This is a genomic window from Pseudoalteromonas sp. c7(2019) (assembly GCF_011378625.1).
Lineage (GTDB): Bacteria > Pseudomonadota > Gammaproteobacteria > Enterobacterales > Alteromonadaceae > Pseudoalteromonas > Pseudoalteromonas arctica.
This window is the reverse complement of record NZ_WTKS01000003.1, coordinates 57,672-173,014: the sequence shown is the minus strand read 5'-3', so window position 1 is coordinate 173,014 and position 115,343 is coordinate 57,672. Positions and strand designations below refer to the sequence as shown.

Annotated in this window: 106 protein-coding genes, 1 tRNA gene and 1 riboswitch (2 of these 108 cut by a window edge); of the genes, 68 read left to right on the top strand and 39 right to left on the bottom strand. The window is 39.0% G+C overall.

What is annotated here, in order from left to right; all coding sequences use genetic code 11:
* Positions 1-1,956 carry the 5' portion of a S9 family peptidase gene (locus tag GQR38_RS04450; RefSeq protein ID WP_165721085.1) on the bottom strand. Its footprint begins 270 nt before the window's first position, so 1,956 of the gene's 2,226 nt are visible here — the first part of the coding sequence; it begins with the start codon at positions 1,954-1,956; the stop codon falls past the left edge of the window.
* Between the two features lie 111 nt (positions 1,957-2,067).
* Between GQR38_RS04450 and GQR38_RS04445 the strand changes: the two genes are divergently transcribed.
* Positions 2,068-2,472 carry an HIT domain-containing protein gene (locus GQR38_RS04445; RefSeq protein WP_165721084.1) on the top strand — a complete coding sequence of 135 codons (405 nt, stop codon included), beginning with the start codon at positions 2,068-2,070 and terminating at the stop codon, positions 2,470-2,472.
* A 41-nt stretch (positions 2,473-2,513) separates the two neighbouring features.
* Here GQR38_RS04445 and GQR38_RS04440 read toward each other — a convergent pair whose 3' ends face one another.
* Complete coding sequence (locus tag GQR38_RS04440) at positions 2,514-4,214, bottom strand: Zn-dependent hydrolase (RefSeq protein ID WP_165721083.1); 1,701 nt, start codon at positions 4,212-4,214, stop codon at positions 2,514-2,516.
* Positions 4,215-4,510: 296 nt separating this feature from the next.
* Between GQR38_RS04440 and GQR38_RS04435 the strand changes: the two genes are divergently transcribed.
* Positions 4,511-5,350 (top strand): HDOD domain-containing protein, encoded by an 840-nt coding sequence (locus GQR38_RS04435; RefSeq protein WP_024590070.1) that lies wholly within the window; start codon positions 4,511-4,513, stop codon positions 5,348-5,350.
* Positions 5,351-5,402: 52 nt separating this feature from the next.
* Here GQR38_RS04435 and GQR38_RS04430 read toward each other — a convergent pair whose 3' ends face one another.
* On the bottom strand, positions 5,403-7,085 hold the full coding sequence (locus GQR38_RS04430) for an amidohydrolase (protein WP_165721082.1): 1,683 nt from the start codon (positions 7,083-7,085) through the stop codon (positions 5,403-5,405).
* 172 nt (positions 7,086-7,257) lie between these two features.
* Here GQR38_RS04430 and GQR38_RS04425 point away from each other — a divergent pair, with 172 nt between their 5' ends.
* Both GQR38_RS04425 and GQR38_RS04420 read left to right on the top strand, forming a co-directional pair.
* Complete coding sequence (locus GQR38_RS04425) at positions 7,258-7,779, top strand: energy transducer TonB (protein WP_101163424.1); 522 nt, start codon at positions 7,258-7,260, stop codon at positions 7,777-7,779.
* Positions 7,780-7,956: 177 nt separating this feature from the next.
* Positions 7,957-8,409, top strand: a complete 453-nt coding sequence (locus GQR38_RS04420; RefSeq protein WP_165721081.1) for an energy transducer TonB — start codon at positions 7,957-7,959, stop codon at positions 8,407-8,409.
* A gap of 51 nt (positions 8,410-8,460) precedes the next feature.
* Here the strand turns inward: GQR38_RS04420 and GQR38_RS04415 are convergent, their stop codons facing one another.
* From GQR38_RS04415 to GQR38_RS04400, 4 genes are all read right to left on the bottom strand, one after another.
* Entirely contained in the window at positions 8,461-8,697 is a 237-nt protein-coding gene (locus tag GQR38_RS04415; RefSeq protein ID WP_024598659.1) for a calcium-binding protein, read from the bottom strand.
* A gap of 9 nt (positions 8,698-8,706) precedes the next feature.
* Positions 8,707-8,943 carry a hypothetical protein gene (locus GQR38_RS04410; RefSeq protein ID WP_007581558.1) on the bottom strand — a complete coding sequence of 79 codons (237 nt, stop codon included), beginning with the start codon at positions 8,941-8,943 and terminating at the stop codon, positions 8,707-8,709.
* A gap of 187 nt (positions 8,944-9,130) precedes the next feature.
* Positions 9,131-9,358, bottom strand: a complete 228-nt coding sequence (locus GQR38_RS04405; protein WP_007581559.1) for a hypothetical protein — start codon at positions 9,356-9,358, stop codon at positions 9,131-9,133.
* 24 nt (positions 9,359-9,382) lie between these two features.
* Positions 9,383-9,616: a cag pathogenicity island protein Cag25 gene (locus GQR38_RS04400; RefSeq protein ID WP_007581561.1), complete on the bottom strand. Its 234-nt coding sequence runs from the start codon at positions 9,614-9,616 to the stop codon at positions 9,383-9,385.
* Between the two features lie 330 nt (positions 9,617-9,946).
* On the opposite strand from GQR38_RS04400, the gene GQR38_RS04395 reads away from it, so the two are divergent.
* The 4 genes from GQR38_RS04395 to GQR38_RS04380 are packed head-to-tail and all read left to right on the top strand — an operon-like array spanning position 9,947 to position 13,812.
* The gene (locus GQR38_RS04395; RefSeq protein ID WP_165721080.1) at positions 9,947-11,404 is read left to right on the top strand and encodes a HAMP domain-containing sensor histidine kinase; all 1,458 of its coding nucleotides are present in this window, start codon (positions 9,947-9,949) and stop codon (positions 11,402-11,404) included.
* A gap of 1 nt (position 11,405) precedes the next feature.
* A complete protein-coding gene (locus tag GQR38_RS04390) occupies positions 11,406-11,951 on the top strand; it encodes a hypothetical protein (protein ID WP_165721079.1) in 546 nt (181 codons plus the stop codon).
* A gap of 2 nt (positions 11,952-11,953) precedes the next feature.
* A complete protein-coding gene (locus GQR38_RS04385) occupies positions 11,954-13,303 on the top strand; it encodes a sigma 54-interacting transcriptional regulator (RefSeq protein WP_010553151.1) in 1,350 nt (449 codons plus the stop codon).
* Between the two features lie 8 nt (positions 13,304-13,311).
* A complete protein-coding gene (locus GQR38_RS04380) occupies positions 13,312-13,812 on the top strand; it encodes a DUF1543 domain-containing protein (RefSeq protein WP_165721078.1) in 501 nt (166 codons plus the stop codon).
* A gap of 30 nt (positions 13,813-13,842) precedes the next feature.
* Here the strand turns inward: GQR38_RS04380 and GQR38_RS04375 are convergent, their stop codons facing one another.
* Positions 13,843-14,070, bottom strand: coding sequence for a hypothetical protein (locus GQR38_RS04375; protein ID WP_007581571.1), 228 nt, complete (start codon positions 14,068-14,070; stop codon positions 13,843-13,845).
* Between the two features lie 131 nt (positions 14,071-14,201).
* Here GQR38_RS04375 and GQR38_RS04370 point away from each other — a divergent pair, with 131 nt between their 5' ends.
* Entirely contained in the window at positions 14,202-15,446 is a 1,245-nt protein-coding gene (locus tag GQR38_RS04370; RefSeq protein ID WP_165721077.1) for a multifunctional CCA addition/repair protein, read from the top strand.
* A gap of 11 nt (positions 15,447-15,457) precedes the next feature.
* On the opposite strand, the gene GQR38_RS04365 is transcribed toward GQR38_RS04370, so the two are convergent.
* The 3 genes from GQR38_RS04365 to pdsR form a co-directional block, all read right to left on the bottom strand.
* A complete protein-coding gene (locus GQR38_RS04365; protein WP_007581574.1) occupies positions 15,458-15,622 on the bottom strand; it encodes a hypothetical protein in 165 nt (54 codons plus the stop codon).
* A 267-nt stretch (positions 15,623-15,889) separates the two neighbouring features.
* Positions 15,890-18,028 (bottom strand): proteobacterial dedicated sortase system histidine kinase, encoded by a 2,139-nt coding sequence (pdsS, locus tag GQR38_RS04360; RefSeq protein ID WP_165721076.1) that lies wholly within the window; start codon positions 18,026-18,028, stop codon positions 15,890-15,892.
* A complete protein-coding gene (gene pdsR, locus GQR38_RS04355) occupies positions 18,028-18,717 on the bottom strand; it encodes a proteobacterial dedicated sortase system response regulator (RefSeq protein ID WP_165721075.1) in 690 nt (229 codons plus the stop codon). Before pdsR ends, pdsS begins: the two co-directional genes overlap by 1 nt.
* A 204-nt stretch (positions 18,718-18,921) precedes the next feature.
* Between pdsR and pdsO the strand changes: the two genes are divergently transcribed.
* From pdsO to GQR38_RS04340, 3 genes are read left to right on the top strand one after another with little or no spacing between them, the layout of a single operon-like run.
* Positions 18,922-19,653 (top strand): sortase-associated OmpA-like protein PdsO, encoded by a 732-nt coding sequence (gene pdsO / locus GQR38_RS04350; RefSeq protein ID WP_165721074.1) that lies wholly within the window; start codon positions 18,922-18,924, stop codon positions 19,651-19,653.
* A 45-nt stretch (positions 19,654-19,698) separates the two neighbouring features.
* A complete protein-coding gene (locus GQR38_RS04345; RefSeq protein ID WP_165721073.1) occupies positions 19,699-21,720 on the top strand; it encodes a marine proteobacterial sortase target protein in 2,022 nt (673 codons plus the stop codon).
* A 17-nt stretch (positions 21,721-21,737) separates the two neighbouring features.
* Entirely contained in the window at positions 21,738-22,343 is a 606-nt protein-coding gene (locus GQR38_RS04340; protein WP_084201288.1) for a class GN sortase, read from the top strand.
* Here GQR38_RS04340 and GQR38_RS04335 read toward each other — a convergent pair.
* A complete protein-coding gene (locus tag GQR38_RS04335; protein WP_165721254.1) occupies positions 22,238-23,197 on the bottom strand; it encodes a DMT family transporter in 960 nt (319 codons plus the stop codon). The genes GQR38_RS04340 and GQR38_RS04335 overlap by 106 nt on opposite strands.
* A 119-nt stretch (positions 23,198-23,316) precedes the next feature.
* Here GQR38_RS04335 and proB point away from each other — a divergent pair, with 119 nt between their 5' ends.
* The 4 genes from proB (at position 23,317) to GQR38_RS04315 (ending at position 27,156) form a co-directional block, all read left to right on the top strand.
* Complete coding sequence (gene proB, locus GQR38_RS04330) at positions 23,317-24,420, top strand: glutamate 5-kinase (RefSeq protein WP_165721072.1); 1,104 nt, start codon at positions 23,317-23,319, stop codon at positions 24,418-24,420.
* Between the two features lie 116 nt (positions 24,421-24,536).
* On the top strand, positions 24,537-24,896 hold the full coding sequence (locus GQR38_RS04325) for a glutaredoxin domain-containing protein (RefSeq protein ID WP_007581591.1): 360 nt from the start codon (positions 24,537-24,539) through the stop codon (positions 24,894-24,896).
* A gap of 39 nt (positions 24,897-24,935) precedes the next feature.
* A complete protein-coding gene (gene gltX, locus GQR38_RS04320; RefSeq protein WP_007581594.1) occupies positions 24,936-26,420 on the top strand; it encodes a glutamate--tRNA ligase in 1,485 nt (494 codons plus the stop codon).
* Between the two features lie 436 nt (positions 26,421-26,856).
* On the top strand, positions 26,857-27,156 hold the full coding sequence (locus GQR38_RS04315; protein ID WP_021032137.1) for a hypothetical protein: 300 nt from the start codon (positions 26,857-26,859) through the stop codon (positions 27,154-27,156).
* 16 nt (positions 27,157-27,172) lie between these two features.
* Here GQR38_RS04315 and GQR38_RS04310 read toward each other — a convergent pair whose 3' ends face one another.
* Both GQR38_RS04310 and GQR38_RS04305 read right to left on the bottom strand, forming a co-directional pair.
* Positions 27,173-27,565: a hypothetical protein gene (locus GQR38_RS04310; RefSeq protein ID WP_165721071.1), complete on the bottom strand. Its 393-nt coding sequence runs from the start codon at positions 27,563-27,565 to the stop codon at positions 27,173-27,175.
* Positions 27,566-27,669: 104 nt separating this feature from the next.
* A complete protein-coding gene (locus GQR38_RS04305) occupies positions 27,670-28,488 on the bottom strand; it encodes a CPBP family intramembrane glutamic endopeptidase (RefSeq protein WP_231614020.1) in 819 nt (272 codons plus the stop codon).
* Positions 28,489-28,663: 175 nt separating this feature from the next.
* Between GQR38_RS04305 and GQR38_RS04300 the strand changes: the two genes are divergently transcribed.
* The 4 genes from GQR38_RS04300 to GQR38_RS04285 all read left to right on the top strand — a co-directional run bounded on the left by GQR38_RS04300 (position 28,664) and on the right by GQR38_RS04285 (position 32,053).
* Positions 28,664-29,365 (top strand): DUF3581 domain-containing protein, encoded by a 702-nt coding sequence (locus GQR38_RS04300; RefSeq protein ID WP_024598641.1) that lies wholly within the window; start codon positions 28,664-28,666, stop codon positions 29,363-29,365.
* A 187-nt stretch (positions 29,366-29,552) separates the two neighbouring features.
* On the top strand, positions 29,553-30,800 hold the full coding sequence (locus tag GQR38_RS04295; RefSeq protein ID WP_024593280.1) for a DEAD/DEAH box helicase: 1,248 nt from the start codon (positions 29,553-29,555) through the stop codon (positions 30,798-30,800).
* 58 nt (positions 30,801-30,858) lie between these two features.
* Positions 30,859-31,839, top strand: a complete 981-nt coding sequence (locus GQR38_RS04290) for a sensor domain-containing diguanylate cyclase (protein ID WP_165721069.1) — start codon at positions 30,859-30,861, stop codon at positions 31,837-31,839.
* Between the two features lie 16 nt (positions 31,840-31,855).
* Entirely contained in the window at positions 31,856-32,053 is a 198-nt protein-coding gene (locus GQR38_RS04285) for a hypothetical protein (RefSeq protein WP_165721068.1), read from the top strand.
* A 116-nt stretch (positions 32,054-32,169) separates the two neighbouring features.
* Here the strand turns inward: GQR38_RS04285 and GQR38_RS04280 are convergent, their stop codons facing one another.
* Entirely contained in the window at positions 32,170-33,126 is a 957-nt protein-coding gene (locus GQR38_RS04280) for a methylenetetrahydrofolate reductase (RefSeq protein WP_021032136.1), read from the bottom strand.
* A 250-nt stretch (positions 33,127-33,376) separates the two neighbouring features.
* Between GQR38_RS04280 and GQR38_RS04275 the strand changes: the two genes are divergently transcribed.
* Positions 33,377-36,259: a pitrilysin family protein gene (locus tag GQR38_RS04275; protein WP_165721067.1), complete on the top strand. Its 2,883-nt coding sequence runs from the start codon at positions 33,377-33,379 to the stop codon at positions 36,257-36,259.
* A gap of 80 nt (positions 36,260-36,339) precedes the next feature.
* On the opposite strand, the gene GQR38_RS20625 is transcribed toward GQR38_RS04275, so the two are convergent.
* Positions 36,340-36,465 carry a hypothetical protein gene (locus GQR38_RS20625; RefSeq protein ID WP_007581611.1) on the bottom strand — a complete coding sequence of 42 codons (126 nt, stop codon included), beginning with the start codon at positions 36,463-36,465 and terminating at the stop codon, positions 36,340-36,342.
* Between the two features lie 523 nt (positions 36,466-36,988).
* Here GQR38_RS20625 and cysE point away from each other — a divergent pair.
* Together cysE and GQR38_RS04265 are read left to right on the top strand one after the other, a co-directional pair.
* Positions 36,989-37,807 carry a serine O-acetyltransferase gene (gene cysE, locus GQR38_RS04270; protein ID WP_007581613.1) on the top strand — a complete coding sequence of 273 codons (819 nt, stop codon included), beginning with the start codon at positions 36,989-36,991 and terminating at the stop codon, positions 37,805-37,807.
* Between the two features lie 35 nt (positions 37,808-37,842).
* Positions 37,843-38,523 (top strand): hypothetical protein, encoded by a 681-nt coding sequence (locus GQR38_RS04265; RefSeq protein WP_165721066.1) that lies wholly within the window; start codon positions 37,843-37,845, stop codon positions 38,521-38,523.
* Between the two features lie 12 nt (positions 38,524-38,535).
* On the opposite strand, the gene xseA is transcribed toward GQR38_RS04265, so the two are convergent.
* Positions 38,536-39,876 carry an exodeoxyribonuclease VII large subunit gene (gene xseA / locus GQR38_RS04260; protein ID WP_165721065.1) on the bottom strand — a complete coding sequence of 447 codons (1,341 nt, stop codon included), beginning with the start codon at positions 39,874-39,876 and terminating at the stop codon, positions 38,536-38,538.
* A gap of 135 nt (positions 39,877-40,011) precedes the next feature.
* Here xseA and guaB point away from each other — a divergent pair, with 135 nt between their 5' ends.
* The 5 genes from guaB to rimI all read left to right on the top strand — a co-directional run bounded on the left by guaB (position 40,012) and on the right by rimI (position 44,217).
* Positions 40,012-41,481: an IMP dehydrogenase gene (gene guaB / locus GQR38_RS04255; RefSeq protein WP_002958783.1), complete on the top strand. Its 1,470-nt coding sequence runs from the start codon at positions 40,012-40,014 to the stop codon at positions 41,479-41,481.
* 102 nt (positions 41,482-41,583) lie between these two features.
* Positions 41,584-43,161, top strand: coding sequence for a glutamine-hydrolyzing GMP synthase (gene guaA, locus GQR38_RS04250; RefSeq protein WP_024606053.1), 1,578 nt, complete (start codon positions 41,584-41,586; stop codon positions 43,159-43,161).
* A 155-nt stretch (positions 43,162-43,316) separates the two neighbouring features.
* Positions 43,317-43,393 (top strand) — tRNA-Trp (locus tag GQR38_RS04245).
* A gap of 64 nt (positions 43,394-43,457) precedes the next feature.
* Entirely contained in the window at positions 43,458-43,763 is a 306-nt protein-coding gene (locus GQR38_RS04240) for a hypothetical protein (RefSeq protein ID WP_165721064.1), read from the top strand.
* Positions 43,750-44,217 carry a ribosomal protein S18-alanine N-acetyltransferase gene (rimI, locus tag GQR38_RS04235; RefSeq protein WP_007581622.1) on the top strand — a complete coding sequence of 156 codons (468 nt, stop codon included), beginning with the start codon at positions 43,750-43,752 and terminating at the stop codon, positions 44,215-44,217. The genes GQR38_RS04240 and rimI overlap by 14 nt, the downstream gene beginning before the upstream one ends.
* Before the next feature lie 75 nt (positions 44,218-44,292).
* Here the strand turns inward: rimI and GQR38_RS04230 are convergent, their stop codons facing one another.
* Entirely contained in the window at positions 44,293-46,959 is a 2,667-nt protein-coding gene (locus GQR38_RS04230) for an ATP-binding protein (protein WP_165721063.1), read from the bottom strand.
* 852 nt (positions 46,960-47,811) lie between these two features.
* Between GQR38_RS04230 and prfC the strand changes: the two genes are divergently transcribed.
* From prfC to GQR38_RS04210, 4 genes are all read left to right on the top strand, one after another.
* A complete protein-coding gene (prfC, locus tag GQR38_RS04225; protein WP_165721062.1) occupies positions 47,812-49,401 on the top strand; it encodes a peptide chain release factor 3 in 1,590 nt (529 codons plus the stop codon).
* Between the two features lie 57 nt (positions 49,402-49,458).
* On the top strand, positions 49,459-51,201 hold the full coding sequence (argS, locus tag GQR38_RS04220) for an arginine--tRNA ligase (RefSeq protein ID WP_165721061.1): 1,743 nt from the start codon (positions 49,459-49,461) through the stop codon (positions 51,199-51,201).
* 457 nt (positions 51,202-51,658) lie between these two features.
* Positions 51,659-52,297 carry a pyridoxamine 5'-phosphate oxidase gene (pdxH, locus tag GQR38_RS04215; RefSeq protein WP_165721060.1) on the top strand — a complete coding sequence of 213 codons (639 nt, stop codon included), beginning with the start codon at positions 51,659-51,661 and terminating at the stop codon, positions 52,295-52,297.
* A gap of 21 nt (positions 52,298-52,318) precedes the next feature.
* Positions 52,319-53,086 carry a TatD family hydrolase gene (locus tag GQR38_RS04210; protein WP_165721059.1) on the top strand — a complete coding sequence of 256 codons (768 nt, stop codon included), beginning with the start codon at positions 52,319-52,321 and terminating at the stop codon, positions 53,084-53,086.
* Here GQR38_RS04210 and GQR38_RS04205 read toward each other — a convergent pair.
* The gene (locus GQR38_RS04205) at positions 53,053-53,673 is read right to left on the bottom strand and encodes an AhpA/YtjB family protein (RefSeq protein ID WP_007581635.1); all 621 of its coding nucleotides are present in this window, start codon (positions 53,671-53,673) and stop codon (positions 53,053-53,055) included. The two genes, GQR38_RS04210 and GQR38_RS04205, sit on opposite strands and share 34 nt — an antisense overlap.
* 152 nt (positions 53,674-53,825) lie before the next feature.
* Here GQR38_RS04205 and serB point away from each other — a divergent pair, with 152 nt between their 5' ends.
* Entirely contained in the window at positions 53,826-54,854 is a 1,029-nt protein-coding gene (gene serB / locus GQR38_RS04200) for a phosphoserine phosphatase SerB (RefSeq protein ID WP_165721058.1), read from the top strand.
* 20 nt (positions 54,855-54,874) lie between these two features.
* Here serB and GQR38_RS04195 read toward each other — a convergent pair whose 3' ends face one another.
* Positions 54,875-57,352, bottom strand: coding sequence for a PilZ domain-containing protein (locus GQR38_RS04195; RefSeq protein WP_024608996.1), 2,478 nt, complete (start codon positions 57,350-57,352; stop codon positions 54,875-54,877).
* Between the two features lie 362 nt (positions 57,353-57,714).
* Here GQR38_RS04195 and radA point away from each other — a divergent pair, with 362 nt between their 5' ends.
* The gene (gene radA, locus GQR38_RS04190; RefSeq protein ID WP_024590039.1) at positions 57,715-59,100 is read left to right on the top strand and encodes a DNA repair protein RadA; all 1,386 of its coding nucleotides are present in this window, start codon (positions 57,715-57,717) and stop codon (positions 59,098-59,100) included.
* Between the two features lie 75 nt (positions 59,101-59,175).
* Positions 59,176-60,108, top strand: coding sequence for a hypothetical protein (locus GQR38_RS04185; RefSeq protein WP_165721057.1), 933 nt, complete (start codon positions 59,176-59,178; stop codon positions 60,106-60,108).
* Positions 60,109-60,173: 65 nt separating this feature from the next.
* Here GQR38_RS04185 and argE read toward each other — a convergent pair whose 3' ends face one another.
* On the bottom strand, positions 60,174-61,334 hold the full coding sequence (argE, locus tag GQR38_RS04180; protein WP_165721056.1) for an acetylornithine deacetylase: 1,161 nt from the start codon (positions 61,332-61,334) through the stop codon (positions 60,174-60,176).
* Positions 61,335-61,558: 224 nt separating this feature from the next.
* Between argE and argC the strand changes: the two genes are divergently transcribed.
* From argC to GQR38_RS04135, 9 genes are all read left to right on the top strand, one after another.
* Positions 61,559-62,569 carry an N-acetyl-gamma-glutamyl-phosphate reductase gene (gene argC, locus GQR38_RS04175; protein ID WP_165721055.1) on the top strand — a complete coding sequence of 337 codons (1,011 nt, stop codon included), beginning with the start codon at positions 61,559-61,561 and terminating at the stop codon, positions 62,567-62,569.
* Positions 62,570-63,337 (top strand): acetylglutamate kinase, encoded by a 768-nt coding sequence (argB, locus tag GQR38_RS04170; protein ID WP_165721054.1) that lies wholly within the window; start codon positions 62,570-62,572, stop codon positions 63,335-63,337.
* 7 nt (positions 63,338-63,344) lie between these two features.
* Positions 63,345-64,277, top strand: a complete 933-nt coding sequence (locus tag GQR38_RS04165; protein WP_165721053.1) for an ornithine carbamoyltransferase — start codon at positions 63,345-63,347, stop codon at positions 64,275-64,277.
* Positions 64,274-65,476, top strand: coding sequence for an argininosuccinate synthase (locus tag GQR38_RS04160; RefSeq protein WP_165721052.1), 1,203 nt, complete (start codon positions 64,274-64,276; stop codon positions 65,474-65,476). Before GQR38_RS04165 ends, GQR38_RS04160 begins: the two co-directional genes overlap by 4 nt.
* A gap of 49 nt (positions 65,477-65,525) precedes the next feature.
* Positions 65,526-67,391 (top strand): argininosuccinate lyase, encoded by a 1,866-nt coding sequence (gene argH / locus GQR38_RS04155; protein WP_007581654.1) that lies wholly within the window; start codon positions 65,526-65,528, stop codon positions 67,389-67,391.
* A gap of 265 nt (positions 67,392-67,656) precedes the next feature.
* Positions 67,657-67,851 (top strand): hypothetical protein, encoded by a 195-nt coding sequence (locus GQR38_RS04150; RefSeq protein ID WP_101164309.1) that lies wholly within the window; start codon positions 67,657-67,659, stop codon positions 67,849-67,851.
* 1,557 nt (positions 67,852-69,408) lie between these two features.
* Positions 69,409-69,927, top strand: coding sequence for a hypothetical protein (locus GQR38_RS04145; protein WP_101164305.1), 519 nt, complete (start codon positions 69,409-69,411; stop codon positions 69,925-69,927).
* On the top strand, positions 69,920-70,447 hold the full coding sequence (locus GQR38_RS04140; RefSeq protein ID WP_101164304.1) for a hypothetical protein: 528 nt from the start codon (positions 69,920-69,922) through the stop codon (positions 70,445-70,447). Before GQR38_RS04145 ends, GQR38_RS04140 begins: the two co-directional genes overlap by 8 nt.
* A 1-nt stretch (position 70,448) precedes the next feature.
* Positions 70,449-70,964, top strand: a complete 516-nt coding sequence (locus GQR38_RS04135) for a hypothetical protein (RefSeq protein ID WP_024590027.1) — start codon at positions 70,449-70,451, stop codon at positions 70,962-70,964.
* 32 nt (positions 70,965-70,996) lie between these two features.
* On the opposite strand, the gene coaD is transcribed toward GQR38_RS04135, so the two are convergent.
* Positions 70,997-71,488, bottom strand: coding sequence for a pantetheine-phosphate adenylyltransferase (coaD, locus tag GQR38_RS04130; protein ID WP_024592299.1), 492 nt, complete (start codon positions 71,486-71,488; stop codon positions 70,997-70,999).
* Between the two features lie 198 nt (positions 71,489-71,686).
* Between coaD and GQR38_RS04125 the strand changes: the two genes are divergently transcribed.
* Positions 71,687-72,379 (top strand): TetR/AcrR family transcriptional regulator, encoded by a 693-nt coding sequence (locus tag GQR38_RS04125; protein WP_024592300.1) that lies wholly within the window; start codon positions 71,687-71,689, stop codon positions 72,377-72,379.
* Positions 72,380-72,703: 324 nt separating this feature from the next.
* Positions 72,704-74,161, top strand: coding sequence for a tRNA uracil 4-sulfurtransferase ThiI (gene thiI / locus GQR38_RS04120; protein WP_101164302.1), 1,458 nt, complete (start codon positions 72,704-72,706; stop codon positions 74,159-74,161).
* A gap of 40 nt (positions 74,162-74,201) precedes the next feature.
* On the opposite strand, the gene GQR38_RS04115 is transcribed toward thiI, so the two are convergent.
* Together GQR38_RS04115 and GQR38_RS04110 are read right to left on the bottom strand one after the other, a co-directional pair.
* On the bottom strand, positions 74,202-75,104 hold the full coding sequence (locus tag GQR38_RS04115; RefSeq protein ID WP_165721051.1) for a 2-dehydropantoate 2-reductase: 903 nt from the start codon (positions 75,102-75,104) through the stop codon (positions 74,202-74,204).
* Entirely contained in the window at positions 75,097-75,450 is a 354-nt protein-coding gene (locus GQR38_RS04110) for a VanZ family protein (RefSeq protein WP_007581666.1), read from the bottom strand. The genes GQR38_RS04115 and GQR38_RS04110 overlap by 8 nt, the downstream gene beginning before the upstream one ends.
* 152 nt (positions 75,451-75,602) lie before the next feature.
* Between GQR38_RS04110 and GQR38_RS04105 the strand changes: the two genes are divergently transcribed.
* The 3 genes from GQR38_RS04105 (at position 75,603) to GQR38_RS04095 (ending at position 79,183) form a co-directional block, all read left to right on the top strand.
* The gene (locus GQR38_RS04105) at positions 75,603-76,085 is read left to right on the top strand and encodes a YajQ family cyclic di-GMP-binding protein (protein WP_007377833.1); all 483 of its coding nucleotides are present in this window, start codon (positions 75,603-75,605) and stop codon (positions 76,083-76,085) included.
* 201 nt (positions 76,086-76,286) lie between these two features.
* The gene (locus tag GQR38_RS04100; protein ID WP_024609008.1) at positions 76,287-77,072 is read left to right on the top strand and encodes a hypothetical protein; all 786 of its coding nucleotides are present in this window, start codon (positions 76,287-76,289) and stop codon (positions 77,070-77,072) included.
* A gap of 63 nt (positions 77,073-77,135) precedes the next feature.
* Positions 77,136-77,320, top strand: a riboswitch (cobalamin riboswitch).
* Positions 77,321-77,356: 36 nt separating this feature from the next.
* Positions 77,357-79,183 carry a TonB-dependent receptor gene (locus tag GQR38_RS04095; RefSeq protein WP_165721050.1) on the top strand — a complete coding sequence of 609 codons (1,827 nt, stop codon included), beginning with the start codon at positions 77,357-77,359 and terminating at the stop codon, positions 79,181-79,183.
* Positions 79,184-79,299: 116 nt separating this feature from the next.
* Here GQR38_RS04095 and msrA read toward each other — a convergent pair whose 3' ends face one another.
* From msrA to GQR38_RS04080, 3 genes are all read right to left on the bottom strand, one after another.
* Positions 79,300-79,836: a peptide-methionine (S)-S-oxide reductase MsrA gene (gene msrA, locus GQR38_RS04090; protein ID WP_165721049.1), complete on the bottom strand. Its 537-nt coding sequence runs from the start codon at positions 79,834-79,836 to the stop codon at positions 79,300-79,302.
* 85 nt (positions 79,837-79,921) lie between these two features.
* Positions 79,922-83,020, bottom strand: a complete 3,099-nt coding sequence (locus GQR38_RS04085; RefSeq protein WP_010553194.1) for an efflux RND transporter permease subunit — start codon at positions 83,018-83,020, stop codon at positions 79,922-79,924.
* A 3-nt stretch (positions 83,021-83,023) separates the two neighbouring features.
* Positions 83,024-84,076 carry an efflux RND transporter periplasmic adaptor subunit gene (locus GQR38_RS04080; protein WP_024590017.1) on the bottom strand — a complete coding sequence of 351 codons (1,053 nt, stop codon included), beginning with the start codon at positions 84,074-84,076 and terminating at the stop codon, positions 83,024-83,026.
* Positions 84,077-84,322: 246 nt separating this feature from the next.
* On the opposite strand from GQR38_RS04080, the gene GQR38_RS04075 reads away from it, so the two are divergent.
* From GQR38_RS04075 to GQR38_RS04050, 6 genes are all read left to right on the top strand, one after another.
* The gene (locus GQR38_RS04075; RefSeq protein WP_165721048.1) at positions 84,323-85,027 is read left to right on the top strand and encodes a DUF2982 domain-containing protein; all 705 of its coding nucleotides are present in this window, start codon (positions 84,323-84,325) and stop codon (positions 85,025-85,027) included.
* Positions 85,028-85,049: 22 nt separating this feature from the next.
* Positions 85,050-85,382, top strand: a complete 333-nt coding sequence (locus GQR38_RS04070) for a hypothetical protein (protein ID WP_007581673.1) — start codon at positions 85,050-85,052, stop codon at positions 85,380-85,382.
* A gap of 69 nt (positions 85,383-85,451) precedes the next feature.
* On the top strand, positions 85,452-87,101 hold the full coding sequence (locus GQR38_RS04065; protein ID WP_165721047.1) for a DUF1566 domain-containing protein: 1,650 nt from the start codon (positions 85,452-85,454) through the stop codon (positions 87,099-87,101).
* Positions 87,102-87,110: 9 nt separating this feature from the next.
* Complete coding sequence (locus GQR38_RS04060) at positions 87,111-87,629, top strand: DUF1566 domain-containing protein (protein ID WP_165721046.1); 519 nt, start codon at positions 87,111-87,113, stop codon at positions 87,627-87,629.
* Between the two features lie 165 nt (positions 87,630-87,794).
* Positions 87,795-88,712, top strand: a complete 918-nt coding sequence (locus GQR38_RS04055) for an AAA family ATPase (protein ID WP_024592309.1) — start codon at positions 87,795-87,797, stop codon at positions 88,710-88,712.
* 11 nt (positions 88,713-88,723) lie between these two features.
* A complete protein-coding gene (locus tag GQR38_RS04050; protein ID WP_121954208.1) occupies positions 88,724-89,761 on the top strand; it encodes a general secretion pathway protein GspB in 1,038 nt (345 codons plus the stop codon).
* 53 nt (positions 89,762-89,814) lie between these two features.
* On the opposite strand, the gene GQR38_RS04045 is transcribed toward GQR38_RS04050, so the two are convergent.
* Together GQR38_RS04045 and putA are read right to left on the bottom strand one after the other, a co-directional pair.
* On the bottom strand, positions 89,815-91,008 hold the full coding sequence (locus GQR38_RS04045; RefSeq protein ID WP_165721045.1) for an HD-GYP domain-containing protein: 1,194 nt from the start codon (positions 91,006-91,008) through the stop codon (positions 89,815-89,817).
* Positions 91,009-91,125: 117 nt separating this feature from the next.
* The gene (gene putA, locus GQR38_RS04040; protein ID WP_010553201.1) at positions 91,126-94,929 is read right to left on the bottom strand and encodes a bifunctional proline dehydrogenase/L-glutamate gamma-semialdehyde dehydrogenase PutA; all 3,804 of its coding nucleotides are present in this window, start codon (positions 94,927-94,929) and stop codon (positions 91,126-91,128) included.
* Positions 94,930-95,098: 169 nt separating this feature from the next.
* On the opposite strand from putA, the gene GQR38_RS04035 reads away from it, so the two are divergent.
* On the top strand, positions 95,099-95,581 hold the full coding sequence (locus GQR38_RS04035; protein WP_024590009.1) for a winged helix-turn-helix transcriptional regulator: 483 nt from the start codon (positions 95,099-95,101) through the stop codon (positions 95,579-95,581).
* Positions 95,582-95,659: 78 nt separating this feature from the next.
* On the opposite strand, the gene GQR38_RS04030 is transcribed toward GQR38_RS04035, so the two are convergent.
* From GQR38_RS04030 to GQR38_RS04000, 7 genes are all read right to left on the bottom strand, one after another.
* Positions 95,660-96,649: a sensor domain-containing diguanylate cyclase gene (locus GQR38_RS04030; protein WP_024609015.1), complete on the bottom strand. Its 990-nt coding sequence runs from the start codon at positions 96,647-96,649 to the stop codon at positions 95,660-95,662.
* Between the two features lie 183 nt (positions 96,650-96,832).
* Positions 96,833-97,213 carry a DP-EP family protein gene (locus GQR38_RS04025; RefSeq protein WP_121954205.1) on the bottom strand — a complete coding sequence of 127 codons (381 nt, stop codon included), beginning with the start codon at positions 97,211-97,213 and terminating at the stop codon, positions 96,833-96,835.
* Positions 97,214-97,233: 20 nt separating this feature from the next.
* Positions 97,234-100,488 (bottom strand): winged helix-turn-helix domain-containing protein, encoded by a 3,255-nt coding sequence (locus GQR38_RS04020; protein WP_165721044.1) that lies wholly within the window; start codon positions 100,486-100,488, stop codon positions 97,234-97,236.
* Positions 100,489-100,650: 162 nt separating this feature from the next.
* Complete coding sequence (locus GQR38_RS04015) at positions 100,651-101,487, bottom strand: mechanosensitive ion channel family protein (protein WP_165721043.1); 837 nt, start codon at positions 101,485-101,487, stop codon at positions 100,651-100,653.
* 38 nt (positions 101,488-101,525) lie between these two features.
* Positions 101,526-102,269, bottom strand: coding sequence for an LrgB family protein (locus tag GQR38_RS04010; protein ID WP_165721042.1), 744 nt, complete (start codon positions 102,267-102,269; stop codon positions 101,526-101,528).
* Positions 102,262-102,615, bottom strand: a complete 354-nt coding sequence (locus GQR38_RS04005) for a CidA/LrgA family protein (RefSeq protein ID WP_024590004.1) — start codon at positions 102,613-102,615, stop codon at positions 102,262-102,264. Before GQR38_RS04005 ends, GQR38_RS04010 begins: the two co-directional genes overlap by 8 nt.
* Before the next feature lie 71 nt (positions 102,616-102,686).
* The gene (locus GQR38_RS04000) at positions 102,687-103,478 is read right to left on the bottom strand and encodes a crotonase/enoyl-CoA hydratase family protein (protein ID WP_165721041.1); all 792 of its coding nucleotides are present in this window, start codon (positions 103,476-103,478) and stop codon (positions 102,687-102,689) included.
* A 367-nt stretch (positions 103,479-103,845) separates the two neighbouring features.
* On the opposite strand from GQR38_RS04000, the gene GQR38_RS03995 reads away from it, so the two are divergent.
* From GQR38_RS03995 to GQR38_RS03985, 3 genes are read left to right on the top strand one after another with little or no spacing between them, the layout of a single operon-like run.
* Positions 103,846-104,166 (top strand): HI1450 family dsDNA-mimic protein, encoded by a 321-nt coding sequence (locus GQR38_RS03995; RefSeq protein WP_007581697.1) that lies wholly within the window; start codon positions 103,846-103,848, stop codon positions 104,164-104,166.
* Between the two features lie 42 nt (positions 104,167-104,208).
* Positions 104,209-105,021, top strand: coding sequence for a DUF481 domain-containing protein (locus GQR38_RS03990; RefSeq protein ID WP_007581700.1), 813 nt, complete (start codon positions 104,209-104,211; stop codon positions 105,019-105,021).
* A 25-nt stretch (positions 105,022-105,046) separates the two neighbouring features.
* A complete protein-coding gene (locus GQR38_RS03985) occupies positions 105,047-105,529 on the top strand; it encodes a hypothetical protein (RefSeq protein ID WP_165721040.1) in 483 nt (160 codons plus the stop codon).
* A gap of 42 nt (positions 105,530-105,571) precedes the next feature.
* Here GQR38_RS03985 and GQR38_RS03980 read toward each other — a convergent pair whose 3' ends face one another.
* Positions 105,572-106,057, bottom strand: a complete 486-nt coding sequence (locus GQR38_RS03980) for a peptidylprolyl isomerase (RefSeq protein ID WP_007581704.1) — start codon at positions 106,055-106,057, stop codon at positions 105,572-105,574.
* Positions 106,058-106,069: 12 nt separating this feature from the next.
* Positions 106,070-106,981: a folate-binding protein YgfZ gene (locus GQR38_RS03975; RefSeq protein WP_165721039.1), complete on the bottom strand. Its 912-nt coding sequence runs from the start codon at positions 106,979-106,981 to the stop codon at positions 106,070-106,072.
* A gap of 164 nt (positions 106,982-107,145) precedes the next feature.
* Here GQR38_RS03975 and GQR38_RS03970 point away from each other — a divergent pair, with 164 nt between their 5' ends.
* Entirely contained in the window at positions 107,146-107,397 is a 252-nt protein-coding gene (locus GQR38_RS03970; protein ID WP_007581709.1) for a succinate dehydrogenase assembly factor 2, read from the top strand.
* Between the two features lie 55 nt (positions 107,398-107,452).
* Positions 107,453-107,809, top strand: a complete 357-nt coding sequence (locus GQR38_RS20470; RefSeq protein WP_240917376.1) for a hypothetical protein — start codon at positions 107,453-107,455, stop codon at positions 107,807-107,809.
* Here the strand turns inward: GQR38_RS20470 and nadB are convergent.
* Positions 107,784-109,394, bottom strand: coding sequence for an L-aspartate oxidase (gene nadB / locus GQR38_RS03965; RefSeq protein ID WP_007581714.1), 1,611 nt, complete (start codon positions 109,392-109,394; stop codon positions 107,784-107,786). The genes GQR38_RS20470 and nadB overlap by 26 nt on opposite strands.
* 246 nt (positions 109,395-109,640) lie before the next feature.
* Between nadB and rpoE the strand changes: the two genes are divergently transcribed.
* From rpoE to rnc, 7 genes are all read left to right on the top strand, one after another.
* Positions 109,641-110,222 (top strand): RNA polymerase sigma factor RpoE, encoded by a 582-nt coding sequence (gene rpoE / locus GQR38_RS03960; RefSeq protein ID WP_002958721.1) that lies wholly within the window; start codon positions 109,641-109,643, stop codon positions 110,220-110,222.
* 1 nt (position 110,223) lies between these two features.
* Positions 110,224-110,841 carry an RseA family anti-sigma factor gene (locus tag GQR38_RS03955; RefSeq protein WP_165721038.1) on the top strand — a complete coding sequence of 206 codons (618 nt, stop codon included), beginning with the start codon at positions 110,224-110,226 and terminating at the stop codon, positions 110,839-110,841.
* 4 nt (positions 110,842-110,845) lie between these two features.
* Entirely contained in the window at positions 110,846-111,796 is a 951-nt protein-coding gene (locus GQR38_RS03950) for a MucB/RseB C-terminal domain-containing protein (protein WP_007581719.1), read from the top strand.
* 19 nt (positions 111,797-111,815) lie between these two features.
* A complete protein-coding gene (locus GQR38_RS03945; protein ID WP_154903490.1) occupies positions 111,816-112,265 on the top strand; it encodes a SoxR reducing system RseC family protein in 450 nt (149 codons plus the stop codon).
* 275 nt (positions 112,266-112,540) lie between these two features.
* Positions 112,541-114,328 carry a translation elongation factor 4 gene (gene lepA, locus GQR38_RS03940; RefSeq protein WP_007581724.1) on the top strand — a complete coding sequence of 596 codons (1,788 nt, stop codon included), beginning with the start codon at positions 112,541-112,543 and terminating at the stop codon, positions 114,326-114,328.
* A gap of 16 nt (positions 114,329-114,344) precedes the next feature.
* Positions 114,345-115,280 carry a signal peptidase I gene (gene lepB / locus GQR38_RS03935; RefSeq protein ID WP_007581726.1) on the top strand — a complete coding sequence of 312 codons (936 nt, stop codon included), beginning with the start codon at positions 114,345-114,347 and terminating at the stop codon, positions 115,278-115,280.
* 2 nt (positions 115,281-115,282) lie between these two features.
* Positions 115,283-115,343, top strand: the beginning of a protein-coding gene (gene rnc, locus GQR38_RS03930) for a ribonuclease III (RefSeq protein ID WP_007581728.1). Its footprint extends 617 nt past the window's final position; 61 of the gene's 678 nt are visible here — the first part of the coding sequence; the start codon lies at positions 115,283-115,285; its stop codon lies beyond the right edge, outside the window.

The window sequence follows — 115,343 nt, the reverse complement described above, 5'->3', positions numbered from 1 at the left end:
AGGGTGACCTAAATAACGCTCTGTGTAATGCGTATCGTATAGAGCCCAATCGGTTACAGGAGCACCCGATACGCCGGCTTGAAAGTAATCGCCTGCTTTAAACATAGTCATAAGTGCCATGTAGCCGCCGTAGCTGTGGCCATAAACACCGATGCGTTGTGGGTCTACGTAATCAAGTGTACGTAAAAACTCTACGCCTTTAATTTGATCGGCAACTTCAACCACGCCTAGGTTTTTATAAATAGCATCTTCAAACTTTTTACCACGGTTGTACGAACCACGGTTATCCAGTTGAAAAATTACGTAACCTTGTTGCGCCATGTACTGAAAGTACAAGTTTTTACTGCGCCAGCTATTTGTCACTCGTTGGGCATGCGGGCCGCCGTATACGTTAACAATAACAGGGTGCTTTTTGCCATCAGTAATGTTGCTAGGCTTAAATAAACGGTAATGCATAACTTGGCCATCATCGGCTTTAATTGTGCCGTATTCTGGTTTTGTTAAGTCGCTTAAATAAGGAGTAAGCGGGTGGCTACTATCTAGCTTATTTTCTTCAAGCCATGTAATAAATTCGCCGTTTACTTTACGAAGCGCTGCTGAATTTGGTTTATTATCAGACGAGCTATTATCGATAAAGGTTTTGCTGTCTTTTGCTAGCACAACATTATGGTACTGACCTTTTTCGGTGATACGTTTGGCATCGCCTTTTTTAAATAAAGGCGCGCTGTATAAATGGCTTTCAAGCGGTGTATCTTTTCGGCCGGCAAAGTAAACAATGCCTTTTTTCTCATCAATACCTTTTAAGCTATCAACAGCCCAATCACCAGAGGTGATTTGACGAACAAGTTGACCGTTTGTGCGATACAGATATAAGTGTTTAAAACCGTCGCGCTCAGATGCCCATACAAAATGTTTTTTGTCTTTTAAAAACTCAAGATCAAAATGTAGGTTAATCCACGTTTCGCTGTTTTCGATTAATGCTACTTTTTGGACTTTAGTTTCGCTGTTATAAAAACGAAGCTCTAATTTATGTTGCGAGCGATTTTGCCATTGGTAAGACAGTGTATTGCCGTCTTTTAGCCACTTAGCACGCGCGATATAAATGTCTTCATCTTTACCTAAATCAATCCAATCTACTTTTTGGTCATTTAGCTTAACCACACCGAGTTGAATTTTTACGTTATCGGTACCTGTAAACGGGTAGCGCTGGTTAAATAATTTAACTTCATCAGCGTAAATTTCGTTACGGATAGCTTCTTTTACTGGGGTTTCGTCAACGCGTGTATAGGCAATTTTAGTTTCATCACCTGACCACCAGTAACCTGTCATACGGCTCATTTCTTCTTGAGCAACAAATTCGGCCATGCCGTTTTTAATTACGCCGCCGCCATCTTTACTAAGCTGAATCTCTTTACCAGACTCAAGCTCTAAAGCATAAAGGTTTTGCTCTCGAATAAACGATACGTAGTTACCTTTAGGTGAAAAGCGTGCATCGGTTTCAAATGCTTCAGTGTCGGTTAGTTTTTTACTTTTAGCTGAGGCTAAATCGTAATAATAAAGGTCGCCATTGAGTGGGAATAAAAGTGCTTTGCCATCTTTAGACCATTTGTATTCTAATATGCCTTTACCAAAAATACGTTGGCGTTCGCGGCGTGCTTTTTCTTCATCAGATAGGTTTTCTGGGCCTGAAAATAACTTTGCCGAATCAACTAGCACACGGTTGGTGTTATCTTTTAGATTGTATTCCCATAAATCGTAGCGGTTGTAGTCATCGCTTTTGCCTTGTAAATAAGTTACACGGCTGCCGTCAGGCGAAAATTTAAGTTGTACAGGCGATTTACCAGAAAGGCTCGGATCGTCAAAAATACGCTCCAACGATAAAGGTTTTGCTTGAACACTAATAGCGCCAACCATTAATGGTAGGGCTAGTGAGAGGTGTTTTATTTTTTTTAGCACAAGGTTGCCTTAGCTTATTATAAATATTGCTTTGATGGTAAAGCCAAGCGTGTGCAACTGCAACTAAATGCTATAAAGTGGCGATTATTAAAGACAAAGTAGGACATAACAATGACTCACCCTGAATTTAAACTAGCGCCAGAACTTAAACGCGACTGTATAGAGCTTGCCGATTGGCCACTGTGTAAAGTACTTTTATTGAACGACAGCCAATATCCGTGGTTTGTATTAGTGCCTAGGCAGGCTAACTTAAAAGAGATAATTGATTTATCTGAGGATGATCAAATTGTGTATTTAAAAGAGTCAGCCAAGCTAAGTGAATTATTAATGGATGTGTTTAGCCCGGATAAATTAAACATAGCGGCCTTGGGTAATATGGTGCCGCAATTACATATTCATCATATAGCACGCTTTACTACTGATGCTGCTTGGCCTGCGCCAATTTGGGGTAAGTATCCAGTTGTGCCGTATACAGATGTACAAATTACAGAGTTAAAAAAAGCGCTGCAGTTTTAAGCTGCAACGCTTTTTTAGGGTTTAACTAAGTTTAACTAAAACTACTTAAGCCCTAGTACTTCTTTACCTTGCTTAAACGTTACATCTACAGGGATATTTGCTTTACTTAGTTTTTCTAAGTCTTCAGCAAGTTCTTCTTTTATATCGCCATGCGTTGCAATTAGTTGATCTACTTTTTCGTAATCGCCATCACCTTGTAAGGTTAAAATTAAGCGAGAAAGCTTGGCCATTGCAATGCTCATTTTTTCCATATTAACGCGGTACAGGCCTTCTTCATTTTTAGAAAAAGCGCCTTCTTGAGCAAAAAAGTTAAAGCGAATCATATTTGCTTTACCATGCGCACTTGATGCTCCAAAACGAACTGAGCGGAATATACCCGCCATGAAGGTCGTGTAATAATCTTCAATAGTTCCTTCTGTAATTTCGCCCTTTTTAAGTAATTGCTCAATCATGTACAAACCTAAAATATCGGCTTTACCTTCTTCAAGCGCACTCGCGTGCTCTTGTAATGATTGACGAACAGTACCTTTACCAGTAATTGTATTTTTAATACCTAAACCATGCGCTACTTCATGGAACATCGTATTGGCAAAAAAGGCATCAAAAGTAATGTGTTTACGCTGCTCAGGTACAATTAACTGCTCTGAAATTGGCACTAAAATTTTATCAAACTTAGCGCGCATCGCATTTTTAAGTTGCAGGCGACGAGTCCCTTTTTCTAGCTGTACTTGCTCATCGTTTGGTAAGTTAATTGCAATTGTTTTACTCCCCGCGTTTGAATGCCCAGCGTAGTAAACAACATCATATGCATTTAGGTCGGCGTCAGAGCCTGGTACTTCTTGTTTGTACTTAGCATCAACGGGTAAGCCTTTTTGAAGCTCCGGTAAAAATGCGGCAAACTTAGCTAAGCGTTCGCTCCATTTTAAATCTTTAATAAGTACGTAAGATTCATAAGCTGCGCGGTAACCAAATAATTGATCTTCATAAGTTTCAATTGGACCAATAACCACATCTACCGGGTTATTTTTCATGTCCATCCAAGCAAAGTCAGATACTTGGAAGTCATCCTTTTGTAGAGCATCAGCACGCAAGTTTAGATAGTTAGCAAACTCTTTATCGTCAGCAAGTTTACTTGCTTGACGTAAAAGGTCAGCGGCTTTTGCAAGCTCATTAGCGTATTCTTTTGAATATGGCACGCTGTAAAGCTTACCTTGCTCATCACGCTTAATTACAGAGTAAAGGCCTGTTTTGTCCTCAACATCTGCATTGTTTAACTCTTCTTTGGTTATATCGGCAGGGTAAAACTGTGCGCCAAGAGGTTTTTCTTTATAGCTGGATAAAAACGCTTCATCGCCATTTAAACGATCCCATGGACCGTAGTTAATATCGGCAAATTTACGTACTTTGTCGTCGTTTAGTTTTGCTAAAAAAGCGTCTTTATTTTCGCCAAAAGATTGTTTCCAAAATAACTCGTCCATTATTTTTGAAGCATCAATAAGCTTTGCAACCATTGCTCGTTGGTTATCGCTTAAGTGCGATAAATCACTTTGTAAGCTAAAGTCGGTGTAAATATCTAAACGTTGGTTATTTGCATTAATAAGCTCAGGGCCTGATTGTGCACTGCTTTTTTGAGCAAGCTCTGTGGCTGTGTTGTCGGTAGAAGACGGCGCTTGTTCAGAACATGCGCTAAGAAAAACAACACCAGAGAGCATAATTGCTTGGCTAATTTTATTTAAGATCATTATATTGCCTGTTAAAAAGTAAGTTTAATAATTTGTACTGCTTTAGTTAAAATATTAAGTATGTACAAACGCTTCCTTATTGTGAGTGCATTAAAGCAAAACTAAATAGTAAATAGCAAGTATTTGGCGTTGTAAGGCAAGCATGAGCGATAAAGCATTATAAATAAAAATAAACTTCTATAATTTTCTTAACTTTATCGGTAAGTTAGACAATACTAATTATATTACTAATACGAAAATTAACTGCCTGAGTTTGCAGTTACTTTACAGGCTGAACACAAAAGGACGGCAGCTTTATGTCTACAGAAAACGCTTTATTAACGATTCTAGTCGATAGAATAAATAACGATACGTTGGTTTTACCAACGCTACCTGAAGTAGCGATTAAGGTTCGCCAAGCTGCAGATAACCCTGATGTGAATTTAATGCAAATGTCAGATGTAATCTCACAAGACCCAGCGCTTTCAGCTCGTATGATAAAAGTAGCTAATAGTGCGATTATGGGACGTTCTGTAAAAGTATCTAATTTACAACAAGCAGTGACTCGCATTGGGTTGCGCCAAATTAAAAATATTGCAACGGCTATGGCTATGGAGCAATTATTTGTATCAAACAATGAGCTAATTAAAGGCTACATGGGCAAGGCTTGGCAAAAAACATTAACCGTTGCTAGCCATTCAATAACACTCATGGAGTTTTACTTAAAAAACAATAAACACACTTCATTAAATCGTGATTCAATTACATTAGCTGCGCTTGTTTATAATATTGGTGTATTACCAATTTTAACAGAAGCTGAGCGCCACCCTGAAGTGTTTGCCAACCCAAGCTTTTTAGCGCACGCAATTCAAAAGCTGAGTGGGAAAATTGGCTCGTCGATTATGCAAGCGTGGGAATTTCCTAAAGAGTTTGTTGATGTAGCTCTAAGCTGGGCAGATCCAAGTTACAAACCTGATAAAGTTAGTTACGTAGACTTTATTCGAGTAGGCGCTATTTTAGAGGGAACATTACAGGTTTCTGATAAGTCAGCAGCGCTGCAAACGTACATAGATAAAGGTGTAATACCGTCTATGCAATTATTCACAAGTGATGAATACAACGATATGCTAAAAGATGTGAAAAACATGTTTAGCTAAACATGTTTTATTACACAAATAAAAAGGGTTAACTTGCGTTAACCCTTTTTATTTATTTATCGATAGTATTTTCTGTTTTGGTTTTTTCGTACCGTTTTATTCCTGCTACCCATGTTTGCAGTACGTTTGTTTTGTATATCTCGTCAACAGGTACTTTAAAGTAGTCTTTATCAATTAAAATAAAGTCGGCCCATTTACCTTTTTCTAAACTACCCACCTTAAATTCTTGATGAGCTGAATAAGCGCCACCGAGAGTAAATGCACGTAATGCATCTTCGCGGCTTAGTACTTCACTTGCGCGCCAGCCGTTTTCAGGTAGTTTGTTATGATCCATGCGTGTAATGGCTGAATACAAACCATCAAATGGATTTGCAAGCTCTACCGGGTAATCAGAGCCTGCTGCAACAACCGATCCTTGCTTTAAAAATGTTTGCCAAGCATAGGCACCGCTTAATTGTTTTTCAGTTAAGCGTTGCTCTGCCATATGCATATCAGAAGTGGCATGTACTGGCTGCATTGAAGGGATTATTTTTAACGCTTTAAAGCGAGGGATATCCTCAGGCGTTACAATTTGTGCGTGCTCTATTCGGTTACGTAGTAATATACCGCCCGTTTTTTTAAACACATTTTGATAAGCATCAAGTACTACTTTATTTGCTTTATCGCCAATTGCGTGGGTATTTGCGCTAAAGCCGCTTTTAAAGCTTTGTGTAAAGAGTGCTTCGAGTTTTTCTTGTGTTTCAAGCATTAAACCATGGTGACCAGGTCTGTCTGCGTATTCTTCAATCAGAGCAGCTCCGCGAGAGCCAAGTGCGCCATCGGCGTAAACTTTAACACTGCGAATTTCCATAAAGTCATTTTTGTCGTGGTATCGGCCTGCCTTTAACATTGTATCTAAATCAGGGCTTGCACCACTTAACATTGCCACAATACGTAGCGGTAAATTACCAAGGTCGCCGCGCTCTTTGTAAACCTCCCATGTGGCTTTATCAATACCTGCATCGTGAGTAGAGGTAATGCCTAAACTTAATAAATGCCTACCTGCTGCATCTAGTGAGTCACTTATATCTTGCTTTGAAGGGGCTGGCATATGCTGGGTAATTAGCGATTCTGCTTTATCTACAAAAATACCCGTAGGATTGCCAAATTCGTCTTTAATTATTTCACCGCCTTCAGGCGCTTTTGTTTGGGCGGTAATCCCAGCAAGTTCGAGCGCTTTTGAATTAACCCAAATGGCGTGACTATCAACCCGCGAAAGAACCACAGGTCGATCGCTCACTACTTTGTCTAAATCTTTAGCCGTAGGAAAGCGTGTATCAGCCCAAAGCTCTTGGTTCCAACCTCGCCCAATAATCCAACCTTGTTTGTTATCGGCAAATACTTTTAGTTTATTTGTTACTTCATCAACCGATGTTGCGCCGCGTACGTCAAGTTGCGATAAATTGTCGCCAAGGCCAATAACGTGCCCATGAGCATCAATTAAGCCAGGTAATAAGGTATTACCGTGCGCGTCAATTAGCTTGGCATCTGGGTAGCTATCTTTAAGTGTTTCGCTACCGAGCTTAACTACCTTGCCATTTTTAATAACGAGGGTAGAAAACTGCTGTACTTCACCTTTGTATAAAGGGGTATAACCATTGGCGTTATAAATTACTTTTGTTTGTGCGAGAGTGTAACTAGAACTAGCGCAAAGGCTGGCTAGTATGAGTGGTTTGATTATTTTTTTGAGTGGCATAGTTACTTAATTTTTATTGTTAATTTACTTACATTAACAAACTTGATTTTATAATACCAATGAATTGATAGACCTCATTTTAAGGCTTTTCTCTATATTAACTGTTTACAAAATAGGTAATTGATGTGATTATTTAGTATGTAAAATAATCAATAAAGCATAAGGAAACGCTATGAAAGCCCTCTATTTATTACTCCCATTAACTTCATTACTTGCGGCATGTGGATCGACACCTACTGCAGATAAAAGTGTAGAAAAGCTAAACCATACTGATGTATCAAATGCTGAAATACGCGATTATATAGATTTATCAAGTGTTGAGCTGCGCGATAGGGTGAAAGACTATTGGAGTATTTTTACAAAAGTTGAATCACGATACCCAGTAGAGGCAGCAAAAAAAGGCTTAGCGGGCTGTGTAGAGTTAATGACTATTATTAATTCTGAGGGTAAGGCGCAGGGGTATAAAGTAATTTCCTCATATCCTAAAGGGTTATTTGATGAAGCCGCAGCGAGATCTTTAAGTGCATGGGCTTGGCTACCTACTGCCGTAAATGTAGCTAAACAACCTGTACTTACTCATATCAGAATTGATTTCATGATTGATTCAATACCAGTAGGTAAAAAATATTTAAAAAATTGTCCGGCTGGCGAAACATTTCAAGTAACAGGTAAAATTAAAAAAATCTCCTACTGATGAACATTTCAAGTAAAGTGAAAATTATAGGTTTGAAAAAAGTACTTATTTACCTCACTTTAAAGTTACCTTCAGTGTGTGTAACATTTTGGATCGAACCTTTATAAAACCTGATGGGTATGAGTTTAATACGAATATTACAAATAACTAAATAAGCATCAAGAATAAGGAAATGCTATGAAAGCTCTCTATTTATTACTCCCCTTGAGCATGATACTGACAGCCTGTAGCTCAACGTCTGATAAACAAGTAAGCGATGAAATGCTGAGTATTATTGATTTATCGAGTCCTGAACTGCGAAGTAAGGCAGGTGAGTATTGGGATGTTGTTAAAAGAGTAGAGCCGCGATATCCGATAGAAGCTGCAAAAAGAAGTATTTCAGGTTGTGTTGAGCTTGCTACGTTAATTAATTCACAAGGTGAAGCCCAAGGGTATAAGGTTATCTCGTCTTACCCTGAGGGTGTGTTTGATAATAATGCGGCAGCTGCTGTGGGTTTATGGCGCTGGAAAGCGACAACTGAAAATATGAGTAAGCAATCTATTCTAACTTATCTCAAAATGGATTTTATGGTGAGCCCAAAACCTACTGATGCAGAGTATTTGGCGCATTGTTCTAAAGATAAAGCCTGAACGTAATTAATAAATATAATAAGCTAGGTGTTTTTTTACCTAGCTATAAAACTACTTACTTGCATATAAGCCATATTCATTTAATGCTAATTTACCGTCTTTGTCACTGTCGTAGCTTGAAAACCGTGACCACAAAGCCGGGTCTATAGCGGTTTCTGAACGTGATAAAAAACCGTCTTTATTCCTATCTAGCTTTTTAAATTGCTTTGCAATGTCGTTACTTGCGGCAAAACTAAATGTGCTAAAAATACTAAACGCCAGCAGCGTTATATAGCTAATACTTTTCATACAAATCACTTAGTAAAGGTTGTTAGTTAGATAACTTTTAAATTCGACTAGCGAAATTTGGTTATCTTGGTTTTTGTCCCATTTTACAAAGGTGTTTAAAAGTTGTGGTTGGGGATCAAGTTCGTCGTGTGTTAAATAGCCACTTTTGTCGCTATCTAGGTGATCAAAGCGTTGCTTTACATCAAGTGCCGCGGCATCAAAACTTAATAGCATTAAAATGCTTATAACAAGGGAAAGTATCTTCATGGTCTTCCTTCCAAAAGATGTATTAAAAGTTCGTGGCTAAAATAAAGTAAAAAGGAAAAAAGCACTTGCCGTAATTTAACTCCCAACATTAAATCCTTTTACACACTCCCTCAGGGATTATGGCAAATGCTTTTAAATTCAGTTTACTTGTAACAAGCTTAAGTAAAGCTTAATCAGTAATTACTCATTAAGGCTTAAAGCTTTCAAATTCTTTTTTTGAGACTTTTTCATCACCGTCTTCATCTAAGTCGGCAAATTGTCTCATTACTTCTTTGTCTTCCTTTGCTTCTACAATTGATATTTGTCCATCCATATCTTTATCTAAATGGGCAAAGCGCACGTTTGTTGGCGATGCAATTACGGTGGCACTAATTGCTAAAAACATTAATGAAAAAGCGGCTATAAGTTGTTTCATAATCACGTTCCTTATTGAATGAGCTTATTGAATAAATTTTTTGAATTCATCTAGCGACAATTGCCCATCTTGATTAGTATCAATTTGTAAAAAATTCTCGTGTAGAACGGCATCTTCACCTGCTTCGGCTTCACTTAATGTGCCATTACTGTCTTTATCAAGCTCGTTAAAAGTCGCGTGAACGTCCATTGCGTGTGCGTTAGCGCCTAAAAAGCCTAAAGCCAGTAATGATGAAATTACTAAAATGCGTTTGTTCATAATTATTTCCTTATTGATTAAAGTTATTACTCCTACTACAAAAATGATGCCAAAAATAATTGTTGTTAATTTTCAAGTGTTTATATTTTTAACTTGAAAGAGGTGGGAAGTTTTTACGGGGTTTATTGTAATTTTTGTGTGCCTTTTGCAACACTATGTAGTGAGATTAAAGGTAGGGTTTAAAAATCAATGGTTTACGTTGTCTCTATTTGGCGACACATTGTTTATGTAGCGCTGGCTGTTAATCGTATTAAATATAATTGCTGGTTCAGCTAGTGTATAAGGTAAGCACTTAATAATAGAACGCTTAACTTAAAAGGACTAAACGAAATGCCAGCAACCATAGCTAAAAAATACCATGCAATGCTTAACTGGCGGCCTAATTTAATTGGGCAATTTGCAATGAGTATGCTGCTTTCGTTACTCCCGCTTTCTATAGTGGTGATTGTATTTTTAAATGCGCTTAACAAGCAATTAGCAGTGACTCAAAGTATCGTGAGTAACAACTACCAAGTTACCAAATCGTTTAATACTCTAAAACAAGAACTCAACAGCCTTGAGCGCGCCACTAGGCAAAACTGGGTATTAAAAAGCGAATCGTTAGATAAGCTCATTGTCGATAAATGGCAATCATCCCTGCAAAGTATTGATGAACTTAAATTTGTTAACATGGATAAAGATTACACCCACCAATGGCAACGCTTATATGTCACCTTACAAACAGCGCATGTAGAGCTTGTTGAGCAAAAACAACAGCAAGCGGAGCTATTTGTGCCAGTGAGCGATTTAGTTGCTGAGCTTACTTTATGGTTACGTGATAAAAATGAAGCGCAAATTACCAATAACCAAAATGAGCTTACAAGCCTACAAACTTCATTTATAAACTGGCTGGTGGCACTTATTCCGCTTACTTTAATTGTTGGTGGTGGTTTTTTATGGCGTATAAGTGGGCGACTAAAAGGGTTAACTACGGTTATTGATAAGCTAGGGCAGGGGCATTGGCAGCAAAAAATATCTGTGAAAGGCTCCGCTGAGCTAGTTGAGCTAGGAGAAAAACTCCAATGGGTGCAAGAGCAACTTCATATGCTTGAGCAGCAAAAAGATACCTTTTTACGCCATGTTACCCATGAGCTAAAAACGCCGCTTGCTTCAATGGTCGAAGGCACTGATTTACTAACTGATGAAATAGTAGGCCCAATTACTGCTGAGCAAAAAGCAGTGCTTGAGCTTATTAGCCAATCTATGGTGCGCCTTCGTACAATGATTGACAGCCTGCTGAGTTATAATGCGATTCGCACCAGTAAAGACAGCCTAAGCGAAGTTGAGTTTAGCTATCTTATTAATAAAATTAATAGCCATTTTGAACATCGCTTAAGTGCGCGTCAGCAAGCTCTGCAATGGCAAAATAACTTACCTAATAAACAGCTTGCTTTACCTAGTGAGCTTATTGAGATGATTTTAATTCAGCTTATTTCAAATGGCTTAAAATTTTCACAAGATAAGCAAAGCGTTACTATTAATTTAGCGCTTGAGCAAAACCAACTTTGTATTGCTGTACTTGATAAAGGGTGCGGTATTAAAGAGCAAGAAAAAACTCAAATCTTCAGCGCATTTTATCAAGGTAAACACAGTAAAAATGTTACGCTGCAAGGCAGTGGGCTTGGCTTAACTATTGTGAAAGAATCTGTTGAACAGCTAAGAGGTACACTTACTGTTGAGCATAACGAGCCGCATGGTTGCCGGTTTTCAATTAAAATTCCCATAACAAAAAATCTAGGAGTTAATTAACATGCGCTTGCGTTTAACCGCTATTTTATGTGTGCTCAGTAGCAGCATGGTTATATCAGGTTGTGAAATTAATAATGGGCAAGAAGAGCGTGTGTCAATTACACCTGCACCTGTGGTCGATACCAAAATAGCAAACGACAAAAACAGTAAACCTAGTCCAAAACCCAGACCAAAAATTGAACCAAGCTATCCGCCTGCAGAGCAAGTTATTGCATGGCACGCTAATCAGTGTGGCGGATTTAAATTGGTGCAAAAAAAAGATATTTTTACAGGTGAAAACGATCTTAAACGTTTTTTTAAATTTATGTGCTTAAACATAAATGATGATCCAAATACGGTAATGACTAAGTTGCTAAAACTCGATCTTGCTTACTTTTGGCCAGATGATATAAAGCAATATTTATGGCTTCAAAAGCAGCAAGTGACTATGCAAATAAATGCTAAAAAAGAGCAGCAAGCACTTAACAATAAAATGCAAGAAACCCTCTCATCGTTAGCAACTATTGAGCAGCAGCTTTTACTACGAGAAGAAACTAAGGAGCAGTAACTATGGCAGCAACTAAAGTTCAAGGTGCAAAAGTATTACTCGTTGACGACGACGCTAGCTTATTAAAACTGCTCGCTATTCGTATCGAATCAAAAGGATACGAAGTAACGACCTGTGAAAGCGGCTTAACCGCACTACAAATACTTAAAAGCCAAGTGTTTGACGCCGTAATAACCGACCTACGTATGGATGAAATGGATGGCATGGCACTGCATCGTCAGCTGCAAAGCCGCTACCCTGCATTACCTGTCATTATGATGACAGCGCATGGCTCAATTCCTGATGCCGTAGAGGCAACTAAGCAGGGCATTTTTGCATTTATAACTAAACCTGTAGATAAAGATGAGCTATTTGATAGCCTTGCTAAAGCGATAGAAATACATGGTGTTAATGCAGATGAAGCAGCACCTAAAAGTAATATAGTTACGCGCAGTGGTGCAATGCTGCACTTGTTAGAGCAAGTAAAACTACTTGGGCCAACGCAAGTTAATGTATTGATTTCGGGGGCTAGTGGTACAGGTAAAGAGCTACTCGCACAGGCGATTCATCAGCATAGTCATGTAAGCGGTGGCCCTTTCGTTGCAATTAACTGCGGCGCTGTACCAGGGGAGCTTTTAGAGTCTGAATTATTTGGTCATAAAAAAGGCTCTTTTACGGGCGCAATTAAAGATCACCAAGGTTTGTTTCAGCAAGCTGAGGGCGGCACGCTATTTTTAGACGAGATAGGCGATATGCCACTTAACTTGCAGGTTAAGTTACTGCGCGTATTACAAGAAAAAACAATTCGCCCCGTAGGCTTTCAAGAAGAAATAGCGATTGATGTACGTATTGTATCGGCAACACATAAAAATCTTCCTGAAGCTATTTTAAACCAGCAATTTAGAGAAGATTTATACTATCGCTTAAACGTAGTTAATTTAAAATTACCGCCACTGTGTGAGCGCCGCGAAGATATAAGCTTATTAGCACAACACTTTAGTGCAAGCATTGCTAAGCGCATGAAGCAAACTGAAAAGCACTTTGCAAGCGATGCTATGCATGCACTTGTGCGTTACGACTGGCCAGGTAATATCCGCCAACTACAAAACGTAGTAGAGCAGGTTGTAGCATTAACGCCAAGCGATGTTATTTCAGAGCACTTAGTATTAGCTGCGCTAAATAGTAACGAAACAAACGTAGAACCATTATCACTAAACGACGCTAAAAAAGAGTTTGAGCGCGACTATGTAATTAACACTTTAAAAATGGCAGGTGGTAACGTAGCCGAAGGCGCTAAGCTTGCCAAGCGCAATCGATCAGATTTTTATAAGTTGATTAAAAAGCATAATATTGATGTTGATAATTTAGGTTAAGGAAAAGCATGCAGTTATTTATGGTGTATTTAGGTGGCCGGATTCAAGGTTGCCACATTGAAATGCATGATATTCGTTTTGTTGTAGGGCAAACCATAGAGCAAACTTATTCAAAGTTAAAAAGCCAATGGGTAGGCGACAGAAGTAGTGTTCACATGGATAGCTACATGGCAATTAATCATATTGATGGCTTTAAAGTAGAAATAGTCGATAGCTATGTGGAGCAAAATAAACAACTCTATTTTGTAAATTTAGGCGCTTACAGAAGTGATTCTATGGCTGAGCAACACGACTTTGCAATGTATGTTGCAAGCAGTAGCCATGAAGCTAAAGAGCGAGCTAAAAGCGATTTGCTAGCAGGGCTTAGCCATATCCATAAAGATGATTTACATGACGTAGACGATTGCTTTGCCATTGATTTACTCGACAGCCAGCTAAACATTAAGCTCACGCCCAGCGGTATATCGCAGCCTATAAAGCCAGACTGGTTTGGCTATCACATACTTTAAATTATAATAAGTAGCTAAAACTAAGCAGGATTAAGAGTCCTGCTCGTTTTGTTCATCCTTTTCGCTTTTAGCCGCCATTTTAAACGCCACAATAACCAATCCAAACATAGCAAACGGCAGTGCTGCTAACATGTATTCAACCACATTACTGTCTTGAAAATTTGCTTGTAGTAAAAAGTGACCCGCCACACACATTAAAATAACCACTAATAAAATGGGTAGTAACATAAGTTCTTTTTTTGATGAATGGTTTTTCATTAATTGTGGGCTATAGCTGAAAATAATGCGCCATTGTAATGAGCTTACTTAAGCTTGGCAAACACCGCAGAATTTTTTAATTAATGTTATGATTAGTATCAAACAATTTTATTAATGTTTATGGGAATAAAGTGAAAAGTAACTTAAAAAAAGTTTACCTCGTTGGTGGTGCAGTGCGCGACAAACTGCTAAATATAAAATCAAAAGATAACGATTATGTAGTGATTGGTGAAACACCAAAAACGATGGAATCGCTTGGTTTTGTACCAATAGGTAGCGACTTTCCGGTTTACTTGCACCCAAAAACAAAAGAAGAATATGCACTTGGGCGCACAGAGCGTAAAAGCGGCAAAGGCTATACTGGCTTTGTGGTTGATGCCAGCCCAACGGTAACGCTCGAAGAAGATTTAGCAAGGCGTGATTTAACCATAAATTCAATGGCGCTTGATGAACACGGTAATATTATTGACCCGTTTAATGGCCAAGCTGACTTACAAAATAAAACACTGCGCCACACCACTGAGGCATTTGTAGAAGACCCTGTTCGAGTACTGCGTATTGCCCGTTTTTTAGCGCGCTATGGCAGTGATTGGCGTATTCACCCAAGTACGTATGCATTAATGCGCGAGCTTAAAAATAAAGGTGAGCTAAATCATTTAGTACCTGAGCGCGTGTGGCTTGAAACTGAAAAAGCACTGGGTGAAAAGCACCCTGAGCTTTATTTTGAAGCACTGCAAGGCTTAGGTATTTTTCCAGAACTTGAGCGCATGGTTAACGTACCGCAACCGGCAAACCATCATCCTGAAGGTGATGTATTTGTACATACTATGCTGGTACTTAGGCGTGCAGCCGATTTAAATTTTAATTTAGAAACACGTTTTGCTGCACTAACCCATGATTTTGGAAAAGCGCTTAGTTTTAAAAAATATGGAAACCTACGTGGGCACGAACGCGAAGGTGTTGCAGTTATTGAGGCGTTTTGTGAGCGCTTAAAAGTGCCTAACCGTTTTCGCGATGTTGGTGTACTCACCAGTGATAATCACACCCTTTGCCACACGATTGACCAGTTAAGGCCGCAAACCATTCACAAGCTAATAGTGACTAACTTAAATGCGTTGGTACACCCAGAACGTTTTATGGCGTTTACCCAAGCATGCCAATGCGATGCACAAGGGCGTGGTGAAACACTTGTTGATAAGCCATACCCGCAAGCAGCTAAACTGCGAGCAATTCATACTGAACTGCAAAAAATGGATAAGAAACAAGTAGTGCAAAATGCACTTAAAAATGGCAAAAAAGGCCCTGAAATAGGCGAAGAAGTAAAACTTGCAGAAATAAACTGCATTAAAGCATTTTTAGAACATGAGAAGTCCTAAGCGTAATAAAATTAGACTAAGTAGTGCGATACGCCTTGGTTTTTAGTCGCGTCGTGCTTTCTTAGCTCTTTGTAGTTTGTACTTTTTGGTTTTACATTTTCAGACTCAGGTTTTTTAGAGGGCCTGTATAAGTCAAAAATAAAGTCTAGTTCTTCACGCTCTAGTGATGGTTTCATGAGTATTCCTTCAATTTAATACTTTAATATGATGTAGGGTATGGTCATTCGACTGAATTAAAAGTGAATAGTTACATTTGAAGTTGTACTAAATTGTAACCGGCAGGTTTTGAGGGATGAGAGGGGTTTATTTGTTAATTTATATGGAGTTAAGGTAAATTTTAATAACTCTTTTTAACTAAAAATATACAGCTGAATTTAATTTATTGCGTACTTACTATTTGCATATAATGCTGTGGCTATAAATATAACGGTACAAATACAGCTCTAACCATTAGCTAACGGCAGTGTTACGGTAAATACGACACCATCACCTTGTTCGTTATTTTGCGCTGTTACACTGCCTTTATGGTAATCGCACACCAACCTTACAATATAAAGCCCTAACCCCAAATGTGGCTGTTGCTGCATTTGCTGGCTACGTACCGACACCATAGAGTCAAAAATATGCTCAGTTAATCCTTCGGGTAACGCGGGGCCTGTGTTACTCACTGTTAATATTGCTTTATTTTCGCTCTGCTTAAGGCCTACATTAATAGCCGTATTGGCCTCACTAAACTCCAGCGCGTTGTTAATCAGTTTATCAAGTAGCTGGGCTATAAATTCTGGTGCGCCTTGCATAGGCAATTTTTCTTGGTATAAATCAAGCGTAAATAACTGGTTTGGATAAGTAAGTTGGTAGCCCTGCATACAGCCATTTATTACTTTTTGTAAATCAAATGGCTCGGGTTCATTGCTTTGAATACTTTGCTCAAGGCGGGTAGCTTCGCTCATGGTGGTTATAATTTTACCTAAGCGTTCAACGCCTTCGCTGGCGCGATCGAGGTATTTTTGACTTAGCTCATTTTGTGGCAAACTTTGTAAGTTTTCAAGTGATGAGCGTACTACCGCAACAGGCGTGCGTAGTTCATGCGATAACCGCGACGACATATTTTCTAAGTAATCGGTATAGCCACCAAGTCGGCTCACAATGTTAGAAAAACTGCGCGATAGGTCGCCAATTTCATCGTTAGCGTCACTGTAATTAATACTGCCGGTAACACGCCCTTGTGCATCAATTGCTTGTTCAGCTGTATCGCGCAGTCGCCTAATTCGGTTCGATATACGTGAGGCAAAAAAGAACAAGGTGACAGTACCAATTAGCATCACAGCTAAAATAACGTTAAAGAGTTTTTCGAGCGATTTGTTACGCAGCGTACGTACGCCGTTTGTGGTTTCCTCTGCTATTACCGCGCCAATTACTTGGTCTTGGATCCAAATAGGGTAAGCGGCCGATAAAATAACGGCTTTACTGTCGGGTGTTAATCGCCAAGACGATGCTGGTTGTCCTTTTAATGCTTTCGCTAAATGTGTGCCCTGCATAGAGGCTACATCGTGCAGGGTATCTAAAAACTCATTTTCGGGGCGCGTTAATATTTTATAGTAAATTGGGTGCAAGTAATTTTGCTCAAAGCGCTGCCACCACGTCTCGGGAGCTTGGTTAGCAAGTCCATCAGCCCAAACGCCATCTGCATTTTGAATAGTACCCGATTGTGCAAGTACACGATGATGGTTATCAACCACCCAAATGCGGCTACCACTGTGGCCCATGCCTTTTAAAATACGGCTAATTTCTGGAGAAGGGACTAATACCGAGCCTAAATCGTTTGGGTTATTTAAGTTTGAAGTGGACATTATTTTAGGCTCTAACAATGCCTCTTTATTATCTACATCAACAATGGCAAAGCCAAGTTTGTTGCCCAGCATGTTAATAGGAAAGCGCAGCTCTACGTTATATCCTGATTTGGTACTTTCAAAATAGCCCTGAATTTTTGTAAAAGGGGCTTTGGTATTTGCATCAAACGCATTAACCCAACCATCTTGGCGCGGCGCAATAATGTAAGTATTAAACTGACCGTCTGGCGTTTTTAGGCCAATTTGTAAATAATCGTTATTGGTAATGCTTAAGCTATTTTTAGCGCGATAAATAAGGGTATTGTCGGTGACTTTAAATACGGCGTATAAGTAGTTATCAAATTTTCCCACCATATGATCAAACGATAAGTCACTGGCTTTATGTTTGTTATCTGTTTTTTGTAAGTAGCGTTTGTCGTAATGCCAAAATAACGGCTGGTAGCTGTCCCAATCGTTAAGCTTTCCGTCGAGCTGAATAGGGTTTTTAAGATTATAAGCGTATAAATCGCGGCCTTTTACTACTTGGTCTAAAAAGTTGGTTTGCTCGTCAAATAATGCGGGGCGCTCATGCAATGCGGTAGCAAGTGCTCGAGTGGTGCCTACGAGAGTTTTTTCTTGGCCTTGGCGTAAAAACTTTTCCATTTCCCATACGTACTCGTAGCCAAGCCACGGTAGCAAAAACAAAAAACATGAAAGTAATATAAATTTACTGCGCAGACCAAATCGTAGCATTAGTGTTGTTCCCACCGATAGCCCATGCCATACACGGTATCTATGCAATCAAAGGCGCTGTCGAGTGCTATAAACTTTTTACGAATACGTTTTACGTGTGAAGTAATGGTGCTGTCGTCTACATAAATTTTTGCATCGCTCATTAATTCGTTACGGCTTTTAACATGGCCTGGTCGCTGGGCGAGTGAATGCAGCATCCAAAATTCGGTTACGGTTAAATCAACTAATTGTTGCTGCCAAAATACCTGCATACGTTGTGTGTCGAGCGTTAACTGCCCGCGTGTTATGAGTGCATTTGCATCAGCAGGTTGTTCAAGAGCTTCCATTCGGCGAAATAGCGCACCAATACGCGCAGCCAAGTGAGCCAAGCTTATGTCTTTTGTTAGGTAGTCGTCGGCGCCCATGCGCAGGCCGCATACGGTATCTATTTCGCTATCGCGGGCGGTTAAAAAAATAATAGGCAGTGTTTTAGAAAGCATTCGCAATGTTTGGCACAGTAAAAAACCACCATCTATTTCATGACCTAGACCAATATCAACAATGGCTAAATCGGGCAGAGCATTTTTAAATGCAGCTTCAGCGCAAGCGCGATCGGCAAAGCCACTAACTTGGTAGCCCTGTGCGCTCAGCATTTCTATGTAGTTTTCGCGGATTGAGGGTTCATCTTCAACGATGGCTATTTTTTTCATTTTAATCATTATCCTATTGCCTCTGTTGTGCACTATAACGAAGTTTTTTAGCTAAGTACGCTTAAAAAGGCAATTGCCATTTTTTTGCCACAATTGCTCAGCAGTTTGCCATTTTTGATCCCCTTTATTGCCACTTGAGCTTGTTTTAATACAGCCATCAAAACAAAACATCACAAATTAAAAAGTAAGTTTAAGGATCACATCATGAAGAAGACATTAATTGCATTAACACTCGTTGCTAGTTTTTGTACTCCAGCAATTGCCTCAACATCTAACACGCCATCAAAAGAAGCCCATAAAGAAACGGCTATTGGGCTAGGTGCAGGCGCTATTATTGGCGGCGTAGTAGGCGGGCCAATAGGTGCGTTTATTGGGGCATTTGCCGGTGGTTTAATAGGTGATTCAAAAGTAGCAGATAACAAAATTGCAGAGCAAGAGCGTGCAATTACGGTTATGAAAGAAAAAACCAGCGATTACCAACACGTGCTTAACCACAATAATATGTTAGAGCAACAGCTAGAAGTGCTTGCCAATCAAAATGAGCAGTTAACTCAAGTTCAAATTAATAACTTATTGGCGATGACGGTGCAATTTAAAACAGGTTCAAGTGTTATTGCCCCGCATTTTGCGCTGCAGTTAGATCAACTCGTTACCTTGTTAAACAACCAATCACAATTCGCACTTGATTTAAGTGGCTTTGCCGATCAACGCGGCGATGAGCAAGCTAACCTTTTACTTTCTAAAGCGCGTGTAAATGCCGTGCAAAGCTATTTAATAAAACACGGTGTGAGCCATAAACGCTTAAGCACGCAGGCATTTGGCGAGCAGCAAACATTGGCTAACAGCAACACGGTGGAAGATAACTTTTTTGATAGACGCGTAACGCTTACCACTCGCTCAATGAATAGTGTAAATGGCCAAACGGCGAGTAACTAAAACTAACTGAATCTAAGTAAAGCTAAGCGTTCGATGGAGTGATTTATGTTTAAATTGAGTAAACCAACCAAAATGCTTACTAAAGTAAGCATTTTTATATTCATAGCGATTGTGCTGTTAGCTAGCTTTAAAAGCCATGCGCAATCACCCAAGTTAGAGCTTTTTGATAGCAATGGTGCGCCAGCAGGCCCAGCAATAATATTAAAAAGCGACGCCAATATGACCTTAACTGGCCTAATTAATCATGTTGTAGTTACGCAAACCTATCAAAACGAAAACCCGTTTGCAGTTAACGCGCGCTACGTTTTTCCATTGCCAGATGAAAGCGCCGTGCACGCCATGACGATGCGTATAGGTGAGCGAGTCATTAAAGGCCAAATTGATAAAAAGGTAGAGGCCGAAAAAAAATACGAGGAGGCTAAAAAAGCAGGTAAGCAAGCGGCCCTGGTACGCCAGCAACGCGCCAATATGTTTATTACGAATGTGGCAAATATTGGTCCTGGTGAGCAAGTGATTATTGAGCTTGAGTATCAAGAAATAATTGACTATAGCAGCGGCACATTTGCTATTAGATTTCCTACGACTATTACACCGCGTTATCACGCGATTAGTGGTGAGGTTGAGGTTAATACTCAAAATCAAGCGCATGTTAATCCGCTCCCAACGGGATGGTTAAGCCCTGTTTACAGCATTCAAAACATCACTCAAAATAGTACTCAAACTGATAACGTACCAAGCAGCCAATTTAGCTTAAACATTGATATAGACGTAGGCTTAGAGCTGGTGGATATCAATTCTAAATTTCATAATGTTGATGTACAAAACACTGCGTTTGGGCAATATAAAATAGCGTTAAATGAGACAAATGCAGTTAATCGCGACTTTGTACTTGAGTTTAAACCGCTGCAAAAAGAGCAAGCTCAAGCCGCATTTTTTACTCAGCAGTTTGAAAATGGTGACCGATACGGCCTTGCTATGCTAATGCCACCGGGGGATTACTTTACACAAACTCAGCGATTACCTCGCGAAATGGTATTTGTAGTTGATACGTCTGGCTCTATGCACGGGCAATCTATGGAGCAAGCTAAAAAAGCCTTGTTTTATGCGCTGTCATTACTCGATAGCGACGACAGCTTTAACATAATTGGTTTTGATAACATAGTGACTCCAATGAGCGATAAACCACTTATAGCCAGCGACTTTAATTTACGCCGTGCAGAGCGATTTATTTATAGCCTAGAAGCCGACGGCGGCACAGAAATACAAGGTGCGCTTAATGCCGTACTTGATGGCAGCGAGTTTGATGGTTTTGTACGCCAAGTTGTATTTTTAACTGATGGTAGCGTAAGTAATGAAGACGCATTGTTCAAAAATATTCAAAGTAAATTAGGTGATAGCCGCTTATTTACAGTGGGTATTGGCAGCGCACCTAACAGCTTTTTTATGCGCCGAGCGGCAGATGTCGGTAAGGGCTCATTTACGTTTATAAGCAGCACAAGTGAGGTGCAACCTAAAATGCAGCAGTTGTTTGATAAGCTTGCACATCCGGCTATTACTAATTTGGCGCTAAGCGATGAAAGCGGTAACAACTTAGATTTTTGGCCATCACCACTACCTGATTTATATTTTGGCGAGCCTATTATGGTCGCTATAAAACTTAATAATGCTAAAAGTGTGGTACTTGCTGGGCAAACAGCACAAGGGCCTTTAAGTATTAAATTAAGTACACAAAATAGCTCAAGCGCTCAAGGTATAGCAAAACTGTGGGCGCGCCAAAAAATTAAGTCATTACTTTTATACAACGAGCAAAATACAGTTAAAGATGAAGTACAGGAGCTTGCACTTACTCATCAATTACTTAGCCCGTTTACTGCTTTTATAGCAATTGAACAAACTCAAATAAAAGAAGTGGCAGAGCAAACGGCGCAAGCTAGTAATGCAGTACCACAAGGTATGGCAATGCGTTTACCACAAACCGATGGGCAAAGTAGGCTGCACATAGTATTAGGCTGTATTTTATTATTGGGATTTGGCGCTCTTAAATTTAAACACAGAGCGAATCCCTAAATGAAAAGAGACTTAAAATGAAAAAGTGGCTAAGCGCGGGCTTACTAATCGCTGGGCTTGGATTATTTGGTCACGGCGCTTATATGCAGGCAAAAGCGTGGCTTGCTCAAATATTAATTGAACAAGCATGGCAAGAGGCGCTTAAATCACCCAGCACTAAAGTAAAACCGTGGTATTACGCCGACAGCTACGTGACTGCAAAGCTTGATTGGCCAAGCCATAATAAAACATTAAGTGTATTGGCTGGAGCGAGTGGTCGTAATTTAGCGTTTGCGCCAAGCCAATTTTTACCCGCAGGGGAGCTTGGCGGAAAAGAGTTTGGAAACGAAAAAGGCGCGCTAATAGCAGGGCATAACGACACCCATTTTGCATTTTTACAACACGCCAAAGTGGGGGAGGCGTTTACTTTGCAACTGCAAAGTGGGGTGATACAAAATTATAAAGTAACGGGGATTGAGGTTATTCATCAATCCCAAAACACATTTTTACAAACACCTGGGCTGTATTTGCTTACCTGTTACCCTTTTGATTCGCTTGCCTCGGGTACTGATTTAAGATTGCTTGTATCTGCGCAAATGTCTTCGCCCGATTCACTAAGCGGTATATCAACCACAAGTTCTTGATGGCGCTGGCTTACCATTACACCAATAAATACCACAAATATGCTCAGCCATTGCCAAACGTTGAGCACTTCGCCCAAAATAATAGCTGACAAAATAAGTGTAAAAATAGGAATTAAATTAGAGTACGCAGCAGCGGTTAATACCGATACTTTACTAATTGCATAGTTGTACATGCCATACCCGCCAAGAGTTACACACGAGCCTAAATACAAAATGCTCATAAGTGCGGTTAAGTCGTGTTGGTTTTCGCTTGGTAGGTCGATAAAAAACAAAAATGGCGCAAAAAACAAGCTGCCGCTAATACCTTGCAACGCAATTAAAGTCAGGGGCGAGTAGCGATTAGCTAAATGTTTAATACTTACGGTATAAAATGCAGCGCACACCATAGCCATAAGCTCTAAAAAGTTACCCAACAACGGATTAGGTGCCTGCTCAGAATTGGGTGAAAGAAGCGTAAGTAAAATACTGCCGCCAATACACAAAGTAAAACCGACCACGATGGATTTACTTATGTATTCTTTAAGCAATAAAAAGGCAAGTAGCGCAATAATAATAGGCAAGCACGACACAATAACACCGGCCTGCGAGGCTGACGTGTATTCCATTGCATGACCTTCAAATAAAAAGTACAAGCAAGGCTCAGCAAGCGACATACCCACTAAATACTTCCAGTCACCTTTTAAATACTCAAACCGAATAACGTAGCGCCATAAACAAAGCGACAAAACTAACGTGGTGAGCATGCGTAAAAATATCACCAATGCAGGGTCGTAAATGGCAATGGCGTATTTAAGCGCTATAAAAGAGCTGCCCCATAAAAAGGTGGCAATAATTAAACATAAACTGGCAGGCATAGAGAGTAATTTACATAATTTAATAAAATCAGATCCTAGCATGAATATTTTTAACTTGTTCAAAAATACCGAGCTGGTATAAATTAATTCATCTTTAATTAATCAGTAGTAAAAAGCACATGCAAAGGGAACAGGTAATAGTTGTAAAGCTTGGTACAAGCGTACTTACTGGAGGCACCGATAAACTAGATAAAGCACATATGGTTGAATTAGTACGCCAATGTTGCGAGCTTAAAAAGCAAGGTCATCACGTTATTTTAGTATCGAGCGGTGCAGTTGCTGCTGGGCGCGAACAACTATTAAAACCCTGTGGCAGAAGCTTAATTGATAAACAAATGCTTGCTGCAATTGGACAAGGTCAACTTATTCATATTTGGCAGAGCTTGTTTGGTTTATACGGTGTAAATGTAGGGCAAATGCTGCTAACTCGCGCTGATGTAGACGACAGAGAGCGCTACCTTAATGCCCGCGATACACTCAATGCGTTATTAAATTACGACGTTGTACCCATCATTAACGAAAATGACGCAGTCGCTACCAGCGAAATAAAAGTAGGCGACAACGATAATTTATCGGCACTTGTCGCTATTTTGGCTAATGCTAATAAGTTACTGCTACTTACCGATCAAGAAGGGTTATTTACCAGCGATCCGCGCACAAACGCCGATGCCACCCTTATTGGCGAAGTAACACATATAAACGATGAACTGCGACAACTTGCTGGTGGCAGTGGTACAAATTTAGGCACCGGCGGTATGGCGACTAAACTGCAGGCCGCCGACATTGCAAGGCGCGCAGGTGTTGAAGTTATTATTGCTAAAGGCGCAGGTAAAAACGTTATTTTAAAATGCATGAGTGACGAGTTACCAGGCACGCGTTTTTTAAAACTCACCGCTCCAAAAGATGGCCGTAAAAAATGGTTACTAGCCGGGCCTAAAAGTACCGGCCAAATTGTTATAGATGCAGGTGCTATTGGCGCCCTTCAAAATAAAGGCGCAAGCTTACTTGCTAAAGGCGTTACTAATGCATTTGGACGTTTTGAACGCGGTGATTTAATTGATTTAATAGATAATAAAAATCAAGTAATTGCACGGGGCTTAACGCGCTTTAGTAGCACCGAGGTAAATAAAATAAAGGGTGCGCATTCTAGTCAAATAGGCCAGTTACTCGATTACGATAGTGGCGCAGAAGTACTTCATAGGGATGATATGGTCTTGCTATAGAAGCACTTTTAGTAAATTAAATTACTTGAGTGTAATTCTCGCAGTATTACACTTTTTTGATTGTAAATTTGTGCTAAAATCTGGCTCCTTAAATTGTTGTAAGCAGAGCACAGAACATGAAATTAGTTCGTTGGTTTTTAGGTTGTATAATCTTATTCTTTAATTTTGTATTTACTCCTCGCAGTAAAAAGCGTGCAAGCGACGAGCAAGCACAGCTTGATCAGCAAACCTCACAATTTAAACTGTATCAATTTAAAGCATGCCCGTTTTGTGTAAAAGTACGTCGCGCCATTAAACGCGAAGGCTTAAACATAGAAACGCGTGATGCAAAAGACAATGAGCAATATCGTCAAGAGCTACTAGAACAAGGCGGCAAAGTTAAAGTGCCTTGTCTGCGTATAGAGCAAAACGGCCAAGTACAATGGCTGTACGAATCAAACGATATTATTGCTTACTTAAACAAAGTAGCTGCATAAACCACTTTTACTATCTCACTTATTTAAAGAGAATATACAATGACAATTCGCACCCGTGTTGCCCCGTCGCCAACTGGTGACCCGCATCTTGGCACCGCTTATATCGCCTTATTTAACTACTGTTTTGCTAAACAACAAGGCGGTGAATTTGTACTTCGTATAGAAGATACAGACCAAGTACGTAGCACGCCAGAGTCTGAACTTGCGATTATGGATAGCCTACGTTGGTTAGGGCTTGAGTGGGATCATGGTCCTGATGTGGGTGGCGAATTTGGTCCTTACCGTCAATCTGAGCGTAGCGATTTATATAAAAAATACGCGCATCAGTTAGTTGACGATGGTAAAGCGTTTTACTGCTTTGCAACAAGCGAAGAGCTTGATCAAATGCGTGAAGAGCAAATGGCAGAAGGCCTACGCCCTAAATATGACGGTCGTGGTTTAAACCATACAGATGAAGAAATTAAAGCAAACTTAGCTGAAGGCAAACCTTACGTTATACGTATGAAAATCCCAAGCGAAGGCACATTTAAGTTTAACGACTACTTACGTGATGAAATTGAGATCCCGTGGGAAAACGTAGACATGCAAGTGCTTTTAAAAGCGGATGGCTTTCCAACGTACTTTTTAGCGAACGTAGTTGACGACCACCATATGGAAATTAGTCATATTTTCCGTGGTGAAGAGTGGATTAACTCAGCACCTAAGTTATTAAAACTGTATGAAGATTTTGGTTGGGAAGCACCAGTACTTGGTCACTTACCATTACTACGTAACCCAGATAAATCAAAGCTGTCTAAGCGTAAAAACCCAACGTCTATTAATTACTATAAAGAAATGGGCTACCTGCCAGAAGCCGTGCTTAACTACTTAGGCCGTATGGGTTGGTCAATGCCTGATGAGCGTGAAAAGTTCACACTTAATGAAATGATTGAAAACTTTGACATGAAGCGTGTATCGCTTGGTGGTCCAGTATTCGACGTAGATAAATTAAGCTGGTTAAACGGCATGTGGATCCGCGAAAATCTAACCGACGAGCAGTTAATTCAGCGCTTTGTTGATTGGAAGTTTAATGGCGAAATGTTAGCTAAAATATTACCAGAAGTTAAAACACGTATTAATACGCTGTCGGATATGGTTGAGCTTGCAGGGCACTTTGTAGGTGGTATTCCAACTTACGATCCTGCGCTATTAACAGCCGGCAAAGCAGACGAAAACGTGATTCGCCAAGCGCTACAATTTTTTGTATGGCAGCTTGAAGGTTTACGTAGCTTTGAAAAGCCCGCTATTTTTGCAATTGCAAAAGAAGTTGCAACATTCCACGAGCTTAAGATTAAAGACTTTTTAGAGCCAATATTTGTCGCAATTACTGGCAAAACGTCAAGTACGTCAGTGCTTGATGCAATGGAAATACTAGGGTCTGACCTATCACGTGCTCGTTTACGTGTAGCACTTGCTCATTTAGGTATTTCTAAAAAGCAGGCTAAAAATATAGAGCGTGCGTACCGCGAATACCCAAGTGCATAATTACTAAAATGCACTTATAAAAGCCGAGCTTATTAAGCTCGGCTTTTTTGTGTCAGATAGTTTTATATAAGGGTCTGTTGTTCTTTCAAGGTTAAATTTACAGCAGTCTGTTTGGTATTTAGGCAAGGCAGAGCCTATGCAGTGTGGTTATTCCCCATAAATGGGCGATAACGTAGCATTAATGCCAAACAGGCGCTGCCCAAAGGGTTCTTCCTAGGGGCTACTTACTCTTTGTTGCTCGGTTTTTACTTAGCCCACTAGGTTACAAATCTCGCGCCGCGATTAAATAGCCCCTAGTTTGAATGAATTTTAATCCGCAAAGAACAACAGACCCTAGTCTGATTGGCTATATATCATGGCGTTTTAGTCTCGTTTAAAAACGAAGTAAGACCCAGCCCAATGATACAATAAGACACATAAACAATATGGAGGCAGTATGATTGCAACCGTTAAAAACAAAGCTATTTTTAGCAGTAATACATTTTCGATAAACCTTGTTACTTACCCAACTAATCACAGCGTAATGAACCATATTGACCCTGTGCAGCAAGGGCGCTATTACAAGCTCAACTTTGTATTAGAAAAACCTAAAGCGGGTGGGGTATTTAAATGCTCAAAATGCATTATAAATTTATTTAATCGCGTGTATTTATTCAGACCCGATAAGTACGAACACAGCGTATCTAAAATCGAGTCTGGAAAGCGCGTACTACTTAGCTTTGCGCTTAATATATAATTTGCACTTTTACTTATTAATAGTCGTAGGCCTGTCCGGTGCATAAAACAGATAGGTCGCAATACGATACAGACGTTTCACTACAAGAATTAATAGTAAAAGCATTTCCGCCTCTGCGCATGGCATCAGCTTTAAGTAAATCAATTGCGTTTGATTTAGAGCGGTTATAGCTTACATTATTGTTACCCATACCGTCGCCATCACAGCTTTCACCTTCTATTCGGCCTAGGAGTGTAGCGCCACTTTCGTGTGCTTCTTGGTCGCTATAAAATTGCTGTAAATCTCTTTTATTAACGTAGGTGCCAATTTCTTGAGATAAAACGCCGTTGTCTATATCTGTATGATAAGTCATGCTTGAACAACCCGTTATTGTGGCGAGCACTGTTATTACCGTTATAAAACGTAGCATATTTATTAGTCCCTTAATTTATTATTTGAAATAGTAAACTACTAACAAAATCAAATGCGGGCAATGTTTACTACTAAGTAAATTGTTAGCATTTGTAAATGTATTTAGATTTTATTGAGCATAGGGTAAGTAAACAAAAAGAAGTGGCAAACATTAACCAACCAATGGCATAAAATAGCCCACTCTAAGCGCTGCGTTTTATAAAAAACATAGCCATACCCTAAGCCGGCAATAAATGAAACCAATACATAGTTAATTCCTCCAGCAAAATGTGCCAAAGCAAAAATACCTGCAGTAATTACAGGGGCAAGTATTGCTAAACGGGTAGGTGTAATTATTTTGCTAAGCTTAGTTTGTAGTAAACCTCGAAATAAAGCTTCCTCAGCTACACAGGTAAATAAAAGATTAATAGCCATAAAGGCTAACCAAAAGTCAGGAACCTTAGGGTTAAAGCTTACAAGTCCAAGCAGTAAAGCCGCTATGAGCGAAGCTAAAACAGTAGCAATAACTATTAAAATGGGTTGTTTAACGTTTAATGAGCCCACTTTATTAGAGTCTGTTTTTAAAGGCTTTTTATTTGAATCTAAGTTTGAAAAAAAGTAAGCACAAAGAAATAACCCAGCCATAGCTTTATCAAAATTAGCATAAAGGGTAAAAGTAATCGCATCGCTGGTAATACGCTCGTTTATAACAATAGGGAGGTTATTAAAACCAGGCACCCAATGAAGTGCTAATGCCAATGAGGCAATTATAAAAATAGTGTTTAATATGGCGCGTATTATTGGCTGTTTTGTATTTAGTGCGCTGTGGTATAAAGCAACATAAAGCCCAGTGCTCAGCAGGGCATATAAATTTATATAACCTTGAAAATATGCACTTACAACACTTAAAGCTAGTAAGTAGTGCCAAAGGGGTTGCCGCATTATTGATATTTTGCAGTACGGAAAAACACATATAATTGATAGCGCTAATAAATAAAAAGTCATTGTTTTTTATTGCTCTGTTTTATTTAGCCATTAATCTAACAGATTCGACCTCTCAATATTTTTTTTCTGGTAATATAGATAGGTTATAAGCAGTTTAAGCAGTGAACAAACTATGTTAAGTCCTTTTTTTCAGCAGCATGCTGATTATGTTTCTATCTCTCGTGAGCAGGGTTGTCGATTCGCTAAATGCGTTGCTGACGATTACAATCCACTTCACGACAAAGATGCCAAAAAGTTTTGCGCGCCAGGAGACTTACTTTTTTCATTGGTACTAGACCGCTACGGTATTAGTGAACAAATGGAATTTACTTTTGCTGGTATGGTTGATGAAAACACCAAACTTAATTTTCCTGAGGGAGCTGATGAGTTTGATGTTACCAATGGCGAAAAAGTAATTTTAAAGGTAAAGCGCAGCGGTAAAACCAGCCAATGCCCAGCATTAACTAATAGTCTTATAAAAAATTATGTTGAGTTTTCTGGTACTACTTTTCCGCATGTAATTATTCCATTAATGGGTAAGCAAGAGGTAATGATAAACCCTGCTCGTCCGATGGTGATTTACGAATCAATGCTTATCAATCTTGATAATCTTGATATTACAGAACCAGAACTTGAGTTTGCAGAGCCTAGTTTTGAGTATGCCGGTAAGCGCGGAAAAATCACACTACGTTTTAACCTGTTGGAAAACGGCGTTAAAGTGGGTAGTGGTGAAAAGCACATGGTGGTTTCGGGTATTCGCGAATACTGCCAAGCAACAGTTGATGATTTAATCGCGTTTTACAACGAACGTAAAGCGACACTAAAGCCAGCTTAAAGCTACAGAAAATTATAAAAGGCGCTAAATACAACTGTTATTTAGCGCCTTTTTTATTGGTTTTTTATTGTTTTAGCGCTAAAGCGAAAGTGAGTAACTACGATTAAATACTTTTCTGGACTGGTTAATTTACGCAGTACAGTAATATGCGTACAATAGCGCTCTTTGTTATTTTAAAGCTAAGCCTATGTCTGCCACTACGTTCTCATCACTTAATCTCGACCCGTTATTATTAACAGCGATTGAGCAAAATAATTACACTCAACCTACCGCAATTCAGATTAAAACTATTCCGCCTATTTTAGCCGGAAGTGATGTAATGGGCAGCGCGCAAACAGGTACTGGTAAAACCGCCGCCTTTGTTTTACCTTTGTTACATAAGCTTTTAAATACCCCTAAAAAAGATGAGCAAGGCCTTGCCCGCGTTGTAATTTTAACGCCAACCCGTGAGCTTGCTCAGCAAGTATTTGCAAGCTTTGAAAAGTACGCACAAGGCACTAATATCAATGGCGCTTTAGCCTATGGTGGCGCAAGTATTGGCCCTCAAATAAAAGCACTTAAAACAGCGCAAGTTATAGTGGCAACACCTGGGCGTTTGCTTGATCATATAGTTAAAGGCAGTGTGGTACTTTCAAGCGTAGACTCCTTAGTGTTTGACGAAGCTGACCGCATGCTTGATATGGGGTTTATTGATGAAATTAGACGTATATTGCGACATATACCGGGCGATCGCCAAACTTTACTATTTTCAGCTACGTTTGATGACAGCGTGTTTGAACTCAGTAAAAAGTTACTTAAAAACCCAGAGCTAATTGAAGTTGATAAACGTAACTCAGCAGCCGTTGAAGTAGAGCAAGTTATTTACGCTGTAGATGAGGATCGTAAGCGCGAACTTGTATCGCACATGATTGGTATGAAAAACTGGCGCCAAGTGCTTATTTTTACTCGCACAAAACAAATGGCTGATCAGCTTGCTAAAGAAATGTGTAAAGACGGTTTAAAAACCGAATCAATCCATGGCGACAAATCGCAAGGCGCACGCGACCGTGCATTGCAAAACTTTAAAGAAGGTATTACACGCGTACTTGTTGCAACCGATGTAGCTGCGCGTGGTTTAGATATTTCTACACTTAGATACGTAATTAACTTTGAACTACCGTACATTGCCGAGGATTACGTGCACCGTATTGGCCGTACAGGTCGTGCTGGCGAACAAGGACTTGCTATGTCGCTGGTAAGTCTTGATGAGCAATGGCTGCTAGAAGAAATTGAAGTACTACTCGATACGCGTTTAACGCCGCAGTGGTTAGAAGGTTACGAGCCAGATCCTAATAAAAAGCCAAAAGATAATCGTAAAAATACTAACAAGTCGCGAAAAGATCGCGATAAAAAACGCATCACCGGTAAAAGAGAGCCAAGTAGACGTCGCAAATAATAGCTTTTACTTTGCTTTTTTGCCTATACTGGAGCTACTAAGCAGCCGAGGTAAAGCAATGTTTGAAATTGATCAATGGGCATTTTCTGGTATTGATGGCCAAATATCTTTGCATAAATGGCAAAAAACAATTGATCTTATAACGGGGCTTTTTTCAGCCCCGTCTGGTTATATAGTTCAGGCAACAAGCAAAGGCTATCGCGTTGTTATTAGAAGTAACGAGGGTGGCTCTAACTTTGAGACCAACCCTATACTCCCTCCTCAAACTCCTCTGTTTTGTCGCCACGTAGCTGAAACTAACAATACATTATATGTTAATGATGCAAGTAATAACGATACATGGAATACCCTGTCAGAAGTCGTTGAAGACGGTGTTGAATCCTACCTAGGTTTACCCATTCATTGGCCTGAAGGCGAAGTGTTTGGCACGTTATGTTTAAAAGACACTAAAATAACAAGCTATACCGATGAATATTTTGAACTCATAGAACAACTACGTGATTTGATTGAAGACGACCTAGCGCTTGTGTATAGCTATGAGCAAATGCGCGAAATAGCCATGTTAGACTCATTAACGAATATTTATAATCGCCGAGCACTTAACTTATTAGCCCAGCAAAAACTTAACTTAGCGCTACGTTTAGGCTTTGACGTATGTTGTTTGTTTATCGATATAAACGACTTTAAAAAATTAAACGACACCTGCGGACATGAAGTGGGCGACAAAGCCTTAATTATATTGGCAGATACGCTAAAAACGCATTTAAGAGATGCTGATATAGTAGGGCGTTTAGGTGGCGATGAGTTTGTTGCAGTAATGCAAGTAAGCGATAAAAGCAAGATTAACTACATCATGGATAAAATTTCGACTGAGTATTCAAAAGCCTTACTCAAAGAAGACGTTTGCGATTTATCGCTTAGTATTGGTTATAGTTTTACTAATAAACAAAAGCAGCCCTTTGAAGCGCTATTAAATGATGCAGACCACGCAATGTATAAAAATAAACAAGCGTATAAGCTCGCTAAAAAGGCACAATAATAAAAGGAGGTTCGTCATGACTCATGCCACACAAACTTGGCTGGTTTTTTCTGCGATAGGTTTTATTTTTTCCTTAGCAATAATAAGCTTATTTGAAACGTTCCCTAGCATTAGATTTATATCTAATGAGGGAATAATTTTTGGTGTTATGTGCTCCTTTATGGGGTTTGCCTTAAAAAGGCTTGAGAGTAATAACCAAAAACACCTTCAATAAATAGCTTAAGCTGCAAATCTTTACTTGTATTTATTAATTAATTTTTCAAAGAACGGACATAAAAAAGCAAGCCATGAGGCTTGCCAAGAAGGTGTTAATTAGCTCTAACCTAGCTTTTAAGCTATTAGCTTTTCCGCAAGGTTCAATTCCATAATGGCTTTTAATAAACGGTATAAATTAATTGACGCGTCAATTTCTTCTTTACGGTTTGTTAAGCTTTCAATATTTAAGCCCAGCGGTACATCTAAATGCGCACAGCTTTTAAGTATTAAGTCGAGGTTTTCGCGGCAAATACGGACTGATTCGCTTAATGTATTGTCTGCATCAAGCATGCGCCATTTAGTTGCCTCTGGCACTGAGATACCCAACCATTGCATAAACTCTAAGGTTTTTTCGCCGCCGCACGGGGTAAACGTTAATATAATACGTTGAGGTGTAATCCCTTGTGCTTTACATGTACGTGCGTAGCTAGTAATTAGCTCTATAGTCGCTTGTGCATCGTAAACAGCTTGCGATATAAAAAACTGACAGCCTTGTGCTGTTTTTTCTATTAATCGTTCGTGCTCATTTCGTTTACTTGAATGGCGCTCGGCAATCGTAACGCCACCTAAAAAGAAATCATCTGATTGCTCAGCCATCGCTTTATAAGCATCTGGCAGGCTTAGCTTTATATCGCCTATCGATGATGGGCTACCTACTAAAACAACATTTTGTAAATCGTAGTCGTTTTTAGTTTCACTTAGCCAATCTTTAAATTCGCCTACGCCACGCTGCGCCACACTTTTATAAGTAATCACATCTTGTGCAGATAAATTACGAAGTAAATGGCTGTATTCACGCGGATCAACGGTTTGTTTAAACGCAAATGGGCGGTCTTGATTGGTTCGGCTGCTTTCGTCTTGAATGTCGTAAATTATCACGCCGTCGTATTCAATTTCGTGTAAGCGACCTAATAGCTTTTCTGCAATGGTTTTTAATTGCGCTTTATCGGTGCCAATTTTAGGCGGGGTAGTACCAATAAGATAAACACCTTGATTGGTGTCCACTATCTTCTCTTTTAGTGATAAAGCCATAATCCTCATTCCAGCTAAGTTTGTTTTGATGGATTTAATATAGCAGCCATTTAGACGTCTAGATAGATTTATTTAGTGAAAGTTTTTCAACTAACATGATGTTTATTCATAGTGCTTGTTCCCATTATTTATAATTGACACAGTTGTTTACATAATAAATTCCCTTGGGGCTCTTATATTTATTGGCTTTGGGGCATAATTAAAGAGTTAAATCTGACAACAAATTTGCTCAATTTAAAAAGGGACAACAATGAAATTTAAATTATTAGCAACCAGCTTAGCGGTATCGCTGGCGTTAACAGGTTGCGCCATGCAACAAAACCAAAGCACGCAAACAACAGCACAACAAGAACAAGTAAATAAAGCTGATGATCGTGTTTTTTCGCAAGATTATTTAATTGAAGAGCTAGAAAACGGCTTACGTGTCATGGTTGTTAAAACCGATTACCCTGATGTAGTGTCGCTGCAAATTCCGGTATCGGTTGGATCGCGTAACGAAGTTGAAGAGGGCAAAACAGGCTTTGCTCACTTTTTTGAACACATGATGTTTAAAGGCTCACAAAAATACCCTGAAGATGTGTATTCAGACATATTAAAAAATTCAGGTGTTGATAACCGCGCTTATACAACAAACGATTTTACAAACTACCATTTAAATTTTTCAAAACAGCATCTTGATAAAGTACTTGAGCTTGAAGCTGATATTTTTCAAAATTTAACCTACACCGAAGAGCAATTTAGAACCGAAGCGCAAACGGTAAAAGGTGAGTACTTAAAAAACAACGCGAGCCCAATTCGTAAATTATTAAGCGCTGTGCGCGAAGAAGCGTTTGATAAGCACACTTATAAACACACCACTATGGGCTTTTTTAAAGACATAGAAGCCATGCCTGATCAAATGGCGTACGGGAAAGAATTTTTTGCTAAGTTTTATAAGCCTGAGTATGTGTCACTTGTTATTGTGGGCGATGTAGATCCACAAGCAACAATGGCAATGGTTAAAAAGCATTGGGGCAGCTGGAAAAAGGGTAACTATGTTGCCGACATTAAAGCAGAGCCTGTTCAACAAGCACCAAAATATTTGCACCAGCAAGATGAAGCGCTACCAGGGCATTGGTTACTTGTATCGTACAAAGGCGCTGCGTGGGAGCCTGCTAAAAAAGACAGAGCGGCGCTTGATTTAATCTCACAGCTTTATTTTTCAAATAATTCAGATTTATATCAAGAGCTAGTGGTCGACAAACAAATTGCCAGCCAAATGTTTACTTATAACCCTGAGACTAAAGATCCGGGTTTATTACACGTATTTGTTAAAGTAGAAAACGCAGACGATTTAGCCACTGCGCGCGATGCCATTAACCGCACTTATGCAAAAGCACGCACTGAGCTTGTTGATGAGCAAAAGTTGAGTGATTTAAAATCGAACCTTAAATACAGCTTTATTAATGGCTTGGATTCATCGCAAGCGATTGCATCAACTCTTGCCAGCTACATGCATTTTGAGCGCGATCCTGAAGTTATAAACCAGCTATATAAATCGGCAGATAATATTACCAGCGCAGATATTAAAGCCGTTGCTAATAAATACTTTACCGATAACGCACGTACCACATTAACGATGTCGGCACTTGATAAAGCCCCAGGTTTCGAGCAAGAAGTTGATTTAAATGCGCTTACTGCAAAGCTTAAACAAGCACCTGCGGCACCTGTATTTAAAGTACTTGATAAAACGAATGGCTCGCCATTAATTGATGTTAACTTTTTATTCAATACCGGTGCGGCTGCCGACCCACAAGGCAAAAAAGGTGTTGCTGCGTTAACTGCGGCTATGCTTGCACAAGGTGGCTCAGAGGCGACAAGCTATAAAGATATTCAAAAAGCACTTTATCCGCTTGCGGGTAGCTTTGGCTATCAAATAGATAAAGAAATGCTGTCGTTCCAAGGGCGTATCCATAAAGATAATGCGGCGCAGTGGTATACACTTGTGAGCGATCAATTACTAAACCCAGGTTTTAGAGACGATGACTTTAAGCGCCTTAAAAAAGAAATGATCGACGGTATTAAATCAGGCTTAAAAGCATCTAACGATGAAGAGCTAGGCAAAGAAGTACTCTACAGTGCACTTTACAAAAATCACCCTTACGAAAGCTACAACTATGGTGATATTTCGGATTTAGAAGCGTTGACGCTAGATGATGTTAAAGCGTTTTATAACAGCGAGCTTACGCAATCTAAACTCACGGTTGGTTTAATTGGGGCTGTACCTGCAAAGCTTAAAGCTAAAATGATGAGCGATTTTGCAACGCTACCAAAAGGTGAGCAAAGCCGTTTAAGCATTCCTGATGCGCCAGTGCTTAAAGGTCATCATGCAACGATTGTAGAAAAATCGGCGCAATCGACAGCGGTATCGTTTGGTTTCCCTATTGATACGATAAGAAGTAGCGAAGACTGGACAGCCCTTTGGCTTGTGCGTTCGTACTTTGGTGAGCACCGTAGTTCTAACAGCTTTTTATATGAGCGCATTCGTGAAACTCGCGGCATGAACTATGGCGATTACGCATACATTGAATACTTTCCACGTGGTATGTTTCAAACCAAACCTGATGCAAACCTAGGGCGCTCTGAGCAAATATTTCAAGTGTGGTTACGCCCACTTCGCTCTAATAACGATGCGCACTTTGCCACACGTACCGCCTTGTTTGAGCTAGATAAGCTAATTGAAAATGGTATGAGCGAAGACGACTTTGAAGCTACGCGTAACTTTTTAATTAACTTTGTGCCGCAAATGGTGGCAAGTCAAAACCGCCAATTAGGTTACGCGCTTGATAGCGAATTTTACAACACAGATAGCTTTGTAAGTTACGTAACTAATAAACTTAAAACGCTAAGCGTTGCCGATGTAAACCGCGTTATTAAAGAAAACTTACAAACAGACAATGTTCACTATGTGTTTATAACCGCAGACGGCGCTGATATGCAAAAACGTTTAGCATCGCAGCAAACCTCACCAATGGTTTACAACACAAAAAAACCAGCGGAACTAGTTGCTGAGGATAAAGTAATTGCTGATTACAAATTAGCAATTCCTGCAAAAAATATTGAAGTAGTAAAAGTTGAAAAAGTATTTCAATAATTTAAGTGGTTTTTAATGGTTGGAAAGTGCCCTAACTTATGGGGCACTTTATATCTTTAATGACTCTGTAGTAGGGTCCTTTAATTAATGAAACGCGCATCATATATTTTGATGGCAATACCAATAATCATAATTATTAAACTAATGAGAAGTAATATATTTATTCCACGCTTTTCTTTATTTTTTAATTCAGAGTCATCACTCATTTTGAATTCCTCATTTCTATTTGTTTATGTAAAAAATCAATAAAACTAAATATAGCTTAGCTCGGTATAATGAACAAACTTAGCTTAAATCCTAATTAATTTAGCGTTTTTTTTACGCCGTCAGCTGTACGTCAGTCCGTATTTTTTCATATGACAGGTGAGCTTTCGTATGTTGCTAGCTTTTGATTTTTATTAATTTACTATATTTTAAGTATGTATTGGTAATTTTAGCTACTGTCGTATAACTTAATCTAAAAAATGAGTACGTATTTGAAATATCATTTCTGGGTGCTAGGGCGTGTTGAACTCTGTGGATTGAAATTTGTTCAATCTAGGGTCGATTTAATCGCGGCGCGAGGTTTGTAACCTAGTGGGCTAAGTAAAAACCGAGCAACAAAGAGTTAATCGTCCCTAGTTATATCTAATAACCAGAACAAATAACTAAGGGATTAACACCTTAGGCTTTAAATCCGTTAGACTTGGGAAAAGGCTATTTTATATCAACTTAAGGCAGTGCAGTATTATGCGTCATGCAATTTGGCAACAGCTTCGCGACGAAGCTAACGATGTAGTAACACGTGAACCATTATTAGCAAGTCATGTTTATTCATGCATTTTGAATCATGATTGTTTAGGTTCGGCATTGAGCTTTATTGTTGCTAATAAGTTGGCTGATGCGGTGGTATCGGCATTCACTATCCGAGAGCTGTTTGACCAAGCATTTGTAAAATGTGACCGTATGCTATCTTTTGTTGCTGAGGATATTAAAGCGGTAAAAGACCGCGATCCTGCATCAGAAACCTATCTTACGGTTATATTAAATCTAAAAGGTTTTCATGCTATTCAGGCGCACCGTTTGGCTAATTGCTTGTGGCAACAAAACCGCAAAGAGCTAGCGCGCTTTATTCAAAGCCGTAACTCTGAAGTGTTTGGGGTCGATATTCACCCAGCATGTAAAGTGGGTAAAGGCATTATGTTTGACCACGCAACCGGTATTGTTATTGGTGAAACAGCAGTAATTGAAGATAACGTATCAATTTTGCAATCTGTAACGCTTGGCGGTACAGGCAATGAGCAGGGCGATCGTCATCCTAAAATTAGAGCGGGCGTATTAATTGGCGCCGGCGCTAAAGTACTTGGTAATATTGAAGTAGGTGAGGGCGCACGAATTGGTGCGGGCTCAGTTGTACTTAGCAATGTTCCACCACACACAACCGCTGTTGGCGTACCCGCTAAAATTATTGGTCGACCGGATTGTGAGTGTCCGGCGCAAAGTATGAACCAAAACTTTTTAGCAAATCCTGAGCCTGAAAACGAATCGCACACGAGTGCAATGCTATAAGTAATTAAAAATCATAAAACTTAAAAGGAATTAACATGAACAAGAATAGTTTATTGGCTCTAGGGATTGGGTTTATTGCGGGTGTAGGTTTAACTTGGGGCTACTTTAATGCAGCTTCAAGTCATCCTGAATCTGTTAAGTCGCAGCCAAGTTATGAAAAACAGCAAAAGCTTCATACTGAACAACAAAGTAATGAGGTATTAAGTAATGCAGACTCTGCAGTACCTGAGCAAGTCGCTAGTATAGAGCCCGCTGAAGACACGCCTCCAACCTATTCAGAAACCCAAATGCTTGATGAACTACCTTTAGAAGAGCAAGTAACTCAGCTTAAGCTGCAACTCGCCGAACAGAAAGCGACAGTTAAAAGCATTTTAAAGCAAATGAGAGGTCCTTCAGATTTTGAGAAGATCTTACGTGATAAATTTGAAAAGCAAACGCGTGACGAAGAATGGGCTTATCGTACTGAAATGGCATTACAAGATTTTTTATTAACAGCTGATTTAGCGATTATACCCGATGTTGTTAGTGCAAAATGTAAAACGACGATATGTGAATTTGAACTAGCCGCACCCGCTGATAACGACACATTTGATAATTCTCAATGGCGAGAGCTAAACGACAAGTTGATGAAGCAAGAGTTTTGGCAACAATTTAAAAGCACTACCTCCACATCAAGCGATAGCGAGCTTAAATTGTTGCTAAGTACAGAGTTTTAAGTAATACCAACTTTATGTAACAGGTATAACCTGTGATTCTATAGAGCCATCAACGAGCTCTGTAATCAAAACATCGCCTGTTTTAATTTGCCCCACAGATTTAACCACTTTGCCTTGTTGTGTTTTAGTGATGCTATAACCGCGCGCTAAAACATTAAGCGGACTTACTGAATCTAACCTGCTAGCCTGCAGTGCTAAGCTATTATTCGCTTGCTGTAACTGATGCTGTATAGCTTGGTTTAGCCTAGCTTGTAATTGCGAAAGTTGATGGCTTGCTGTAGCGAGTTTTTTATCGGGTGATTGGCGCATTAAACGCGGCGTTAAGTTATTGAGTGTGCGTTCTTGCTGGTATAAACGATTACGCATCGCCTGTTGCAGCGCAATGCTTAGCTCATCCAAACGTTGTGATTTTTGATTAAGCTGATTACGCGGATGACATAAATTAAGGCGGTGTTGTAACTGCGTTGCTAGTGCGCGCTTGTCGGCAATGCCGTGCTTAAACGCGTTAGATAAACGATTAACTAATTGCGTTACTTTGTTGTGTAACTCTTGCGTATTTGGGCTTACAAGCTCAGCTGCGGCTGATGGGGTCGCTGCACGAACATCAGCAACGTAATCGCTAATAGTGGTATCTATTTCGTGGCCTACCGCACTTACTATCGGTAATTCACTTTTGAAAATAGCGCGGGCGAGCTGTTCGTGATTAAAACACCATAAATCTTCAAGTGATCCGCCGCCTCGCCCTAAAATAAGTACGTCTACTTCATCACGTGTGTTGGCTAATTCAATTTGGTTAATTAAATGCACGTGCGCTTCTTTGCCTTGTACCATCGCAGGGTAAATAATGACTTCTAGCTGCGGTGCACGGCGTTTGAGTACCGTTAAAATATCTTTTATAGCAGCGCCGGTTGCTGAGGTAATAACACCAATGCGATTAATATTTTGGGGTAATGGCTGTTTGTGAGCAGAGCTAAATAATCCTTCGGCGGCTAAACGCATTTTAAGCGCATCAAATTCTTGTTTTAGCTGACCTTCGCCTGCGGGTTCCATATGCTCAACAATAAGCTGGTAGTCACCGCGAGGTTCATAAAGCGATACACGCGCTTTTACTGTAACTTGTGCGCCATTTACAGGGCGGTAGCTTTGGTTGCGATTATTGCCTCGCCACATTGCGGCTTTAATTTGTGCTTTATCGTCTTTTAACGAAAAGTACCAATGTCCAGATGCAGGGGTAATAAAGTTAGAAATTTCGCCCGTGAGCACTAAAGATGCAAAACCTTGCTCAAGGATTGTGCGAATTTCTCTATTAAGGCGTGAAACGGTGTAAACCGCCTGCGAAGGCTTCGAAAACATAAAAAACAACCTAAAACTATTTATTGCACTACTTTATCATAAATATTTGCGAAATATTATTTACTCATGCCAACAACGCTGTTAAAATTTGGCCGCAATTCCTTATCTTAGATCCACATGTGAGAAGTTGCCAAAATGCTTAGAATCGCTAAAGAAGCTCTTACCTTTGATGACGTACTTTTAGTACCTGGTCATTCTACTGTTTTGCCACACACGGCAAATATTTCAACTCGCTTAACGCGTGGTATCAAACTTAACTTGCCGCTTATTTCAGCATCTATGGATACTGTTACAGAAGCTCGTTTAGCTATTGCCCTTGCGCAAGAAGGTGGTCTTGGTTTTATTCATAAAAACATGACTATTGAAGAACAAGCGAAAAACGTACGTAAAGTTAAAACCTACGAAGCAGGTATTGTTTCATACCCTGTAACGGTTACTGCCGATTTAACAATTGCAGATGCAATTGAGCTTTCGCACGAAAAAGGTTTTTCAGGCTTTCCGGTTACCGATAGCAATAATGTGCTTGTAGGCATTGTTACTAGTCGTGATATGCGTTTTGAAACTAAGCTTGAACAGCCTGTTTCTACCGTTATGACTAAAAAAGAAAAGCTTGTTACCGTTAAAGAAGGCGCAGCACGCGAAGAAATTTTAGGCTTAATGCACGAACACCGCATTGAAAAAATCCTTGTTGTTGATGATGAATTTAAACTTAAAGGCATGATCACAGTAAAAGATTACCAAAAAGCCCAAGACAAACCTGACGCATGTAAAGACGACCAAGGTCGTTTACGTGTAGGTGCTGCTGTAAGTGTTGGTGCAGGTACTGATGAGCGTATTGCTGCATTAGTAGAAGCGGGTATTGATGTTTTACTTATCGATACATCGCATGGTCACTCTCAAGGTGTTATTGACCGTGTTACTAAAACGCGTAAAGAGTACCCAGACTTACAAATTATTGCAGGCAACATAGCAACAGCTGAAGGTGCGATTGCACTTGCTGATGCGGGAGCGGATGCAGTTAAAGTAGGTATCGGCCCAGGTTCTATTTGTACTACACGTATTGTTACCGGTTGTGGCGTTCCACAAATTACCGCTATTTCAGATGCTGTTGAAGGCTTAAAAGGTCGCGACATTCCTGTTATTGCTGATGGTGGTATTCGTTTTTCTGGTGATATTGTTAAAGCACTTGTTGCTGGTGCATCGTGTGTAATGGTGGGTTCACTTCTTGCTGGTACTGAAGAAGCACCAGGTGAAGTTGAATTATACCAAGGCCGTTATTACAAATCTTACCGTGGTATGGGCTCATTGGGCGCGATGGATCAAAAAGAAGGTTCATCAGATCGTTACTTCCAAAAATCAAACGAAGCAGACAAGTTAGTACCTGAAGGTATTGAAGGTCGCGTAGCTTACAAAGGTCCTATTGCAACGATTATTCATCAGCAAGTGGGCGGCCTACGAAGCGCTATGGGCTTAACGGGTTGTGCAACAATTGAAGAGCTAAATACAAAACCACAATTTGTACGTGTTACTTCAGCCGGTATGGGTGAGTCGCACGTTCATGATGTGCAAATCACTAAAGAAGCACCAAATTACCGCTTAGGTTAAGCAGCGTAATTAATTTAATATACTGGGCTTGCTTTGCAAGCCCTCTTTTTAGTCGTTTACATTAACAAACGGCATTTAGCATCAGACTTTACGAGATACTCCATGAGCAAAGATATTCACGATTCACGAATTCTCATTTTAGACTTTGGTTCACAATACACTCAATTAATCGCCCGTCGTGTGCGTGAAATTGGTGTTTACTGTGAGCTTTGGGCATGGGATGTGACTGAAGAGCAAATCCGCGAGTTCAACCCACAAGGTATTATTCTTTCTGGTGGTCCAGAATCAACAACACTTGAAAACAGCCCGCGCGCTCCTGAGTATGTATTTAATGCAGGCGTGCCTGTGCTAGGTATTTGCTACGGTATGCAAACAATGGCAGCTCAACTTGGCGGAAGTGTACACAGCTCTGATAAAAAAGAGTTTGGTTACGCACAAGTAGAAAAAGTAGGCAGCTGTGCATTATTTGATGCAATTGAAGACAGCATTACCGATGGCGGCAACGGCATACTCGACGTATGGATGAGCCATGGCGACAAAGTAATGGATATTCCAGCTGGTTTTGCAACAACAGCTAAAACATCTACTTGTCCACATGCTGCAATGTCTAACGAAGAAAAACGTTTTTACGGTGTACAGTTTCACCCAGAAGTAACACACACGCACCAAGGTCAGCGCTTATTAGAGCGTTTTGCTATTGATATTTGTGGCTGTGAAAAATTGTGGACTGCTGCAAAAATTATCGATGATGCTATCGAGCGTATTAAAGAAACAGTTGGCGATGACGAAGTTATTTTAGGCCTCTCTGGTGGTGTTGATTCATCGGTTGTGGCTATGCTTATTCACCGTGCAATTGGCGAAAGACTAACATGTGTATTTGTTGATAATGGTTTACTTCGTTTAAACGAAGGCCAACAAGTAATGGACATGTTTGGTAATAAATTTGGCTTAAACATTGTTAAAGTTGAAGCTGAAGAGCAGTTTTTAAATGATCTAGCGGGTAAGTCAGACCCAGAAGATAAACGTAAAGCCATTGGTCATACGTTTATTAATGTATTTGATGAGCAAGCCAAAAAGCTTAAAAATGCAAAATGGTTAGCGCAAGGTACAATTTATCCTGATGTAATTGAATCAGCGGCATCTGCAACTGGTAAAGCGCATGTTATTAAATCTCACCACAATGTGGGCGGATTACCAGATGACATGAAAATGGGCCTTGTTGAGCCATTACGTGAATTATTCAAAGATGAAGTACGTAAGATTGGCCTAGAACTAGGTTTACCGTACGACATGCTTTACCGTCATCCTTTCCCTGGACCAGGTTTAGGTGTGCGTGTACTTGGTGAAATCAAAAAAGAATACTGTGATTTATTACGCCGCGCTGATGCGATTTTCATCGAAGAGCTTCACAAAGCTGAGCTCTACCATAAAGTAAGCCAAGCGTTTACTGTATTCTTACCTGTAAAATCGGTAGGGGTTATGGGCGATGCACGTAAGTACGATTGGGTTGTATCACTTCGTTGTGTGGAAACAATCGACTTTATGACAGCGCGCTGGTCACATTTACCTTATGAGTTTTTAGGTGTGGTATCAAACCGTATCATTAATGAAATAGATGGTATTTCTCGTGTTGTTTACGATATTTCAGGTAAACCACCTGCAACTATCGAATGGGAATAATTAATTTTAGTTTTAATTAACTAATTTTAAGTGATTAAAAAACGGCGAATTAGCATGCTAATTCGCCGTTTTGTTTATTTAAAAAGCAGTTAAACTAAAAGAGTGATTTTTCTCTTTACCTTTGGCGAAACTTCTCTATAATTCGTCGTCATTGCAGGGGCGTAGTTCCAATTGGTAGAACAGCGGTCTCCAAAACCGATGGTTGGGAGTTCGAATCTCTCCGCCCCTGCCATTTCTTCTTTACATCGTTTTTATTACTTCTTATATTGTTCAAATGTCTAATCTACTGAGTTGTTATGCATCCACGTTACGCAGCTATTTTTGATATAGAAAATCTTGAACTCAATCAACATTATTGTCCTCAAGCAAATGATCAAGCTAATACTTTATCGCAAAGCACGATAACTAGTTCTTTAACGCTAAATGAGCAACTACTTGCAGACATTAAACTCAGTGCAGAGCCTATTATTATAAATAGCGTTGTACAGGGCAGTGAGATGCAATTAAACGATAATAAGCTTACATTGCCAACCCCACAGCTCAACGCCTCTGAGAAGCGTGCTTTATGGGCTTTAATGAGTAAACACCTTGATAAACTTTAAATCAGTAGATGAAACTGCAATACCTCAATTAATGGCCATCGAAACAGCGTGTCATAGCCATCCGTGGACTTTAAATACAATGGGTTCATGTATAGGCGGGCGCTATTTTAATGTTGCCGCATTTGATGAGGCGAGCATGATTGGTTTTTATATTGGTGAAAAAGCAGGGCCTGATTTTACACTTATGGATATTTGTGTAACACCAAGTCACCAGGGTAAGGGTATTGCAAGGCAGTTGTTAGCGCAGTTTATTGAATATGGTGAGCAGCAAAATGCTGAAAACCTCTTTTTAGAAGTTCGCGAATCAAATACGCGTGCTATTGCGCTGTACGAGCGCGCAGGCTTTGCTGAGATGTCAGTGCGTAAAAACTACTACCCAAGCGATAACCCTGCTAAAAATGGCTTTGAAGACGCTATTTTAATGGGTATGGCGCTAGGTTTAAACTTTTCATAATTAAAGTCGGTAATTAGCATTTAAAATATAGAGCCGCTAAAGTACTGCATTTGTACCGTTTTGTAAGCTTGCTTTTTAGGTTACTTTGTCGCTAATTGCTTGCTCAATGGCTGCTATTAAATCATTTACCAACTCGTCTCTTGGTACTTTATTGTTACTTTTTAAGTTCTCTTCAAGTGCCGCAGCGCTATGGTAAATTTCATCAAAGTTAAAGCATCCAGAACTGCCTTTAACACTGTGCGCTATGCCTCTTAATGCTTCCCAATCATCACAATGCTGCAAAGCTTTAACTTCTTCTAAATATGTAGGTAAGTTAGCTAAATAATTATCGGCAATTTGCTGAAACTTTTCGCTCTTTAATAGGCTATCCCATTTATTTTGATTATCTTTTTCAAGATGCAGGTAGCTTACGAGTACGTTTTCCAGAGCATCTTTATCAATGGGTTTAGCCAGTGCTTTGTCGCAACCAGCTTCTAGATAAGTGCCTATATCATGGTTCATTACATTGGCAGTAAGGGCAATGATAGGGCCATCATACGCTGCATGACGAAGCATTTTAGTCGCTTCTAATCCGCCCATTACAGGCATTTGCATATCCATAATAATAAGTTGGTAGTCGTTTACGAGCGCCATTTCTACAGCTTGTGCGCCATTACTGGCAATATCGGGTTCAAGGCCCCAGGTTTGCAGTAATAATTTAATTAATAGTTGGTTATCTGGGTTATCCTCAGCCACTAATATATTGGCGTCGAAGCTATTGGTTGCAAACGATAAGAGAGGATCTTTCTCTGGTATTAACTGGCTTTCTTGCGTTAAAAACTCAAGCATGGGTTGATCATCAGATAGCTGACATGCCACCCTAATTGTAACTCGGCTACCTACACCCACTTCACTTTCAAGGTTTACATCGCCACCAAGTAACAGTGCTAAGTTTTTAGAAATACACAACCCAAGACCTGTACCACCAAAACGGCGTGTAGTTGTGGCATCGGCTTGTTCAAACGGCTTAAATACACGTTCTATTTGATGCTCAGACATACCAATACCAGTATCTTTAATTACAAACTCTAGCTTTTGACTTGCTTGTAAATAATGCACACAAATAGACACGCTACCATTTTCGGTAAATTTAACGGCGTTATTAGCAATGTTTATAAGTATTTGTTTTAAGCGGGTCACATCACTATAAATGGTGCGGGGTAGCGGCAGTTGATAGTCGATATTAAGGGTTAATTGTTTTTCTTGTGCCAGTGGTTGAATAATTGATTCAATGTCGTGCACAAGCTGCACTACGTTTAACGCTGACAAATCAACAGCCAGCTTTTCAGCTTCAATTTTAGATAAATCGAGTATGTTATTTATTAACTCTAGTAAGTGTTTTGAATTACGTAAAATAGTGCTTAGGTGTTGTTTGTCATTCGCTACTTTATCGTTGTGTAGTAACTGCTCTGTAAAGCCCATAATGGCCGTGAGCGGCGTGCGTATTTCGTGACTCATGTTAGCTAAAAAACGACTCTTAAGTTGATTAGCTTGCTCAGCTTGGCCAATAGCTAACTCAAGTTGGCTGTTCATAGCTTCAAGTGCTTGGGTACGACTTTCCACTTTATCTTCAAGGTGGTGTTTGTATTCTTCAAGCTGTTGTTGGTAGTGCCTTATTTGATTAACCATGTGGTTAAAGTCGTTAAATAAAACACCTACTTCATCATTTGTATGAGCTGGTAAGTGCACCGACAAATCGCCATCACCAACACGATGACTCGCAGCCCCGAGTAACTCAATTGGGTTAAGTAATAAATTGCGGACCACTACAAAAATTAATATTGGCAGGGTGATCACCGAAATAATAACAATTAAGCCTGTTATTAAACTTATGGCTTTACCTGATTGATAAAGCACCCCTTTGGGAATGGTCGATACGTAATAATATCCGCCAGGCATTTGCACTGCAAAAATCATTCGCTCTATTTTGTCTATGCTTGAGAGTTCAATAGTTGAAAGCATGCCGATATCAGCGAGGTCGTGCACTTGATTAAGTTCGTACTCGCTTATGTATTGGCCACGCATATTGTAATCGGAGCTAAATAAAATTTTCCCGTCTTTAGTCAACATTAAATTAAGCGTGTTGTTATATGGCGCTTCTAAAATACTAGAGTTTAGTATTGAAGGTTCTATATGTATTACAATAAAACCAAGCTGCTGTGGTCGTTTTAAATAGTAATCAACACTATAAATTCGTTGAATAAAATATAAACTAGTGGTGCCATCATCCTTTTGAATCATAAATTGCTGTTTACTTAAATTACTTTGCAATACTTGATTAAAAAACGGGTAGCTTTTAGGCGCTGTTGTTAGGTTGTTAGAGTAGTAGGCATCGCTTTTCCCACTGGCTGAAACTAAATTAATGCTAATTATATCGGGATAAGCCTCACTGTAACTGGCAAATACATCCATAAGCGCGCCAAGTTTTCGGGTGTAATTACCGTTGGCGCGAATGTCGTTTGCTAAAAAATCACTAAGTACTGGCGAGGTTGAAAGTAGTTTTGCTGTAGAGTGAAAAGAGTCGATATAATTAAATATTTTTTGCTGTTGTTGCTCAACAAAACGGCTCATTATTAAATCAGCTTGTTTTTGTGTTGAATTAGTTACATTGGTGAGCGTAAAGCCACCTAAAAATAGCAGCGGTAGAATAACAAGGGGTGTTATATACCATAATAATCTAATACTTAACTTACTGGTTTTCATGACCAAACGACTTATCCTCCATGCAATCTATCAATAATATGCGTTACGACTTTATTACACAAGCTTGTGGCGGTCTTGGTGGCTAAATTACAATCAGTAGTTGCATGGTATTTAGCTCTGTATTGGTGTTTTTTTATTTTATTAAGTTATTTTAATTTAATAAGTTACATGCTTATAACCGTTATTTTATTGTTCAAAAAAGTTTACATAAATTTACATCTTTTAAAGTCATTTTTTTAAAGATAAATGCTATCACTTAAAATTGAATATTCTAATTTACTCTCAGTTATAAATACCAGTGGGTTAACGCAGGGCTGTTAGCCGGGCCACTAGGTTATATTCTCAAGCAAGGCTTAAAAATTCTAATGGTGTGCAGAGGCTTGGTGTATTGAGTGCTGATCCTATTTATTTGGCTTATTACTGATTTTTTTGTACCTCATTTGCAGTTAGGCTTCCCAAAATCCATATTAATAAAAAAGATCAGCTAATAACCAACCATTGATTGTTTATAAGGCCAAGATCAGCGAAAATAGTCTTCAATTACGATTAACATAACGGATCGCATGTGAAGGGCCAATTTAGGGCTTTTCTGATGGTGTGTTGAGCTTTCGAGGTTGCTCTATACCAATTTTATTAAAACAAAATCGTTCTAGCGTATTAAATAACTCACTAACTACGTTAAAAATTATTCATAGAGAATAACTCTATGTCATAATTTCACCTTGTTATTGCGCTATTTTCTTATCGCTATAATAGATCACTACTTTAATGCAATTGGTATTATTTAAGCCTTGAAAGCTCAGCATACTTAAAGTGGATAATATCCGTATACAAACTAAAAGAACTTTTTTAATGGCAGATCAAAATCTCCTTAGTGAAATTAATAAACGACGTACCTTTGCTATCATCTCTCACCCGGATGCTGGTAAAACAACCATTACCGAAAAAGTATTGTTATTCGGACAAGCTATTCAACGAGCCGGCACTGTAAAAGGCCGTGGCTCTAACCAGCATGCAAAATCTGACTGGATGGAAATGGAAAAAGAGCGTGGTATATCGGTTACTACCTCGGTAATGCAATTTCCGTATAACAATGCGCTTGTTAATTTACTTGATACGCCAGGACACGAAGACTTCTCGGAAGATACTTACCGCACGCTAACAGCGGTAGATTCGTGCTTAATGGTTATTGATGCGGCAAAGGGTGTAGAAGATCGTACCCGTAAGCTAATGGAAGTTACACGCCTGCGTACAACGCCAATTGTTACGTTTATGAATAAGTGTGACCGTGAAATACGCGACCCAATGGAAGTGCTTGACGAAGTTGAAACAGAGCTAAATATTGCCTGTGCGCCCATCACTTGGCCAATTGGCTGTGGTAAAGAGTTTAAAGGTGTTTACCACATTCATAATGACGAAGCTGTTTTATACAAAACAGGTCAAGGTCATAAAATTCAAGAAGTTCGTACCATTAAAGGGCTTGATAACCCAGAACTTGATATTGCCATTGGTGAAGATTTAGCTGCGCAATTACGCGATGAGCTTGAGCTTGTTATTGGCGCATCAAACGAATTTGATTTAGAGCTGTTTTTAGCCGGTAAGCTTTCGCCTGTTTATTATGGTACTGCACTGGGTAACTTTGGTGTTGACCATGTTTTAGATGGTTTAACTAAATGGGCACCAACGCCATTACCACGTGAAACTGAAGACAGACTTGTTGTTGCAACTGAAGAAAACTTTACCGGCTTTGTATTTAAAATTCAGGCAAACATGGATCCAAAACACCGAGACCGTATTGCATTTATGCGTATTGTGTCGGGTAAGTACAGCCAAGGCATGAAAATGAATCACGTGCGAATTGGCAAGCAAGTGAGCATTTCTGATGCGGTAACCTTTATGGCGGGCGATCGTGAGCGAGCAGAAGATGCTTACGCTGGCGATATTATTGGTTTGCATAACCACGGTACAATTCAAATTGGTGATACATTTACCCAAGGCGAAAAACTTAAATTTAGCGGTATCCCTAACTTTGCGCCTGAATTATTCCGCCGTATTCGTCTTCGCGATCCGCTTAAGCAAAAGCAATTATTAAAAGGCTTAGTACAGCTTTCTGAAGAGGGTGCTGTGCAGGTATTTAGACCGCTTATAAACAACGATTTAATTGTGGGCGCAGTAGGTGTACTTCAGTTTGATGTGGTTGTAGCACGTTTAAAAGCTGAATATAACGTAGATGCTATTTACGAAGGTATAAACGTAAATACAGCACGCTGGGTAGAAAGCAGCGATGTTAAAAAGTTTGAAGAATTTAAACGCAAGTGCGAAAGTAATTTAGCACTCGATGGTGGCGATAACTTAACTTACATAGCGCCGAGCCGTGTAAACCTTAACTTATCGGTAGAGCGTTACCCAGAAGTAACGTTTAACCATACACGCGAAAACTAGAACTCATTCAAAGAATTAAAAGAAAGCCTGCTTTGGTGGGCTTATAAAGGTAAAAACATGAATATTCGTACTATTTTAATCGAAAAAGCTATTGCCGCTATGGCTGGCGCAGGCTTACCTGAAGACACAAACCCAGCAGTAACACAAAGCACACGTCCACAATTTGGTGATTACCAAATTAATGCAGCTATGGGCGCGGCTAAAAAAATGAAAAGCAACCCACGTGAGCTTGCGCAAAAAATTATAGATAATCTTGATGTAAGCGATATTGCTCAAAAGACTGAAATTGCTGGCCCAGGTTTTATTAATATTCATTTAAAGCCTGAATTTTTAGCGCAAAGCGTTAAAGCAGCTAATAGTGATGCAAAGCTTGCTGTAAATGAGCATGCTAACCCGCAAAAAGTGGTTGTTGACTATTCATCACCAAACCTTGCTAAAGAAATGCACGTAGGCCATTTACGTTCAACCATTATTGGTGACTCAATTGTGCGTGCGCTTGAATTTAGAGGCGATACGGTTGTACGTCAAAATCACATGGGTGATTGGGGCACGCAATTTGGTATGTTAATCGCGCATTTAGAAGATCAAATTAGCCAAGGTGTAGATTTAGATTCTGTAGCGCTTGCTGATTTAGAAACCTTTTACCGCGATGCTAAAAAACGCTTTGACGACGAAGAAGGCTTTGCTGATAAAGCACGTAATTACGTTGTTAAATTACAAGGCGGCGACGCGCACTGTGAAAAACTTTGGAAACTGTTTATAGCCACCTCAGTTAAGCACTCTGAAGAAGTATATAAGCGTTTAAATGTAACACTTACTCAAGCTGATATTATGGCTGAAAGCGCATACAACGCAGAACTTAACGATATTATTAGCCTACTTAAAGATAAAAATATTGCAGTAGAGTCGCAAGGTGCGCAAGTTGTGTTTTTAGATGAACTTGCCAACAAAGATGGCGAACCATCTGCGTTTATTGTACAAAAATCTGGCGGTGGCTTTTTATATGCAACAACCGATTTAGCGGCATGTGATTATCGTTCAAATAAATTAGGTGCTGATCGTATCTTAATTTTTGTAGATGCACGTCAAAACCTACACTTTAATCAAGTAGAGCTTACAGCGCGTAAAGCAGGTTTATTACGAGACGAAACAAGTTACGAGTTTTGCCCGTTTGGCACCATGATGGGCGCCGATAACAAACCATTTAAAACACGTACTGGCGGCACAGTAAAACTTGCTGACTTATTAGAAGAATCAATTAACCGTGCAGCTGCAAAACTAGCTGAACGTGAGTCTGATTTAAGTGATAGCGATCGCAGCGAGATTGCACGTAAAGTAGGTATTGGCGCAGTTAAATACGCCGACCTTTCTAAGCACCGTACCAGCGATTACATTTTTAACTGGGACAGCATGCTAAGCTTTGAAGGCGCAACCGCCCCTTACTTACAATATGCTTATACACGTATACGCAGTATTTTCCGTAAGTCAGGCGTTGATGCAGCTACATTAAATTCAGATGTTGCAATTATTGAGCCTCAAGAAAAAGCACTAGCACTTAAGCTACTACAGCTTGAAGAAGTACTTGATTTAATGATCAGCGAAGCAACACCGCACGTACTATGTGGTTACTTATATGAGCTAGCAAGCTTATACATGACATTTTACGAAGCCTGCCCAGTACTTAAAGAAGGCGTAGAGCCAAGCGTGCGCGATAGCCGTTTAGTGTTGTGTAATTTGGTTTCTAAAACACTAGAAACGGGATTAGATTTGCTAGGTATTGAAGTTATGGAGCAAATGTAATCACCTTCTGCTGCGTGTAGTTCGCTTTGACTGCGTTGTCGTGCTTTTTTAGCCTAAGTCACATACTAAATGTATGCTCCTTGGCATAAAAAAGCACTCCGTCTTGTCAGCACTTCTACACTTGCAGATATCTGAGTTGTGTAGTTCGCTTTAGCTGCGTTAAGAAGTTTATTTAGCCAAAGTCACATACAAACCGTATGCTCCTTGGCATAAATAGTTTTACCGCCTTGCTAGGACTCCTACACTTGCAGATATCTGAGTTGTGTAGTTTACGTTGTAGGTTGGGTTGAGTGAAACGAAACCCAACGATACACCTGAGACTCTATGTTTACTGCTATCGAATGCACTCGAGACTCGGTGTTATTGCTATCGCATGCACCTGAATCTTAATATTTGTTATTACTCAACATCTAATGTTTTAAGCTCGCTACTCTAAGCTCTATTTAAAGGACTTGTTATGAAACTCGAAGATATCCGTCGTGAATACCTGCAAGACGCGTTAAGCGAAGATAACTTGCAAGATGATCCGTTTAAGCAGTTTGGAACATGGCTTGAGCATGCAGTGGCAAGCCAGTTACCCGATCCAACTGCGATGGTTGTAGCAACTGTTGATGAAACCGGTCAGCCTTCACAGCGTATTGTGCTTTTAAAGCATTTGGATGATAACGGTTTTGTATTTTTTACCAATACAGGTTCGCGTAAAGCGCAAGAGCTTAAAGGTAATAACAAAATATCACTGCACTTTCCGTGGCACCACATGGAACGCCAAGTTATTGTATATGGCGAGGCTAAACCATTGCCTACCTCTGCTGTGGCAAAGTACTTTTTATCTCGTCCTAAAGAAAGCCAATTAGCGGCGTGGGCGTCAGCGCAAAGTCGTCCGGTGTCATCACGTAAAGTACTCATGGAAACCTTCGCCAACATGAAAAATAAGTTTGCTAAAGGTGAAATTCCACTCCCTGATTTTTGGGGCGGATATTGTGTAGTACCCACTAAAATTGAGTTTTGGCAAGGTGGGGCGCATCGTTTGCATGATCGCTTTATATATCAGCGCCAAGCAGATAACAGCTGGCAAATTACACGCTTAAACCCTTAATTAAAAGATGAGTAAGTAACCGTGCAATTTATTGACTCTCATTGCCACCTCGACTTTAGCGAGTTTGATTCGAATCGTGAATCGCTCATAAACGAGTGTGTAGCAAAGGGAGTTAATCAGTTTGTTGTGCCGGGTATTACGCTTGCTCAATCGCATACTCTCATAAAACTCAAAGCAACTTACCCAAGTATAAAAATAGCCGCAGGGCTACATCCTTACTTTTTAGAGCAACATAATGAATCGCACATAGAAGCGTTATTTGAATTCGCGACTGCAAATAAGTATCAGTTGGTAGCTATTGGGGAGTGCGGGCTTGATCGAAGTATTGAAAACCTTCCTAAACAAACTTATTTATTTGAGCAGCAAATAGGGCTTTCTAATGAGCTTAACTTACCGCTCATTGTGCATCATAGGCAAAGCCATGATTTAATTGCGCAATCGTTTAAGCGGTGTAAGCCAAAAAACGGGGGAGTGATCCATGCATTTTCAGGATCACTTCAACAAGCGCAGTACTATATTAAGCAGGGTTTTAAGCTTGGCATAGGCGGTGTTATTACCTATGATCGCGCAGTTAAAACACGCGCTGTTATTGCTGCTATTGAGCCAGAGCACTTAGTACTTGAAACCGACTCACCTTCAATGCCGTTAAGCGGTCATCAAGGTGAAGTTAACACGCCACTGCATATACCTGATGTATTTAACGCGTTATGTGATTTAAAGCCACATAGTGAAAGAGGGACGCTTGCAAAGCAGCTTTACGATTCTTGTTCAGATGTTTTTTGCATATAGCGATTTACCTGCCAACGTTTTAATCCACGCCCTAACTGCCACGTAAAAATACATGCAATCACTAGCATTAATAGTACCTGCCGACCTAAGTCATGAAAATGATTATGGCTGTCTGATATTGCGGCGCGAGTTAAATAAGTAACAGACACAAAGCCTATAGGGCGGTCATCATCGCTTATCACGGGTTCCATAAAAGGTGTTTTTAGTTTACTAATACCCGGTGTAGAGTCAGGGAGTTGTCCATAAATATGATGTGACTGCCAATTGTCACTGCTAGCAATTAAAATGCCTTGTTGATCATAAATAGTCGCAGAAAGCACAAATTCATCTTTACTTATGTCGTTACAAATGGCGTTGAGCTGTGGTTTGTTTTTTTCAATAAGCGGTGTTTTAACATTTAAAGCCATAAACTGAGTGAGGCTTTTTGCCGTGCTATCGGCACTATCATAAAGTAACTGATGACTCTGAAAACTACTATTAACACCTACCCAGCTTAGTAATACAAAACAACCAGCCGCTAGTATTAAGCGAACAAGTCGTTTTCTTTGAGAAGCCGTAATAGGGTTTTTAATATGGTTATTTTTCATAGTCACCGTTTATGCTACTGACAGCATTTTGATTTGATGTTACAACTACACTAACTATAACCTTAAACCCCACCTGATGGCGAATTTAGTGTTGAGAATACCAGTTATGATATGCCAATTATCAGGAAAATAAAAATAAACACGGAGATCCCATGTCGCAAATCAACATGGCACAGCAAGCTGCTGAGCAACCATTACAACACTTAACTCTAAATAAATGGTTTAGCTATAGTGGTGGTGTATTTACACCTCTTGATTATATACCAAACAAAGCATTAGGGTTATTTAGCATCGCATTTGCGGGTGATTTTGAAGAAAAACACATTGTTAGCATTATTGGTTTTTTAGCTATGCATAACCAAACCGTCACTGCTATATGCCAATATCAACCAGATTTAGGGTTAGCTCCAGCACTGTGTTTTTACGCGCAAAACTCCGATCAAGCTATAAACCCGTTAGTACTACAAGAGTTTTCAAACACTCTAGATTGTCAATTAGTGCAAGTTGCTACTGCGCCTAATTTATATGAGCCTGGTTTATTGGTTATGGATATGGATTCAACTGCAATAACTATTGAGTGCATAGACGAAATAGCACGGCTTGCGGATGTTTACGACGAAGTTGCCTCTGTAACCGCACTTGCAATGGCGGGTAAACTTGATTTTAGCGAGAGTTTAAATCAGCGTGTAGCTAAACTGGCTGGTATTGAAAAAAGCTTAATTGAAGAACTAAAAAGTGCATTGCCACTCATGCCGGGTATTAAAGTGCTGTGTCAAATTCTAAAACAGCATGACTGGTATTTAGCAATTGCATCAGGTGGTTTTGTACCGTTTGCAGAGCGCGTTCAAGAGCTTATTAATTTAGATGAAGTGCACGCTAATGTACTCGAATTTAAAGACGATAAACTAACAGGTAAAGTACTGGGTACAATTGTAGATGCACAACAAAAAGCAATTATTCTAGAGTCGTTACAACATAAACTAGGGCTTGAGAAGTCGCAAACAGTTGCTATTGGCGATGGCGCAAACGATTTAATCATGATGGCTAAAGCTGGCCTAGGTGTAGCAGTGCATGGCAAACCTAAAGTAGTTGAGCAAGCACAAGCGGCTATTTGTGAAGGGTCATTATTGCAATTGCTGTATATGTTGGCTATTCCGTTAGATAGAGAGCCCGCTCTTTAAAGTTGTTTAAGTTAAACCGCTTAGCGTAAGCGGTTTAACCAAATTAGTTTACGGCGGCCCATTTGTTCAACTTGCTCTTTTTTAAGCTCTAAATGGCTTAGAGCTTCTTCAGTTATATCTACTACGTCCCCCACGCCTGCAACAGCCCATAATGCTTCTTCTAAATCTTTTGCTTTATGCATTGCATATTGGCTTACGTATTTAAGCTCATTAGATAGGTAGTCAGTATCGGGGCGACCTGTGCGCGAAATATACAAACGCATCACAAATATAAGTTGTGATGTAATGCCTTTACTAATTTGTTTATAAAAGCTTGAGTAGTCTTCACCTAAAGCGCATTGGCTAACAATAGCCTCTTCAATTTTGCCCTTACGAGGGTCGAAATTAATAGCGAGTGTAAAAGCAAGCGGTGCATCTTGGCGACTGCGATCTTTAATATTAGGCGTTATTACATTAATAATTTGCTCTTCGGTAAGAATACTCGAAAAGTCAGTTTTGTTACCTAATAAGCCAAAGTTTTGCAAAATAACATGCATAGGACTGGCGTATAAGCCATAACCAATTGCACCTGTTTTAAAGTGTGCAGCTTCTTTGTGTAAATACAGCGGAAATTGGCATACACTTTTTGTGACCATATTTCTAAGCGCGGTAGATAAGCCTTCTACTTTAGCGGCTTCTTCAGATACTTTAAGTTTGTCTTTATTACCTTCTATTAGCTGAGTGAAAAAAGTCACGCCAGCATGGGGTAAATCAGCAACACGATTCGCTTTTAGGTTAATAGTAGTGAATGACTTACTAATGGCCATTATTTCGTACTTTAGTTCGCTAAGTTTATGCTTTTTAGTTATTTTTTGAAGCTCAGGAAATGTTAAAAGTACTATATCACCTTTTTTAAATGTGACTGGTTGCTCGCACTCTAATTGCAAACCCATTACAGAAAAGTCACGTGTATAACCGTTAAATACTTCATCATTAATAGTGACGCTAACCGGTGTTTTATAAAGGTAGCGCTTATGCGAGCGTAAATTTACGTATTCAAGTGGCACAATATCTAAATAAGGCGGCGTTTTATGTTTTGCGTGGCCAAAATGTTTAAGCTGATTTACTAACGCTTTATCAAAAGTAAGTTGTTTATAATCTGCTTGCTCTGTTTTATTGCCAATACTTGTAAGTACAACAATATATTTAACGTCTTTTATAAGGCCTTTAACTCTAGGGGAAGGCGGCTTGTTGAGTTTTTCAATATTAGCGCCAGCACTATTAGGTAATGAAAGCGGTATAAAAGAATCATCTGGATGACTTGGCATTATTTGTATTTTAAAGCACTGCCAACTTTCTTTTTGGCTACCAAAACCTAAAAATAGATCACGTAATTTAGGGTTATTATTTAGCTCAGTTCGTGTCGCAGAGTAATAGTAAATTTTACCCGATGATATATGTGTAAATGTATAGAGGTAATCTTCTTTGACCGCGGTAATTTGGGTTAGTAATTGTGTAATGCGCTGATGATTGAGTATATTGTACAAACACGGTGTTTTTCTTTCATCGGTAAAATAGCGCTGGATAAAAATATTATTTTCAGTAGTAAGGCTAAGGCTTGGGTAATACTGTTCATCTTTTTTGCTTAAAAATACATATAAAGACGTTACACGAGGGATGTAGTATTGCTCATACCCCTTTGATACTACAGCATCGAGCGTGTTATCTAAATTTACTTTATAACGACGTTTATTACCGTGAATAAAGCTTTCTAAAAAGTCATTAAAGGCATCGTTATTTTCGATATAAGTGCGTTTTAAGCGAATGTGGTTGTATTCACGAGAGATATTTTCAACGGCAACAACTTCGTATTGAATACCGTTTTTTAGGCCAAGTTCAAAGTCTTGTTCAAGGCCTACCAAGCGCATTGCTATTAGTTCACCTTTTTTTATAGAGTAGCGCGTTGCAAGCTTAACTTTACAACCGCTTAAAGATATATCTGAGGTGCTAGCAGCAATGTTCTTTTTATCTTTGTAATCAATAGTTACTTTTATTGAGTAATTCATCCGTTCTTCACGGCGGCTCTCGTAAGAGGCAAACTTAATTACTTCAGTGCTTAAGTTACTTTCTGATTCTTGTAGTTCTGATTTTTCGGCGGCTTGTTTTTGTAATACGCGGTGGTTATTTTCTGTATTCATTACGGCTTCGTAAACGGCTAGGGTATATTCACCATGCTGTTTAAGTGCTTTTTCAAACACTTCAATGGCTGTGTCATCCATAAAGTGCTGTTTACCATTATGCTCATACGGTTTTACTTGGCCCGTCACTAATCCACGAAGATCAACAAAGCGTGCCACTGGCTGAGATAAGCGTGACATTTCCATTTTCATCAAAAATTGCTCAGGTTTGGTTAACCCAGCGGTTTTTGATTTGAAAATTAGGTCAAATTTAGCATTGCCTAAATATGTTTTTAACTCATTCACGAGGTCTTCGTGTTTGAGCATTATGTCATCAGCCATTTATAAAACCATCACCGTCTAATTGAAAAAGTAGGTATACTGTTAAGTCCATTTATTAGAAGTTCAATAAACGTTAAATCGCGCTATGTTGTTAATATAGGTACAATTATTTTAGTTACTACTGTTTAGCTCTTGTTATTATGTGTTATATGCCATTTTGTTGGCAAGTTACTTTAAACTATTTCAAAGCAAAAAGTATGCCCTAAATTATAGCTAAAAAGAAACACCATGTGTATTTAATGATTGTGACGCTAGATTTTTACGCAGGCAAGAGTTTGTTGCTAAGTAAATGCTTGAAGTGGCAAAATAAGTTATTAACAGTAAATGTTTTTAAAATTAGAGAATCGTAGATAAGGTTATAAATGACTAAAGCGGCAAAAATAGAGTTTGTGTGTACAGAATGTGGCATGAACTACCCACGTTGGCAGGGTCAATGCCGCTGCGGTGCGTGGAACACATTAGCAGAATTTAAACCTTCAGCAGGGCAGAGTAAAAAAGCGTCAGTTCGAGCAAATGTAGGTGGTTATGCTGGCGGTGCTGGTGGCGGCTCTAAAAAAATTAATGATATTGCTACGTCAGAGGCAGAAAAACAGCTGACAGAAATTGGCGAGCTCGATCGTGTGCTAAGCGGTGGTGTAACTACCGGCTCTGTTAATATAATTTCGGGTGATCCAGGTGCTGGTAAAACAACATTGCTATCTGACCTAGTCGCGAGAATGTCACAACGTATGCCGTCACTTTACTGTACGGCCGAGGAGTCATTATCGCAGTTTAAAAACAGGGTAAATCGTTTAAAGTTAAACTATAACCCTGACGAGCTTTATTTACTTTCAGAAACCAGTGTTGAAACCATCATTGAAGAGCTCGAGAAAAATAAAATTAAGTTTGCTGTTATTGACTCTATTCAAGCGGTTGTAACCGAAACGGCAAATGGTAGCCCAGGTTCCCCTTCGCAAGTAAAAAGTGCCGCCCAAGCATTGACTCAATACTGTAAGCAAAATGATGTAACCATGTTCATTATTGCTCATGTAAATAAAAATAACGAAATAGCAGGTCCTCAAACACTTGTACATATTGTCGATGCGCTTTTACACATAGACACCAATGATGGGCAAATTCGAACCCTTAGGGCAAATAAAAACCGCTTTGGTGATATAGATACCGTTGGCATTTTTAAAATGTGCGAACGTGGGATGTTAAGCGTTGATAACCCGAGCGAAATATTTTTATCGGGGTCTACAACCGACTCGCCAGGCTCTACAATTACCTGTATCCGTAAAGGGAATCGAAATCTACTACTTGAAATTCAGTGTTTAACGACCGAAACCGAGGCGGAATTTCCGCAGCGTGTGTGCGTTGGTTTAAACATGAACCGCATAAAAATGCTGACTGGCATATTACGAAAACACACTAAAACCAAAATATTCCACGATACGTTTTTTAATATTGTGGGTGGCCTAAGAATTGATGAAACAGAAACTTGTATTGATTTAGCATTGGTTACCGCGTTACTTAGCAGCTTAAACGAATTTGTTGTGCCTCGTACCACGTGTATTATGGGTGAGCTTAGCTTAAATGGCGATGTACGCCCAATTGACAGTGGAGTACCACGTGTTAAAGAAGCGGCACAACATGGTTTTACAGAAATATATATTCCATTTCGTAATTACCATAAGTCGATGGAAGGGCTGGGCGCTAAAATTACCCCAGTTAAAACAGTACATGAGTTGCTTAGTTTAATTAATTAATACTTACGGGTGTTAATGTGTAATGTTACTCTTAATAAAACTCGGTTTACACAAAGAATAGAATAAGGAAATAACATGAAAAAGTTAGTAATAGTTGCAGCGATTGTAGCTGCGGGCGTTGGTGGCGTGAGCTATGCAAATTATGTAGCTACACAAGAAGTGCGTGCAGAAGTAGATAAGCAACTTGCTTTAGTAAGCGAGCAAACTGGCGCTACATTTAAATACGCTGGTTTATCGGCAAGTGTTATTTCAAAAAGCATAGAAATAACAAACATGGAAGTAATAAGCCCAGAGGGCGACAATGTTGCTAATATTCAAAGCATTGAAATAACAGGTTACGAGCCAGATAAAATATCACCGCATACATCATTTGATGTAAAAAGCTTTCAGTTTGATAAAGACTTTGTTTCAAAATTACCTGCTGATACAAACGAAATGCTCGCGTCGGCAAGTTACGACTTACATTCATCACTTGATTACGATGAAGAGTCTGGCAATAGTGATGTAGTAGTTAAGCTTGATGCAAAAGACATTGTTAGTTTTAATATGGATATGGGCTTGGCTAATTCAAAAGCATTAATGGATGCTTCATTGGCGATTAGTAAAGCGCAGCAAGAAGCGGGTAACCAGCCACTTACTTATGAGCAAGAGTTACAGCAGCAAACACTTGTTATGCAAGCAATGAGTAAGTTAGAGCCGCGCAATGTTAGCTTTGCCTTAAATAACCAAGGTAAGTTAAAAGACTTACTATCAAGTGAGCTTGAAAAGCAAGGCATGACGCTAGAGCAAATGGAAATGATGTTAGAGCAGCAGTTACAACAAGCTCCTGTAACTGAAGATATTGCAGAGGCTTTAACTAGCTTTGCTAAAGGTTTAAATTCATTCAGTGTGTCTGCAAAGCTACCTGAAGGTAAAACTATGATGGAAATTAACCAACAAGTTATGATGCTAGTAGGGCAACCTGAAGAGCTAGTTAAGTTTATTAACTTAGAAGTTAAAGGTGATTAGGCCTTAGTTTTGTATTAATAAAGGCGCCAATTGGCGCCTTTATTATTTTGTGTTGTTATAAGCAGTTAGTAACTCTGATTGCTAAAGCAGTTTGCTTTTATGATATTGGTAATTATTTGTTGCGATGGTTTTATTTTTTCCAACGCTAAAAACTCATCAGGCTGATGCGCTTGGTTAATTGAGCCTGGGCCCATTACGATTGTTTCACAACCGAGTTGCTGGATAAACGGCGCTTCAGTGCAATAATTTACCGCGACCGCTTTTTGCCCTGCTATTTTTTCAGCCATTTTAACTAAAGCACTGTCGGTGCTACCACTAAATGCCGGGATTGGTTCATGTAAATCAATAACGCTCACCGCATTTGGATATTGCTGATTTATCTCTTTTGTTGCATCAAGTACTAATGCTTGTAGTTCTTGTACACTTAAACCAGGTAATGGGCGCATATCTATGTGCATTTCACAGCAACCGCAAATTCTATTCGCGTTATCGCCACCATGAATATTACCTAAGTTTAATGTTGGATAAGGAATTTCAAAGTGATTTATTGAATACTTATGCTTTAATTGCTCTTTTAAGATCATCAATTTTGTAATCACTTTATGCATTACTTCAATGGCGTTAAGGCCACGTTCGGGATCTGAGCTATGCCCAGAGCGACCAACCACTCTTATTGCTGTACTCATATGGCCCTTGTGCATAAATACTGGCGTCATATCAGTAGGTTCGCCAATTATACAGCGTGCAGGTTTTAAATTAGGGTGATTACATATTTGCTGTGCACCTGCCATAGTTGTTTCTTCATCGGCAGTGGCGAGTATTAAAATAGGTTGAGTTTGCTGCTTTTCATCAAGTTCACTAATTGCTTGTAATACAAAAGCAAAAAAACCTTTCATATCAATGCTTCCCAGCCCGTACAATTTATTGTCGAGTTCGGTAAGTTTAAACGGATTGTGGTTCCAGCGGCTGTCATCAAAAGGCACTGTGTCGGTATGACCAGCTAGCATTAATCCGCCATCACCTTCTCCGCGTTTTGCTAATAAATTATAGCGCCCTTTACCTCCTTCTAATTCTATAATTTCACACGTAAAACCGAGTGTTTCGCACCACCTCGCAAGGAGTTCAATTACGTTTTTATTGCTCATACACAAGCTGTCTTCAATTGCACTAATAGAAGGGGCTGCAATCAATTGTTGATACATAGAAATAAACGAAGGCAAAGGCATAAAAAAATCCAAAATTATTATTCAATTTAATTGCATAACAATATAAAAGTATTTATGATGAATATCAATTCACTTTTTAAGCATAAATATATTAAAGTAAAGCTATGAAAATAATGCGACGATAATCTACAAATTCATTAAATTAAGTCTTAATTTAGCGTCTTAGCTAGTTTAAGCGAACAACATATATATTTAGCAGTAAATTTTAAAATAACGAGTAATCAATGAATGTAGTTATTATTGGCGCAAGCGGTTATAGCGGCGCAGAGTTAGCAAGCTTAGTTGCTAATCATCCAAACCTTACCTTAACAGGCTGTTATGTATCTGAGGGTAGCTTAGATAAAAATAAATTACTAAGTGATTTATACCCAGAGCACCTTGGCTTACTAGATTGTCCTTTACTTCCTCTTAGTGCATCAGCTTTTGATGACATTCAAAGTGATGCTGATTATGCATGCTTATGTACCGATCACAAAGTAAGTGTTGATTTAGCGCCTCAATTTTTAGCTATGGGTAAAAAAGTATTTGATTTATCTGGTGGCTATCGCCTAGCAAATAATGATGATTACGTTACTTATTATGGTTTTGAGCATCAACACCCAGAGCTTTTAAATGAAGCGGCTTACGGTTTAGCAGAGTGGAACCATGATGCTATCGCTAACGCAAAGCTAATTGCTGTTGCAGGCTGTTACCCAACAGCGGCGCTCAATGCACTTAAACCGCTTAAACAAGCAGGCTTATTGAGCAGCGAAAGTATTATTATTAATGCCGTTTCGGGTGTTACGGGTGCCGGGCGTAAAGCGAGTGTAGGAACACATTTTTGTGAGGTATCGCTTGCACCTTATGGTTTGTTTAACCATCGCCACGGTCCTGAAATTGAACAACACCTTGGCCACAAAGTATTATTTACACCGCATCTAGGTAGCTTTGCGCGCGGTATTTTAGAAACTATTTATGTACAACTTAAGCCTGGCGTTACCAAGGAAAACGTTTCATCTGCTTATCAAGTGCTTGCTAATGAACCATTAATTCGTTTGTTAGGCGATAAAATACCTTCAATTAAAGGTGTTGCTAAGCAACCATTTGTTGATATTGGCTGGCAGCAACAAGGCACGCAGTTAATTGTAATGTCTGCCATTGATAACTTATTAAAAGGCGCTGCTGGACAAGCTTTGCAGTGTATTAATATTTCTATGAATTTAGATCACACTACGGGCTTAAAAGGAGCGTTTTAAATGAGTAAAAAAACGTGGGTTATTAAACTCGGTGGTGCAGTACTTAATACAGAAAATGCAGCAAAAGCGTTATTTGACGTGCTAAGCGAGCAAAAAAATGATGAGTTTGTCATTGTTCATGGCGGTGGTTCTTTAGTAGATACATGGCTAAAGCAAGCGGGTTTTGCTAGTGCTAAACACCAAGGTTTACGTATTAGTCCAGCAGAGCAAATGCCTTATATAGTGGGTGCGCTTGCAGGTTGCGCTAATAAACAATTAATGACTCAAGCTATAAGCGCAGGGCATAAGCCTGTCGGCTTAAGTCTTTTTGAGGCGGGTGTGACTGCAACCCAAAAATTAAAAGCGCTTTGCTTAGTGGGTAAATGCACAAGTAACGACGATTCTATCATCAATGATTTACTTAGAATTTCTCGTTTACCTATTGTTAGCTCTATCGGCTTTGATGAACAAGGCTTGTGGTACAACGTAAATGCAGATGAAGCTGCAGCGGCTATTGCCAGTAATTTAAATGCAGAACTAATTTTTATGACGGATGTAGAAGCGGTACTTGACGCAAATAAACAACCGTTACATCAACTTGACACAAAACACATTGATACTTTAATTACAGATGGAGTAATTGTGGGCGGGATGGAGGTCAAAGTTAAGACCAGCCTTCACGCTGCCCAACATTTACGACGCGGTGTGTATATTTCCAGCTGGCAAAAGCCAGAAAATTTAACTGCTCTGCTGCAAGGCAAGCATGTCGGAACAAAGATTACACCATAGGTTTATTATGTTTGAGAATTTTTTAACGGGTTTAGAGTTAGACAAAGAAGGCGCACTTAATTTATTAAAGTTAGCGCAAGATATAAAAGCAAAGCCAGAAAAATACAGCCAAGTATTATCGGGTAAATCAATCGTAACATTGTTTGAAAAGCAAAGCTTACGTACACGTTTATCGTTTGATATAGGTATTAATCGCCTTGGTGGTCATGCTGTTTATTTAGATCAGCAAAATGGCGCTATGGGTGCACGTGAATCAATTAAAGATTTTGCACTTAATATTTCTACTTGGGCCGACGGTATTGTGGCGCGTGTAAATCAGCACAGCACATTAACCACGTTAGGTGAATATTCATCGGTACCTGTGGTAAATAGCTTGTGTGACTTGTACCACCCTTGCCAAGCGCTTGCTGATTTTTTAACACTTCAAGAAGTACATGGCGATGTGAGTCAGCTTAAAGTAGCTTACTTAGGTGAGGGAAACAATGTAACTCATTCATTAATGCTTTTAGCGGCAACGCTTGGTACTGACTTTGTTGCTGTAACACCAAAAGGGTGTTCGCCAGATTCACAAATACTTAAAAAAGCAGAGCAAATTGCAGCAATGAATGGCGCATCAGTCATGGTGAGCGATAGAGTTGAAGCTGCAGTTGGTGCAAACGTTGTATATGCAGATACATGGGTATCAATGGGTGATACAACGCCGCTTGAGCAAGTAAAAGAAAAATACATGCCTTATCAATTAAACCAGGCATTGCTAGATCAAACAGGTGCGACTACGGTATTACATTGCCAACCGGCACACCGTGAATTTGAAATTACCTCTGAGGTAATGGATGGTCCAGCATCAAAAATCATTCAACAAGCAGAGAATCGCATGCATGCGCAAAATGCTCTGCTAGTTACATTACTAAATCCAAATTTTGTTAAGGAACACCTATGAGTTCAATTAAAAAAGTCGTTTTAGCCTATTCTGGTGGTCTTGATACGTCGGCTATCGTGCCATGGTTAAAAGAAAACTACGGCTGTGAAGTAATCGCGTTTGTTGCCGATGTAGGTCAAGGCGCTGAAGAACTTGAAGGCGTAGAAGCTAAAGCAATTGCCTCTGGTGCATCTGAATGTTACGTAGTTGACTTAAAAGATGAAATGGTAAGTGATTACATTTACCCAACGCTTAAAACGGGCTCAATTTACGAAGGTACTTATTTATTAGGTACTTCTATGGCGCGCCCAATTATTGCTAAAGCACAAGTTGAAATTGCACGTAAAGTAGGTGCTGATGCACTTTCTCATGGTTGTACTGGTAAAGGTAATGACCAAGTTCGTTTTGAATCATGTTTTGCAGCACTAGCCCCTGATTTAAAAGTAATTGCGCCATGGCGTGAGTGGGACTTATCGAGCCGTGAATCATTACTTGATTACTTAGCAGAGCGTGACATTCCGTGTTCAGCATCTGCTACAAAAATTTATAGCCGTGATGCTAACGCTTGGCATATTTCGCATGAAGGTGGTGAGCTTGAAGACCCATGGTGTCAACCAACTGAACAAGTATGGACTTGGACTAATTCTCCAGAGCAAGCTCCAGATAAATCAGAACTAGTAACATTAAAAGTTGTTGAAGGCGAAGTGGTTGCTGTAAATGGCATAGAACTTAAACCTTACGATTGTTTAGTTAAATTAAACGATATTGCATCGCCTCATGGTGTTGGACGTGTTGATATTGTAGAAAATCGTTTAGTTGGCATGAAGTCACGCGGTTGTTATGAAACGCCAGGCGGCACAGTCATTATGGCTGCGCTTCAAGCCATTGACGAGCTAGTGCTTGATAAAGCAAGCCGTAAGTGGAAAGAAGTACTCGGTGGCGAGTTCTCGCATTTAGTATACGACGGCCGTTGGTTTACGCCTCTTAAAGATTCTATTTTAGCCGGTGCTGAAGCACTTTCTAAAGTGGCAACAGGTGAAGTGGTACTTAAGCTATACAAAGGCCAAGTAACTGCAGTTCAAAAGCAGTCACCAAATAGCTTATACAGCGAAGCATTTGCTACATTTGGCGAAGATGATGTGTACGACCAATCACACGCTGAAGGCTTTATTCGTTTATTCTCGCTTTCAAGCAGAATTTCAGCACTCGCTAAAAAGTAATTTATTACGCCCCTTATAAAAGGGGCACTACAGGGTTTGGAGAGATTTCATGGCATTATGGGGCGGACGTTTTTCTACGGGTCCAGATGAGGCGTTTAAGCAATTTAACGACTCTCTTCCCTTTGACTACCAGTTAGCAGAGCAAGATATTATTGGCTCTGTGGCATGGGCTGGTGCACTTGAACAGGTAAGTGTACTTTCAAGTGACGAGCACACAAGATTAGTGGCTGCATTAAATGAGCTGCTTGAAGAAGTTAAAGCAGATCCACAAGCGGTAGCTACTTCAGGTGCAGAGGATATTCATTCACATGTTGAAGCAGCTCTAATTGAAAAAGTAGGTGATTTAGCTAAAAAATTACATACAGGCCGAAGCCGTAATGACCAAGTTGCCACCGACTTTAGATTATGGTGCCGTGATACGGCTGACCATTTACTAGATGCTATTGCACAGCTTAAAGGCGAGTTTGTAGCGCTTGCAGAGCGAGAGCTTGGCACAATATTACCAGGTTACACGCACTTACAGCGCGCACAACCAGTATTGTTTAGCCACTGGTGTATGGCGTATGTAGAGATGCTAGAGCGTGATGAAAGCCGCCTGCAAGATGCTAAAGCGCGCATGAATTTTTGCCCATTAGGCAGTGGTGCATTAGCAGGTACAGCTTATCCGATTGATCGCCAAGCATTAGCACACGGATTAGGTTTTACAGCGGCTACAAAAAATAGCCTTGATGGCGTATCTGATCGTGATTTTGTGTTAGATCTTTTAAGTTGTGCGTCTATTTCGATGATTCACTTATCTCGTATGTCAGAGGATTTGATTTTTTATAATTCGGGTGAAGCCGGATTTATAGAGCTTGCTGATAACGTAACATCAGGCTCATCGCTCATGCCTCAGAAAAAAAACCCTGATGCACTCGAGCTTATTCGCGGTAAAACCGGACGTGTGTTTGGTGCATTTAGCGCTATGATGATGACGTTAAAAGCGCTGCCACTTGCATACAATAAAGATATGCAAGAAGACAAAGAAGGCCTGTTCGACGCTATGCCAACATGGCTTGCATGTATTCATATGGCGCAAGCATGTATTAAAGGCGTTAAAGTAAACGGTGATAAGACACTTGCTGCAGCAAAAGGAGGGCATGCAAACGCCACCGAACTTGCTGATTACTTAGTTGCTAAAGGTGTGCCATTTAGGGAAGGGCATCACATTGTAGGTGTACTTGTACAGCTTGCGATTAGCGAAGGTAAAACGCTTGAAGAGCTATCGCTTGAGCAGTACAAATCAGTAAACACTGTATTTGAAGACGATGTTTACCCAGTACTTGAAATTGATGCGTGTATAAAAGCACGTAAAGCCCTTGGTGGGACGTCTATTGAACAAGTAACGAATGCTGTTAAAGAAGCCAAAAAAAAACAGCAAATAACGGTACGTGATGCAAATTTAGATGATGTAGAAGCAATTGCCACGCTTATACAGCATTGGGCAACGGTAGGTGAAAATCTGCCTCGTGCAAAAAGTGATATGGTGCACTCTATTAACGAGTTTGCAGTAACAGAAATAAATGGAAAAGTGTCGGGCTGTGCGTCGTTATACATTTACGATACCGGCCTTGCTGAAATACGCTCATTGGGTATAGACCCAAAAAGTAAAGTGTCGGGGCAGGGTAGACAGCTTGTAGATCATCTACTTACTAAAGCCAAAAAATTGGCACTTAACCGAGTTATTGTATTAACACGCGTACCAGATTTTTTTGAACAACAACGTTTTACTTTTTGTAGCAAAGACTCTTTGCCTGAAAAAGTAATGAAAGATTGTGAACTTTGCCTTCGTAAAGAAAATTGTGACGAAGTAGCAATGGAATATATTTTGAAGCTAAGTACACGTGCGGAGATCCCGTGTAAATACGTAGCTTAAACTCCCTGGATACAAAAAACGTACGGTTATCCCTGTGCGTTTTTTTATGTTTGCAGTAAACTGGTCGGAGCTGTTTGGTTTGATTATATAAGTATGTTTTAAGTGAGTTTTAAGGTGTCAAAAAAAGTTGGCACATTGGTTGCTTTATATAAGGTAGATAGCAAAATAGCTATCACTACTTTAAACAGGTGATGCATTTATCTACATAATAATGTGGTTAAAAGTTGCACCAAATATAATTAAAACTTTTACAAGGATCAATCACATGCAAGTTTCAGCTAATAGCCAATTACAAATGCAAGCATACAACAAAACACAACAATTAAAGCCTGCAATGGAACAAACTGCTAGCCCTAAAACCCTGCAATCTGATACAGTGAGCTTTTCTCAAGAGGCTATTGCTGCAGCTGGTGCAGAATTACAGCGCGGTGGTGGTATGATACCTATAAAACCTAAGTGATTAATTAAGGTTATAAATGTTTTTAACTGAGTTTTTTGGCTTTTTTTCGCTTTCTGCATTTACAATGTGGGGGTTTTTAATGGCATTTTTTTTCAATGTCTTTGTTTACTCCCTAAATGTGAAAAGAGATACAAACCTATTATTCAGTTCGTTTGTAATGATGGTTTCTTATACACTATCAGATTACTTCTTTACATGGCTGTCGATAAAAACTACAGTATATTTGGATTGGGCAATATATGATGTTCTAACTATTCTAATTCTTTCTGTGAGCCTAGCCTGTAAGAAAAAAACCTCCGTTTCATTCATATACTTGACCGTAGGACTATCAATAAATTTAACTTTTTTTCTTTTGATGTATTTTGATTTATATGTACATCAAAACAAAGAACGGTGGTTATTATGGGACATTTACGCAGTTTCAGTTAATATTATAGACGTAATAATGATAGTCGCATTAATTGTTGATAGAGACTTCCTCGGTCTTCATAAATTAAAGAACAAAATCCTCAGCTACTTCAAGTCAAACGATACCCATAAAGTAACCTAGTTTAAAATGTACTTAACTGGTGCTTTTCTGGATTATATAAATGCTTTTACACAATGGGGCTTTTTAATGGCCTTTTTGTACTGCTTAGTATCTAGTGTCAATATTAAAAATAAATCCCTTCTCATTACATCAAGCATTATGTTGTGTTCATATTTTTTAAGTGGATACTTTACTATATTGAATGCTCCTTATTTAGATTGGATTTTATATGATTTTCTTACCATAGTAGCGATACTCTTTTTTATAAAAATTGACTTTATTAAATGTTGCCCAAGTGCCAATTTTATTCTGATAGGTTTAGTCATTAATAGCCTCCTCGCATCAGTAATGCATTACGATCTATATATTCTTTACCACTTAGATGAGTGGTGGTATTGGAGTTTTTATTCTGTTGGGAGTACTTTAATAGATGTATTGATGATGCTCTCGCTAATACTTAATAAAAATCTTATAAAAATGTCGCCTTTAAAAATTATTAATTTGAATAAAAAAAATCTTAATAATAATGAGTGAACTCATAATTAGCCCAACAGTTTCTTTGTACATAGGTGCATTTGTACAATGGGGATTCCTTATGGCCTTTTTGTACTCCCTTGCTCATTCGATTAATAAGCCTAATAAAGAAAGAGTGTATTTGTCTTTGGTTATGAGTATTTCATATTCATTTAGTATATTTACAAATCTGGATACGGTAACTTATCTAGATTTTTTGTTTTCCGATATTTTAACTCTCCTAGTTATTATTTCCCTTAGGCGGCTCTGGCATGATGGTATTACCTATCTATATATCATTACTGGTTTAGCTATAAACTCAACTCTACATTTTCTCATGCATTACGACATCTATATATCAAATAATACAAGCTACTGGTGGCTTTGGAATGCTTACGCAATAGGGGTCAACGCTGCTGATTTCATAATGGTAGCTATATTTTTTATAAACAAAGATTTTTTATACTTGATGAAATTTAGAAATGGTTTGATTGCGAGTTTGAAGAGGATAGTTAGTGTCTGACATACTGTGGGATCTGGTAGCGATTAGAGATTATGTAGGTATTTTTATTACATGGTTCTTTGTAATTGCATTTCTTTATAATTTATCAGCAAGCATAAATAGTCCCTATAAAAATACAATGTACCTTTCTGGTATTATGATGATTTCGTATACCTTAAGTACACTGTTCGATATGGTTATAGTGTCTCACTTAAACTATTTTTACTTCGATATTGTAACTCTAATTATTATTTTTACGTTTAGGTACTACAGCCGAAGCCCAATTCCTAACGCATTTTATTATCTTGTATTTGGTCTGAGTATTAATGCATCTTTATTTTTAGCTATGCATTACGATATAGAGATTCTAGGTACTCTATATTATTGGTGGTTTTGGAACGTTTATGTATTTGGTATGTACTTTACAGATTTGATAATGCCATTAGCGCTTATCTTTAACAAAGATTTTTTAGGTCTAGTTAAGCTTACTAAATTTTTAACTGAAAAATTTAAAAGGTCACGCAATGCATGATTTTTTATGGCAGCTGGCTAGTTTATACGACTATATAACTATTTTTACTACATGGTCTTTTGTACTCGCTTTTTTATATAATTTGTCTGCAAGCATTAACAAGTCTGACAAAAGCTGCACACAACTTGCATTCATTATGATGGTATCTTACACCTCAAGTATTTTTATGGATCCCTTGAGCAACACACCCCATTTGACCCTTTTTATATTTGATATCGTAACTATGTTTTTTCTGATTATATGGCTGATATACTTTAGTAAAAACCTCCCCGTAGCCTTTTATTATCTTTTAGTTGGACTTAGCTTTAACGCATTTGTTTTTTTTGGAATGCACTACGACAGTATTGTTTTAGGAAATTTGGATTACTGGTGGTTTTGGGCCTTATATGTAATAGGGCAAATAATTTCTGATTTAACGATGCTTTTAGTTCTCCTAATTAATAAAGACTTTTTAGGTTTGGTTGCATTAAAACGGTATTTACTTAATCGTATAAAAAACACCCATCAAAAGGTTGAATAAAATGGAGGAGCTATTTTGGCAATTAAATTCAGTTAACGAATATTTTGGAATATTTATTACATGGCTTTTTGTTTTTTCTTTTTTGTTCACTCTATCAGCGGCTATTAATAAGCAAGATAAAAGCCGAGTTCACCTTTGCTTTATTATGATGGCTTCGTATACATTTAGTTTGTTTATGGACATAACTACTGCGGCTCCGCATTTAAAGTTGTTTATATTTGATGTACTAACAATTGCCGTTATTTTTATGTGGCGTATTTTTTTAGGACGTAAAATACCGTACGGATTTTATTATCTTATTGTAGGGCTTGCTATCAATGCCTCACTGTTTATGGGGATGTACATTGATAATACTCTTTATGGCAATTGGGATTTTTGGTGGTTGTGGATGCTGTATGGTTTTCTTATGCCTATTATTGATATCACTATGGCGCTAATACTAATTATCAATAAAGATTTGCTAAAACTTGTTTGGTTAATTAAAAAATTAAAATCATCTATACAAAAGCCGAATTAGCGCATACAAGTTATGCGCTAATTCGGGAAGTGTTATTGGGCACCACAGCCCAATTTAGTTTTTAGCGCTTTAACAATTACCGGGTCTACAAACTCGCTTACATCACCATTGTGGCGAGCTACTTCTTTAACGAGTGTTGATGAAATAAATGAATTTCGCTCTGCGGGTGTTAAAAATACACTTTCTAAGTCGGGGTTCAGGCGGCGGTTCATGTTAGCTAATTGAAATTCATAGTCAAAATCAGATACAGCTCTAATACCGCGAATAAGCACATTAGCATTGTGATCGCGTGCAAGATCAGCCAATAAACCAGAAAAACCAATCACCTTAACATTATCTATGTGGCTTAAAATAGAGTTTGCAAGCTCAACACGTTCTTCAAGGTTAAAGCAGGGTTTTTTACTTGGGTTATTAGCAACCGCAACTAATACAGTATCAAACATTTTAGCTGCACGTTGAATAAGGTCTGTGTGCCCATTAGTTAGTGGATCAAAGGTGCCAGGGTAAATTGCAATAACTTTCATAATGTTCACTATTTATTATTTTAGCGCTAGTTTAACAGTGTTTATGCCACAAAGCAGCCTAGCTAAAAAACCATATAAACACTTATTTTCTTTAAACAGGTCAGTCCATGGTGGGAGTGTTTTAATGATTCATATTTGTTTATACTGTTTACCACTTTTGAGTGTAATGTAGCCTATAGATAATTTGAGTATTAGCATATGAATACCAAGGATAAAATAATACACACCAGTATTTTGTTGTTTAACGAAAATGGTGAGCGTGCAATAACGACAAATCATATTGCATCAAACTTAGGGATGAGCCCGGGTAATCTTTATTATCATTTTAAAAATAAAGAAGACATTATCCGTCATATTTTTGCGTTGTATCGCGATCATTTAAATACTCACTTTAAACCAATAAATAAAGATGATGATGCATTTAATCATTTAACGGCTTACCTAGATTCGTTATTTGAGCTGATGTGGCGCTATCATTTTTTTTACGACAATCTCGGTGATATTCTCTCTAGAGATGCTGATTTAAAACAAGCTTATATTGATTTTCAACTCGAATTACTAGAGCAAGTTCGTAAAATTATTTTAGGACTTCGCGACAGTGAAATGATTGCTATTGATGAGCAGGATGTCATTGATTTAGCACATACACTAAAGTTAACGGTTAGTTTTTGGACGCCTTATATTAAAGCCCGTAGGCCAAGCGGTACGCTTGCTGAGCAAGATATATATCATGGTATTTTAAAAGTACTTACATTATTTAGAGCGTACAGTACCGATAAAAGCATTGATAAAATGAACCTGCTACGTGAAAAATATACTGAATTAGCGCAACAAGCCTTAGGGCCTGTTGACCTTTCAGGATTAAAATTTGTTCAATCTAGGGGCGATTAAATCACGACGCGAGGTTTGTAACCTAGTGGGCTAAGTAAAAACCAAGCAACAAAGAGTTAATCGCCCCTAGGCTAAACCCTTTGGGCAGCGCTTGTTTGGTATTTATGCTACGTTATCGCCTATTTATGGGGAATAACCACACTACATAGGCTCTGCCTTGCCTAAATACCAAACACACTGCTGCAAATTTAACCTCGAAAGATAAACAGGCCCTAGCTGTAGTTTAATCGATAGTAATAGGCTGTTTCCTAGGCGCTGAATTTTTTGCTATAATCCCGCGCCAAATGCCTGGGAGCGCGAATTCCCGCAGTCTAAGAGTGAACTATGCTTAAATTTATCGTCAAACTACATCCTGAAATAGCCATTAAAAGCCGTTCAGTCCGTAAACGCTTTACTAAAGTGTTAGAAAATAACATTAAAATTGTATTGCGCCGTGTTGACGAAAAAGTACAAGTAAGAAATAACTGGGATAACATTTCAGTTGTTACAAAACTTGAAGACGCGCAAGTTCGCCTTGATTTTATCGATAGCCTTAAACGCATCCCTGGCATTGTTCAATTTATTGAAGTAACCGAAACACAATTCGAAACTCTTGATGATATTTATCAAAAAACCATCGCTTTAGTTGGTCATACTATTGTGGGTAAAACCTTTTGTGTTCGTGCTAAGCGCATAGGGCAACACGATTTTACCTCAACTGATTTAGAGCGTTATGTTGGTGGTGGATTAAATCAACATATTGAAGGCGCAAGCGTAAAGCTTAGCCGCCCAGAAGTAACAATACGCCTAGAAGTAAAAGACGATAAAGCTTACATTGTTTCTCATACACATTTTGGTATGGCTGGTTTTCCTCTGCCAACTCAAGAAGATGTGCTTTCGCTGATGTCTGGTGGTTTTGACTCTGGCGTAGCAAGTTACCAAATGATTCGAAAAGGCGCACGCACGCACTTTTTATTCTTTAATCTAGGTGGCGCAGCGCACGAAATTGGCGTTAAGCAAGCAAGCTACTACTTATGGAAAAAATATAGCTCTACACATAAAGTTAAATTTGTAACGGTTGATTTTGAACCTGTTGTTGCTGAAATTTTAGAAAACGTTGAAAACAGCCAAATGGGTGTTGTACTTAAACGTATGATGATGCGCGCAGGGAGTGTGGTTGCGCAAAAGTTAAACATTCAGGCACTTGTTACTGGCGAAAGTATTGGCCAAGTATCTAGTCAAACATTAGCGAATTTAAGCGTGATTGACCGTGTTACTGAAACGCTTATTTTACGCCCGCTTATTCAACACGATAAGCAAGAAATTATTAATATTGCTCGTCAAATTGGTACGGCCGAAATGGCAGAAACAATGCCTGAATACTGTGGTGTTATTTCTAAAAAGCCAACGGTTAAAGCCAAAATAGACGTTATTCTTGGTGAAGAAGAAAAGTTCGACTTTGATGTACTTGATACCGTTGTAAACAACGCACGTATAATGGACGTGCGTGATATTGACGTAGAAGCCAAACAAGAACTTAAAGAAGCTGAATCGGTTGCTGATTTGCCTGTAGGCTCTGTGGTAGTTGATATTCGCTCACCAGAGGAAGAAGAAGCTGCACCGCTTGCAATCGACGGTGTTGAAGTGGTTCATTTACCGTTCTTCCGTCTGGCGACTAAGTTTGGTGATTTACCAAAAGACACTGACTACTATTTATATTGTGATAGAGGCGTAATGAGCCAACTACAGGCACTTATGCTGCACGAACAAGGCTTTGAAACTGTAAAAGTTTACCGCCCATAAGGTTTGTCGTCTTAAAGTTAAGAATTAATATAAGCGTGGTTTATACCACGCTTTTTTTTGCCTGAATTTTGACTAACAACTCATCGTTGTAAGGCGTTGGAATACTGTGAAGTTTACCTTGTTGGCTAATATAGCCACATATAGCTGATATTTCAGTTTCTCTATTGTGAGCTATATCTTGCTGCATTGATGAGTAATTATTTGCGGTTAACTCCATTATTTTATAAGCGGTATTGAGAGCTTTAATTAATGGGATATTAAGCCCTTGAGCCTTTGCTATATTGCATGCTTCAGTGAGTGCATTAAAAATTATAGCGTTGTACTTAGGTGCGCGTAACTCACCATTTTTTACATTACTTAAAGCGCTTAATGGGTTAATGGCAATATTTACGAGTAGTTTTTCAAAACGAAGCTGCTGAATGTTATTAGTAAACTTGAGGCTGGGTATTACTTTAAAAATATCAGCTATTGGCGCGCTATTTTGAAAAGCTAATTCATTACAAGCACCAATAACACTTTGTCCCTCACCAGTGTGCTGCACAATGTATTGGTTTGATTTAAAGCCCGCTATGCTTGTCGTTAAAAAGTAGAGTGCTTGGTGAGTGCTTAGCTGGCTATTTACCTCATCAACATTACCCATTCCGTTATGCGAAAGTACAACAGAGCAATGATTTGGTAAAAACGGCTTTATTTGCGTAAATGCATCAAGTACTTGAAAGGCTTTAACGGTAAATAAAACAACATCAAATTCAGCCGCTTTATTTAGCTGATTTAATGCAATAAATTGTGCGTCAATTTTTTTAGATGCACCCTTACCTCGACTATAAAAGCGGGTATTTGTTGGGCTTTTGCGAGTTAAAACACTGACATTATGCGACGCACTTAGAAAATGACTAAGTAACAAGCCAATAGCACCATCGCCGACAATTAAAATATTAGCCATATGGGTTCTTTTTTCGAGGTGTAAAAATTACTCTAAGTAAAAAGTAGCTTGCGGCACCTGCAAAATCAGCAAAAAAATCACCGAGTGATGCTTGCCTATATGGAAGTGCGTCTTGCATTATTTCTATAGAGGCGCCATAACCTGCCAATAAAAGTATTTGCGCATATAAAGGAAGCTTAAACGCTTTATCCATTATTATGGCTAGTATAAAAAAAATCCCAAAATGGGCGACTTTATCAACATGAGGAAATAAATTTACAACGCCACCTTTTATTTCTTTGGCAAATAAAAAGGTAAAAGCTACTATGCTGATTAAAAAAATTGCTTGATAAACACGCCTTGTCACGACAAATCCTAAAATCGCTTAAAAAAGAGGCGCAAGTATATCAAACTAATTTAATATCGCACCTGAACAAGATGCAGAAAAATGTAAAGATTTATAATTTTAGCGTTATAATTGCCACATAAAATTAAGATTAAATAGTTAGGAGCAAACCAATGCCTTCATTTGATATTGTATCTGAAGTAGAAATGAACGAAGCTAAAAACGCAGTTGATAATGCAAATCGTGAGCTAGAGACTCGCTTTGACTTTAGAGGCGTTGATGCATCTATTGAGCTAAATGACAAAACAATTAAGCTTAAAGCTGAAGCAGACTCTCAGGTTATGCAATTATTTGATATTTTAGCTAACAAAATATCTAAGCGTGGTATGGATGTATCAAGCTTAGAGCTTCAAGATATTACCCGTGCAGGTAAAAATGTATTTCGTAACGTTGGCTTAAAGCAAGGTATCGAAAAGGACATGGCTAAAAAAGTAGTTAAAGCCATTAAAGACTCTAAAGTTAAAGTTCAAGCTGCTATCCAAGGCGAAGAAGTACGTGTAACGGGTAAAAAACGTGACGATCTTCAAGAGGCTATGCAAGTAGTGCGCAGTGCTGAGCTAGGTCAGCCTTTTCAGTTTAAAAATTTCCGCGATTAATTAATAAATAGTTTTAAATTAAGCATGCTTTAATCTGTTTATACTTACAGACAGATTGAAGCTACTTACTCTTTTTAAATATCTCACTATTATCCCTCTTTATTGCCTAGATACTCCCGTATGTATTAATCTCCTTTTTGATATTTAAGCTATTATATTTAATCACATGCAATTAAGTACTTCACACTAGAAGGTATTAAAATGAAACGTCATCAATTATTTTTGTTATTTGTTTTGCTTACATTTACCAAACCAAGCTTATCAAAAACAGTTGATATTGATGTACTGGTTGAAGATGGCTACTTTCCCATTATTATTAATGCGCAAAAAAAACAGGGTTTTGCTCCTGAGTTTATTAAGATTTTAAACGGCGCACAGCAGGAGTTTAACTTCGTACTTGAGTCTCTACCTGTAAAAAGGCTTGCTTTGTCAGTTGAAAAAAATAATTTTGATGTTTTATTTTTAATGGCACTGCAATGGATCCCACAATCAGCGCAAGAGAATATTAAAAAAACCGAATTTTATACCATTACCAAAAATGAGCTTTATACGCTTAAAGAAAATACAAATGAGCAAGCTTACTTTGACGACATTACGTCATTAACAAAGGTTGGGGTATTGGGGTACTCGTATCAATTTGCTGGATTTAATACCGATGCCGAATTTTTAAGTGAGGAACATCAGGTAAGTTTAACCATTGATGAATTCAATGTGGTTAAAATGCTGCTATTAAAGCGCGCGGAAGTAGGTGTTTTAAATAATATTGCTTACCAATATTTTAAAAATCAAAATACTTTTAATATGGATTTACTCTATAAAAGTAACGTACCAGATGCCGTTTATAAAACGCACTTTTTAGTTAACTCTAAATCAAATAAGATCACTAGTAATAAAATGGATGAAATACTAAGCTTACCTACTGCACAAATACAACTTCAGAAGCTACTTGATAAATATGGAGTTTCTTCAAACTATACTAGCCCCTAACTGCATTTTAAAGGTTTTTAGCTGTATAGACGTCCATTGACATTTGTAAACAAAATACTCACAATAGCGACATATTTTCAAGGTGCTTGCTAGCCACTTCATGTAATGATTTTTTTAGCAGGATAATCGGGAAGTTGGTGCGTTTTCATGATGACTACAAGCCCAACACTGCCCCCGCAACGGTAAAGTATTGCATATTTTGATGTGCTTACTGAGTCCGGAGACCGGCCTTGATGCAATCTTACTTACTTAAATCTTTGCGGTGGGCAAAGGTAGGGGACATCATGTTAAACAAAACAACTTTAGGTGTTGCTATTTCTGCTGCGCTTTCATTTTCTGTGTCTGGCGCAGAGCAATCAATTGAAAAAATAACCGTTACAGCTAATAAATTTGAGCAATCAATCAATGACGTTTTAGCAAGTGTAAATGTTATTGAGCGTGCAGAAATAGACGCAAGCAACGTACGCGATTTACCAACCTTATTAAGCACGCGAGTTGGTTTTCAGGTTAATCCAAACGGTGGTTTTGGCCAAAATACAGGTGTGTCACTTCGTGGTACTGGCTCTGGCGATACGCTAATTTTGATTGACGGTGTACGTACAGGCTCAGCAACACTTGGTCAAAAAGCATTAAATAATGTCCCTTTAAATAGTATTGAACGCATTGAAATTATTAAGGGTTCTCGCGCGGCTGTTTACGGCTCTGATGCACTTGCTGGCGTAATTAACATTATAACGCGTGAATCAGATAACTTATCTGTGAGTGCTACGTTTGGTTCTGATTCTTACCAAAATTATCAAGTGGCAGGCTCTGTAAAATCAGGCGATATAACAACAGCATTTAATGCAGGCTTTGAAAAAACAGATAACTTTGATGTACTGCAAGGCGTAGCACCAGATGAAGATGGCTATGAAAATAAAAATCTTGGTTTTAAAGTAAATTATACTGATGCACACTACGGCGACTTTAAGTTATTAGGTCAATACAGTGAAGGTTTCGCAGATTACGACAGCCGCTTTAGCCCAGCCGACAGTACGATTGAACGAGATGATTTTAAAAACTATCAGCTTTCTGCAGGTTGGAGTAAAAACTACACTAACCAAACGCACAGTATTGATTTAGCGCTAGCAACGGATGATTCAGACAATACATATGTTGATTTTTCAGTTGGACCAACAACAAGTACTTTTATAACTAAACGCACACAAATTGATTATAACGGCCAATACCTATTATCTGATGAGCTTAACATTAGTGGTGGTATCAATTGGTACAACGATGATGTATCTCATAGTTCGCAACTATTTGTTGAAGACAGCCGAGATGTACTTGCTGTGTTTGTAGGTGCTTACTACGATGCAGATAAAGTATTAGCTAATTTAACTGTTCGCCAAGATGACGACGAGCAATTTGGCGACGAAACAACGTATACAGCCGCTGCGGGTTATCATTTATCTGAAAATGCAACATTTCGTATAAGCCAAAGTACTGGCTTTAAAGCCCCTACATTTAACGATTTATATTTCCCACTTTATGGTAACCCTGATTTACAGCCTGAAAAATCAGTAAACCGTGAGTTAGGTTTGAGTGTGGACTTTGATATTGCGCAAGTTGATGTTGCAATTTTTAGAAACGATATAGAAGATAAAATTGATTACGATGCAAACTTTGCATTAGCTAATATTGATGAAGCACGTTATGAAGGGGTTGAATTTAGCTTATCTCAGCAGTTTTTTGGTTTTGATAGCAACCTTAACTTTGCTTATTTGAGTGCAGAAGACGAAGAAACGGGCGCAGAGTTACGTAATGTTGCTAAACGTACTTTTAACTGGGAACTAGCAAAACAGTTTGGTGCTTTTGATGCAAGCTTAGACATGCAATATCGTAGTGACCGACAAGGTGCTGTGACGCGTTTAGGGTCATACACGCTTTGGAACTTAGCGGGTAATTATCAAGTAAATGAACATATTGAAGTTTCGCTTCGTGTAGAAAACTTATTTGATAAAGAGTATAACGCTGTTGATTCAAATACTGATTTTACAACGGGTCAAGTGTATTACTACAACACTCCAGAGCGTCGCTTTTTTGCAGGCGCAAGCTACCAGTTTTAACGGTATTTATTAATATTAAAAAGCCCGACTTATGTCGGGCTTTTTAATGTGTAGCTAAGTTTAACTAATCAATTTAACTAATCAATTTAACTAATCAATTTAACTACTCAAATTAGCTAGTCAGCTAAGAACTCCTTAAATACGGTTTCAAACTTATGTAATTTAGGTGCTATTAAAATACTACAGTAACCCTGCTGTGGGTTTTCGTTATAGTAATCTTGATGATAATGCTCTGCTGGATAATACGTAGTGGCAGGGCTGACTTCTGTCACAATGGGCTCACTCACATGGCTTTGCAGTTGAGCTATCATTTCATTGGTTTGCTTTAGTTGAGCTTCATCGTGATAGTAAACAACGCTTCTGTACTGTGTGCCTATATCGTTACCTTGGCGATTCAATTGTGTAGCATCATGCAAAGTGAAAAACATTGCTAAAAGTGTTTCAAAGCTAACTACAGTAGTATCAAATTCAATTTTAACAACCTCAGCGTGCCCAGTTGTGCCAGAGCATACAGAATTATAGGTTGGGGTGTCGGTTTCGCCACCGGTATAGCCAGAACTCACATCTAATACGCCATTTACACGTCTAAATGCTGCATCTATACACCAAAAACAGCCGCCACCAAATGTTGCTACTTGCGTTGTTGAGCTCATAAGTATTCCTAAAATGTATATGGAGTTTAAAGGCGAGCATAAATTGTATGCGCCGCAACAACAAGGTTACGGCGCAATAAAGAGATTAGATCTCTTCGAAAGGCTTTTCAGCAGCTTGTTTATTCAACTTTTGTTGTAAAAACTCAGGTGATTGTGTATTTTTCGATAGAGCATAATACGCAGCAGGTACAACAAAAAGAGTCAGCAGGGTAGATACAATAACCCCTGTAAACACAACTACACCAATTACCATACGGCTTTCAGCGCCGGGGCCTGAAGCAAAAACCAAGGGAACAGAGCTCATAACGGTTGTAAGTGATGTCATTATTATTGGGCGAAGGCGCTGGGTAGCCGCTTGTAGTATTGCTTCACTAAATTCAACGCCTTTATCGCGTAATTGGTTAGTAAATTCTACAATCAAAATACCATTTTTAGCACTTAAGCCTATGAGCATGACAATACCTATTTGGCTGTAAATATTTAAGGTAAGCCCTGTAGCCCAAAGCCCAAACATAGCGCCCATTAAACCAAGCGGTACGGTAAGCATAATGACAAATGGGTGCATAAAGCTTTCAAACTGCGCAGCAAGTACTAAAAAGGTAACGGTGAGTGCAAGTATAAATACGTAGGTCATCGCTGATGCGCCTTCGTAATAAAGCTGCGACTCACCTTTGTAATCTACTGCGCCATCTATATCGTTTTCTTGCGCGGCTACTTCGTTTAAAAAGTTAAGCGCTTGCTCAAGTGTATAGCCATCAGCTAAGTTGGCGCTTAATGTAATTGCGCGCATACGGTTGTAACGGTTTAAGCGCGATGCTGTTGCTTCTTCTTTTAAGCTGATAAGGCTATCAAGTGGAACTAGTTCACCGCTTCGTGATTTAAGGTATATATTTGAAATATCAGTAGGATTGGTAAAATCTTCTTTTGTTCCTTTTAAAATCACATCGTATTCTTCACCGCGGTCAATAAAGGTCGTAACACGGCGCTGGCCAAGCATTGTTTCTAGTGTACGGCCTACATCAGATACCGAAACGCCTAAATCGGCAGCTTTGTTTTTATCTATGCTGACTAAAAACTGTGGGAAGGTTTCTTTGTAATCATGATCGATTCTTACTAAACCAGGGTTTTGTTCAGCACGCTTTATTATACGGTCACGCCAATCGGCAAGTTGAGCGTAATCATTACCTTGCAGTACAAACTCAATTGGGCGAGATGAGCCACCACCACCAATACCACGGCGCATAATGGCAAATGCACGAACATCGGTAACTTCTTGCATTTTACCGCTTATTTCATCCATTACTTCCCACGTTGAGCGTTTGCGTTTATCCCAATCGGCCATACCCACAATCGCAACACCGCCGCTGCCACCCCAGCCAGGCACTCGAACAAGTACGCGACTTAGCTCACCGGCTTGCGAGTAAGGCATTAAGCGCTCTTCAATTTTAGCCATATTAGCGGCGTTATTTTCGTAACTTGCGCCCTCAGGGCCGCTCATCATAATAAAGAACGTGCCACGATCTTCTTTTGGCGTTAGCTCAGAAGGAACTTGTAAAAACAACGAGTAACTAACAAAGCCAGCTAATAATAAGCTCACCATTAAACCCCATTTACGGGTTATGTTGGTGGAGAGTGAATTACGGTAACTTACTTCAATTTTAGTAAACTGGCGGTCCATCCATTGGCTAAATTTATTTGGTTTGTCTGATACTTTAAGTACTTTAGAGCACAAGGCTGGTGCGAGAGTCAGTGCTGTAACACTTGAGAAAAATACGGCAGCACTTACCGCCATAGCAAACTCAGTAAATAATGCACCTATACGGCCATCCATAAATACTAATGGCACAAACACCGATATTAGTACAAGAGTGGTTGCTACTATAGCGAAACCTACTTCACGCGCGCCTCTAAATGCAGCTAGTAACGGCGGCTCACCCAGTTCAATACGGCGGTGAATGTTTTCAAGCATTACAATAGCATCATCTACTACTAAACCAATGGCCAGTACTAAGGCAAGTAAAGTTAGTAAGTTAATTGAGTAGCCCATTGCCAACAAAAACATAAAGCTACCAACAAGTGCGACCGGTACGGTGACCGCAGGGATAAGCGTTGCTCGTATATTGCCTAAAAACAAAAATATAACGAGTACGACTAAACCCATAGAGATGGCAAGTGTGCTGTAAACTTCATTAATAGACTCTTTAATAAATACAGACGAATCGTAGCTGTCTTGAATTGTAGTGCCTTCAGGTAGGTTGCGTTTGATTTTTTCAAGTTCGCTGCGTGCGTTATCTACTACGGTTAGTGTGTTTGCTTTAGCTTGTTTTACAATACCTAAGCCAATCATATTACGCCCGTTACCACGAAATAAGCTTTCGTCATCGGCAGCTTCTAAACGTACATCGGCAACTTCACCTAAACGTACTAAGTAACCTTCATCACCACGTTTAATTACCAGGTTTTTAAAATCGCGCTGATCTTTATAACTACGGGCAGTACGAACGGTAAAGTCACGATCTATAGATTCTATTTCGCCAGCCGGTAACTCAACGTTTTCTGTACGAAGTGTGTTTTCTATATCGCTTGAGGTAATACCCCGTGCTGCCATTGCTTGGCGGTTAAGCCAAATTTTCATTGCGTATTGGCGCTCACCACCAATACGTACATTAGATACACCATCTACTACGGCTAAGCGGTCAACAATAAAACGCTGCGCGTAATCAGATAGCTGTAACGAGTCCATTGTTTCGCTGTTTAATACAAACCAGGCGATTGGGCTTTCATCACTATTTGATTTAGATACTTCTGGCGGGCGTACCTGATCGGGCAAACTATCAAGTGCACGTGCTACACGTTCGCGTACATCGTTAGATGCTGCATCTATGTCGCGGTTAATATCAAACTCAATGGTAATGTTTGAACGCCCATTACGACTCGATGAGTTAATACTTTTAATACCTTCAATACCTGAAATTCGATTTTCTATTATTTGCGTTATTTTGGTTTCTATAATTTCGGCAGAAGCACCTGTGTATTCAGTGCTGATATTTACAATCGGCGTTTCAATATCCGGGTATTCACGAAGTGGCAGCATAGTAAACGCAACCAGTCCAAAAGTAAGAAGCAGTAAATTAATTACAATGGCAAAAACGGGGCGCTTGACGCTAGTATCTGTAATTTTCACGTATTACCCCTTTACGCTTACTTTACTTCCAGAGCGAATTTTTATTAGCCCCTCAGTAACAATTTGCTCGCCATCAGTTAGGCCTTCGTCGATAGCAACCCAGCCATTATTTCTGCTAGCAACATGCACTTCAATTTTATTAGCTATCCCATCTTGAATTTGAAAAACAAAGTGTTTGTCTTGCAAAGGTATAACCGCTTTTTCTGGCACCATTAAAGCTTGGTTGCTGCTTAGCTCAAGTGCTGTATTTAGTAACATACCAGGGCGAAGTAATCCTGATTTATTGGCAAAACTTGCTGTTACTTCAACACTGCGAGTAACCGAATCAATACGCGAGCTAATATGCGTTACCTTGCCGTTAAATGTTTGTCCTGGGTAGGCATCGTTTTGCGTAAGCACTTTCATGCCCATATTTAATTGTGCTAAATATTTTTCAGGTACTTTAAAGTCAACTTTAATAATACTAATATCATCAAGTGTTGTGATTATTGTTGTATTACTTACGTAAGCACCTATTGATATTTCACGCTTACCTAACAGGCCTGAAAAGGGCGCACTAATAGTCATTTCGTTTAATTTAGTTTTAGCGCTTTCTAGTTGGGCCTCTGTTGCATCAACACGAGATAACTGCTCTTCAAGTAACGACTTTGCCGTTGATTGCGAGCGTGAAAGTTCGGTTAGGCGATCTAACTGACGTTGTTCTTCACGTAAGTTAATGCCAAGCTCTTTAACGGCAAGCTGTTCTTGTTGGCTCTGTAACTGTACTAACTTTTGTCCTTTACTGACTAAGTCGCCGTCTTTAAAATATATATCTGTGACATAATCGTTTTGCGCACTTTTTATATAGATTGCTTGGTTTGCACGCGCGCTACCGATCGCTTCTATCATCACTGCGTTTTCCTGAGAAGTAACAGTATGAGCTGTTACTTGAGTAGACATTTGTGATAAATCGGCCTGTTCGCCGTGGCTAGCGGGTAGATATAAATAAACGCTAAATATTAGAAGTAACGTAATAATAAATGGAAAAAGTGCTTTACCTGATTGTCTTGAGTACATTGATTTCATACCTGAAAATGAATTGTAAGTATTGTACGAAATAAGACCGGGAAAAGACGGTTATGTGTCTCATAAATTTGTGCGTTAAGCGTAAAAGTAAATAAGATTTATTCATTGTTCCTATTTTGTTGAGGAAAAAGCGGTAATGTATGAAATTTAAAACCACCTGTAACTTATGTATAACAACAAGAAAGGTCATAATTTGGGCTGTTATTATGCTTGTTTTTTATATGGTGTTTTACCAATATGGATAAATCTAACAATGTCATTAAGTTTCGGGCACAAGGTGCGCGAAACGCAATTGAAGTGCTTGTTGCAGGTGCAATTGGTTTAGTTTTCATTATGTTGTTTAATTTACTGAGGCCGGGTGAGATTAGCATACTTGAAATATTTTTAGTGAGCTTGTGTATTGCCGCTATTTTTATTGGATATTTAAAAACTCAAGAGCCATATCATAGCCTTATATTAAATGAGTCTGAGCTCGTTTATTACCATAAGTACGGAGCTTGGTGTATGCCTCATAGTAACTTTAATCACAGTGGTATACCCAAAGTAGAAGATGGCTTTGATTACTTAGAATTAAATGCGGTTGGTATAAAGGTAAACGACATAGATGACTTTTTAACAAGCATAGCGCCTCGAATTGCAGGGAAATTATTAATAGAGCAGCGTAATTTATTTATGCAAGTTGTTCAAAAACATTGCAAAAATGGCAATTGCCCATCAGAATGGCTAATAGAAGATACACATTACACATCCCATAAAGGGATAAGCTATACTGGTCTTATAGCTATGTTTGCTAACAGGACTAAGCACCTTCAACTGTTAACCGGTTACGATTTATTACTACCAGCCAGTGTGTTAGATAGAGATATCTGGGCATTTAGTGCTAACTTAAATAAGTGGAAGCGCGAGCCTAGTCAGTTTATAGCGTCGCAAATTAATAATTAAACTGCGACTGTAGGAAAGAAAAATGAGTCAAGAGAGAGCCTTTTTAAAAAGTGGTCGAAACACCATAATACATAAAGATAAAAAGCATGATTTAGTGATTGTAAACTCTGAAATTCATCCTAAAATTAAAGTGACTCAACATGGCTTAGAGCCATTTAAAGAAGAGTTACCTAAAAACCGCCGTGATGCAAAAGATCGCTATTTAGAAATAGTCTATGTTGGAAGCCCTGATGTATTTGGCGAAGAAAAACAATTACTATTTATTCAAGCTTTAGATGGGCGTGAATACAAAGTAGATTACAGTAAAATCGGTACGAAGTTGTTTGTACGCATTCATCAAGATACATATATGTAGTACTTTAATGGCATCTTTATTGCTAGTAATTACACTATAGTAATTATTTGACATAATAAGGTGCTGCGTATGAAAGCGTTTGCTTTAATCCCCCTCATTTCTTGCGGTTTGCTGAGTGCGTGTGGAGGCGGTGGCGGTGATAGCGATAATACAGTTGTAGAAACATCTGTTAATGCTGGAACCGATTTACAAATTATCGAAAAAACTGAATTTACCATCACAGCACAAGGCTCCCCCGCTGATGGTACGTTTTCATGGCAACAAGTTAGCGGCCCAAGCTTAGAAGGTTTTCCGCTTGAAGGCGCTGAGCAAACATTGACAGCCCCTGACGTAAAAACTGATAGTGAAATAATCTTAAGAGTAAGCTATCAAAGCACCGGTAGTAGCGCTGTTAGTGACGACATTTCTATTTCAGTGAGCTCTAATAATCAACTACCACTTGCTGTTGCTACGCAAACATCTCCTGAAACACTTCCTTCTGTATACAAAGACACCGTGACTTTGAGCGCTCTTGAGTCGAGCGATCCTGATGATAATGGCCAAATTGATAGTTATTTGTGGCAACTGCTATCAGGTCCTGACTTAGATATTGCTAGCTTTAATGAGTCAACTCTTAGCTTTTCTCATCCTTTACTAGAAAGTAACGTAAATTTATCTTGGCAGCTAACAGTCACTGATGATGAAGGCGGTGAGGCGAGTACTCAATATTCAATGACGCTTAATAAAACAAATGAACTAGTGGATGCAAATGCAGGCGCTGATCAAAATGTCGAAGAGTTTGAAGAAGTAACGCTTGATGCAACGAATAGCGAAACTGTCACCTATACCTATCAGTGTAAGTGGCAACAACTTACCGGTAATAGCGAAACATTAAGTAATAGCGACCAATGTACAACGACATTTTTTGCCTCTGATGTAGATACTGAATCCACGTTGAGCTTTGAAGTAACGGTAACCGACTCAAAAGGACGCACCGATACAGATTCTTTATTTGTTGATGTATCACCAAAAGCGCTTGGGCTTATAAACGATAGTGGTGTTGGTGAGTGCTATAACAACACCCAACGCATTAACTGTGAAAGCGATGACTTTCCAGCGCAAGATGCTGAACTTGGACGCGATAGCTATGCAAACCGCTTAGATAAGGTTGGTAAAGGTAATTTAGCGTTTGATTACACTAAACTTAATCAGTTTGCGGATGAAGTTGGTGATGATAGTAGTGACTTTACCTGTATACGCGATAATGTTACTGGACTTGTATGGGAAGTAAAAACTGAATCCTCTGGAGTATTGCCAAATACAAGCTTGCGTGAGGGGCAAAATCATTACTTTTGGGATTTAGGCGACACTACTTTTACCGATACTAGTACAGCCAATTCAACTTGTCCGGATGATACGAGTTGTGGAGTACAAAGTTATATAAACGAAGTGAATAACTTAGATTTTTGTGGTGGTACAAATTGGCGGTTACCTACTTATACAGAGCTTTTAGGTTTAATTGATTATGGTAAACAAGGGCAAAGCATATTAATTGATGAGGTGTTTTTCCCCAATATGCCAAGTGAAAGTGCATTAAGTCACTTACGTTATTGGACTTCACAAACCGCAGCCGATGGTACAAGTTTATCGCAAGCGTACATTATTGATATGAGTGATGGTAACGATCTTGCTTATCCAAAAGAAAATACCGCGTATGTTCGTTTAGTTAGAAGCCGTTAGGAGAAAATAATGAAATTAAAATTACTCTATGCACTAGCAACTATAAGCTTGAGCTTTAATATTGCAGCGGCGCAAACGTGCTACGACGGTGCAGATACCACAACGCCGACAGATAGATTTACTATAAATACAGATGGCACAGTGTCAGATACCGAAACTGGCCTTATGTGGCAACGTTGTAGTTATGGGCAAATTTATAATACAGAGACGCAGCTTTGCGAAGGCTCTACACCTTCTCTTACTTGGCAAGAAGCACTACGCGGTGCTAAAAATGATACAACTGCAGATTACGATGATTGGCAAATGCCTAACATTAAAGAGTTGGCGAGTATTTTAGAGCACAGTTGCACCGAGCCGAGCATTAATGAAGAGGTGTTTTTTGGTACTAAGCTTCAAAACTATTGGTCAAATACATCGGGTGTGAGCACGATGAGCTCTGCATGGGTTTATCAATTTGATAGTGGGCTGAATAGCTTGCACGCCAAAACTAGTAATGTGTATTTACGGTTAGTTCGCTACGAAGAATAAAGTACTTACTAAGATTAGACAGATGAAAGTGCAGCCTTAAAACCGCTGCATTTTTTTGTTTTACATAAATTTACGTTATTTCAATAATAAAGCGCTTACAACGTTGTCACTTAGTGCGTTTTTTTGCCATTATAGGCCGTGATTTAATTACGAAGGAACATCACGGTGTATTTAAGCTATTTTGGCCTGAATGAAAAACCTTTTTCAATTTCGCCCAACCCTCATTACTTATTTTTAAGTGAACGACATAAAGAAGCCTTAGCACACCTTACCTATGGATTAGGTGAAGACGGTGGTTTTGTATTATTAACAGGCGAAGTGGGTACTGGTAAAACTACAATTACCCGCAGTATGTTAGAGCAGTTACCTGAAAACACGCAAGTAGCGATGATCCATAACCCAGCACTTTCAGAGCTAGAGTTATTGGCTAGTATTTGTGATGAGCTCAACATTAGTTACGATGCTAATAATGCGACGCTTAAAAGTCTTACCGATATTATAAAAAAGCACTTAGAGACCAATAATAAATCGGGTGGGCACACCATACTTATAATTGATGAAGCGCAGTTACTTGCCCCTAATGTGCTTGAACAATTACGCTTGCTAACAAATATAGAAACCGATCATAAAAAATTATTACAAATAGTATTGGTTGGTCAACCTGAGCTACAAGAGCTTTTAAAGCGCAATGAATTAAGGCAACTCGCCCAGAGAATAACAGCTCGTTACCATTTATTACCACTTACGCAAGGCCAAACAGTTGCTTACATAAAGCATCGGTTACATGTTGCAGGATGTGATAAAGGAATTTTTTCGATGGATGCCATGCAAGCTGTTCATCAATTAACCGGTGGTGTGCCACGATTAATGAACTTGGTATGTGAGCGAGCTTTGGTAGGCACTTTTGCAAAGCAGCAGTTGATAGTTGATAGCGATATAATAAAAAAATCAGCACATGAGTCATTACCCATGGATTTTGTAGCGCCAGTTAATGAGGCCAACAAAGCAACGTCATTTGTACCATATAGCCTTGCATTCGTTGCTTTATTTGCCGTAGGCATTGGGCTTTCATTTATTTTATAGTTAGGTAAGTTATGTCTTATTTATTAGATGCGCTAAAGCAGTCGCAGCAATCAGATATGAGTGCTGAGCAATACGACTTACAATCAGAGCAGTTAAAGCAACAGCAAGCACTAAAGCGTTATAGACGATTAGCGTTAGTATTTGGTACAAGCTTAGCTGCTTTTATTGCGGTAGCTGGTGGGTTTACTACTGGTAAGTGGTTACAAGGTACTACTTTATTAAACACATCGGAACCCGCTGTAATTAAGGTGGTTGAAAGCGAAAAATCGTCACCTAAAGAACAAGTTAAAGAGGTAGATGCCGCAGTTGAAAAGCAGCAAATAGCTAAGTTAGAACCCGCTAAAATAGCTCCAAATAATACTGCAACGATTGAAGGGCAACTTGTGCATGTGCAAACACCTAATGGTGTACAGCAAATGTTATTAACGCCTAATGGGCAATATATTCCTATGCCATCGAGTCCGGTCACGAGCGCAACGGGTTATAATCAGCAGAACGTGCAACAAGTAATGCCAGTTCAAAATTATAATCAGCCAGTATTTAATCCACAAAATAATTACAATCCAAATAATACACAGAACGCTTCGGTATTTGGGCAAAGTCAAAATACAGCATCAGCTCAACTAGATATGAGTAAATATAAAGTACTAGGTAAGCCAATTAATGGTAACAACCAATCTCAACAGATGAGCGATCCTGAGCTTGATGAGGTGCCTACAACACTTAAAAATGCGTTTGCGCAAGCTATACAAGACGTCGAAAAAAATCAGGATTATGAAGTTACCCATGCATCAAAAACGTCATCACGTGTTGAGCCTGTAGAATTACTACCAGATGGTTTGCAATCAATGTTGCCTAGTATTAAATATCAAGCGCATATTTATTCATCGAGTGCTGACAAACGTTGGATCAAGCTAAATGGCCGAGAGTTACATGAAGGAGAGAGCATAGGTGCTTTAACTGTAAGAGAAATTACACCTGAGCAAAGTGTACTTGATTTTGATGGTTATGAGTTTAGCTTAAAGGCTTTGCAAGACTGGCCGCAGTAAACGCTTAGCTATTATGTTGAGAGCTCGGTAGAATGTTGAGCTCTCAATATTGCTTAGGGTAATATTGAGTTTTTATAAAAGCGTTCTAAATCAATATTATATTCTTTAGGTTTCACCGCTGATTCAAGGGTATCTAAGGTTTTTTTATTAGATAAATCGATATCTTTTATCTCTGTATAGCGACTATGTTTGGCGCTGTAAAATGTTTTAACGATAGGCTTTAGTGGTGTACTGGGATTACTCTCGGTCACTAAACCAACTTTTTGACTCGATAATCTAACGAGCGTTCCTACCGGATGAATACCAATACATTGAATAAACTTATTAAGCAGCACGGGATCGAAGCTATCTGGGCATCCGTCTTTTAGTATTTTAAAGGCTTTTATTGGCTCCATGCCTGTTTTGTAAACACGTTCTGCGGTAAGTGCATCGTACACATCTACAATTGATGCCATACGTACGTACTGACTTATTTCGTCGCCCTTTTTACCAAACGGGTAGCCTTTACCATCAAGCCTTTCATGATGCATACCTGCAATATCAACCGCGATCCCCGTTAAGCCAGACTCTTCTAATATTTCTTTACTGAAAAGCGAGTGCATTTTCATTATTTTAAATTCATCATCGGTAAAGCGACCCGGCTTATTGAGTATTTCATCAGGGATTTTTATCTTACCAATGTCGTGTAAAAGTGCGCCGGTAGTCAGTTCAACGATAATGTTTTTTTCTATACCTAAATGCTTCGCGAAAATCCCCATTAATATCGATACATTAATAGAGTGCTCAAGTAGGTAAGCATCTTTTTGGCGCATTTGGGTAAGGCAGGCTAAGGCATCTTGGTTTCTAAAAACAGAGTCCATAAAGCCACTTGCCAGCTCTTTGAACGGTGCAATATCTATATCGCGGCCTGCTTTAATATCTTTAAATGCTTTTATTTGCAGTGTTTTAGCTTCGTCATACAGTTTTTTTGCCTTTCCCATTTCTTGTTCGGCACTGTGTGTTTTTTGCCAAGGGTCACGCTTTATTTTTGTTGCAGGTACAGCAATAGGAGCTTTTTCAGGGACTGATTCAATGAGGGTTTTATCAGGGTCGATTTCTACTTCTAAAATACCTGCTTTTATTAGGTTATTAATACCAGCCTGAGTTTTAACCCAGCCTTGATTTTTAATTTTAATACTGCCAGTTTGTCTAGTAACGCTTTGCACAAACATACCAGGCAGTAACTGACCTACAGGAATTATTTTCAAATTTATTACTTCTATTGTTAATCTTTCATTAAGCTAACAAATATATACGTTACTACCTAATAAAAAAGGCACTTTTCAGTGCCTTTTTTATTTTTTAGTTAAAAAGCATTAGCTTAATTATTCATCATCTTCAACAAGCGTCATTAGTGATGTGTTACCACCTGATGCTGTTGTATCAATACTGATTGTTTTTTCAGTAATAAGACGTTTGATTAATGTATCGTAATACTCAGAGCTAATTACCGGTAAAATAGCACCTTTACGCTGTGCAAGCTGTTGGCTAAAGTAGCCCAAGCGAGACGAGCGAGCAGCAACTACCGCACCGGCTAAATGAGGGTGCGCCAAAATAGCTTGTAACTGGTTAGGTTTAGCTACTTGGAAAACACCTTCTGCAACACCTGTAGAGATAAATTTATCTTTAAAGGCAACGGCTTCATCATAAAACAGCTCAGACGCTACAGTAATTACCGTATTACCTGCGGCAATAGCAGTAATGATAGACAATGCCCAGAAGTTAAATGATGTGCTCTTATCTGCATAACACACTACACAACCACGTGCTTCTAGATGAAGTGTATTAGACTCACCCGTTGGCCCAGGCAGGGTAGTAAACTTACGCATGTGCTTTTCAAGGCGGTTAAGCTGTGCACGTGCTTCTGATAATGTTAATGCTAAGTCGTCTGCTAAATCGTCGATAATTTCTACCGTCGCGATTTTAGCAAGCAACTGACGTACAGCCGAAACACGGTCGTTTAGTGGTGTTGCACGCCAGATTTTTTCATCGCGCATTGAGTTGGCCATTAGCTTTTTAACTTGCTCATTCGCACCGCTGTAGTGGTGTAAATCAAGTTCGTCAGGCGTTAGGTTAGTCATTTGTACGTTATCTGGTGATGCTTTTTCTTTTACTAAACGTTGTAGGTAGTTAGGGCCACCGGCTTTAGGGCCAGTACCTGATAAACCACGGCCACCAAACGGTTGCACACCAACAATGGCACCAATCATGTTTCGGTTAATGTAAACATTACCCGCACGTGACATTTTAGCAAGGTACTCACAGCGCTCTTCGATACGTGAGTGAACACCCATTGTCAGACCATAGCCTGTGTTATTTATTTGATCCATCACATCATCAAGTTCATTCGATTTAAAGCGAACAATATGAACACATGGGCCAAATACTTCACGTTTAAGTACTGATAAGTCTTTAATTTCGTATAAACGAGGAGCAAAAAAGTATGCGCCATTTTGAGTGTTATCAGGAATTTTACATTCGTAATGAAGTATAGAATTACCTTTTAAGTACTCAACGTGCTCGTTTAAGTTTTTAAGTGCTTTTTCATCAATTACAGGGCCAACATCAGTTGATAGTAACGATGGATCGCCAATGTGTAACTCAGCTAGAGCGCCTTTAAGCATTTCGATAATGCCATCAGCTACGTCATCTTGAATGAATAAAACACGAAGAGCAGAACAACGTTGGCCAGCACTTTGAAAACCAGAACTGATCACATCGTCAACTACTTGCTCAGGAAGCGCCGTTGAGTCAACAATCATACAGTTTTGGCCACCTGTTTCTGCAATTAACGGTACTTGAATATCGTTACGTGCAGCAAGTGTTTGAGAAATTAATGTGCCTGTTTCAGTAGAACCTGTAAACATAACCGCTTGAATGCGCTCATCTGGAACAATTGTTTTACCTACTTCTGAGCCGCGAGCGATAACAGGTTGAACAACGTGCTCAGGTAAACCAACAGATAGCATTAGTTCAATGGCACGAAGGGCGATTAAACTTGTTTGCTCAGCAGGCTTGGCAATTACAGTGTTACCTGTAACAATCGCAGCAGCAACTTGACCTAAAAATATTGCAAGCGGGAAGTTCCACGGGCTAATACATAAAATAACGCCACGGGCTTCAAAACGCTCATCTTTAGATAACTCTTCAGCGCGCGCTGCGTAGTAACGACAAAAATCAACCGCTTCACGTACTTCATCAATACCATCTTGCGCTACTTTACCCGCTTCTTTAATACAGATAGCGACTAGTTCATCATGATGACGCTCTAAAATGTCAGCAACGCGGCGCAGTAAATTAGCACGCTCTTTTACTGGTGTTTGTGACCATGATTCAAGTGCCGCTTCAGCGTTAGCCAGTAATACTTTCATCTCTTCGCCAGTTTGTAACTTAACGTGGCCGATGATTTCTTTGTGATTTGCTGGGTTTTTAACAGCCAATGAGCCTTCTGGTACTTGGCTTTGCTCAATTAAGTGCTCATTAAACCATGTTTCAAGATTCTCTTTGAAAGGGGTAATAACGTTAATATCGGTTAAATCCATGCCTTTAGAGTTAGCACGTTCTTCACCGTATAAATCAATTGGCATTTTGATTTGCGTATTGTACTTGTTACGCAGGCCTTGCAGTGTTTCTACAGGGTCTGGTAGTAATGATTCAACAGGTTTTGTTGTATCTACAATCGCGTTTACAAATGATGAGTTAGCACCATTTTCTAACAAACGACGAACAAGGTAAGCAAGTAGGTCTTCGTGTTGACCAACCGGTGCATATACACGACATTGAATTTTTTCTTCGTTAACGATTTGGTCGAATAATGATTCACCCATACCGTGCAAACGTTGAAATTCAAAACCAGTGTTATCGCCTTTCGCTACTTCTAAAATAGTCGCGGCAGTGTAAGCGTTATGTGTAGCAAATTGTGGATAAAGTACGTCGCGCGCTTCAAGCATTTTAATTGCACATGCTTTGTAAGAAACATCGGTTGTTGCTTTACGAGTAAATACAGGGAAATGCTCTAAACCATCTTGTTGTGTGGTTTTGATTTCAGTATCCCAGTACGCGCCCTTAACTAAACGTACCATCATCTTACGACCAACACGGGTTGCAAGGTCTGTTAGCCATTCAATTACAAAAATAGCGCGTTTTTGGTACGCTTGAACCGCTAAGCCAAATCCTTGCCAATCACCAAGATCTTCATCGCTAAATACCGCTTCAATTACATCTAATGAAATATCTAAACGGTCAGCTTCTTCAGCATCAACGGTAAAGCCGATATCGTATTTCTTAGCAGCAAGCGCAAGCTCTTTTAACTTTGGTACAATTTCTTCCATCACACGGTCTTTATGAGTGAACTCATAACGTGGATGAATAGCAGAAAGCTTAACTGAAATACCAGGGCTCTTAATTGGACCACGACCATTTGCCGCTTTACCAATCGAGTGTATAGCATTCATGTAGCTGTCAAAGTAACGCTTCGCATCTTTCATTGTGCGCGCGCCTTCGCCTAGCATATCGTAAGAATATACATAACCTTTTTGCTCTGTATCGGCAGCACGTTCAATTGCTTCGTCAATGGTACGACCCATAACGAATTGCTTACCCATAATTTTCATAGCAAAATTTACAGACTTACGAATAACTGGCTCACCTAAACGACCAATGGTCTTTTTAAGCATGCCGAACTGTTGTTCTTTCGTTTTGTCTGTGTAGTTAACCATTTTACCGGTAACTAATAATCCCCAAGAAGACGCGTTTACGAATAAAGAATCGCTGCTGCCTAAATGAGAGCTCCAATCACCTTTCGCTAACTTGTCACGAATCAGTACATCTTGAGTTGCTTTGTCTGGTACGCGAAGCAGCGCTTCGGCCAAACACATTAATACAACGCCTTCTTCACTAGAGAGTGAAAATTCATTTAAAAGCGCATCAACACCGCCTTGCCCATCTTGCTCTTTACGAATGTTTAAAACAATCTGGCGGGCTCTTTCCCAGGCACGACTTCGTGCTTTTACGCCTACTTCTGCAAGCGGTAAAATATGATCAATAACCGCATTTTCATCTATGCGGTAGAAGTCACGGATTCTTTGTCTAATAGGACAAATCGTTGTTAAATCGCCGTTGAATAACATAAGCAACCCTCAGGAGTGTTAAGAATTAAAGTAAAATTAATTACCAATAAATTACCAGTGATATTGTGAGTGCATTCTAATTAAATTTCAGCAGAATATGCTGGTTAAATTTCGCGTTTTACGATAATTTACAGGGCATAAATTTAACTTATCCGCATAAAATTCTGTTATGACAATTCCAAATAGATTACGCATGCTAGATCGTATTGATTTAGCCATACTAGACGTTCTACAAAAGAACGGCAGAATTTCAAATGTTAACCTCGCAAAACAGGTTAATTTGAGTGCAAGCCCGTGTCTTGATCGTGTAAAACGATTAGAGCAAGAAGGCTATATCGAAGGCTACTACGCTAAGCTTAGCGAAGCAAAGCTTAATCAAAGCTTAGTAGCACATGTTCAAGTGTCGCTTGTTGCTTCAAATACAGCAGTATTTAAGGTATTTAGAGAGCATATACTAAGAATACAACAAGTCGTTGAATGCGACATGGTGGCAGGCGGTTATGATTATTTATTAAAAATCCGCGTTTCTAATATGGAAGAATATAGACAAGTTCTTGGCGACTTAGTCGATATTCCCGGCGTGGGCACTCATCATACTTATATGGTGATCGAAAAGATTAAAAAAGACGAAGGGCTGCTAATCGACATTTAAGCTTTTCTCAAGTAATAAAAAACCGCAATTGCGGTTTTTTATTTTAGTAGATAAAGGCTATACCAAATAGTTAGTACATCACCTTATACATAATTTATTACGACCTTCCGACTTCGCTCTATATAAAGCCGTATCAGCCGCGCATATTAATGCCTCAGATGTCCTGTACTGATTATCGTATTCACACGCTAAACCCTGGCTTACACTTATCTTTACATTCGCTGGCAAACCAATATCTCTAAAATTAATGTTGAGTATTTTTTCTTGAATACGTTTTGCGATCATTTCTGCATTTGAGACATGTGAGCGGGGTAATACAACAGCAAACTCCTCACCACCATAGCGTGCTACTAAACTATCTTTTGAGGGGAGGCAGTCTTCAATTGTTTGAGCTACTTTTTGCAAACATTTATCACCCTTTACATGACCAAAATTATCATTAAACAGTTTAAAAAAATCAATATCGATCAAGATAAAACTCAAAGGCTGTTTGTCTACTATGCATTCTTGCCAATTTTTAATAATCGCCTTCTCTAAAGTGCAGCGATTAGCGACGCCTGTAAGGTGATCTATTTTGGCTATGTTTTCGAGTACTTTATACTTTTTAACATGCCTAGAAATATCATGCATAATACAAATAAATAGAGGGATATTGTTTGTAGTTGATGCGGGTATACAAGAAATTGAGAGCTCTATATCTAAACAGTTACCATTGTTTTTTATTATTTTAACTTCTTTCGGGCCATGATTGAGTGGTGTTTGATAGTTGTTTTTCCAACTTTCAAACATGTATTGATAGTCATCGCGATACTGTTCTTGTAAACAATCTTGCCATTTTTTACCTATTAATGAGTCAGACGTAACATTAAAAAAACGAGCTGCAACGGGATTTACTGATTCAAACACTCCATCTGCATTAACAATAAAAATAGCATCGGCCATCACATTAGTGACATTAATAATTGCGCTTATTTTTTCATTGTTAACGGTATTAGAAATGCTGCTGATTAATGCAGATACAGCGTTGTCGGTGTTGTTTGCTCTGCTATTTTCATTATTGTTAGACATGGTGTTGCTCATTTTTATTGTTAATGAAACTTTATGTCTAGGAGTTTATTTAATTTATGGGTTTTAAACCTTTCGGTAACCTTCTGATTTAAGTTATTGTTATTTAATGTTTATTTAGGGGCGTTTTTAAAAAATTGCACCGCAATTAATAGGCCAGTGCAATTTAAAAAGAAGCGTTGCTAATTAGAGTTCTTTTTCATTCTTAACTTGAGGATCGGCGCTTTCATATTTTTTGCCATTACACTCAACGTTAAAGATTAAGCATACAGATCCATTATTTTCGTCTGTGTCGGTAATGATAATTGTGTGGCCGTTATCACTTACTTTATAGCTGAAGTCTTGGGCGCATGGTTTTTGTGTGTCGATATCGGTGATAGTAGCGCCAGTAAATACGAAACCATTTTGAATTGTGGCGTCGTCTAAATTGTAGTTGCCAGCGGTTTCGGTTCTTACAACACCACCGCCAGTAGCGGGTTCGCCATTTTTTGTATAACTAAAAATAGCTTCACCGTTGTTAAGTTTAATATTTACTTGAAAGTCGACATTTTCTAGGGTGTTATTCATATCATTTCCTTTATGAGTAATTATAGTTGGAAGTTCGTAATGCCTAATTTAACTAGGCTTGTTTTTATTTCTGATATCTCGTCTTCTCTGTTTAAACAGGTATAAGCTTGTACTAGTGGGTATGTTATTTTTACGCTCTGACTTGTTTTTGCTGCTTCAGAAATAGTTTTGATAGCACTTAAGCAAAATTGCTCTCGCTGTTTATTAGTTGTAGCTAAGTTCGCTTTGATTAAGTTTATTCTTGTATGTACTAAGTAATCACCAGTTCTAGTTAGGTTGGCTAATTGATGTGTGTAGTTTTCATTATTCTCAAGCTCAGTTAATAACTCCTGTGCTTTGAGTGGTGATTGTCTATTTATAAAATATTGAATCAGTGTAATTTGTGTATTGATAGTGCTGGTATTTTTAAAATTTTGAGATTTTAAAAAATTAATTATTTTTTCAATTGTTGAGTCAGTACTTTCATCAGTAGATAGCATTAGTGAATGTGCTAAAGAGCGATAATACATAAGCTGAAATTTATTGTTTTTTGGATCTTGTACTAAAGCTTCATTGATAACTTGATTAGCCAAGCTGGCTTTTTTATGAGCCATCCGTTTATCACTCAAATAGCTCAGTAAATAACTTTGTTGCATATATATGTTTGCTGACGTGTAAAAAAGGCTTGCATCACTAGGGTAGTTAGCAGTCAATTTTGTGATTACCTCAACTGCACCTTCCAATATATTAACTGCTTCATTAAAGTTACTTAGCTTCTCTTCTGTTTTTGCAAGCCAACTAATCGTATCTGATTTATCTCGAAGTAAATTTTTGTTATTCGGTTTTAGTTCAAGTGCTTTATTTTTAAGTAAAAGCGACTCTGTAAAGTTCTTTTTTGCAGCGCTGTAGTCAGACTTTTCTATGTATAAAGAACCTAAAGAATTAGATGAATACGACAATTCCATAATGGAGTTAAAATCATTGGCTGCCAGCGCATACATTTTTTTACTGTAAGCGTGGTATTTTTTAAACATTTGCTCAGTAGCTTGATGATCATTTTGATCATAAGCTAATTGACCAAGCCAAAAGGCATTGGCACCTGCAAGCGTGAGTAGCTCTAAGTTGTTAGGCTGTATTTTTAATAATGCCTCAAGGCGGGTGCGGGCGTTTTCAAAGGCGGTAAAGGCTTCATCGGTTTTACCTCGGGAATAAGCTACTTCACCCATTGCTTCGAGGGTTTGTGCGTACTGAAAACGGTTGTTAAATTGTGCTTTATTATCGCTAAAGCTAAAGAGTGAACCTGATTCGTCTGTTTGATTTGTAAAATACTCAAGTGCTTTATTACTAATACCATCAAGTAAGTCCATACGTTCAACGCTACGTAATTTATCGGCAAAGTCACCCACCATAAACCCTAGTAAGCTTTCGGCCTCAAGCTGTTTCTTTTGCGCATGTTGTTGGGCCTTAAAACTAGTAAAGCTCATTAATAACGCGGTAAATGTAAGTAAGCACAATAAAGCAACGGTCACTCGTTTTACTCTTATTTTTGTTTTTGTTTTTTTAATAGAGCTTTTGATAAGAGTGTGCTCGTTATCATCTAATTTAAACAGTTTGTCGTTTAGTAATAGCTGCGCTTCTTGTAGCGGTTTACCTGGCGCTAGGAGGTAAGCACTACTTTTACCTTCATCTATCCAATTTTGCGCTTGGTGTTGTAAACGACTTTTTATTGCTAAGGCATCTTTATGGTCATTAATCCATTGTTTTGCGCGCGGCCATTGACGTAATAATGCCTCGTGAGCAAGGCTAAAGCAGGCTTCTTGGTTTTGTAAATGCGATACAAATAAACGGCTATCGACCATGGCTTGCACAAGCTCTTTTTGGCTTGTGTTCGTTAATGTTTGCCAGCGGGCAGCGCGGCTCGTAATGGTTTTACCATCTGGATTTAAAGTGATCAGCTGTGATAACACGCTTTTTAGTTGCTGTTGTTGCTCGTTGCTGAGGTCAATAAATATATCTTCTGCTTTTTTGCCTATAGCTCCCTCAATACCCCCGAGTTTTGTGTAAACACTGTGCAGTAGCTCGTTATTATCACTGCGCTGTAAGTACAGCTCTTGCAATGTGTATTGCAGCATGGGCAGTGCGTCAGGGTTATTGGCTGTATCGGCGCACAATATTTCATCCAGTGGTGTTTGGGTTTGTGGGTCATTGGAGAACGTTAAATTAGCGGTTAGCGCTGGCAGGCGAATAATTTGTTGAAGCTCTTGGCGGTTTGGCGGTGTTAAATCGTAGTGGGCGCCATGAGCTTTGCCTGCCATTAGACTTGGTTGTTCAACGACTAAAGGGTAAAAGTCGTTACGACACGCACTAAATACAATCACAGTTTTAGAGGTTGCTAAGCGCTCAATAACTGATAAAAAATGGCTGCGTGTTTCGCTACTAAATAAAGGAGAAGAAAGCAGTACTTCTAAGCGGTCAATAAATAAAAATAACTGGGGTGTTTTAAGTTGTGTAGAGGCTTTGCTAAGTGCAATTTGTATGGCGTTGATTACGCCATCGATTGCCAATTCTAGTTGCTCTGCCAGTGTTTGCGCGCTTAATCCTTCAAATACAGGAAGGCCATTTATATCCCAATCAAGCAATGCAGAAGCTAAATCTAAAAAAAGTCTATTTTTATGAACATCTGCAAAGTCGAGTTGGCTATAAGAAATAACCCCAATGCCGTTATAGCCTCGCTCATCTAGGAGTTTTGGTAAAATCCCAGCATTAACAAGCGAAGATTTACCCGTACCGCTAGGGCCAAGTATTAAGCAAAAAGCACGACCAAATTTAACTTGGCTCGATATTCTATTGAGTAACGTTTCTATAGATTGATTGCGGCCAAAAAATAGGTTTGTATCGCTTGGGTTGTAGGCGCTTAATCCTAAAAAAGGAGAGCCACCTTGCCATGTGTTTTCACTTTTTTTTATATCTTCAGCCAGAGGAAACTCAAGTTTTGCAATAACGCGGTAACCACGTTTGCGAATAGTTTCTATGTAGGTGGGTTCACTTGCTTTATCACCGAGGGCTTTTCGTAACTGGGTAATTGTTTTATGCAGCGGGTTATCGCCGACCTCAACATTTTTCCAGCATTGATCTAATAGCTCGTCAGTAGTAACAATTTCGCCTTTTTGGAAGCAAAGATGAACTAACACATCCATGGCTTTTGGTTCTAACTGTTTATTTTTTTCTGCACGCTGAAGAGTATTTGACTGGGGATTGACTTGCCAATCACCTAAATAAAAAGGGCTGCGATTCATAATGGCTCATTATTGTTATTATGTAATTAAAGCGAGTGATTAGCCGACTTTTTTAACCAAGTCTTTATATTACAGATAAAATAACAAACAGATAAGGAGTTTTTACGCAGTAAAAGAAGTTTATTGATGTGGGTAATTCAATATTGAATTACCCACTGGATTTTATGACTCTATATCGCTTTTATTTATAGTAATGACGCGTTGAGGGAATGGGATTTCAATATCAGCGTTATTAATTGCTTTATAAACACCGCCATTAATAGCCAGTTTGGTTTCAATAATTTTAGTGGTAGGTACCCAATATCGGTAGCTTATTGTAACGCCGCTATCGGCGAAACGTTCAATACCCACTTGTGATAACGGATTCTGTGCAACTAATTCATGGGCTTTAAGTACGTCTTCAATAAGGCTAATCGCATTATCAGAGCAAGCACTATAGGCTATATCTATTTCACCTTTGACCAATGAGTAACTAAATGAGTTATGAAGTATTTCACCTACTATATGCTTATTTGGAATGGTGATTTCTACTTTTTCTTCATTGATTAAAATAGTGTAGCCAAGCTCAATTGTTTTAACTTGGCCGCTTACATTTTTAACTTCAATAGTATCACCAACAACAAAAGGTCGAGTGGCTATAATGGCAAGGCCCGCACCATAGTTAGAGAGCATTCCTTGCAGCGCTAAACCAGCACCTAAAGATGCAGCACCAATAGCTGCTACAAATGGCGTAACGCTGATACCTATTTTGCCAAGTGCAATAATTATAACCATTACAATTAGGAGTACTTTTACCACGCTACTGACAAAGTTAGTAAGCGTAATGTCAACGTTATGACGGGTCATTAACGCGGCTACAAATTTGGCAAGCTTTTGTGCTATCCACAAACCAATGAGGACGATAAAAATAGCGCCAACAATTTGCATACTGTAGGTAACCATATACTCAGTAAGCATGGTGTAATATTTTTCAAACTGTTCGATTTCAGAACTGATCATAAAGCGCTCTATGTTAGGGCTATGTTGTATTTTTCCAACTATAGCAAAATGTTGACTAAAAATGGATATAACAGCGGCACTATAATTGCTGTTAATAAAGCACTTAGCGCCATTGCAACTGAGGAGTAAGCGCCTACTTTTGGATGTTCAGCAATAGCAGCAGCAGTCCCAATTGCATGACAAGCTGTGCCCATTGCAACACCTTGAGATTCGTGATTAAAAATATTAATGAGTTTAAAAAGCATAAAACCAAATAAAGCGCCTAGTAAACCAATAAAAATAACTAAAGCCGCAGCAAGAGAGCTAATCCCCCCTAATGAGTCAGTAACAATTAAAGATATTGGGGTTGTGACACTGAGTGCGGCAACAGATGCACTTAGCTGCGCAGGCGCATTAAATAATATACTTAGCAAAAATGCCACAACGGTTGCGTTAACAATACCTAAGCTACATGTTGCGACTATGAGTAATAGGTTTTTTCGTACGTGTGTAAACTGCTGATATAAAGGAAGCGCTAAAGCCACAATCGCGGGCTCTAATAACCAGCTTAGTAATTTGCTGTGCGAGGCAAATTGCGTATAAGGCAAATTTAGGTTAATTAGTAATAAAGCGATAACACTAATACTTAAAAATACGGGGTTAGTGAGCGATTTAAATACGCTGTTTTTTATACTTTGGTTTACGGCCCTTAGTGCTAAAAACAATACAATAATAAAAGGAATACTTAGCCACCATAAATTAGGCTGTAGCTCTGAAATAGCGGAAAAAGTAAAATCAGTCATTATTTTCTCTTCCCTTAAAGTTCGCAATTACACTGCTAACAAGCAACAAGGTAGTTATAGGGACTAGCACCACAACTGAGGCTAAAAATGCCCAGTGCGATTTTATAAGGCCGAGATGTTCAATAAATCCCACACCCGCAGGAATGAAAAAGATAGGCATAATATTTAAAATAGGGGAGGCGCATGGTTTTACATGTTGCTCTTTTACAATACCCGATAAGAGTAAAACTAATAAAATAACCATAGCAAGTAACGGTGCAGGAAAGCTTCCACCAATAAAGTGCATAGTGAGTTTAGCGCAGGCTAAACATAGTAAAATAATAGCGCTACTGAGCAGATATTTCATCAAAGTGGCCCACAGAAAAGATAAGAGCTTAACTTTAACAAATCAAACTCTTTTATGCATTGTGCAATAGTCTACCAGTGCTTTGTATTTGCGTAGGTTATATTCGCTTTTCCTTTTGCTTTAGCAATTGCTTTTTTAGTGTTTGGGTTTAGCAATAAGCGAATTTGGCTGAAGGTTTCTTTAGCGAGTATTTTTCGTTGGTTTGGTTTATAGCTAAGTTGTGTAATGCGTTTAATTGCAGCGAGCGTATCTGGTGAACGCTCAAGTAATGTATCGAGCATGTTTTGCGTTGCTTGCTGAGTATCATCGGTAAGTTTAGTAACCAAACCTAGCTCATTTGCTTGTTGTGCAGTGATTGGGTTTGCGTGGCTTGCAAGCCAAAGTGCTTGGTCGCGCTTAACTAAACCGCTCATCATTACATTTGCGCCCATATCGGGGCACAATCCCCAACGCGCTTCCATAATGGCAAGTTTGGCATCAATATGAACAACCCTGTAATCTGCCCCCAAAGCTATTTGCAAACCCCCCCCTAAACAGTTGCCATCAATTTGTGCAATAACGGGCACACTCAGTGACTGCCAGCCTAATACTACTTTTTGCGCTAAATTTTGATTGCCAGGTAACCATTTAAGCAATAATTTCACTATGTTCATTGGTGTAGCCATTACTGCAGATATATCAAGGCCTGCACAAAAATGCTCGCCATCGCCTTTTATTACCACAGCACGAATACTGCGATCTCTTTTTATATTTTTAATGACTTTGTTTAGCTCTACAAACATTTCAAAACTTAATGCATTTTGTTTTTTTGCTCTGCTAAGCGTGACGGTTGCAATGCCATTTTGTCTTTCTAGTTTTATCATTACACACTCCTCTGACCTGTTGCTTGAGCTTATGTTGTTATAGGAATTAAGTAAAGTGACGGTATTTTTTAAATAAATGGAATTTATTGCTAAAGCCGTAGTCTTAAAGGATTGGTTTTAGATGAGAAAAGGCTAAACAATTCGGACCTAAGATAATAAAAATATTTTACGTTGTTATTTTAACTTAAATAATAAAAGTAATCTTTATATTCAATAGGTTAGGTGAGTTGTTATTTGTCGTTTTAGTTGTATGCTGAATAAAGCATGACTCGGTTACAAAAAAGTCAGTGTTTTACGCTTTTTTTTATCAAAATGATGATGAGATTTGATAATATAGCGCAACTTAAAAGCTTAAGGTTAAGCACATATGTCGGGTCCACGTTTATATACGGTAGAAGAAGCTACTCACCAAGCTTATGATATTTTTTTAGAGTTAGCGCCAAATAACTTGAGTGAAAAAGATGTTGAAGACTTTAATGAGTTTAGAGAAGACCTAGGCTTTATTGAAGAAGACGAGCCAGATGACCAGTGGCAAGACTTTGTAGCCCTTGAAATAGAGCCAGAGCACTTTATTCAGGTGTTGGTTGGTTTAGAATTTGAAAATGATGATGTTTTGTTTGCTAAAATTTTGATTAGTCGTGATAAAGATGCTCCGTTTTGTCATATTTTATGGAAAGAAACTGAATAAGCAATACTGCTTATTTTTATAATTGTGTGCAGAGAGAGTATTGTGCGTAAGTATTTATTTTTAATTTTTTTAATAATTAGCAGCCCAAGTTGGGCCGTTGATCCATTTGAAGATTTTCATGAATATGGCAAGCTCTCTGATGAAGAAATTCATGAGTTACACAAAGGTGACATGTTCTACGGTGATACTGAATTTGGCTTTATTCTGAGTAAAGGTAACACCAATTCGACCAGTTTTAAGCTCAAAGGTAATTTATACCAAGACTTTGAAAAGTGGCGTAACCAATTTAAAATAGACTCTCTTTATAAGCGTGATGAGAACGATGAAAGCGGTGGCACTGATGTTACAGCTAATCGTGTTTTTGTATCTGCGCAAGGTAACTATAAAGTAGGTGTTAAAAACTCCTCATTTTTTATTTACGGTGATTACGAAGAAGATGAGTTTAGTGGACTTGATTTTAAAAGTACGGTGGCGACAGGCTATGGTGCACGTGTATATCAAGGCTCTAAAAACAAAGTAGATATTGATATAGGACCTGGTTTATACCGTTCAGTAGCCGATGAAGATTCGGATGTGAGCGAAGATGAAATTAATAAAACCGGTTATTTAGTACGTGTTGCAATGCAGTGGGAACGTTTGGTTTCTAAGCGTACTCGTTTTAATCAAGATGTGAGTATAGAGCAGTCGCTCTCAGGTCTTAATTCTCGCTTAAAATCGGAAACCGCACTAATAAGCCAAGTGATTGGTGCGGTATCACTCAAATTTACCTACATGTATCGTTATAATTCAAAACCCGAAGATGATAAACTCAAGTTTGACTCAGAGCTGAGTGCTACATTGGTGTACAGCTTTTAAGTATTTATTTAATTTAGAGAATATTATGTATCAGCATAAACAGTATGCGGTGTTTATCTTTTTTGTATTAGCGTGGATAGGCGGTTTTGTAGCGCTTGCATGGAACTTGTTAGGCGCTGATGGACCTTTAATTATATTTGCTGGGATTTTAGTGCTGGTGGGCTTTTTGTTCCATGGTCTAACAGTAAAAGTAGATGATAAAAAAATTAGCTGGGCGTTTGGTCCAGGTGTTGCAGGGCAAAGCATTGAGCTTGGCGAAGTAGTAGAAGCTAAGGCAGTTCAAAACTCTTACAGGCACGGTATTGGTATGCGAATTACTCACGATGGTTGGGTGTATACAGTATCTGGCTTTAGTGCAATACAGCTAACGCTTAAAGATGGCACTTTGTATCGAGTTGGCACAAACGATCAAAAAGGTTTACTAGCCGCTCTAAAAGAAAAGAATGTATCAATCGCGCTGCCTAGTAAGGCAAAAACTGAAACGGTTAAGCGCAACAATATGATATAAAAAAAGCGCCCTAGGCGCTTTTTTACTTGGTTTAACAGTGTATTAGTGGTCGTGACCACATCCACCCTCACCATGTACATGACCATGAGTGAGTTCTTCTTCGGTTGCATCACGTACTTCTAGTATCTCTACATCAAAGTTAAGTGTTATGCCTGCAAGCGGGTTATTACCATCTACAATAACTTCTTCATCTTGGATATCGATGATCATTACTGATTGGTCACCATCATCTGTTGATGCACGAAATTGCATGCCGACTTCAATTTCCATACCTTCAAACATCGACTTAGGTACAGCTTGCATTAGGTTATCGTGGCGTTCGCCATAACCTTCATCAGGTTCAACTTTTACGCTAAGTGTGTCGCCTGGTTGCTTGCCTTGCAAAGCATTTTCTAGGCCTGAAATTAAGTAGCCTGTGCCAATGATAAAGTGTAGTGGCTCACCACCGAACGAGTTATCAATGCTATTGCCATCATTATCCATTACCGAATAATGCATTTTTACCACTTTGTTTGCCGCAACGATCATAGTCATTCCTATTTATTCATCTTCAAGAGAGTAGGGTAGAGGCAGAATGCTTAGCTCCACCTGAGGTGTGTGTTTTGCACGAAGTACCTGAGTTACATCAGTATCGTTTGGCAACACAACGAGGCCTGTTAATTTATTTGTTTGTTCATTAAAGCTTTGTGCAATAAGTTTACCCGCACGGCGCCAGTTTTCGCCTAATTGGGTTTCTAAATCGGGCTCTGAAAGTATCCCTTCGCTTTGACCTGAGACTATATACATTGCACGCTTATTTTTACCTAGGTACTTCATGCGAGCCACAGTTTCTTGACCGGTATAACACCCTTTTTTAAAGCTTATACCGTCAATAACATGTAGGTTTACCATTTGAGGAACATACTCGCCAATTGCATCTGCACTTAACTGAGGTTCACCTGCAAGCATAGATGCTTGTTGCCAAGGAGCTTCGTTATCAAGTGTAGATACGTCATCAGGCATACTAAACTGGCTATCGACCATCAATAAAACACGGTTATCAGCTAATTTTAGTGCTTTACCGCTTTCAAAGTCACACGCGCTCGCATCACCTTCAAAGTTAATATCAAGTTGTGCGAGTACATCCGATAAATCATCACCAATGAGACCAATTAATCGCTTTGAACATGCACTAATGTCAACTTTTGCAAATACGGCATACTTTTTTAGCTCAGCTAACGATTTTTCTACTTCGTTTTCGCTGCCTGTAAGGTAGTAGCTGTCTTGATAAGAAAATAATTTAAATACGCCCCAAAGTTTACCTTTAGCGCTGCAATGGCCAGCCCACAAATAATTACTGCTGGTTAATTTATTTAGATCTTGAGTGATTTGCCCGTGTAAATAAGATAATTTATCAGCACCGCAGAGGCTAATAAGTTGATGAGATAACGGACATGCATAAACGCTCGACATAAAAACCTTCTTTGCAATATAAATGAAGTGACATAATAACGCAGTTGTTACGTATGGTACAGACAAGCGCTTATTGGTGCGGGTTTATTCTTTAATGAGAGATTAATAGCTGCTAAATAGGCTTGTGTTTGTTAAACTCGAGTCAATTAAGTATGAGGTTTAAAATGGTTGAAATTCATAGTAAAGCACGTATTCGTTGGGCTTGCCGTCGTGGCATGTTAGAGCTTGATGTTTTGTTTATGCCGTTTGTTGAAGAAGCATACGACTCTTTAAGCGCAGAGCAACAGGCTATTTTTCAGCGTTTGCTAACAGAAGAAGACCCTGACTTATTTGCATGGTTTATGGGTCATCAAGAATGTAAAGATGAGCAGTTAAACGGTATGGTTTCGCTGATCTTAGACCGAGTTCGTGTATAGGTTTACAGTTACTAATAATAACGCTGACCACAAACCTATTGTGGTCTTTTTTTGCATGCTCAGTTTAATATTATGTTTATTTTTAGATTCGCTACTAGCTATGCTTTTTTGTTTGATAATTAATATATTAGCTGGCTTTTTAGTGTGGCAAAAAGTGTTGGTAATTCATCCAAACCATGGCGTTATAATTCTAGAACCCAAGCTATTTAGGTTTGAGGGTGAGGGTTTAAAAATTCAGGGTGAAATTAGTAAAAAAAGCCGTTTTTATGGCAATAATATATGGCTACATATTAAAGGTTTTAGTAACAACCATTGGCTTATAATTTCAGCCAATGGTGTTAATGAACAAAGTTATGCGCGTTTGAAACGTGCTACTTTAAGCGCGGTTAATTGCGTTTTGGAGTCAAAATAGTCGGTGTTGGATTTTCATTTTGTTCAGGATAGTCAATTGTATAATGTAGGCCTCTGCTTTCTTTTCGTTCCATTGCACTTCTAATAATGAGTTCTGACACTTGTACTAAGTTACGAAGCTCAAGCAAGTTATTACTTACTCTAAAGTTTGCATAATAATCGTGTATTTCTTGCTGCAGCAACTCAACCCTATGCAGTGCACGTTCTAAGCGTTTAGTAGAGCGTACAATACCTACATAATCCCACATAAATAAACGTAGTTCATGCCAGTTATGGGTAATAACAATTTCTTCATCAGAGTTACTAACACGGCTTTCATCCCAATGAGGTAGAGCCATTGGCTCTGGTGCATGTTCAATTTTACTTAAAATATCTTTAGCTGCAGCGTGGGCAAATACAATACATTCTAATAATGAATTACTTGCCATACGGTTTGCACCATGTAGGCCTGTGTAAGCGACTTCGCCAACAGCATACAAGTTATCGAGATCTGTTTTACCGTTAAAGTCGGTCATTACGCCACCACAAGTGTAATGCGCAGCAGGTACAACTGGGATTGCTTCTTTTGTTATATCAAGCCCTACACTTAGGCATTTTGCGTAAATAGTAGGGAAGTGCTCAATAATAAAGTCTTTATCTTTGTGGCTAATATCTAAATAAACACAATTAGCACCTAAACGCTTCATTTCAAAATCGATTGCGCGTGCGACTATATCGCGTGGAGCGAGCTCTTCACGGCTGTCAAAGTCTTTCATAAAACGAGTGCCATCAGGTCGTTTTAAATAAGCCCCTTCACCGCGCATCGCTTCTGTAATTAAAAAGTTTTGTAGCTCTGGATGATAAAGGCTTGTTGGATGAAATTGATTAAATTCCATATTGGCAACTTTACAGCCTGCGCGCCATGCCATTGCAATACCATCACCACTTGATACATCTGGATTAGAAGTATACAAATACACTTTGCTTGCGCCACCAGTGGCAAGAGCAACAAATTTAGCTGAAATGGTTTCTACCTTTTTAGCTTTTTTGTTCCACACATACATACCTTCAATGTGTGAGCCTGTTTTTCCGGCGCTTTTATCTGTAATTAAATCAATGGCATTGTATTGCTCTAAGAGCGTTATATTCTTATGAATTTTAACTTGGCTAATAAGCGTGGTTTGCACAGCTTTGCCAGTAGCATCGGCTGCATGCAAAATACGACGATGGCTGTGACCGCCTTCACGTGTTAAATGAAAACGCTCTTTTCCTTTGCTATCAAACTCCATATCAAAGGGAACACCTTGGTCGATTAACCACTGTAGGCAATCGTGAGCATTGCTGGCAGTATAATGAACAGCGTCTCTGTCGCATAAACCGCCGCCCGCATCGAGTGTATCTTCAACATGAGATTCTATGCTGTCGTTTTGTTTATCAAATACAGCTGCTATACCACCTTGAGCATATAAAGTAGAACCTTCTGTAAGCGCTCCTTTACTGATCACGGTAACGTTACAATAATTAGCTAGAGATAATGCAAGTGATAAGCCTGCTGCGCCGCTACCTATAATAGCGACATCTGCAATGTGATGTTTATTTTGGTTCATGTCAGAGGTACTTTGCGGTTACAATGCTCGTATAGAGCAATATTTGTTTTTAATATCTGTAGTTGTACCATATTTGTCATACTACTACGTAGTGATTTTAAAGGCTTAGCGCCGTTATTTATCATCTATTTTATAAAAAAATAATATTAAGCAGAACTTTTTATTCATAAAGAGGTCAGAGTATTTGTGAACAATGACGACAATATGAATAACAAGCAAAAATCAGACATAGGAGTACCGGCTCGAATGAGCGAGCAGGAATTAGATTTAGTGCTAGTAAAAAGGGTCCAGCAAGGAGATAAAAACGCCTTCAACCTATTAGTAAAGAAGTATCAAAACAAAATTGCAGGTTTGATCTCACGTTATGTATCAAACCAAGGCGATATTGCTGATGTAGCACAAGAGGCTTTTATTAAAGCTTACCGTGCACTTCCAAACTTTAGAGGTGACAGCGCCTTTTACACGTGGTTATACCGTATTGCCGTTAATTGTGCTAAAAATTACTTAGTAGCCCAGGGGCGTAAGCCGCCAGCAAATGATATAGACGCTGAAGATGCCGAGTTTTATGATTGTGCAGATTCAATGCGATCTAATGCATCTCCTGAAAACCTACTTTTAAGCGAAGAAGTACGCGCTGTTATTTTTAATACGATTGATAGTTTGCCTGAAGATCTTAAAACCGCAATCACCCTTAGAGAAATCGAAGGGATGAGCTATGAAGAAATAGCAGTGGTAATGGATTGCCCGGTCGGGACTGTGCGTTCGCGTATATTTCGTGCCCGTGAAGCAATAGATAACAAATTAAACCCATTAATAGGCGAGTCTTAGTATGACAAAAGCACACCTTAACAAGTTAGATAACGAAGCGTTATCGGCATTACTTGATGGCGAGCAACATCTGACTGATGCAAAAATTGCAGAGCAAGATGTAACTACGTTTGGCCGTTATGCGTTAATTGGTGATGCGATGCGTGCTCAAAAAAATAATAACGACATACATATTGATATTAGCGATCGCGTTGCATTAGCACTAGAAAGCGAGCCTGTTTATGCTGACTTTGGTCAGTCAAAAACACAGCCTCAAGCAATCACTGAGACGGTACAAGATAATAAAGTAGTGGCTTTTAATTGGCGCAAGCCAGTTGCTCAACTAGCAATTGCAGCCAGTGTGGCAATGTTTGCTATTGTTGGAGTTAATACGCTTCCTCAAAGCAACAACGAGCAACAAAGCGAAATTCCATTACTACAAACCACACCGCTGACAGGTATGGCATCGCCAGTAAGTTACTCATCTGAGCCTGCGCTTGAAAATGCAGAGCAAGGTTTACGTGAATTACAGCAACAACGTATTGGTGCATTAGTTCTTGAGCATCAACGCCAAGCACGAGTTGCGAATTCTTTAGAAACAGCGCAAACTAATACCAAAGCGTCTGAGGAAAAAAACTAATTAAATGAAAGTAATCACTTTTGTTCTGTCGTTGGTAGTAAGCTTTAATGCATTTGCCAACGACACAAATCCTGCCAAAGATTTATTACTAAAAATGGCTAATGCCGTTCACACCCGTAATTTTGACGCTTCGTTTGTGGTTGTCAAAGGTAAAACAATGGAACCCTACCGATGGGTGCATGCTTTACAAGGTGACACAGAACTTGAGCATTTAAGTTTACTTAACGGTGCTGGGCTTGAAATGGTCCGTATTGACAACCAAGTTACTTATTTTGAACCTCAGTCAGAACCATACTCCCTAAAAACAGATTCAATAGCGGGTCCAATTCCTGAAGTGCTTTTTAAAGATATAGATCGCTTAAGCGCGCACTATGATTTTGTATTAGGCGGGAAAGGTCGTATTGCAGGGCGTGCTGCTCAACTAGTTCGCATAGAATCTAAAGACGAGTATAAATATAATTATTGGATTTGGCTGGATATGGAATCGTCGTTATTACTAAAAGCCGCGTACGTTAACCATGAAGGTGAGGCCTTAGAGCAGTTACAGCTTACTCACATTAGTGTGACAGAGCAGCCAGCAGGTATGTTACTTGAAGTGCTCAATCGAAACTTTCCAACGCCTTTACCAAACGATGCACTTATAAACGAAGACAGTACAGCTACTAACTGGCAAATTAGTTGGTTACCGGATGGCTTTGAATTACTAAAATCAGACAGACATAAGCTCGATTTAAATAACGAATTAACAGACTATTACTTGTTCTCTGATGGTTTTGTTGAAATTTCGGTATTTATTCAGCGTCCATTACCGGGTAAGCGTTTAAGTGGTGCACTAACCTCTGGTGCAACGACAGTATATGTGCATAATGGCGGTAATTTTGATGTATCGGTTGTTGGTAATGTACCGAGTATGACCGCAAAAGCGATTGCTGAGTCAGTTACCCGCGCATTATAAACGATTCGTAAGGATTGTTATGATTGAACAAACCCTCACTGTTGTGGCCCTCGATGGCCACATTGCTCATTTAGAAGCACAACAAAAACAAGCTTGTGAAGGCTGCAATGGTCGTTGCGGCTCACAAGTGTTTGGTAAGCTGTTTGGCACTGCAAAAAAAACCTTCCCTTATAAATTTGAATCCTCTGTTGAAGTAGGACAAAAGGTAACCTTGTCACTTGATGATAGTCACGTCGTTAAGCATGCATTTGCGGTATACATGCTACCACTGCTTTTAAGTCTGGTTTTTGCACTGATTGCAGCGCAATTATTTATGTCTTGTGAAGGTTGGCAAATTTTAGCTGCAGCTTTAGGTGGTGTTACTGGTTTCTTTATAGCTAAAACTCGCGTGAAATCGCTAAAGCACGATATAAAAGTTATAAAAATTCACCCAATTAGTATCCCTTTAACTCAAATAGATGGTGATTGACGCCAATTAAATGTAAAATTGCCGTTTTATACCAAAGTAACTTGGAAATACAGGGAATAGTGGTTTTTTAAATTATTTTATCTAGCTGAATTATGTAAGTTAAATAAATTTAACTTATTGTTATTCAATAAATAAAATGGTTTTAATCAATATTAAAAAGCATTCGTGATGTTTGTAATTTACAAACTGAGCTTATGGCATCCTACAGCAAGTATTTTCAAGTCACTTAGGTATTCATATTTAGTCCATTAAAATAGAAGTATAGAATCCAGTTTATGAAGCATATCCGTAATTTTTCGATCATCGCCCATATTGACCATGGTAAATCGACCCTTTCAGATCGTTTGATCCAAGTTTGTGGCGGTTTAACCGACCGTGAAATGCAAAAACAAGTTTTGGATTCAATGGATATTGAGCGCGAACGTGGTATTACCATTAAAGCGCAAAGTGTAACGTTGAATTACAAAGCGAACGATGGCGAAACTTATCAACTTAATTTCATTGATACTCCAGGACACGTTGATTTTACATATGAAGTATCGCGTTCTTTAGCTGCATGTGAAGGTGCACTACTCGTTGTCGATGCAGGCCAAGGCGTTGAAGCACAAACATTAGCTAACTGTTACACCGCTATTGAAATGGAATTAGAAGTAATTCCAGTACTTAACAAAATCGATTTACCGCAAGCGGATCCTTTGCGCGTTGCAGAAGAAATTGAAGAAATTATTGGTATTGATGCCCTTGATGCAGTGCAATGTAGCGCTAAAACGGGTGTAGGTATTGCCGAAGTTCTTGAAATGATTGTTAGAGATGTTCCGCCGCCAGTAGGCGATACAGATGGACCTCTACAAGCACTTATTATCGATTCTTGGTTTGACCCATACCAAGGCGTTGTATCATTAGTGCGTATTAAGCACGGTGAATTACGCACTGGCGACAAAATAAAAATAATGTCGAATGAGCATATACATACTGCCGACCAAGTGGGTGTGTTTACACCTAAGCAAACTAACACCGGTATTTTAAGAACAGGTGAAGTAGGGTTTGTTATTGCTGGCATCAAAGAGATACATGGTGCGCCAGTAGGCGATACTATAACTCATCAAAAAAATGCGGCTCCACTTCGTTTACCTGGTTTTCAAAAAATTAAGCCTCAGGTTTATGCAGGTATGTTCCCAATTGCATCTGATGAGTATGAATCATTCCGTGATGCGCTTAATAAATTAAGCTTAAACGATGCGTCGTTATTCTTTGAACCAGAGAATTCAACTGCATTAGGTTTTGGTTTCCGCTGTGGCTTTTTAGGTATGCTACACATGGAAATCATTCAAGAGCGTTTAGAGCGTGAATACGATATTGATTTAATTACAACGGCACCTACGGTAATCTATGAGATAGTTACTAAAGAAGGTACATTCCAGATTGATAACCCGTCTGATTTACCTGCAGTAAACGATATTTTAGAAATTCGTGAGCCGATTGTTGAAGCTAATATTTTGGTACCACAAGAATACTTAGGTAATGTTATTACTTTGTGTATTGAAAAACGCGGTAGCCAAACAAAAATGACCTATCACGGAAAGCAAGTAGCTGTTACGTATGAGCTACCTATGGCTGAAGTGGTAATGGACTTTTTTGATAAATTAAAATCAACAAGCCGTGGTTTTGCATCGCTTGATTATAACTTTAAACACTTTCAAACATCAGATATGGTGCGTGTTGATATTTTAATCAATAGTGAGCGTGTTGACGCACTTGCGATTATTGTTCACCGCGATGGTGCTCAGTCTCGTGGTCGTCAATTAGCTGATGCATTAAAAGAGCTTATTCCTCGTCAAATGTTTGATATTGCGATTCAAGCAGCGATTGGACAACACGTTATTGCACGTACTACGGTAAAACAGTTACGTAAAAACGTAATTGCTAAGTGTTACGGTGGCGATGTGAGTCGTAAGAAAAAGCTACTTAAAAAGCAAAAAGATGGTAAAAAACGTATGAAGCAAGTAGGTAATGTTGAAGTGCCTCAAGAAGCGTTTTTAGCTATTTTAAAAGTTGGTAAATAAAAACAAAGGATTATAAATGGCTGGTTATTTTTCAGTTTTATTGGTGCTATTAACCTTAGGCTCAGGCTTAATATGGTTAATAGATCACTTAATGTATGCACCTAAAAGACAGGAGCGCTTAGCGATAGCGCAAACGTCTGCTGGAGCTCCGTTAGATGAAGAAACTGCGGCATTAATTGCACCAGAACCAGTACTAACAGAAACAGCAAAGTCGATTTTCCCGATGATTGCAGCAATTACTATTTTTAGATCATTTATTTTTGAACCGTTTCAAATTCCATCTGGTTCAATGATGCCTACACTGTTAGTGGGTGACTTTATTTTAGTACAAAAGTATTCATATGGAATAAAAGACCCAGTTTGGCGCACTCAGTTAGTTGATATCGGTGAGCCTGAACGTGGTGATATTGTTGTTTTTAAATACCCTTTAGATGAAAGTGTTGACTATATTAAACGTACGATTGGTTTACCTGGCGATAAAATTGTTTATCGTGATAAACGTTTATATATTCAGCCAAACTGTAAAGAAGGCGAAACCCAACAGGGTGAGCTTTTATGTAATGAATTCAATAAAATTGATTTTAAACTAATTAATGATAACGAATTTAAACAAGGCCCAATGCCTCTAGCTCGTGTGAATGAAAATTTAACAACAGTTACGCATGATATATTAATCAACCCACAAGCGCCTGAAAGAAAAGGGCGTTACTATCAGCAACCGGGCACGCCTTCTGATGAATGGACTGTTCCTGCTGATCATTATTTTATGATGGGTGATAACCGCGACAACAGCCAAGATGGTCGCTTTTGGGGCTTTGTACCAAAAGAAAACTTGGTGGGTAAAGCTGTCTTTATATGGATGAGTTTTGAATTTGAGAATGGCCCTGATGATATTTTACCAGGATGGGTTCCAACTGGTGTTCGCTTTGAACGCCTAGGTAATATTCAGTAACGATGAAAAAAAATGTAACAGAATTATATAAAAAAATTGGCTATGAATTCGCTGATCAAGGTT

What these genes read in the sequence shown, in the direction of transcription:
- GQR38_RS04445 (WP_165721084.1), top strand. Translation starts at nt 2,068, where the DNA reads ATGACTCACCCTGAATTTAAACTAGCGCCAGAACTTAAACGCGACTGT.
- GQR38_RS04440 (WP_165721083.1), bottom strand. Translation starts at nt 4,214, where the DNA reads ATGATCTTAAATAAAATTAGCCAAGCAATTATGCTCTCTGGTGTTGTT.
- GQR38_RS04435 (WP_024590070.1), top strand. Translation starts at nt 4,511, where the DNA reads ATGTCTACAGAAAACGCTTTATTAACGATTCTAGTCGATAGAATAAAT.
- GQR38_RS04430 (WP_165721082.1), bottom strand. Translation starts at nt 7,085, where the DNA reads ATGCCACTCAAAAAAATAATCAAACCACTCATACTAGCCAGCCTTTGC.
- GQR38_RS04425 (WP_101163424.1), top strand. Translation starts at nt 7,258, where the DNA reads ATGAAAGCCCTCTATTTATTACTCCCATTAACTTCATTACTTGCGGCA.
- GQR38_RS04420 (WP_165721081.1), top strand. Translation starts at nt 7,957, where the DNA reads ATGAAAGCTCTCTATTTATTACTCCCCTTGAGCATGATACTGACAGCC.
- GQR38_RS04415 (WP_024598659.1), bottom strand. Translation starts at nt 8,697, where the DNA reads ATGAAAAGTATTAGCTATATAACGCTGCTGGCGTTTAGTATTTTTAGC.
- GQR38_RS04410 (WP_007581558.1), bottom strand. Translation starts at nt 8,943, where the DNA reads ATGAAGATACTTTCCCTTGTTATAAGCATTTTAATGCTATTAAGTTTT.
- GQR38_RS04405 (WP_007581559.1), bottom strand. Translation starts at nt 9,358, where the DNA reads ATGAAACAACTTATAGCCGCTTTTTCATTAATGTTTTTAGCAATTAGT.
- GQR38_RS04400 (WP_007581561.1), bottom strand. Translation starts at nt 9,616, where the DNA reads ATGAACAAACGCATTTTAGTAATTTCATCATTACTGGCTTTAGGCTTT.
- GQR38_RS04395 (WP_165721080.1), top strand. Translation starts at nt 9,947, where the DNA reads ATGCCAGCAACCATAGCTAAAAAATACCATGCAATGCTTAACTGGCGG.
- GQR38_RS04390 (WP_165721079.1), top strand. Translation starts at nt 11,406, where the DNA reads ATGCGCTTGCGTTTAACCGCTATTTTATGTGTGCTCAGTAGCAGCATG.
- GQR38_RS04385 (WP_010553151.1), top strand. Translation starts at nt 11,954, where the DNA reads ATGGCAGCAACTAAAGTTCAAGGTGCAAAAGTATTACTCGTTGACGAC.
- GQR38_RS04380 (WP_165721078.1), top strand. Translation starts at nt 13,312, where the DNA reads ATGCAGTTATTTATGGTGTATTTAGGTGGCCGGATTCAAGGTTGCCAC.
- GQR38_RS04375 (WP_007581571.1), bottom strand. Translation starts at nt 14,070, where the DNA reads ATGAAAAACCATTCATCAAAAAAAGAACTTATGTTACTACCCATTTTA.
- GQR38_RS04365 (WP_007581574.1), bottom strand. Translation starts at nt 15,622, where the DNA reads ATGAAACCATCACTAGAGCGTGAAGAACTAGACTTTATTTTTGACTTA.
- pdsS (WP_165721076.1), bottom strand. Translation starts at nt 18,028, where the DNA reads ATGCTACGATTTGGTCTGCGCAGTAAATTTATATTACTTTCATGTTTT.
- pdsR (WP_165721075.1), bottom strand. Translation starts at nt 18,717, where the DNA reads ATGAAAAAAATAGCCATCGTTGAAGATGAACCCTCAATCCGCGAAAAC.
- pdsO (WP_165721074.1), top strand. Translation starts at nt 18,922, where the DNA reads ATGAAGAAGACATTAATTGCATTAACACTCGTTGCTAGTTTTTGTACT.
- GQR38_RS04345 (WP_165721073.1), top strand. Translation starts at nt 19,699, where the DNA reads ATGTTTAAATTGAGTAAACCAACCAAAATGCTTACTAAAGTAAGCATT.
- GQR38_RS04340 (WP_084201288.1), top strand. Translation starts at nt 21,738, where the DNA reads ATGAAAAAGTGGCTAAGCGCGGGCTTACTAATCGCTGGGCTTGGATTA.
- GQR38_RS04335 (WP_165721254.1), bottom strand. Translation starts at nt 23,197, where the DNA reads ATGCCTGCCAGTTTATGTTTAATTATTGCCACCTTTTTATGGGGCAGC.
- proB (WP_165721072.1), top strand. Translation starts at nt 23,317, where the DNA reads ATGCAAAGGGAACAGGTAATAGTTGTAAAGCTTGGTACAAGCGTACTT.
- GQR38_RS04325 (WP_007581591.1), top strand. Translation starts at nt 24,537, where the DNA reads ATGAAATTAGTTCGTTGGTTTTTAGGTTGTATAATCTTATTCTTTAAT.
- gltX (WP_007581594.1), top strand. Translation starts at nt 24,936, where the DNA reads ATGACAATTCGCACCCGTGTTGCCCCGTCGCCAACTGGTGACCCGCAT.
- GQR38_RS04315 (WP_021032137.1), top strand. Translation starts at nt 26,857, where the DNA reads ATGATTGCAACCGTTAAAAACAAAGCTATTTTTAGCAGTAATACATTT.
- GQR38_RS04310 (WP_165721071.1), bottom strand. Translation starts at nt 27,565, where the DNA reads ATGCTACGTTTTATAACGGTAATAACAGTGCTCGCCACAATAACGGGT.
- GQR38_RS04305 (WP_231614020.1), bottom strand. Translation starts at nt 28,488, where the DNA reads ATGCGGCAACCCCTTTGGCACTACTTACTAGCTTTAAGTGTTGTAAGT.
- GQR38_RS04300 (WP_024598641.1), top strand. Translation starts at nt 28,664, where the DNA reads ATGTTAAGTCCTTTTTTTCAGCAGCATGCTGATTATGTTTCTATCTCT.
- GQR38_RS04295 (WP_024593280.1), top strand. Translation starts at nt 29,553, where the DNA reads ATGTCTGCCACTACGTTCTCATCACTTAATCTCGACCCGTTATTATTA.
- GQR38_RS04290 (WP_165721069.1), top strand. Translation starts at nt 30,859, where the DNA reads ATGTTTGAAATTGATCAATGGGCATTTTCTGGTATTGATGGCCAAATA.
- GQR38_RS04285 (WP_165721068.1), top strand. Translation starts at nt 31,856, where the DNA reads ATGACTCATGCCACACAAACTTGGCTGGTTTTTTCTGCGATAGGTTTT.
- GQR38_RS04280 (WP_021032136.1), bottom strand. Translation starts at nt 33,126, where the DNA reads ATGGCTTTATCACTAAAAGAGAAGATAGTGGACACCAATCAAGGTGTT.
- GQR38_RS04275 (WP_165721067.1), top strand. Translation starts at nt 33,377, where the DNA reads ATGAAATTTAAATTATTAGCAACCAGCTTAGCGGTATCGCTGGCGTTA.
- GQR38_RS20625 (WP_007581611.1), bottom strand. Translation starts at nt 36,465, where the DNA reads ATGAGTGATGACTCTGAATTAAAAAATAAAGAAAAGCGTGGAATAAAT.
- cysE (WP_007581613.1), top strand. Translation starts at nt 36,989, where the DNA reads ATGCGTCATGCAATTTGGCAACAGCTTCGCGACGAAGCTAACGATGTA.
- GQR38_RS04265 (WP_165721066.1), top strand. Translation starts at nt 37,843, where the DNA reads ATGAACAAGAATAGTTTATTGGCTCTAGGGATTGGGTTTATTGCGGGT.
- xseA (WP_165721065.1), bottom strand. Translation starts at nt 39,876, where the DNA reads ATGTTTTCGAAGCCTTCGCAGGCGGTTTACACCGTTTCACGCCTTAAT.
- guaB (WP_002958783.1), top strand. Translation starts at nt 40,012, where the DNA reads ATGCTTAGAATCGCTAAAGAAGCTCTTACCTTTGATGACGTACTTTTA.
- guaA (WP_024606053.1), top strand. Translation starts at nt 41,584, where the DNA reads ATGAGCAAAGATATTCACGATTCACGAATTCTCATTTTAGACTTTGGT.
- GQR38_RS04240 (WP_165721064.1), top strand. Translation starts at nt 43,458, where the DNA reads ATGCATCCACGTTACGCAGCTATTTTTGATATAGAAAATCTTGAACTC.
- GQR38_RS04230 (WP_165721063.1), bottom strand. Translation starts at nt 46,959, where the DNA reads ATGAAAACCAGTAAGTTAAGTATTAGATTATTATGGTATATAACACCC.
- prfC (WP_165721062.1), top strand. Translation starts at nt 47,812, where the DNA reads ATGGCAGATCAAAATCTCCTTAGTGAAATTAATAAACGACGTACCTTT.
- argS (WP_165721061.1), top strand. Translation starts at nt 49,459, where the DNA reads ATGAATATTCGTACTATTTTAATCGAAAAAGCTATTGCCGCTATGGCT.
- pdxH (WP_165721060.1), top strand. Translation starts at nt 51,659, where the DNA reads ATGAAACTCGAAGATATCCGTCGTGAATACCTGCAAGACGCGTTAAGC.
- GQR38_RS04205 (WP_007581635.1), bottom strand. Translation starts at nt 53,673, where the DNA reads ATGAAAAATAACCATATTAAAAACCCTATTACGGCTTCTCAAAGAAAA.
- serB (WP_165721058.1), top strand. Translation starts at nt 53,826, where the DNA reads ATGTCGCAAATCAACATGGCACAGCAAGCTGCTGAGCAACCATTACAA.
- GQR38_RS04195 (WP_024608996.1), bottom strand. Translation starts at nt 57,352, where the DNA reads ATGGCTGATGACATAATGCTCAAACACGAAGACCTCGTGAATGAGTTA.
- radA (WP_024590039.1), top strand. Translation starts at nt 57,715, where the DNA reads ATGACTAAAGCGGCAAAAATAGAGTTTGTGTGTACAGAATGTGGCATG.
- GQR38_RS04185 (WP_165721057.1), top strand. Translation starts at nt 59,176, where the DNA reads ATGAAAAAGTTAGTAATAGTTGCAGCGATTGTAGCTGCGGGCGTTGGT.
- argE (WP_165721056.1), bottom strand. Translation starts at nt 61,334, where the DNA reads ATGCCTTTGCCTTCGTTTATTTCTATGTATCAACAATTGATTGCAGCC.
- argC (WP_165721055.1), top strand. Translation starts at nt 61,559, where the DNA reads ATGAATGTAGTTATTATTGGCGCAAGCGGTTATAGCGGCGCAGAGTTA.
- argB (WP_165721054.1), top strand. Translation starts at nt 62,570, where the DNA reads ATGAGTAAAAAAACGTGGGTTATTAAACTCGGTGGTGCAGTACTTAAT.
- GQR38_RS04165 (WP_165721053.1), top strand. Translation starts at nt 63,345, where the DNA reads ATGTTTGAGAATTTTTTAACGGGTTTAGAGTTAGACAAAGAAGGCGCA.
- GQR38_RS04160 (WP_165721052.1), top strand. Translation starts at nt 64,274, where the DNA reads ATGAGTTCAATTAAAAAAGTCGTTTTAGCCTATTCTGGTGGTCTTGAT.
- argH (WP_007581654.1), top strand. Translation starts at nt 65,526, where the DNA reads ATGGCATTATGGGGCGGACGTTTTTCTACGGGTCCAGATGAGGCGTTT.
- GQR38_RS04150 (WP_101164309.1), top strand. Translation starts at nt 67,657, where the DNA reads ATGCAAGTTTCAGCTAATAGCCAATTACAAATGCAAGCATACAACAAA.
- GQR38_RS04140 (WP_101164304.1), top strand. Translation starts at nt 69,920, where the DNA reads ATGCATGATTTTTTATGGCAGCTGGCTAGTTTATACGACTATATAACT.
- GQR38_RS04135 (WP_024590027.1), top strand. Translation starts at nt 70,449, where the DNA reads ATGGAGGAGCTATTTTGGCAATTAAATTCAGTTAACGAATATTTTGGA.
- coaD (WP_024592299.1), bottom strand. Translation starts at nt 71,488, where the DNA reads ATGAAAGTTATTGCAATTTACCCTGGCACCTTTGATCCACTAACTAAT.
- GQR38_RS04125 (WP_024592300.1), top strand. Translation starts at nt 71,687, where the DNA reads ATGAATACCAAGGATAAAATAATACACACCAGTATTTTGTTGTTTAAC.
- thiI (WP_101164302.1), top strand. Translation starts at nt 72,704, where the DNA reads ATGCTTAAATTTATCGTCAAACTACATCCTGAAATAGCCATTAAAAGC.
- GQR38_RS04115 (WP_165721051.1), bottom strand. Translation starts at nt 75,104, where the DNA reads ATGGCTAATATTTTAATTGTCGGCGATGGTGCTATTGGCTTGTTACTT.
- GQR38_RS04105 (WP_007377833.1), top strand. Translation starts at nt 75,603, where the DNA reads ATGCCTTCATTTGATATTGTATCTGAAGTAGAAATGAACGAAGCTAAA.
- GQR38_RS04100 (WP_024609008.1), top strand. Translation starts at nt 76,287, where the DNA reads ATGAAACGTCATCAATTATTTTTGTTATTTGTTTTGCTTACATTTACC.
- GQR38_RS04095 (WP_165721050.1), top strand. Translation starts at nt 77,357, where the DNA reads ATGTTAAACAAAACAACTTTAGGTGTTGCTATTTCTGCTGCGCTTTCA.
- msrA (WP_165721049.1), bottom strand. Translation starts at nt 79,836, where the DNA reads ATGAGCTCAACAACGCAAGTAGCAACATTTGGTGGCGGCTGTTTTTGG.
- GQR38_RS04080 (WP_024590017.1), bottom strand. Translation starts at nt 84,076, where the DNA reads ATGTACTCAAGACAATCAGGTAAAGCACTTTTTCCATTTATTATTACG.
- GQR38_RS04075 (WP_165721048.1), top strand. Translation starts at nt 84,323, where the DNA reads ATGGATAAATCTAACAATGTCATTAAGTTTCGGGCACAAGGTGCGCGA.
- GQR38_RS04070 (WP_007581673.1), top strand. Translation starts at nt 85,050, where the DNA reads ATGAGTCAAGAGAGAGCCTTTTTAAAAAGTGGTCGAAACACCATAATA.
- GQR38_RS04065 (WP_165721047.1), top strand. Translation starts at nt 85,452, where the DNA reads ATGAAAGCGTTTGCTTTAATCCCCCTCATTTCTTGCGGTTTGCTGAGT.
- GQR38_RS04060 (WP_165721046.1), top strand. Translation starts at nt 87,111, where the DNA reads ATGAAATTAAAATTACTCTATGCACTAGCAACTATAAGCTTGAGCTTT.
- GQR38_RS04050 (WP_121954208.1), top strand. Translation starts at nt 88,724, where the DNA reads ATGTCTTATTTATTAGATGCGCTAAAGCAGTCGCAGCAATCAGATATG.
- putA (WP_010553201.1), bottom strand. Translation starts at nt 94,929, where the DNA reads ATGTTATTCAACGGCGATTTAACAACGATTTGTCCTATTAGACAAAGA.
- GQR38_RS04035 (WP_024590009.1), top strand. Translation starts at nt 95,099, where the DNA reads ATGACAATTCCAAATAGATTACGCATGCTAGATCGTATTGATTTAGCC.
- GQR38_RS04030 (WP_024609015.1), bottom strand. Translation starts at nt 96,649, where the DNA reads ATGTCTAACAATAATGAAAATAGCAGAGCAAACAACACCGACAACGCT.
- GQR38_RS04025 (WP_121954205.1), bottom strand. Translation starts at nt 97,213, where the DNA reads ATGAATAACACCCTAGAAAATGTCGACTTTCAAGTAAATATTAAACTT.
- GQR38_RS04020 (WP_165721044.1), bottom strand. Translation starts at nt 100,488, where the DNA reads ATGAATCGCAGCCCTTTTTATTTAGGTGATTGGCAAGTCAATCCCCAG.
- GQR38_RS04015 (WP_165721043.1), bottom strand. Translation starts at nt 101,487, where the DNA reads ATGATCAGTTCTGAAATCGAACAGTTTGAAAAATATTACACCATGCTT.
- GQR38_RS04010 (WP_165721042.1), bottom strand. Translation starts at nt 102,269, where the DNA reads ATGACTGATTTTACTTTTTCCGCTATTTCAGAGCTACAGCCTAATTTA.
- GQR38_RS04005 (WP_024590004.1), bottom strand. Translation starts at nt 102,615, where the DNA reads ATGAAATATCTGCTCAGTAGCGCTATTATTTTACTATGTTTAGCCTGC.
- GQR38_RS04000 (WP_165721041.1), bottom strand. Translation starts at nt 103,478, where the DNA reads ATGATAAAACTAGAAAGACAAAATGGCATTGCAACCGTCACGCTTAGC.
- GQR38_RS03995 (WP_007581697.1), top strand. Translation starts at nt 103,846, where the DNA reads ATGTCGGGTCCACGTTTATATACGGTAGAAGAAGCTACTCACCAAGCT.
- GQR38_RS03985 (WP_165721040.1), top strand. Translation starts at nt 105,047, where the DNA reads ATGTATCAGCATAAACAGTATGCGGTGTTTATCTTTTTTGTATTAGCG.
- GQR38_RS03980 (WP_007581704.1), bottom strand. Translation starts at nt 106,057, where the DNA reads ATGATCGTTGCGGCAAACAAAGTGGTAAAAATGCATTATTCGGTAATG.
- GQR38_RS03975 (WP_165721039.1), bottom strand. Translation starts at nt 106,981, where the DNA reads ATGTCGAGCGTTTATGCATGTCCGTTATCTCATCAACTTATTAGCCTC.
- GQR38_RS03970 (WP_007581709.1), top strand. Translation starts at nt 107,146, where the DNA reads ATGGTTGAAATTCATAGTAAAGCACGTATTCGTTGGGCTTGCCGTCGT.
- GQR38_RS20470 (WP_240917376.1), top strand. Translation starts at nt 107,453, where the DNA reads ATGCTCAGTTTAATATTATGTTTATTTTTAGATTCGCTACTAGCTATG.
- nadB (WP_007581714.1), bottom strand. Translation starts at nt 109,394, where the DNA reads ATGAACCAAAATAAACATCACATTGCAGATGTCGCTATTATAGGTAGC.
- rpoE (WP_002958721.1), top strand. Translation starts at nt 109,641, where the DNA reads ATGAGCGAGCAGGAATTAGATTTAGTGCTAGTAAAAAGGGTCCAGCAA.
- GQR38_RS03955 (WP_165721038.1), top strand. Translation starts at nt 110,224, where the DNA reads ATGACAAAAGCACACCTTAACAAGTTAGATAACGAAGCGTTATCGGCA.
- GQR38_RS03950 (WP_007581719.1), top strand. Translation starts at nt 110,846, where the DNA reads ATGAAAGTAATCACTTTTGTTCTGTCGTTGGTAGTAAGCTTTAATGCA.
- GQR38_RS03945 (WP_154903490.1), top strand. Translation starts at nt 111,816, where the DNA reads ATGATTGAACAAACCCTCACTGTTGTGGCCCTCGATGGCCACATTGCT.
- lepA (WP_007581724.1), top strand. Translation starts at nt 112,541, where the DNA reads ATGAAGCATATCCGTAATTTTTCGATCATCGCCCATATTGACCATGGT.
- lepB (WP_007581726.1), top strand. Translation starts at nt 114,345, where the DNA reads ATGGCTGGTTATTTTTCAGTTTTATTGGTGCTATTAACCTTAGGCTCA.